We start from the raw sequence: 115,343 nt of genomic DNA on the forward strand, positions 1-115,343 counted from the left end.
GAAGCGTTAACGCCGGTGCTGGCAGCCAGCCTGCGCGCCAACCGTGCCACCTCCGATCGCGACGTCACGCAACTGACCCCGCGTGAGCGCGATATTCTGAAGCTTATCGCCCAGGGCCTGCCGAACAAAATGATTGCCCGCCGTCTGGATATCACCGAGAGCACGGTGAAAGTCCACGTGAAGCATATGCTGAAGAAAATGAAGCTCAAATCACGCGTCGAAGCGGCAGTGTGGGTGCATCAGGAACGCATCTTCTGATTACTCCTCCGGGAGCAACCTCCAGCGCGGATCGTCCTCTGGCATTGCCATAAACGGTTCAGTCAGCGAGAGCGTGATCTCATTGGAAGAGACACGCTGCCCCTTCTCATCTTCCACCACCACCGACAGTCGCCAGCGGTTACTCGCCCCTTCACTGCTGTCCCAGGCCGGCATAATGACCGTCCAGCCCTCAGCACTTTCCGCATTTGCGCCCGCCGTCAGACTCAGCGCCTGCATGTCACCCAACCAGGTGATATGGCGAATGCCATGCAGACTGCGTACCTGTAATTTTAACGGTACCGTTTCGCCTGAATGCAGATCCCACGGTGGGGTCGCCAGAAATACGCTCAGGGTTTTACGCTGGCGATATTCCATCGTCGGCAGGTTGTTACGCTGCGGGTTATCATAGCGGCTTCCGCGCAGCGACTGACTCTCCGCCACTTCGCTTGCCGCCAACTGCTTTTTCAGCGGCACGCCGAAGCGGTAATTCAGGTTCAGTCCGAGGTTGTTCTGGCTGAGGCCGCTCTCCCCCTGTTTGTGTTGGGCTGTTACGGTCACCAGCGGAACCGGGGTGTAGTTCAGCCCCAGTTTCACCGCTACCGGATTGTGATAGCCCGTCCCGGAATCAAACAGATCAACGCTGTCGCCAAAATATTGCTCCACGCTGACGCGGGTGTTGAGAAATTCGTAAAACGGCATGCGCATTTCAGCCGTGACGTCGTAACCGCGCGCCATTCGTTGTTCCAGCGTCGGCGTATGGGCGCGCCATGAGGCAAACGGCTGGTAATAATTGGCCGACAGTCGCAGGTATTCCCCCCACGCTTCAGCGCCCAGTCCGCCGCGCTGGAGGTTTTCATCCAGCAGATTATCGTAGAAGGTGTTATAGCCGAGCAGCCAGCCGTCGCGCGCCCAGCGCTGGCCGATACCCACATTACTCACCAGTCCATCATCCTGCTGGGTAAGCCCCAGTTGACTCCAGGTGAGGTAGCGCGAGTTATCCTGCCAGGGAACGAACCAGCTTCCGCGACTGCCGTTAAAATGGCCTTCGCTATCGACCTGTACGTTGACGCTGGCCCTGCCCCACGGCGACAGCCAGGATTCCAGGTGTTGATTCACCTGCTCACTCACCGCGTCACGCACCTGACCAAAAGCAAATTGTTTTGCCTGCTCGCCGGTATCAAGACCGTTATCGGTCATGCTCGCCTCGCCAAAGGCTTTTGCCATTTCTGCGAAGTGTTTTTCGCCTTCATGCGAGTCGGGCGCCATCCCCAGATCGGGCAACCCGTCCTGATTATTATCAAAGGGATTTTCTGCCTGTTGCATAAAGGAGGATTGTGCACTGGCTGTACCGCCTGCCAGCAGCAAGAGTAACCAGAGAGGGGCGGGATGTAATACAAAACGGCTCAAATCGGCGATGGCTTCTTACACAGTTCAGTTAACTTAACACCCTAAAAGCTTACCTGACTCAGGGTTGTTTTGCAGGATTTCTCACACTTTCAGGAATATCCTTACGCTTGTCCGGCACTTCTTGTCGTCAGACTTTCATTGGTAACACTCCGCTTGCGCGGTAACATAACTGACTGACACATCAAACCTCCCCGCTTACAGGAGTCAACATGCAAAAGATAGTGATCATTGCCAACGGTGCGGCATACGGTAGCGAATCGTTATTCAATAGCCTGCGACTGGCGATCGCCTTACGTGAACAGGCGAGCGATCTCGACCTGCGACTGTTTCTGATGTCGGATGCCGTCACGGCGGGTTTACGCGGTCAGAAGCCCGCAGAAGGTTATAACATTCAGCAGATGCTGGAGATTCTCACCGCCCAGAATGTCCCGGTCAAACTGTGCAAGACCTGCACAGACGGGCGCGGGATCACGACTCTGCCGCTGATTGACGGCGTGGAAGTTGGCACGCTGGTAGAACTGGCGCAGTGGACGCTGGCTGCCGACAAAGTGCTGACGTTCTAATCCCCTTTTCAGGCAAGCTTGCTGAAACAGCCGGTTATTTCCGAATTTAATCTTATTGGGGCGTATCTTTACCAAAAGTAAGTGCGCCCGATCACGCTTTTCTCCGGCATTTTGTCACTATTGTTTAATCGTTATGCCATTTTTTGATCAAAATCAGCATCCGAAGCCTAACTCTTTGGTGTTATGCCTCATGGGTAAAATGTGAACAACATCACGCAGCACTTCCTGAGAGGAAGTACGTTGTTTTCAATACGGGGTGAGAAATGGCATTAGTAAAGGCAAGTTTGAAGTTATTTGGTGGGGATACTGTGGTAGTACGCTGTTCTGAGTGTTGCCACATTCATCTGATGAGCGAGAAGAATCACGTTAAAGACGCGCAGACCGACATATTAAGCGTGCAAAATCGTGATAACGCGTGGTTGACCGTACCGTATACCGGCGTCTGGAATGTCCTGATCGACAGCCATAGCCAGTCACTGGAACATTCCATCAGTTATATCGCCGCCTGATACGCAAATCGCCCGGTAGCGCTTACGCCTACCGGGCTGATATAAACCTTACGCGAAACCCGGTCGCAAAACGCCTTCCGGAAGAGATTCACCTAACAAACCGCGCACGTTCGTCACCAGGTCGTTAAGACATTCATCCTGCATCCCCAGTTTCTGCAATTCCTGTTCGAGCGAAAACAGATACTGCGCGTTGGTGCCAAGCGGCCCACTGGCGGCAGCAATCAGCGGGGCAATAATTTGCGCACGCGTGTCCGACTCATACAGCGGATGGCGCGGATCCATAATAAACACCAGCGCATTCACCGTTTGCCCGTCGTCCAGCGCCAGTTGACACCAGGTGGGCAAATAGCAGCCGGTGATCATTTCTCGCTTCCACAGCAGAGTTAACTCCTGCTCAAGCGAAGCATCCGGGAGACGATAGGCCACGCCGGTGGTGCGCCCGCCCTCTTTTAGTGCGAGCATTCGTCCCGGCTGGCACGCGGTTCCGCGCCCTGCCGTGAGACGCAGGCAAAATGCCCGATGCCATCCCACCAGCGTACCGGTACATGACTCCTCAAACTCTAACGCCGGGTTCCACATCAACGATCCATAACCGAAGATCCACACCGGTCCATCATCTGGTCGGCAAGCCAGCGTCGCCGCAAGGGACGCCGCACGTTGCTCTGCTGACCATAAGAGTGATTCTTCAATAGCACCAAATGCCGTTTTACAATCGGCATTCATCAAGAAATCACGCGTTAACACCTTACACCTCCGCCACTGCATACTTCCCTGCGACAACTTTTGACGCCTTCCGGGCATTTTAACTGCTCATTTTGAAACCAATATCACGACAATATGCAATTCGCGGGCCGCTTGCAAGGCGGCAACGGGTGCAGGTAGCACGATTCGCTTACGCATTCACGGGGGTGATCACGTTAGACCTTATAATTTAAATGGTTAGGTTTTCTTATGCCACTTCTCGTCTTCGCCTTTGGCATACTCTTTTTTCACTGCCGCCCACGCGACTTTGTGCGCGGTCTCTTCTCGACTGGCATCATCGCGGCGGTCGGCTTTGTCCTTGTACTGCTCCCAGGCGCTATTGAACGCCTCCTTGTAGATCTCCTGGGCATGGGCGGGTAAGACGTGTTGTACACTGTCTGGCAGATCTTTTTTCGCATGATAAGGCATCATTGACTCCGCTTTTTGGCTAAACCTTAAGTGTGGTCATCCCAGGCTTTCTCTGCCACTGCGAAGAGGTTTATTCATCCTGCATCAATCATAAGGTGCTGTTATTTAACTACTCTACAGACAAGAGTTTCTCTTTCTGTCGTTTTAAAGGTGAAAGGCCGGAATGCCGTAAAATTTCGTAAAATATCACCAGAAAGCCTACGTTTTCTGTTATTTTTTACCCGCTTTATTACATTTATAACTAAAATCGACCTGCAGAGATGGAGAGCATTCATGACACATGCACAAGAGGCGGTGAAAACCCGCCATAAGGAGACGTCGCTTATTTTCCCGGTTGTGGCGCTGGTAGTGCTGTTCCTTTGGGGAGGCAGCCATTCACTACCAGCGGTAATCGGCATTAACCTTCTGGCCCTGATTGGTATTTTAAGCAGCGCCTTTAGCGTTGTTCGTCACGCCGACGTACTGGCCCACCGCCTCGGCGAACCCTACGGCTCACTCATTCTGAGTCTGTCAGTGGTCATTCTCGAAGTTAGCCTGATCTCAGCTCTGATGGCGACCGGCGATGCGGCGCCGACGCTGATGCGCGACACGCTCTATTCCATCATCATGATTGTGACCGGTGGTCTGGTGGGCTTTTCACTGTTACTGGGCGGGCGTAAATTCGCCACTCAGTATATGAACCTGTTCGGGATTAAACAGTATCTGATTGCCCTGTTTCCGCTGGCGATTATCGTGCTGGTGTTTCCAATGGCGCTGCCCGGCGCGAATTTCACCACCGGCCAGGCACTGTTGGTGGCCTTAATTTCTGCCGCGATGTACGGCGTGTTTCTGCTCATTCAAACCAAAACTCACCAGAGCCTGTTTGTCTATGAGCATGAAGATGACAGCGACGACGATGACCCGCATCACGGTAAACCCTCTGCGCACAGCAATGTGTGGCATGCCATCTGGCTGGTGATTCATCTGATTGCGGTGATTGCCGTCACCAAAATGAACGCGAACCCGCTGGAGACACTGCTGACTGAACTGAACGCCCCGGTCGCCTTTACCGGCTTCCTGGTCGCACTGCTGATCCTCTCCCCGGAAGGACTTGGGGCGCTGAAAGCGGTGTTGAATAATCAGGTACAGAGAGCGATGAACCTGTTCTTTGGGTCGGTGCTGGCCACCATCTCCCTGACGGTACCGGTGGTGACGCTGATTGCATGGGCAACGGGGAATGACCTGGTGTTCGGCTTAGGCGCACCGGAAATGGTGGTGATGGTGGCGTCACTGGTGCTGTGCCATATCTCGTTCTCGACGGGGCGCACCAACGTGCTGAACGGCGCGGCGCATCTGGCACTGTTTATCGCCTATCTGATGACGATATTCGCCTGACCTTTCAGGCAAACAAAACCCCGCCGCGGCGGGGTTTTTTGTTTCTGCGAGACTTAGTTCTCGGTATCCAGCTCGTCGAAGCTTTTCACCAGGTCGTCAACCGCTTTCATCTGCACAAGGAACTGTTCCAGCTTCGCCAGAGGCAGCGCGGACGGGCCGTCACACTTCGCGTTGGCCGGATCCGGGTGCGCTTCGATGAACAGACCGGCCAGGCCGACCGCCATACCGGCACGCGCCAGCTCAGTCACCTGACCGCGACGACCGCCAGAGGCCGCGCCGAACGGGTCGCGGCACTGCAGCGCATGGGTCACGTCGAAAATAACCGGGCTGTTACCGGAGACTTTCTTCATCACGCTGAAGCCCAGCATATCGACAACCAGGTTGTCATAACCGAAGTTTGCCCCACGGTCACACAGGATCACCTTGTCGTTACCGCCCTCATGGAATTTATCCACGATGTTGCCCATCTGACCCGGGCTCACGAATTGCGGTTTCTTGACGTTGATGACTGCGCCGGTTTTCGCCATCGCTTCCACCAGATCGGTCTGACGCGCGAGGAACGCCGGTAACTGAATCACATCCACAACGTCAGCAACCGGCTGCGCCTGGCTGGCTTCATGAACGTCGGTGATCACTTTCACGCCAAAGGTCTGTTTCAGTTCCTGGAAGATTTTCATCCCTTCTTCCAGGCCCGGTCCACGGTAGGAGTGGATAGAGGAACGGTTGGCTTTATCAAAAGAGGCCTTGAACACGTAAGGGATACCCAGTTTCTGGGTAACGGTCACGTAGTGCTCACAAATGCGCATCGCCAGATCGCGCGATTCCAGCACGTTCATCCCGCCAAACAGCACGAACGGCAGATCGTTTGCTACCTTGATGTCGCCAATGCTAACCACTTTTTGTTTCATAGGATCGCCTTAATGATGAGTAAGAATGTCGATAAATTAATGCAGGACAATTTGCTTGTGCGAGATGTTATTAATCTGCGCACGAATCATTTCGCTGATCGGGTCTTCCGGACACTGCTCAACGAAATAGCTTAAATCGGTCAGCGCGACATGTTCACATTCCAGTTGCGCATAAATTAAGCCCCGGTCACGTATTTCGTACGGATCTTCCGGGTTAAATTGCAGTAACGCTTCACTCGCCCGCAGCGCCAGCTCCATCTGTTGTTCTTCCATTAAGGAAGATTTCAGGGTGTCCAGCAGCTTGCGAATCACTTCTGCGTTATCCGCTTCGTCCAGGTCTTCGTTAAATAACTCTGCGACCGGACTGATATTCCCCTTCAGCCACACTTCCAGCGTATGCTCATTCAACGTTTCACCATTGAACGGATTGATGAGCCACATTTCGCCTTCCAGCGACTCAATACGCAAAATAAGCTGCGTCGGGAAAATCACCGGTACCAGCGGCAATGACAACCGGTTGGCGATCCACAATAGGATCGCCCCCAGCGATACCGCGCTGCCCTGGCGGTTCTTCAGTACCTGGTCAAGCCATAATGCGTCGGACAAACGGTAAACGCCGCGGGTGTCAGTAAAACCCCACTCGCCGTAGAAAAGTGCCAGCAATTTTTCCAGTTGCTCATCCTGAGACAAAAGCTGGCTAATTTCTTCTTGCGCCTGGCTGACCAGACGTTCCAGCTCGTCATAGACAGTTTGCGAAGGAAAATCCAGGCGGATCGATTCCGATGCCAGGATCATCCCGTCGCACAATGGCGCTTTATTAAATTCGAAATCAGCTAACGACCTCATGACCTACCCCAGTAACGGTATTTTTGTGGTGGCGAGTTTAATGATGATGTACAGCACCACCAGCGCCAGCAGAAACGCGAATAACCGCGCCTGCCGACTGCGCGCCCGACGGTAATCGAGCGCAATAAAACCCAAAACGATGTAAATGATAACCCCAAACAGCTTCTCAGTCAGCCATGTCCCCTGCTCCGTGAATGGCAGGATGTGCGTTTTAGCGATCAAACCCACGCCACTGAGCAGCAAAAGCGTGTCAACAACCGGCGGGACGACGCGCGTCCAGCGCGCGTGAGCCCGCGCAGAGTGACATTCATGCCACCCATAGCGCAACACAAACAGACTAATGGAAAGCGCAATACTGATGAGGTGAACGCTGAGCAAAAGCGTGACGCTGTTCATGCAGGTTTACGTCCGAGCGTAATGCGCTCGTTATCGCCATAATCACGACAGGTTTCTACCGCCTGGTAGCCCGCGCGAATGAAGGCGTCACGTACGGCAGCGCCCTGCTGCCAGCCATGCTCGAGTAGCAGAAAACCGCCCGCTTCCAGCCGCGTACGAGATTGTTCGATAATGTGCACAATGTCGGCCATTCCGCCATCGCGGGCGACCAGGGCGGTCAGCGGCTCAAAGCGGACATCGCCCTGCACCAGATGCGGATCCTGTTCGTCAATGTACGGCGGATTGCTGACAATCATCGTAAACTGCTGTCCCGGCAAGGCGCTAAACCAGTCGCTTTGCTGGATGCGAACATTGTGAATGGCCAACTGTGTGGCATTACGCTGCGCCAGTTCAACCGCATCCGGCATTCTGTCAACCGCCGTGACCTCACAGTCAGGGCGTTCAGACGCCAGCGCCAGCGCAATCGCGCCGGTGCCGGTACCGAGATCGAGAATACGGCACGGGTCCGATGGCAGTCGCGCCAGCGCCTGTTCCACCAGACATTCGGTATCCGGACGCGGGATAAGCGTGGCGGGCGAGACAAACAACGGCAATGACCAGAACTCGCGTACGCCGGTTAAGTGCGCGATGGGTTCCCCTTGTTTACGACGTGCCAGTAACCCGTCCAGTTGTTCACGCTGGGCGTCGGTTATTGCCGTTTCACCAAATGCCAGGATGAACGTGCGCCCTTTACCGGTCACAAATTCGAGTAAGATCTCGGCATCGCGGCGCGGGCTTTCACTCTCCTGTAGCTGGCTTATCGCCTCACGTAACCAGTGCTGAAAATCCATTATTCCTGCTCGGACAGCGCCGCCAGTTGATCGGCCTGGTATTCCTGCACAATAGGCTCAATCAGCATATCCAGTTTACCTTCCATCGCTTCATCCAGACGGTAGAGCGTCAGGTTGATGCGGTGATCGGTCACACGCCCCTGCGGGAAGTTGTAGGTCCGGTTACGGTCGCTGCGATCGCCGCTGCCCAGCAGGTTGCGACGCGTTGATGCTTCCGCCTGCTGACGTCGTGCCACTTCGGCTGCGCGAATACGCGCACCCAGTACCGACATCGCTTTGGCTTTGTTTTTGTGCTGCGAACGTTCGTCCTGACACTCCACCACAATGCCGGTCGGCAGGTGGGTAATACGGATGGCGGAGTCGGTGGTGTTAACGTGCTGGCCACCCGCCCCGGAGGAACGGAAGGTATCAATACGCAGATCGGCCGGATTAATATCCGGCAGCTCGGCTTCCGGCAACTCCGGCATCACCGCCACGGTACAGGCGGAAGTGTGGATACGTCCCTGCGATTCTGTAGCCGGTACGCGCTGCACGCGATGTCCACCGGATTCAAATTTCAGGCGGCCATAGACGCCGTCGCCGCTGATCTTGGCGATAATCTCTTTATAACCACCGTGCTCGCCTTCGCTGGCGCTCATGATCTCCACCCGCCAGCGGCGTGTTTCCGCATAGCGGCTGTACATGCGGAAAAGATCGCCGGCAAACAAAGCCGCTTCATCGCCGCCGGTCCCGGCACGAACTTCCAGAAACGCATTGCGCTCATCGTCCGGATCTTTCGGCAGCAGTAGTACCTGTAACTGCTGTTCCAGTTGTTCACTCTTGTCTTTCGCTTCGCGCAGTTCTTCCTGCGCCATCTCACGCATTTCAGGATCGTCGAGCATCATTTGTGCCGTTTCGATATCGTCCTGAATCTGTTGCCAGTCCGTAAAACAGCGAGAAACATCGCTAAGTTGTGCATACTCGCGCGACAGTGCGCGAAAACGTTCCTGGTCTGCGATGGTTCCCGCATCACCCAGCAGCGCCTGAACTTCTTCATGGCGTTCATGCAGGGCTTCCAGTTTGGCAACGATAGAAGGCTTCATAGGCGTAAATGCACCTTGTAAAAAGAAGGGTGTGTTGCTACTCCAGCCCGAGGCTGTCGCGCAAAATATTCAGGCGTTCGTCATCCCCGTCACGGGCGGCCTGCTGAAGAGATTTGGTTGGCGCATGGATCAGGCGATTGGTCAGTTTCCATGCCAGATCCTGCATAATGGTCTGCGCGTCGCCACCCTGTTCCAGAGCGGCAAGCGCTTTCGCGGTCAATTCATCACGTACCTGCTCAGACTGACTACGGTATTCACGAATGGTTTCACTGGCACCCTGAGCGCGCAGCCAGGCCATAAACTCGCTGGTTTCCTGCGCGACAATCGTTTCGGCTTCCACTGCCGCGGCTTTGCGCTGCGCCAGGTTGTGCGAAATGATGCTTTGCAGATCGTCAACGCTATAGAGATAAGCGTTCGCCAGATTGCCAACTTCCGGTTCGACATCGCGCGGAACGGCGATATCCACCAGCAGCATCGGCTGATTGCGACGGCTTTTCAGCGCGCGCTCCACCATCCCTTTGCCGATAATGGGCAACGGGCTGGCGGTTGAACTGATGATAATGTCGGCTTCACGCAGACGTTCGTCGATGTCGCTGAGCGCAATGACTTCAGCCCCCACTTCATCGGCCAGAACCTGCGCCCGCTCGCGGGTGCGGTTGGCGATGATCATCTTCTGCACGTTGTGTTCACGCAGATGACGCGCCACCAGTTCGATGGTTTCTCCCGCGCCGACCAGCAGCACGGTAACCGTGGAGAGTGATTCAAAGATCTGGCGCGCCAGCGTACAGGCGGCAAACGCAACGGACACGGCGCTGGCACCGATATCGGTTTCCGTACGGACTCGTTTGGCGACAGAGAAAGATTTCTGGAACATGCGTTCCAGCGCGCTGGCGTTCAGGTGGCCTTTTTGCGAATCCGCAAAGGCTTTTTTCACCTGGCCGAGAATTTGCGGCTCGCCCAGCACCAGCGAATCCAGACCGCTGGCGACACGCATCAGATGACTGACCGCGTCGTTATCCTGGTGCCAGTAGAGGCTGCTGCGCAGTTCCTCTTCGTTGAGATTATGGTAATCGCATAACCAACGAATCAGCGCCTCTTGCAGATTGTCCTGCTCTTCCACACTGAGATACAGCTCCGTGCGGTTACACGTCGACAACACCACGCCGCCCTGCACCATTGGCTGCGCAAGCAGGCTTTCCAGCGCCTGATCGAGCGTATCCGGCGAAAACGTTACGCGTTCTCGCAGCGATACAGGTGCCGTCTTATGGTTAATGCCGAGCGCTAAAAGGGTCATGTCTGCGGGAGTAGTACCAGCGTTGATATGGTTAGTCTGCTCGCATCATACAGGATGCGCGGAATCAATAAAAGAGAGCGCCCCCTTTTGGAGTAATAGCTTATCGCTCAAATTAAGATAACGTGAACGTAGACGATATACCCGCACAGCGCTAGCATTAAGGGTTATTATTGCAACATATCACAAGGATTCGTCATCATTATGACCCTGCCTGACTTTCGCCTGATCCGCCTGCTTCCGCTGGCAAGCCTGGTCCTGACCGCCTGTACGCTCAACGCGCCGAAAGGCCCGGGGAAGAGCCCGGACTCTCCTCAATGGCGGCAGCATCAGCAGGATGTCCGCCAATTAAATCAGTATCAGACGCGCGGCGCGTTTGCCTATATTTCCGACGAACAGAAGGTCTATGCGCGCTTCTTCTGGCAGCAGACCGGCCAGGATCGCTATCGCCTGCTGCTGACCAACCCGCTTGGCAGCACCGAGCTTGAACTGAATGCGCAGCCGGGTAACGTGCAGTTAATGGATAACAAAGGCCAGCGCTATACCGCTGACGATGCCGAAGAGATGATCGGCAAGCTGACCGGTATGCCGATCCCGCTGAACAGCCTGCGCCAGTGGATCCTCGGCCTTCCAGGCGACGCCACTGACTACAAGCTTGACGACCAGTATCGCCTGAGCGAAGTGAATTACCGCCAGGACGGAAAAAACTGGAAGGTGGTCTACAGCGCGTACGACAGCAAAACGACTCCGGCGATGCCCGCCAATATGGAACTCTCTGACGGCGCTCAGCGTATCAAGCTGAAAATGGATAACTGGATCGTGAAATGATGACCCACTGGCCCTCTCCGGCAAAACTGAATCTGTTTTTATACATCACCGGACGACGTGCGGACGGTTATCACACGCTGCAAACCTTGTTTCAGTTCCTCGATTATGGCGACACCATCAGTCTGGAACCGCGCAGCGACGGCGAAATTCATCTCCTGACGCCGGTTGACGGCGTCGCGCATGAAGACAACCTGATCGTCCGCGCCGCACGACTGCTGATGAAAACAGCCGCAGAGAGCGGTCGTCTGCCGGCCGGCAGCGGCGCGGATATCCGTATCGAAAAGCGTCTGCCGATGGGCGGAGGGCTTGGCGGAGGGTCGTCGAACGCAGCAACCGTGCTAGTCGCGCTGAATAACATCTGGCAGTGCGGCCTGTCGCTGGACGAACTGGCCGTGCTCGGATTAACGCTCGGGGCTGACGTCCCGGTGTTTGTCCGCGGACACGCCGCCTTCGCCGAAGGTATCGGGGAGTGCCTGACGCCAGTGGAACCGGCCGAAAAATGGTATCTGGTGGTGCACCCGGGCGTCAGTATTTCTACACCGATGATTTTTAACGATCCTGACCTCCCCCGCAATACGCCAAAAAGGTCAATAGAAACGTTATTAAAATGTGAATTCAGCAATGATTGCGAGGTTATCGCAAGAAAACGTTTTCGCGAGGTTGATGCGGCGCTTTCCTGGCTGTTAGAATACGCGCCGTCGCGCCTGACTGGTACAGGGGCCTGTGTCTTTGCTGAATTCGATACAGAGTCTCGTGCCCGGCAGGTGCTTGAGCAAGCCCCGGAATGGTTTAATGGCTTTGTGGCTAAGGGTGTCAACCTTTCTCCACTTCATCAATCCATGCTTTAGCCGGGCAAGCTGAGTTTCGGTGACAACGTCACCCTGTTCCAGACGTTGCATCGCGCTCTTTAATACACCGCATGGTGAGAGTCCTGCCTGGCCCGCACAGTTTTCGGCAAACTCTTTCCACCAATGGACGCATGCCTGAGGTTCTTCTCGTGCCTGATATGAAGCTTTTTGCTGGTAACGCCACCCCGGAACTAGCACAACGTATTGCCAACCGCCTGTACACTTCTCTCGGCGACGCCGCTGTAGGTCGCTTTAGCGATGGCGAAGTCAGCGTACAAATTAACGAAAATGTACGCGGTGGTGATATTTTCATCATCCAGTCCACTTGTGCTCCAACGAACGACAACCTGATGGAATTGGTCGTTATGGTTGATGCCCTGCGCCGTGCTTCCGCAGGCCGTATCACCGCCGTTATCCCTTACTTTGGCTATGCGCGTCAGGATCGTCGTGTACGTTCCGCCCGTGTACCGATTACGGCAAAAGTTGTCGCTGACTTCCTGTCCAGCGTCGGCGTTGACCGCGTTCTGACCGTTGACCTGCATGCTGAACAGATCCAGGGCTTCTTCGACGTTCCGGTTGATAACGTATTTGGTAGCCCAATTCTGTTAGAAGATATGCTGCAGCTGAATCTGGATAACCCGATTGTGGTTTCTCCGGACATCGGTGGCGTCGTGCGTGCCCGTGCTATCGCTAAGCTGCTCAATGACACCGATATGGCGATCATCGACAAGCGCCGTCCGCGTGCGAACGTCTCTCAGGTGATGCACATCATCGGTGACGTAGCAGGCCGTGACTGTGTACTGGTTGACGATATGATCGACACCGGTGGTACGCTGTGTAAAGCAGCTGAAGCGCTGAAAGAACGTGGTGCAAAACGCGTATTTGCTTACGCCACTCACCCGATCTTCTCAGGCAATGCCGCAAACAACCTGCGTAACTCTGTTATTGATGAAGTCGTTGTCTGCGATACCATTCCGCTGACCGACGAAATCAAGGCACTGCCGAACGTGCGTACATTGACCCTGTCGGGTATGCTGGCCGAAGCGATTCGTCGTATCAGCAACGAAGAATCTATTTCTGCTATGTTCGAGCATTAATCGAACCTGGTTCAAAAACCCGCTGCGGCGGGTTTTTTCGTCTGTAACCCTTATTTCTCCACAAAATCATTCAGGATGCATCGAGGCGGCAAGTGAATGAGTTCCCGGAAGCGTACCGGTAGTACGCGACGGGGGCGAATGAAAGCAGCCAACAACGAGGCAATCGGAAGGATGAAGTGGAATGACTTATGCCTCCTTCACCTGCCATTTAGTTGACAGATGATGCGCTCATGGATGAAACATTATTGTGAACAGAATTTTTTCCTCACATGTGATGCCTTTCCGCGCCCTCATCGACGCTTGTTGGAAAGAAAAATATACCGCCTCACGGTTTACCCGTGACGTGATTGCCGGGATCACCGTCGGGATTATTGCCATCCCGCTGGCGATGGCACTGGCTATCGGGAGTGGTGTTGCGCCGCAGTACGGACTCTATACTTCCGCTGTGGCCGGGATAGTCATTGCCTTAACCGGAGGGTCGCGTTTTAGCGTTTCTGGCCCGACCGCCGCGTTTGTGGTGATCCTCTACCCCGTTTCGCAACAGTTTGGACTTGCTGGCCTGCTGGTGGCGACGCTGATGTCCGGGGTCTTCCTGATCTTCTTTGGCCTGGCCCGCTTTGGTCGCCTGATTGAGTACATCCCGGTTTCAGTGACCTTAGGTTTTACCTCAGGGATTGGTATCACCATTGGTACCATGCAAATCAAAGATTTCCTCGGTCTGCAGATGGCTCACGTACCGGAGCACTATCTGCAGAAAGTCGGCGCGCTGTTTATGGCCCTGCCGACCGTCAACCTGGGTGATGCTGCCATCGGCGTGGTCACGCTGGGTACGCTGATCATGTGGCCGCGTCTGGGTATTCGCCTGCCGGGCCACCTGCCCGCCCTGCTTGCCGGCTGCGTCGTCATGGGGATCGTCAACCTGCTGGGCGGCCACGTTGCCACCATTGGTTCTCAGTTCCACTATATTCTGGCCGATGGCTCACAGGGCAACGGGATCCCGCAACTGCTGCCGCAGCTGGTGCTGCCGTGGAACCTGCCGGATTCTGATTTCACGCTAAGTTGGGATTCCCTGCGCGCTCTGCTTCCGGCGGCGTTCTCGATGGCGATGCTGGGGGCGATTGAGTCCCTGCTCTGCGCCGTGGTGCTCGACGGGATGACCGGCACCAAACACAAGGCCAACAGTGAACTGATCGGTCAGGGGCTGGGTAACATCGTCGCCCCCTTCTTTGGCGGGATTACCGCAACGGCGGCGATTGCCCGCTCCGCGGCGAACGTCCGCGCTGGCGCAACCTCTCCTGTTTCCGCCGTGATCCACGCGCTTCTGGTGATCATGGCGCTGCTGGCGCTGGCACCGCTGCTCTCCTGGCTGCCGCTGTCGGCGATGGCGGCCCTGCTGCTGATGGTGGCATGGAACATGAGCGAAGCCCACAAGGTGGTGGATTTGCTGCGTCATGCGCCCAAAGACGACATCATTGTGATGATGATGTGTATGTCGCTGACGGTGCTGTTTGACATGGTCATTGCCATCAGCGTCGGAATTGTGCTGGCCTCGTTACTGTTTATGCGCCGTATCGCACGCATGACGCGACTGGCTGCGGTGAACGTCGAAGTGCCAGAGGATGTGCTGGTACTGCGCGTGATTGGCCCTCTGTTCTTTGCCGCGGCCGAAGGGTTGTTTACCGACCTGGAGTCGCGCATTGAGGGCAAACGCATTGTCGTGCTGAAGTGGGATGCGGTACCCGTACTGGATGCCGGGGGCCTGGACGCCTTCCAGCGCTTTGTGAAAAGATTGCCGGAAGGGTGCGAGCTGCGTGTGACCAACGTGGAATTCCAGCCGCTGCGCACAATGGCGCGCGCCGGTATTAAGCCGATTCCGGGACGTCTGACCTTCTTCCCGAACCGCGACGCGGCGTTGGCTGATTTATAATCTCTCGTGGTTACCGGTCTGTTCCTGTACGGGCCGGTAACATTTTCCGCTCTGCACGCTGGTTTTCCCCTCCTGAGTTGTTATTATCCGTTTTCTGTTCCTGTGAATAAGAGTGACAGCTCGTGATTTCATTTACCTTACGTGAAATGACCGGAGAGGATATTCCGGCGGTTCAGTTATTTCTGATTCAGCATCTGAACGAATTCTTTGCGGCTGGAAGACCAGTTCCTGCTGCCGAACAGGATGTTTTTGACCTGCAACAGCAGTATATTCAACAAGAGCGGAATTTATTGCTTTGCGCCTGGAGCGAAAAAAATGAACTCATTGCTACCCTGGCCGTCTGCCAATATGACGACCGAATAGCTGAACTTCGCGGACGTTATATTTTGAGTGAAACGGCTGAGATTTGTCGCTGTTATGTGGACAAACGCTATCGCAGAAAAGGGATTGGCCGCCAGTTATTCGCTTTTGCTGAAACATTTTGCGAGCAACAGCAGTACACCTTATTATACTTACATACTCACCATTTTTTACCGGGCGGTTACTCGTTCTGGCAACGTAATCATTTTCAGGTGGTGATGGATATGCATGATGACTGGCAATTAGTGCATATGGAGAGATCACACAAATTGGCATGACTAAGAATATTAATTGATCAATGTCAATCAATTCTCATTTAGCTTTTTGTTATTCCGTTTCACTATCCCGAATTTTATTATTCATAGAATAGTAACCTGTTGATATTTATGGATTAAAAACCAGAACATTCAATTACCTCCTCTTTTCGCTCTGCGATTGATCTTGTTAACAAATGCCGATAAAGTCCTTTCCGACAGCATTTCATTACACCAACATTGTAGTGAATAGGAATATGGTGCGGATTATTTTAATCCTATGCCATAACTGCCCCCGCAACTGTAGGCGGATGCAGAATATCCTCGTGCAGCATATTTTGTTGCAGGTCACTGTAAAGCGAATCTTTATGGGAAGGCCGATATTCTGATTACCGTGAGTCAGGAGACCTGCTGTCAAATTTATGCTCCATTGAGTGGACGGGATGGTCCATGGGATGATTTATTTGACATAAGCCACCGTGAAAGGGTTAATCGGCTTTCTGACTGAACCGCATACTTTCTTTATTTGCATAACGTCATGCGTAAATTTCACGATGTCATGTCATCTATCGTCATGAACTCTCCCGATATATGGAACGACATAATCCATGACCAGACCTTCAGATTCTGGCATGAACGGGATGATAATAATGCACGCAAATTTTACCTCTTTACCTTATAAAAAAACGCTTCTGGTTGTTGCTGGTGCTGCGATGTTTCTCACCTCAGGTCTTTCTCATGCAGCAAAAACGGAATATCCATTAACGATAAAAAACTGTGGTCGGGATATCACGTTTAACGCAGCACCAAAACGTGTTGCTACCGTGGGACAAAACAGTACAGAGATCCTGTATGCGCTGGGTCTGGCTGACCGCGTAGTGGGCACGTCGCTGTGGTTTGGACCGGTTCCTGATGCCTGGAAAGCGGCAAACGACAAGATTGCCGTTATTGCGCAGAACATCCCCAGTTTTGAAGGCATCATTGCCAAAAAACCGGATCTGGTCGCCAGCCAGTTCGAATGGCAAATCGGTCCCGCCGGAACCGTGGCGTCTTATGAACAGTTTAGCGAATTGAAGGTACCGGTCTATACCGCACCGGCAGACTGCGCGAAAGACAACGAAGATGGCGGTGATGGCGTTCGCAAAGGGATGTTTGATATCGCGATGGTCTATCAGGAAGTCGCCGACTTAGCGACGATTTTCGACGTTCAGGATAAGGGCGACGAACTGATTGCCAGTCTTAAAGCGCGCGAAGCCGCAGCGAAAAACAAAATCGCCGGGATGGACAACAGCGTCTCCGCCGTCTTCTGGTTCTCCAGCGCCGACCTGCAGCTTGATCCTTACGTCGCCGGGAAACTGGGGCCTGCGGCCTGGATTGCGCAAACGCTGGGCGTCAAAAACGTCATTGATTCCGCCGAAGAGTGGCCGACGGTCGGTTGGGAAACCATCGCCAAAGCCCAGCCGTCGGTGATTGTGCTGGGGGAAATGGGGCGTCGTCGTTTCCCGGCCGATGACTGGCAGGTGAAAATGGATTACCTGAAATCCGATCCGGTCACCCAACTGATCCCTGCCGTAAAAGCCAATCATTTACCCGTGATTGACGTGCAGACCATGAATGCCGGTATCAGGACCATTGATGGTGTTGAAAAGCTGGCGGATGCCCTGGTTGAGTACGGCTTAGCGCATCCGCAGGCCGCGCATTAATCCTCGTTTCGCGCCAGACTCCGACAGGTCCGGCGCGTTTTATGCACTCCGAAACGCAGGTCACTATGAGCGATTTACGCAGGACGCGTCGCGCCGTCAGTCGGTTAGCGGTCCATGTTTGCGGTCACACCCTCTGGGTTAGCGTGCTGATGTGCGGTGTCCTGCTGGCAGGGATCGCCATTGGCGAGACCTTTATTCCCTGGCAGCACGTACTCAACACGCTGGCGAACCGTCTGTTTGATACTCACTATCCGGTTGATGCGCTGGACGCGGGGATCGTCTGGAACTATCGCCTGACCCGCGCGCTGGTCTCTGCCAGCTGTGGCGCTTGCCTTGCCGTGTCAGGCGTGGTTTTACAGTCACTGTTGCGTAATGCGCTTGCCGAGCCCTATCTGCTGGGCATTTCAGCCGGAGCGTCTACCGGGGCCGTGCTGGTTGCGCTGACCGGACTGGGCGCGGGCATGATCAGCATGTCATTCGGCGCATTTATTGGCGCCCTCACCGCCTTTCTGTTTGTGGCCCTGCTGGCGGTCGCCGCGGGCGGCAGGCAAGGTGGCGGCATTACCACGCAAATCATTCTCGCCGGTATCGCCAGTTCGCAACTGTTCAATGCGCTGACCTCACTGATCATCACCCGCTCCGCCAACGCGGAACAGGCGCGCGGCATTATGTTCTGGTTACTCGGGAACCTGAGCGGTGTCCGCTGGCCGGACGTGATACTGGCTGTCCCCACCGCGCTGGTTGGCGTCGCGATATGCTTCTGTTATGCCCGCCATCTGGATGCCTTCTCTTTTGGCGCGGAGTCCGCAGCATCGCTGGGCATTCCGGTGAAACGCACCCGTGGCGTGCTGATTGCTGCCGTAACCGGTATGACGGCCATTATGGTCTCCATCGTCGGCGCCATTGGCTTTGTGGGACTGGTGATCCCTCACGCCGCCCGCCTGCTGGTGGGCAATCAACATCACAGACTGCTGCCCGTTAGCGCGCTGACGGGCGCGATTTTCCTGATCATCGCCGATGTCATCTCCCGCACGCTGCTCCCAGGACAAGTTCTGCCCATCGGCGTTATCACGGCGCTGGTCGGTGCGCCCGCGTTTTCAATTATCCTGATCAGAGGAAACCAGGCTAAATGACCGTCAATCCTGTACCGACTCCCGTTGCGGCCGGGAACGCCATCATTCAGGCGCAGCGTCTGCACTGGCAGGTGAAAGGCAAAGCGATTGTCAATGATGTCTCGCTCAGCGTGGCACCGGGTGAGTTTGTCGGCATTATCGGCCCCAATGGATCCGGTAAAACCTCGCTGATTTCTCTGCTCGCCGGTCTGCTGAAGCCCACCGCCGGTCACATTCTGTTGCAGCAAAAAGCGCTGCATCGCTATTCACGTCGGCAACTGGCGCAGCAGGTCGCACTGGTTGAGCAGCAGGCAGAAACCAGTGAACGCCTGACCGCGTTGCAGGCTGTCTCACTGGGGCGAACCCCGTGGCTGAGCCTGCTCAATCCGTGGTCGGGCAACGATGACGACATCGTTCAGACCATGCTGGAGAAAGTCGATCTGCAGCATCTTCGCCACCGCTGCTGGCACACCTTTTCCGGCGGCGAGAAGCAACGCCTGCACATTGCCCGCGCCCTCGCGCAGCAGCCACAACTGTTACTGATGGATGAACCCACAAACCATCTCGACATTCAGCATCAGATTGGTCTTCTCAGTCTGGTGAAACGCGAAAAGCTGACCGTTGTCGCCGCCCTCCACGATCTCAATCATGCCGCCATGTTCTGCGATCGCATCATCGTGATGAACGCCGGGCGTCTGGAAATGCAGGGCCGTCCCTGCGCCGTTTTCACCCGCGAGAATCTCCGCACCTGGTTTGGGATTGACGCCATCGTCGAACGCGACACCCACGGTGCGACCTGTTTTATTCGTTATCAAAGGCCTGAAGGAGCCTAAGGAACATCCCTATGAAATATGTCAAACAGAGCCTGAACGCGTTGTGTCTGCTGGCCCTCACTGCCTCTGCCTTCGCACAAACCCACGACGTGCTGATGAAAAATCGCGGCTCAGCGGGTCCCATGGTCTATGAGCCAGACTATCTGGAGATTCAACCCGGTGACACGGTGAAGTTTATCCGCAAGCATAAAAGCCACAATGCCGCCTCAATTGCTGAGCTGTCTCCTGCCGGGTATCCGGGATTTATCGGCAAAATCGATGAGGAGATCGCGGTGAAATATGATGACGCGGGATTCTACGGCATTAAATGCACCCCGCACTATGCACAAGGGATGGTGATGCTGATCAAAGTCGGTGACGCCACCCTGCCGGACAGCTACCGCGCATTTAAAGCCCCCGGGATCGCCGATACGCGCTTCCAGGAGATTTATTCACGCATTGATAAACAGTAAGGGAGAGCGCTGTGGTGGTGGAGAAAAAACTGTCAGATGATGATATTCAGGAACAACGACGCAACTGCCTGTGTAAATTGACAAAATTGGCTGCTGCGGCAGGGGTAACCGCCGCCGTCTGGCCGTTGATTTCTGCATTAGGCCCTGATGAAACGGCTCGCGGGGAAAATGAGCCACTAGACGTCTCACTGGCGGGTGTCGCCGCCGGGCAAACCGTCAGACGCATCTGGCAAGGGAAGTTAATTCTCATCCATCACCGCACGCCGCAAGAGATTGCCGCGGCCCGTACTGGCGACCACAGCGCGCTTATCGATCCGCAGTCGGACAGCGAACGGGTCACGCCAGACCATCCGCAGTGGCTGGTCGTTCAGGGGTATTGTCCACACGCCGGTTGCGTACCCAATGCCAGGCCCGGCGGACAGGGTTGGGTTTGTCCGTGCCACGGTTCGGAGTTTGATACTTCCGGACGGGTCACGCGCGGGCCCGCAACCGCCAACCTGGCGGTTCCCGACTACGTTTTTCACCCTGATGGCCTGACCGTGCGTATTGGCACTAAGGACGCGTGAGATGATCCGTTGGCGCATTCCTTTCCCACGATCCATCGCCGGTGTATGGCTATTCGCCATCGGCGCGATCCTGCTGGTGATGCTCGGGATACAGATACTGACCGGCATCGTGCTGGCGATGTTTTACGTCCCGACGGCAGACCAGGCGTTTGATTCCATCATTCACTTCATGCGCGCAGTGAGCCACGGAGAACTGCTGCGCAATATGCACGCCATCGGGGCATCGCTGTTTTTCTTCGCCTGCTATCTGCATATTTTCCGGGGCATGTATTACAACGTCTACCGCAGACCGTATGTGACGATGTGGATGATTAGCGTCACGCTGTACGTACTGCTGATGATCACCGCGTTTCTCGGCTACAGCCTGATTTGGGGGCAAAAAAGTTACTGGGCGGCGACGGTCATCACCAGTTTCGCCCGCGCTCTCCCGGTGGTGGGCGACGGATTGTATACCTTCCTGGTGGGCGGTTATGCGCCTGGCACCCCCACGCTGGGGCGCTTTTACGTTCTGCACTTTATCCTTCCCTTTGCCGTCGTGGTGATGACGATTTTCCACGTCCGTACGGTACAGTCGGCATTCGCCCACGCCATGAAACGGACCTTCAGCGAAAAGGCGTCCCGCAGTCTGCTCTTTGATTATCGAATCACGGATTCTGATGCCATCAAAATCACGCTGTTTCTGATGTTGTTTAGCTGGTTTTTGTTCTTCGCGCCGCATTATCTGAGTAGTGCGGATAACTTCATCCCGGCGGATCCGACGGTCACTCCGGCGATTGTCGCCCCGGAGTGGTACTTTCTCCCCTTCTTTTCCATTCTGCGCTGCTTTCCAGATGAACTCGTCGGGCTGGCGGCCATGTGCGGCGCGGTGCTGATCTTCTACTTTCTCCCCTGGCTGGATACCTCCCGCGCGCGTTTTCGCCACTACAGCAAATGGGTAAAAGGCGGTTTCTGGCTGTGGGTGCTGAACCTCTGTTTTCTGGGATGGCTGGGATCGAAAGCGTTGGTTGGCCCCGATTTGACAGAAGGCATTCGTAATGAAGAGGGCTGGATCCGCGCGGCATCACAACTGTCGACGCTCGGCTATTTCGCCTGGTTTTTACTGGTGCTGCCCTGTCGGCGCTTTCTGGAAAAACAGGACTGAAGATGATGAGACAATTACTCAGATACAGCATGCTGTGGATGGCATTCTGCGTGATGGGGCCAGTACTTGCGCAAGATACGGTTCCGACGCGCCAGGACTGGAGCTTCAGCGGCCTTACCGGAGAATATGATAAAGCACAGCTGCGGCGTGGTTTGCAGGTCTATGAAGAGAAGTGCAGAGCCTGTCATAGCATGAAATACCTGACGTTTCGCACCCTGACCAAACCCGGCGGCCCGGAATTGACGACAGAAGAGGCAAAAAGCCTCGCCAGCGGTTATGTCTTCCCGATTATCCAGGATGACGGTCAGCCCGGCGAACGAGACGGCACCCTGAATGACCACTTTATTTCGCCTTACCTGAATGAACAGGAAGCGAGATACCTGAATAACGGCGCCCTGCCCGTGGATTTGAGTTATATCGTCCGCGCCCGTGCGTACGATCGCGGCTTTCCGCAATTTCTGCTGGACGCCTTTATTCCCTACTCTGAGCAAGGGGCGGATTACCTCTTCGCACTCTTAACCGGCTACCTGCCCGACGATCCTGAAATGAAAGCCAATCGCTACTATCCGGGTGGCGTGATTAACATGCCAAAGCCGCTGGCGGATGGCGAAATCGAATGGCAGGCCCAAGCGCATGCCGCGCAAACGGAAGAACAGTACGCACGGGATGTGACGGCCTTCCTGGTCTGGGCAGCCGATCCTGAACGACAGACGAGAGAACATCTGGGAATTTACGTGATGGGTTATCTCACCGTGATACTGGCGCTGTTGTGGATGTTACGACGAATGAAAAGACGCCCACAAAACTAAGCGCGAAAAAAAGAAGTCGCACTGTGACCAGTCAGCCTCATGCTGGCTGGTCATTATCTTGCGGCTAAGCGTTAGCTGTGACGGCGATTATCGTTACGACGGCAACGTTTGTCGTAGTGGCGCACCCACCAGTAACGGTCGCTGACCTGCTCATGTCCTCCAACACGGGCACCCGCTAACCACAGAATGGCACCGACGAAAATACTGAGTACCGCACCATGAGCGAAAAATTGTGGCAGGTTAAATTGCGGTAACTGGTTTAAAATGGAATAACCCACGCCACCCACCATGACCACTAACCCCAAACCCATGAGAACATTACCGAGTAACGAAGCGTTTTTGCGTTTCATATGTCACCTCCGGAACTTTTGGGTTGCTTCAGGGAATACCCCTAATCCTTATGTGTAAAGTATAGACAACACACCGCTTTGGTAGTGCGCCTGCGATCACAATTACAACCCATTATTCAACAAAACTTTACAAATAAGCCCCTGAACACCTTGACTTTCCAATAATCAATACAGGCAATTATTCAGTTTCTGTGTGAAGTGACACGGTTCTTTGTCAAGCGGGACGACAGACAGTAAACTACGCGCCAGTTATTGAAACACTCAGGACAGAAAACGTGACGATTAAACTGATTGTCGGCCTGGCGAACCCCGGCGCTGAATATGCAGCCACCCGACATAATGCGGGCGCATGGTACGTCGATTTACTGGCGGAGCGGTTGCGCGCTCCCCTGCACGAAGAGCCGAAATTCTTTGGCTATACCTCCAGAGTCAGTCTGGAAGGTGAAGATGTCCGTTTGTTAGTTCCCACCACGTTTATGAATCTGAGCGGCAAAGCGGTCGGCGCGATGGCGAGTTTTTATCGCATCAATCCTGATGAAATTTTAGTGGCCCACGATGAACTGGATCTTCCGCCTGGCGTGGCGAAATTTAAACTCGGTGGAGGTCATGGCGGGCACAACGGGCTGAAAGACATTATCAGCAAGCTCGGCAATAACCCTAACTTTCATCGCTTACGTGTCGGAATCGGCCATCCGGGCGACAAAAATAAAGTTGTCGGCTTTGTGTTAGGTAAACCCCCTGTTTCTGAACAGAAGTTAATTGACGATGCAATTGACGAAGCGGCGCGTTGTACTGAGTTGTGGTTCAAAGAAGGTTTGACCAAAGCAACGAACCGATTGCACGCCTTTAAAGCGCAATAAGCAGTGATGTGCGGCATTTTTGCCATACGCCGTGTATAATAGGCAGAGTTATTTCCATTTCTACAATCTGTTCTCTGCAACAGGTTGATTATCAAGATATTAAGGTGATTTAAATCATGGGATTCAAATGCGGTATCGTCGGTTTGCCCAACGTCGGGAAATCCACCCTGTTCAACGCGCTGACCAAAGCCGGTATTGAAGCGGCAAACTTCCCATTCTGTACGATTGAGCCGAATACCGGCGTCGTGCCAATGCCCGATCCGCGTCTGGACCAGTTGGCTGAGATCGTCAAACCGCAGCGTATCCTGCCGACCACAATGGAATTTGTTGATATCGCGGGTCTGGTGAAAGGCGCGTCCAAAGGTGAAGGTCTGGGTAACCAGTTCCTGACCAACATTCGTGAAACCGAAGCAATCGGACACGTGGTGCGCTGCTTCGAAAACGACAACATCATTCACGTTTCGGGCAAAGTGAACCCGGCGGAAGATATTGACGTTATCAACACCGAACTGGCGCTTGCGGATCTCGATACCTGCGAACGCGCTATTCATCGCGTACAGAAGAAAGCCAAAGGCGGCGATAAAGACGCCAAAGCCGAACTGGCAGCACTGGAAAAATGCCTGCCGCAGCTCTCTGAAGCCGGCATGCTGCGTTCTCTGGATCTGACGGAAGAAGACAAAGCAGCGATCCGCTACCTGAGCTTCCTGACCCTGAAGCCAACCATGTATATCGCCAACGTCAACGAAGATGGCTTTGAAAACAATCCGTATCTCGATCAGGTGCGTGAAATTGCCGCAAAAGAAGGTTCCGTCGTGGTTCCGGTGTGTGCAGCCGTTGAGGCGGACATCGCTGAACTCGACGATGACGAGCGCGACGAATTCATGCAGGAACTGGGGCTGGAAGAACCGGGCCTTAACCGCGTGATCCGTGCTGGCTATAAACTGCTGAACCTGCAGACCTACTTCACCGCAGGCGTGAAAGAAGTCCGTGCGTGGACCATCCCAGTCGGCGCGACGGCGCCACAGGCGGCGGGTAAAATCCATACTGACTTTGAGAAAGGCTTTATCCGCGCACAAACCATCGCTTTCGACGATTTCATTACCTACAAAGGTGAGCAGGGCGCGAAAGAAGCCGGCAAGATGCGTGCTGAAGGGAAAGATTACATTGTGAAAGATGGCGATGTGATGAACTTCCTGTTCAACGTCTAAATAGCTTTTGTTGTCTCATGAGGTTTCGCTGAATCTCATGACAACGCTAAAACCCTATAAAATCCACGCAATGGCGTGGATTTTTTCATCTCACAATGTCTCAACTCATCTCGTAACAACGCTGTCAAAAATGAGGTCATGGATGGGAAGCCAAAACCGAGATCCTGAAACTACCGGCGCAGCTAAAACGTACTGAAGAAGAACGGGATATCCTGAAAAAGGCCGCGAGTTTTTTTGCAAGAGAGCCCGACTGAAGTACCGCTTTATCAATGAGCACAGCACTATATGGGGTGTGATAACAATGTGTCGGGTACTCAAGTCGCCCGGGCCGGGTTCTGTGCGTGGCTGCACAACCCGGCCCGGGCGGATATCGTCGATTACATTGAAATGTTCTATAACCGGGCCTGGCGCCACAGCCATCTCGGTGGCGCCGGTCCGGAGGCCTTTGAACAGGCCTCGTCATGAGGGCAGGATTGACTACTCGCAAATACACCTTGTCTTAAAACTGGTATTTGATGCCCACGTTTACTGAGGTGTCCGTATAATGTTCCGTTCCCACCCGTTGAGCGAGGTTTGTCCAGAGGGTGAGCGCCTCGGTCGGTTGCCCCTCAAAGCCTAACTTCACTTCACCCAGATTACGACTACCCGCCTGTTCAACCCTGACATTGTCCATCGTAACATTGGCATTGTTGGTGCTATGCAGCCAGTTAACCTCGCCATAAACCGTGTACAGTTTACCGCTTTCCTGTTCATCCAGGGCATCGTATGACAAGTTCAGTCCCAGGCGCGTTTGTGCGTTGCCGCTACCTTCAACCCGTGTACCGTTCACTTCCTGGTGGCGGTCAGCCTTCATACCGCTCCAGATGACCTGTGCCTGTGGGGTGATGAAAAACGCACCACTGGTACTTTGATGCAACGGCTGACGATATCCGCCTTCCAGAGAAGCGCTCAGGCCTTTGATGCCATAGTTTTCTCCCACTTGCCCTTCTCCATTCACTGATGCACGCATCCAGCTGTATTGCAGCCAGCTGTCGGCATATCCCCCATTTAGCGACTCCGCATTCTGGTACCAGGTCGCATAGGCGCCTGCACTGTAACCCTGAACACTGTTCTTCGCGTCGTAATGCGATTTTGAGGAGTGCGTATTCCCGTTGCTATAGCCATAACCTGCCATAACGCCTACGCCCAGCCGATCCTGTTCACCTGGTTGCCCGTTCCACAGTTCACCGCCGCCCTGAACCACATAATTGTTGCTACCCATTTGTAACTGACCACTGCCATCGCGTGAATTATTGCGAAACGCTGACTGTCGCAACCACATACTGGAGTTTTCCGCCCGTCCTTCGCGATCCTTCAGACTGTGACTGAACAGGCGATTTGCTGCCGCCATGTTGGCAAGATAAGCGCCAGCTTCCGGACGGTAAATTTGCGCGTCCTGCACTGGTGTTGGTTCTGGCGTTGGTTGCGCCGGACTGACCGGCGTGGAAGGTTGTTCACCGGTATGCTCTGGTTCTTGTGGCTGATCCGGCTCTTGGGGTTGCGGTGGTTCTGGCGCCAGCGCCGAACGCAGATACCAGTCGCCGTTATCCTGGTGCAGGAAGTATTCATACGCTCCGGCCAGCGCGCGATTCTCCAGGGTAAACAGACCATCTGACTGTCCACCTACGCTAATGACTTCAATTCCGTTCACCGTCGTGGTACCACTGCCGTTGACGTTATTCACATACAATTTTGTCGTCCCGGCGGTATTACCGGAGACAATCAGCCTGTCCGTTGCTGAACTGTCATCCCCCAGCGCGGTATTCATGATTAATGTCCCCCCACCAAGATAGTCGCCGACGGTGACAGTCTTGAATGCTCCATCGTCCCCAGGTGCGGTAAACGCGACGGTACCCAAATTGCTGAGGGTAGTGACATCGGAATCCCCGGTAACATTCCAGCGGCTGGTGTCATCCAGCGCCATACTGTTTCCGCGAACCATACGGCCGGTCATCGTTGATGCCGTATTTAATGTGAGATTAAGCGCTGCCGCATTGATGGATTGCGAGACAGTATCACCGAAAATATGTGAGTTGTCGCTCGCGGTCACATCCACCACACCAGACTGATACGCGCCGTTGTCTTCAACGTTCACCGCAATTCCGGCCTCCCCGCCAGTACGTCCTGCTAACGTCGAGCGAGTTAAATCGAGATCGAGGTCTGCATTAATGCTTCTCAACGCGTAGCCATCCTGGGTCTCAATGTGGCTATCGACCATCGGTAACGCGCTATGGGTAATCATCGACAAATATCCCACCGCGATTCCATTGCTGTTGTTACCTGCCATGCTAATGCTGCTGTTATTGAAGCGAATATCAGGGCTGCCACCAATAAACATCCCCGTCGAGTTATTACCGGTTACGCGCGCGGTCAGATTCTCTATTTGTGCAGTCGATGCAACATTGGTGGTGCCTACACTGAGAGCCGTCGAATTATCACCACTGAGCATGAGACGAATATCGTTCAGATAGGTATTAGCACGATCATTCATCACACCAACGCTGTCCTTCCCGCTCATCGTAATATCAATGTCAGAAGCCGTAAGCGTTGGCTGAGTTGAATTGTTCCCCGCAGAAGCTTTCAGACCGTTGGTCCTGTCTCCGTGGACAGTAATATCGACATCATCCATCGTCAGCGCGAATTTACTTGAGACATACACACCCTGACCGGAGTACCCAAATGTCTCAATGGATGAATTCGATAATGAAGCAGCGGAAAGTAAACTGGTCGTAGCGTAGTTGTTACCTATCTCAATGGCTGTCGCCCCTAACCCACGAGTAATAATGGCAAGGTTATTCATGGTCATCGCAATATTTCCGCTGGCCAGTAAAATGGCATACGACTGATAACCTTTAGTTTCAATCATGAGGTTATTCAGTAACGCCGTGGTGACCGGGGTCGATTGTAATGAACCGCCTCTTACCGAAACAGCATACGGATTGGGTGGTAATGATGAGGATGAATCATCACCATTATTCAGAACGGTAATCCGACTATCCTCAATATTGAGTGTGCTCCCTGCTGATGCAGCAATTCCTGTTTCTGATAAACCATAGCTATCTCCCCGAAGGGTTATATCTGAGTTGTTAAGAATATCCAGGCGAGAGCCTGTGCCACTGAGCAGGACACCTCGCCCCACTGAGAAGGTGCTGTTGCTGAAAACAGCAGATGCGCCATTGCTGACTTCACCAAGGTTGGCATAACTATATACATTCGAATTGGTAACACTCACTGCTGAACCAGCATCTTTGGCTGTAAAAACAAGATCATTATCTTCGCGGTATGGCGATGTTGTCATCAAATTAATATCGGAATTCGTCAGCCCGATTTGTCCACCACCATAGGCTTTCATCATGGTGTATATGCTATTATAAGAATTACGATTGATATTGACATTAACATTATCACCCGTAATTTTCCCACCGGCTCGATAGGCTTCAAGAACAACGTAATCGATTGTGTTGGTATATTGTTCTTCTGGTGTTAAAGTTATTAACTGGTTTGTTCCAGCCATAATTTTTCCGTTGCTGACAGCCGCTGCTTGCCATGACGTGAATACCAGCACAATCGCCATCGTAAGAAGCGTTTTTTTAAAGCAAGTATTTATAGTAGGTTTATACATCAGCAATACCTCTCTACTTTCAGAAGTAATATCTGAAGGCGTTTTTTAAATACGAGTCACAGCCAAATCAAGCGTCTTATTTAGCTTCAGCATATAGCCAATAATATTCATGCAATATTACGAGTTTGATCGACAAGCCCACGTTAATTCTGTGGTAATTGATTGGTGGCCTTAAACTGTATCGTGAGTGCATTTTTACATTGCACTAAAAATGAGTCAATACAGGGGGAAGTGAGGGGGGAAGGCATTAATGATGCTTCTTAATTACTTACCTGGGTGATCTTGTAATTGCACCTTTTATTTATGCTTTTTTTCAGTCGGTTACGCTGTTCTCCTGTTATCGATTTAAGAAATTACTCCCCATATTTAAGAATATTATTAATTATTAAAACGTCTTATCATTTGATTACCCACGCACGACTTACCGTACAGAGCGTGACAGGAACAGGGGCCGGTTTCCCGGCCCTTGAGTTATATAGCTGTCAGTTACCAGCTGTATTTTATTCCCAGCATCCCCTGAGTATCACTGTAACCTTTATTACCCAGTTGTACACCCACACCACCCCAGACGCTCAGACGGTCATTCAGCTTACCTTCCACCCCGGTGCGGATTTCACCCAGGTTACGGGCGCCATCACGACTGACGGGTGTACCATCCATCTTCACGCCGAAGCTTTCGGTGTTGTGGATCCAGTTCACTTCCACGAACGGCTGGAACTCACGCTGTTTGCCGTCATCCATTTTGTGGTGACTGTTCAGGTAAGTCTTCACGCCCAGACGGGTCTGGATATTGCCGTCGCCCTGCGCTTCGATGCGGGTGCCGTCTTTCCGGGTGTGCACATTATCTTTCACGCCCATCCAGGTGACCTGCGCCTGTGGCTGCACATACCAGGTGTTCCGCGTGCCCTGGCTGCCGGCAAACTCCCCGGCTTTCAGGGTGTAACCCGCTTCCAGCGAGGCGGTCAGCCCTTTCGAGTTGTAACTGTCGCTCTCACGGTTATCCGCTTCCACCCTGTTGTCAAACCAGTTGTACAGCATCCAACTGTCAACATACGCCCCGGTTTTGTCCGCCTCGTTCTGGTACCAGGTGCCGTACAGACCGGCGCTGTAACCGCTGATGCGCCCGTCTGAGCCGTAACCGGCACGGTCGCTGCGGGTATTGCTGTGCGCATTCGCATAGCCGCCCATCACGCCCAGATGCCAGCGGTCGTTGCCGTCGGTGCTCCACTGTGCGATGTCACCGCCCAGTTGCAGCACGTAGCGGTTGCTCTGGGTTTTCAACTGACCGTCACCGGCAGAGGAACGTTCGTGTCCGCCAACGTGACGCATCCACATGCTGGAGGCCAGTCCCTCATCTTCCAGCGCATCGGTATACTGCGGCTCACCAAGACGGTCGTGCAGGCGGTGGTTAAACAGCGTGTTGGCGGTCGCGAGGTTGCTGATATAGCTGCCGGCTTCCGGGCGCAGCGCATCCGGTGCTGTCGGGTCAACCACCGGGGTTTTCGGCTCCTGCGGCGTTACGGATCCGGTCCATTTACTGGTCAGATACCAGTTTTTCTCCGCGTTACCAGTACCTTTTGCCAGGGTATAGACATACGCTCCGGCTTCCACGGTGCCGGTGGTCAGGGCGAAGTTTCCGGCAGAGTTACCGCCCACCTGTACCAGTTCAATACCGTTGACGGTTTGTGCGCCTGTGCCCCCGACGTTGTTCACCGCAACCCGTGTGTTACCGGCCGTATCTCCGTGAACGGTGAGTTTGTCGGTCAGGGAGTCGTCACCGCCGAGAGCCGTGTTGAACGCCATCAGACCATCATTGCCGCTGTAGTTGCCGTTAACCGTCAGCGCGTTACCCGGCTGCATCCCCGGACGGTTCAGCAGTACCCGACCGCTGTTGTTCAGGTCGCCGCCGACAGTGAAGTCCACCTGCAGTGTCCCCCCCTGCATGACGTTGATATCACCGGCGGTGCTGCCGTACCCTGACAGGGTTGCGCCGTCGTGAACATTCACAAGCTGGCTTGCCATATCCACTGGAGAGGTGGTTTTATCACCCAGCGCAATTTCCCCGCCAAGAATTTCAGTGGTACCGGTCCAGGCTGCTGAGCCTTGTGTCAGTGTCAGGACACCACTGCCGGTTTTGGTGAGGTCGCCGCTGCCGCTGACGGCATTGCTGAGCGTCCAGTCGCTGGCGGTGTTCACGGTCAGCAGACCGTTATCGTTGACGGATGCGGTGCCGAGGTTGTTCTGTTCGCTGACGGTCAGGCTGCTGCCGCTGTCGATGTTAAACAGGCCGCTGAAGCCGCGGTTGTCGCCAGTCAGCATAACATCTGTGGTGTTTGTGGCATCGACATCCCCGGTGCCGCTGAGGTTATTAACCTGCGCCCCGGTGACACCGTCCAGCGTCAGGGTACCGTCATCAGTGATATCCCCTGTCCCGGCACCCAGTACGTCACTGATAACCACTTCCGCACCGTTGCTGATGTTGGTGGTGGCACTCAGACCGCTGTTGGCTCCGCTGATGGTCAGCACGCCGCCGTCAATGTTCAGCTTCCCGGTTCCGGTCAGAACACCGTCACTGTTGCCGCCGTTCGTCAGCGTCAGCGCGCCGCCGCTCAGTGAGCCGTCACCCAGGTCAAGCACTGACCCCGCCTGGCCGGTCAGCACCCCGGCAGTCTGTACCGTGTTGTTTAGGTCTGCCGTGGCATTGCTGCTGATGTTCAGCCCGCTGGTATTGCCCAGCGCGCCGTCCGCATCGGTCCGCAGGGTACCTGCCTGCACCAGGGTGGCGCCGCTGTAGTCGTTGAGGCCATTCGAAAGTGAGACCGTATCGCCCGTGCTCACGGCCAGATTCCCCGTACCGGAGACTTTCGCTGACATGTCCGCATCCGCTCCGGTGTCAGCCGCAAACGCGGCCAGCGTCAGCGTCTGCTCGTTACGGATATCCACTTCCTTCAGACCGTAGTTAATGTACAGGCCATCACCGGGAGCTGTGGTCATACGAAAACCATACTGTCCGTCAGCAACCACCGTGCCGTTCTGGGCAATCTCGATGTTCTCATCCGTGCCGATGGCATTCCCGTTCTGGTCGGTCAGCGTCAGCGAACCACCGGAACCGGTGACGGTATCCGCCTGTACCAGTCGGATATCTGCGTGTGTGTCATCCTGCTGTAGCAGGTTCAGGTCGGTGTCCGGATCTGCCGTCAGCCCCGGGTCATTCCACGGGTCAGTCAGCCTCACCTGCACGTTACCGATGCCGCTTGCCTGAAAATCCCGACCATCCCGGTTGAAGGTACCGGCACCAGCAACCAGTGTTCCGGTCTGCAGAACGCCGTCAGACTGTGCGGCACCAGGCAGGGAGATATCGAACGCGAGGGTACCGCCGTTAAAGGCCAGTCCATCGGTATTCTGCACTTCGCCACTTACGGTAGTGGTGTTGCCAGTACTGGTCATCAGCATGGCGTGCGTCAGTGCCGCTGCGTTGTCCCCGGACAGGGCAAAAGTACTGTTTTTCAGGTCAGTGACCCCGGCGAAGTCCTCGCCGGTAGAAGAGGTGAAGGTAAATGTGTCTGCGGCTGACGCCAGATCCACATTCAGCAGGCCGTTCCCCGTCAGAATGTTGCTGAAAGTGAAATTCCCGCTGCCGTCTGTTGTCGCGCCTGCAACGTCCAGCGTTCCCGGTGTGGCAATGTTAACAGCGCTGGTACCAAGACCGGTATTGCCGGTGGTTGATTGTACGGTGGTAGTAAGAGTACCGCCGTTAACCTGTGTGGTACCGCTGTAAGTATTCTCTGTGTTCAGAACGGTATGCCCTGCATCCTGCATGACGGTACCGTTGCCAGTAATCAGCGAGGTGAACTGGTAGCCGCCAGTGGTGGTCGGGTCATTTACAGTATGGTTGAAGACGATAAAGCCTGTCCCTGCGCCCATGTTAACGCTGTCAGCGCCGGTGATGAACCCCGCGCCGGTTGCCGAATCACCGTGTGCGGCACCGATGTTGAGAGTACCCGTACTGCCGGCCTGCATCGCCAGCTCCACGGGGTTCGCTGTATCCAGCGTACCACCGTTACTCAGGGTGAGGGTGCCGGAGCCCATCTTGCCCAGATACACAAGTGGGGAGCGCAGCAGGGAATCTGTACCCGCTACGATGACGGTTCCTGTGCTGCCCGCTCCGGCACCCACCACACCAGAGCTACTGTTTGCCAGACCACCATCAGTTACAGTCAGTGTACCTGTACCGGACTGGCCTACGGTCAGAGCCCCAACATGGAACCCGGACCCCGTCCCCTCCACATTCACTGAGCCATCCCCGGCCGACTGACTGCCAATTTGGGTGGCACCAGCATTCACCGTCCCACCGTCAAAAATAGTAAGGGTACCTGTCGCACCATTGCCCACAGTGAAGGAACCGATGCCGTTGTCCCAGATTGCCCCGGAACTGACATCCACCGTACCGTTCCCGGCAGCAGCGTTACCAAGAGTGCCTCCATTGCTGGTCACTCTGGCATTATCCGTCAACGTCATCGAACCCGTGCCCTGACCGCCGATGGTCAGCGAACCCGTCAGATCCCACAAGGAATCCGACCCCTCCACCGTAACAATACCGGTGCCGCCAGCTGCACTCCCTACCGTACCGCTGCCAGTGCTGTTCACCACAGCTCCATCCGCAATGGCCAGCGTACCCTGACCGTAATTGGCCACGGTCAGGGTGGTGGTGTTCAGTACGGCATCGGTGCCGTTGACATTTATCTGCCCCGTCCCCCCTGCTCCGCCCCCCAGAGTGGTCGCACCGCCAGTGACCGTCCCGGTGGTGTTGATATTGAGGGTACCGGTGCCGTTGTTACCGACAGACAGGATTTGCGCGACGCCGCTGGCGTTGACAAGATTCCACACGCCGCCGTTACTGACATCCACGTCACCTGTGCTGTCTGCCCTGTCGCCGACAATCCCCATGCCGGTACTGTTCACCACGCCACTATCGGCGATGGCGAGTATGCCCCGGCCATAGCTGCCTACAATCAGTGAGCTGGTGTTCAGAGCTGCATCGGTTCCATTAACGTTTACGTTCCCTGTCCCGCCCACGGCGCCACCCAGAGTGGTCGCACCGCCAGTGACTGTCCCGGTGGTGTTGATATTGAGGGTGCCGGTGCCGTAATTGCCGACAGACAGCATTTGCGCAATGCCACTGGCATTAATCAGGCTCCACAGCCCACCGTTGCTGACATCCACTACCCCCGAGCTACCCGCGTTGCTACCTATCGTGCCGGTACCTGAACTGTTCACGACACCGTTGTCAGTGATGGTGAGCGTACCGGTACCCGACTGCCCCACGATCAGGATAGCGGTGTTCAGCACAGCATCGGCGCCATTCACTTCCACGGTACCGTCACCTGTATTCGCGTTACCAAGAGTTGTGTTTCCTGCCGTCACCGAACCGATCGTGTCGATATTAAGGGTACCGGTGCCGTTGTTACCCACGCTTAGACTCTGGAGCACGCCACTGCCATTAACCATGTTCACACTGGAACCACCGCTAATGTCAAAGGAGCCTGTACTGCCTTCTTGCAATCCCACCAAAATGCTGCCTGCGGATGTCATCGCCGCACCATTGGTCAACGTCGCGGAACCCGCCCCCTGAAGTCCGATGTTCGTTGCAGCAGTCGTGGTCCAGGTAGAGTTATCACCATCAACCGTAACCCTGGCGATATCACCAGCAAGTCTGCCGATATTGATTGCATTCGATTTCAATGCCCCGCCATTTGTGACCTGTAAAGTGGTAGGCGTTGTCGTGTTGACGCCCTGCATTGAAAGGGTTGCGCCCGTGCTGAGCAGGGAGCCAATACCATCAACGGTAATGAGTGCGCTGGACGTGGCGTTGTTAGCCATCATCTGACCACCACGGGTAAGGTTTACAGCACCTCCATTGGTAATGGTTATTGTGGGGGTGGTGCCCGTCGTATTCCCCATAAAAAAGTTGCCGTTGTTCGTCCATACAGAACCGGTGCCGTCCACCTTCACTGCGCCATTGATAGCATCACCGGAAGCACCGCTCGTGACGAGATTGCCACCGTTGGTGACGGTCAGTACGCCACCCGTATTCACACTGAAATTGCCGGAGGTCAGTCTGGAGTCAGTGCCATCAATCGTGAGCGTGGAACCGTTAAATACATTGGCCCCCCCACGATTATTGGGGCTGGTTACCTGCCCCCCGTCCGTAATAGAGAGGTCGCCGCTTATCTGCAGGCCACCGTAACCATATGTCAGGCTGGAACCTGTACCATCCACAGTGGCTGAACTGCCAACACCTATTGACGTGCCACCACCAGCATCGCTACCGGTAATCACTGAACTCCCTCCTGAGATGTTCAGTGTTCCCGTACCTTTACCGCCCACTATCAGGGGTTGTCCGGACAAATTCCACAAACTGCCACTGCTGACATTCACCACGCCCGTGCTGCCTGCGTTTTGTCCAATCGTCGCGCTACCACTATTGCTGACGACACCACCGTTAGTAATGGTTAACGTACCTTCACCAGCACTACCCACTCTGATATCCGCTATATTCAGTATCGCGCCCGTACCATCGACCGTGACGAGTCCCGTACTTCCGGCAGCTGACCCAATTGTAGTGACCGTACCGCTGACCGAACCGCCATTATTGATTCTGAGCTCACCCGTTTCACCACTGGTGGTGCCCACCGTGATGACGCCTGCATCGGAAAGCGAGTTGTCCTGAGTGATGACCAAAGGACTGTTGCCTTGACTGTTGTCGACATCCAAAGCAGCAAAGGCTGTTACGGGCAGCACCATCATCAGGAGTAAAGAAAGCAAGCGGATCCGGGAAGGAATACGGTATGACACGAAGATATTCTGTTGCGAGGTTATCGCCGGTACCGTCCGACTTCTCGATGAGTTCTGCTGTTTTCCACTCACCAGTTCAGAGCAGACCTGGAATACTCGTAAGGTGTTGTTCCAGATAACACGATAGATTTTATTCATGTTGTGCACTCGTAAATATTCAAATCTGCCTGCCTGTTCAATTGTTCTTATAGAAAGACAAGCCAGGCAAATAGATTATTTTTCACAGAAATAAAAAGCTTTCATCATTTCGGCGAAGCTTTCTGAAATAGTGTTATTAGATGAGAATAACTATTAAATAAGTAGCTTTCCCCCCATGTCTTGCTTCATGGGTAAATTAACAAATGGTATACAGATGTTATTCTTGGGAGGCGGCGATCAGAGAGTGTCGCTCAGAAGCATAACTATCCACATGAAATAATTACAATTTAATACAAACCTCTCTTCTTTATGAAAGACTTCATTGTCTGCTGATTCCTCTTAAGAGACCGATACCAGGGCGAAAGAAAGCCAGCGATGAGAATAATTCTGCATGCTTTTGAGGATTATCCGCAGACTTTGTCAATGTTATAATATTTAATTAACGACCTTTAATGTATCCTGGATGCAGTTTTGCATTACGTTGAAAACAAGTCAATAGAGGGCAATGAAGCGGAGAGAATATAAACGAAAATTCTTAATTAATTATATATACAAATCCTTAGGTTCACTTATCTCATAAGCCTGTTTTAGAAGGAGTTACACTATTCATTGATTCTTTGATTTAAGATTTATTTACCGGTATTTAAGAATATTATTTAATATTAAACCATCTTATGATTTATTGGTGAATAGCACAATTTGCTACATGCATAACAACGCAGATGTGCTACGCGACATATCTTTTTGTATGTATTGATAATTTTTCCTTATCTTTCATAGGAATAAATTTTGCCTGACGATTGCAGCAAGAACAGGGGCGAGGTATGTCCGACATTTGTTGCGATTCAGGTGTGCTGGTTCAACACCCACGCTAATAAAGGAGACTTCACGTCGGTTACACCTTCACGCAGGACAATCGGGGAATCATTGGTTAAGTCAACCACCATTGTCGGTTGTTGGCCAAGGTATCCCCCATGAATGATCAGGCCTACCTGTTTTTCCAGACGATCTTTTATCTCTTCTGGATTGACACCCTCGGACAGCTTTTTCTTGGCCTCATCACGTCGTGCCCTCGCTTGTGCAAGGGCACTGACGGATAGACGTCCCTGACCTCCTGACCTCTGATTTGCCTGGAAAGCAGGAAGCATCAACGTCAACATCACTTGATGGCCTGTTTTCTCCTGGAAACTCAGATCGCTTGTCAGTTACACATAAATCTGAGTTTCCGGGAATAAATTGTATGGAATGTAGGTAAAGTCGGGAGTGTTTTCAGGTAAGCTTTAAAAAATGCTTCACAGAAAATGTTCTTTGGCTGTTGATCTGGAGTGATGGCTATGGCGGATAAAAACTTCCCTCGGTTACCGTATGATCCACATATGTGCCGTAGTTATGACAAGCAAACCAAAAGTCCTCTGGCCTTGTATTCCGAGTCGCAGAAGATGGATATCGAACTTCGTGCTCCGCTGGCAATGTCATACAGTCACTGGCATGGACAGATTGAAATCAATATCCCATTCGATGGTGATGTGGAGTATTTGATCAATGATGAAGTGATCAAGATTCATCAAGGACATGTGACGTTGTTCTGGGCCTGTACACCGCACCAGTTAACCGATCCGGGTCACTGTCAGAAAATGGCGATTTTTAATCTGCCTATGCATTTATTTTTATCGTGGCCGCTGGATCGCGAGTTGGTTAATCATGTTACGCATGGTCGGGTAATACAATCCCAGGCTGTACAGCAACTCAGCGTCATTGAGGTCCAGCGCTGGCAACATGAACTGAACAGCAAAAGTACCCACATCCGTCAACTGGCCATTGATGAGATTGCGCTGATGCTTAAGCGTTTTAGTTTATCCGGTTGGGCCCCGGTATCAGTCAGTAAAGCGTCTTATACGCTTCTGAACGGTACCTCGCGACATGCGCAGTTTTATGTCAGCCAGATGCTCGAATTTATTGCTGCAAACTGTGATAAACAACTCACGGTGAACGATATCGCAGACCACGTGAAATTAAATGCTAACTACGCCATGGGAATATTTAAAGGCGCAATGCAATTGTCTATCAAGCAATACATTATGGCCTTACGTATTAACCATGTACGTGCATTATTAAGTGATACCGATAAAACAATTCTGGATATTGCAATGCTGGCAGGTTTTACATCCAGTAGTCGATTCTACAGCATTTTTAAAAATCATGTCGGTATGGCACCCAAAGAGTATCGCAAGCTTAGTCAGGAGCGAAGATATCAGTCGATATAATCACCAGGTTCTCACCAGGAACATCTATGATTGTTTAAAAAACATTAGCGAACACACATCTATTTCTGAACCTCTACCCGTATAAAATAGCATCAGGAATGCAAAAAAAATGATATATAATAAGCTAAAAGATAAGCGACAGCCTTCTTTTTTCTGGTCGCTGTTCCCTATGATCGTCATGTTAACTGCAATAAGCATTGGATATTTTGTGTTTAATATTCGTGCGGAACCCATGATTCTTTTAGGTACAGCCGCTGCCTCATTTGTCGCTATTGCTCACGGTTATACGTGGGACGACATACTGGATTCGATTTGTGCGAAAATTTCTGAAGCCTTACCTGTTATTTTAATTGTGGCAAGTATCGGTTTTTTAATCGGAGCATGGATGGTATCTGGGACGATACCGATGATGATATATTACGGACTTAAAATCATTAATCCGCAGTACTTTTACATCTCTGCATTCCTTTTAGGCGCACTCATTTCTGTATGCACTGGCACCTCGTGGGGATCAATGGGTACAATCGGTATTGCTATGATTGGTGTGGCAATTGGCCTGAATATACCGTTAGCCATTGCCGCAGGTGCGATTGTTTCAGGATGCTGGTTTGGGGATAAATTATCACCTGTTTCAGATTCCACAAACATGGCTGCATTAGCGGCAGGTGTCAATTTATATTCTCATATTGGGCATCTGCTCTGGACAACTGGACCCGGTTTTATTTTGTGCTGCATCGTTTATGCATATATGGGACTCAATATCGACACAACCGCAACAACGCCAGACACCATTATTGTTTTGATGACGTCAATCGCAAAAGTCTATCATTTCAATATTCTGCTTCTGTTGCCGCCGGTTATTGTGCTTTACGGCTCCCTGACAAAGAAACCCCCTATCCCTATGCTCTTTCTTTCCACGCTGGTATCAGTAATCCTGGCTCTTGTATTTCAGTCGTTTGCTCCGTCGTCGGTTGGCGAATCTGTGGTGAGTGGATTCCGATTAAGCATGGCTGAGGGCGCGAATATTGCCTCTTTGTCTTCAGATCTTCCACGTCTGCTGGAACGAGGTGGCGCAATCTCGATGTTCAGCAGCTTCGTTACGGTTTTTAGTGCATTCAGTTTTGCAGGCGCCATGAGTGCGACAGGCTCACTTCACACCGTCATCCGGGCACTGACAAAAGGCGTAAAATCAACGTTCAGATTGGTATTAACAACGATTGTGTGCGCCTTTACTATTTGTGCCTGCACGGCAAATGGAACATTACCTCTGCTGCTGTGTGGTGATGCCTTCAAAGAGGAATATAAAAGACGAGGACTGGCAACAAAGAACCTTTCACGAACAACGGAAGATGCTGGAACAGTGGTTGAACCGATTATTCCATGGTCAGCTTCCGGGGTGTATTGTGCCACCATGCTGGGCGTGGCCACACTCGATTATCTTCCATGGGCTATTTTATGTTATAGCGGTGTGTTCTTTGCTTTACTGTGGGCGGCCACGGGTATTGGTATTGCACGCTATGAGCCGAATGATGATCCTGAATATACAACGGCGTCCTGATTTACAAAGAGTAGTACCGAAATTAACCTATAAGATATCGGTGTAATAAATATGTCTTTATTTGATTGTGTCATCGACAGAGATCCTGTTAGCCGCAAAATCGGACAAATGAAAAAAATGTTCGGTACGGAAGATATCATCCCGTTATGGATTGCAGATATGGATTTCAAAACCCCACAGGCTATTCAAACAGAATTGGCTACGGTTTTATCTCAGCCCGTGCAGGGTTACAATATGGATTATCCGGGCTGGAAGGAGTCTGTCATTCACTGGTATCAAAAACGGTATGACTGCCTGCTTAATGAGGAATGGTTACATTTTATTCCCGGTGTGATAAAAACGGTGGTTTTAACTCTACTCGCGCTGACGAAGCCTGGTGATAACCTACTGACGCTCACTCCGGTATATGATCCATATAGAAATTTTGTACCTGGTAGTGATCGTCGTTTACTCCAGTCTCCGCTCATTGAGAATAATGGAACCTATGATATTAACTGGGATGATTTCAGAGAAAAATTGAAAAAATCCAAACTCTTTTTGTTCGTTTCCCCACACAATCCCGGCGGAGTTGTGTGGGGCAGAGAGATACTTTTAAAGATAAAACGTTTTTGTCACGAAGAAGGTGTAATTGTCATCTCGGATGAAGTGCATTGCGACCTAACGTTGACAGATAAAAAGCATATCCCCTTTTTTAATATCGATGACGATATGGATAACCAATCTGTCGTCCTCCACTCCACGGGCAAAACATTTAATACGCCGGGGATTCAGGGCGGGTTTATGATTATAAAGAACCGGCAATTACGAGATAAACTCTATCGTTTTCTTGATCGCTGTCACCTCGCGGAAACCAATTATCTTCAGCAGTCAGCTATCTTTTCAGCGTACACCTATTGTGATGACTGGTATCAGGAGTTACGAGTCTACCTGGCTGAAAATGTTAATTTTGTGAAACAGTCAATTGAACGCAACTGCCCTAAAATCTCAGTGATCTATGGTGGGGCATCTTATTTATTATTTTTGAATGCTGAAAAAATGGGGTTGGATGACGAAGAGCTGGCCTCATTTTTCATTAAAGATGCCCAACTGGGCCTTTCTCCTGGAATTCAGTACGGTCCTGGCGGGGAGAAACATATGAGGATCAATGTGGGATGTTCCCGTTCAGTCCTGGTTCAGGCAATGGAAAATCTTAAGTCAGCATATAGCACACTATCTGGCTAACAGCGTAAAGTCAGACCCTGCTTTGAGTGTGAGAACCGGTTTGAGAACGCCGGCACAACATCAGGCTGTAGTGGCACAGTAAATTTGTGCCACCTGTTAAAAAGATAAAATCCACGCCATTGCGTGGATTTTATCTTTTTTATGGAGCTCAGAACGTTTCCCAGTTGTCTGTTTCTGAAGCTATTTTCTTGGGCATGACGTATTTTTCGCCATTATTCCTCTCCCTCACATGACTGGCACGTTTTTCTGAAACCCTGTTTACGGCTTGTTTTCCTTCCTCATTCAGACTGAACACGCTGACCATATCCTGGAGTACACGGGACTGCTCCTGCATTGAAGAAGCAGCAGCCGCTGACTCTTCAACGAGCGCGGCATTTTGCTGGGTAGTGGTATCAATTTGCCCCATCGCACTGTTAATTTGCGCAATCCCATCACTCTGCTCTCGGCTAGCTTGCGCGATTTCCTCAATCAGTTGAGTCATGTTCTTGACGTTGGTAACAATTCCCGTCATGCCGCCATCGGCTTTTTCCACCAGGCTACGGCCAGAAGCAATACGGGAGACTGAGTCATCAATCAATTCCTTAATTTCACGAGCCGCTGACGCACTGCGTTGTGCCAGTGTACGGACTTCCCCAGCCACCACCGCAAAACCACGTCCGGACTCGCCCGCTCGCGCCGCTTCCACTGCGGCATTCAGCGCCAGAATGTTGGTCTGGAAGGCAATACCATCAATAACCTGGATAATGTCAGCCATTTTGGATGAGGAATCGTAGATTTCCTGCATTCGAGAAGACACTTCACTCATCACGGCGCCATTCTGTTTCACGACAGATGCTGTCTCATTCACGTAACGGTGCGCCTGCGCCGTGTTTGCTGCAGTATTGTTAATTGTTGCCGTCAGTTCTTCCAGCGTCGAGGCGGTCTCCTCCACCCCTGCGGCTTGCTCTTCCGTGCGAGATGCCAGATCGGTGTTACCACTACTGATTTCAGACGCGGCTGATGCAATGCTGTCAGCCCCTTCTCGGACCTTACGTACCGTATTACGCAGACTCTCCGTCATTTCCCGCAGGGAAAGCATCAGTTGTCCGAGCTGGTCCCGGGATTCCACTTTCACGTCTATACCCAGATTACCGGACGCCACTTCCCGGGCCACATGAACCGCTGACAGCAACGGACGAGTGATGCCGCGAGTGATGAACCATGCCAACAGGCTGCCGACGAGAATAGCGATGACACCAAGAACCATCAGAGCTTTAATGGCTGCCGAGCCATTCCCCTGAATGGAATCACCGGCTTCATCAATTTGTGCTTTATCGTAATCTTCCAGTGCTTTTACGCTGCTGGAATAGACCTCCATGGCGGGAATGAGTTTCTGGCGAATAAATGCATTGGTGGCCTCACCCTCCCCTTGTTCGCTAATGCGAATCGCCTCATTGCGAATATCGATGTACTGTTTTCTTTTCTCAGCCACGGTCACCAGGAGTGACTTACCCGTATCAGAGACAATTAATTCTGTCAGTTCCTTCTGAATGGCACTCACGCGCTCTGTCACCACTTTCATTTTTGACTGGGCAAACTTTTTAATTCCCTCATCAGAGGAAGTCAGTACAGACAACCCCATCGCGCCGTTATAGTCAATTGCCGCCCCCCACGCCCCCGTGAGACGCTCCAGAACCAGCAACCTGTCAGTAATAGCATGGGTCTCTTTCAATATGCCGTTTAATTTAACGATACCCGTTACAGCCATAATAACGACAAGGGTGAGAACAATACTGAAGCCAGCTCCCATTCGGGTACCAACACCAAAATTATTTATTTTCATCTGCTGTCTCATACAAAAAAAGTCACCTTTCCCCTGCCCCCCGTTGAAAAAATCAGAACAATACCGGGAACGTTCTACTTAAGGACAGAATTAAGCTAACATATTGAAATTGATCATGTTTTAAACATGTGCCAGCGTATCTATCGGCAGAAAGGGGAAGGACTTTAACGTGTTAATTCTCTTAAAAAGCATTGACATTTTAAAACAAGACAGAAAGTCGCTTACAAAACAAACAGTATCGCGTTGTTTTTCAATTAGAAAAGACCACTTTATGTTTATCTCATAATGTTGTACAAACCGAAAGCAAAAGAATAAAGAAACAGCAACTGATTCCATATTAATCTAAAGGTAACGACTTAATCGATATTGATTAACCACGCAAAAATAATTAGCATCAATATTAATGCAATCCGATGAAAATTAAACGCCTCCATTATTAAATGATAGAATTTAATCAATTGAAAGTTTCAGAAAAGACAGGTTTATATTTCCACCTGTCTGAATGATGATAATCAAGTCATCATTAAATCCCCCGAAATTAAGCGCACATCATATTTAACTCACTGAATAAGGGCGTAGACCCGGTGTTTATCCGCACCCTTGTGGAAATCCAGGAACAGGTAACGCTGTTACCGACCTTATCTGGTGCGAAGTTTAAAATGGACATTCCTGCGGCAGAGAATCCCGGAACGGAACAATCGCATCTCTTCGCGGGTAATCATAAAGCTTGAGCCGACTTTCGCCTGTGTCGCGTGGAAAGACAGATAGCAGGTTCGTCACCCCATAACAAATCCTGAACGTCATTACGCACCATGATGCACGACAGCCATGGCTGGCTATTTAATGGTATGATACTTTTGAGTGACACAACAGGTCAGTAGAGAATGCAATGGACACAGGACTCTTTATCAAAGATAACTTCCGATTCACCGAAGGCACTCGTTCTTCTCTGTATTCACAACTGGCTGCATTTATTCGCCATCAAATCAAGCTCGGCGTATTCAAGCCTCATGATAGAATCGTCACCGAAAATGAGTTGTGTGACATTCTGAATATCAGTCGGACCACCGTTCGACTGGCGTTCAATGAACTTCTTGAGGAAGGTCTTATTGTCCGTCAGCGCCGTAAAGGCACTTTTATTGCCGATAAGAAAATTAATCGCCGACTCAATTCACTCTATAACTTCACCGAAAGTATGCGGGAACAGGGAATAAAGCCCCATTCACTGGTGCTGCAATCGGAAGTGACAGATGCCGATGAGATCGTGGCTGACAAACTGAACCTGACGCAAACCCAGCGTAAGGTTTTCATCCTCAAACGGGTCCGACTGGGGGATGATACTCCCCTGCTTCTGGAAACGACCTGTATTCCCTGGAATCTGTGCCCAGGCATTGAGCTTTACGACTTTGCAACCCTCTCCCTTTATGATGTTCTCAAAAATGAGTTTGGGCTGAATATCGCGCATGCCACCGAACATATTGAAGCGGTGATCATCAACAAGTCGGCCGCACATTATCTGCAGTGCACGGAAAAAGTCATGGCCGGTTACCATATTGAACGTGTTTCATTCCTTGAGAACGGCTTTGTCTTTGAATATACGACGTCGGTGACCCGAGCTGATAAGTGCAATTTTAAAATTGACCTGTTTAATGCAGGGCAGAATTCAGCTAAAGCCAGGATCGATTTTTCCCGCCAGTTAACATGCTGATTGTCCCTGCTCTTATAGATATTGACAACGTGCTTTCACCCTCTAATATGTATCATACAAATGAAACAATGAATGGAGGCAGTCTATGAAGCCGCAAAAGAAAGCCGCAGAGATGTCACCTCAGGATCTGGGTCGGTACATCGATCAGTCAGTCCTTAAACCAGAATTCACCCTGGCGGAAGTTCAGAAATACATTCAGGAAGGCATTGATTTTAATTGCAAAACCGTGTGCATCAACCCGGCATATCTCGACGGTGCCAGGAAGATGTGCAAGGGGACAAATACCGGCATTTGCGTGGTGTGTGATTTCCCTTTTGGCGCGTCGTCGACGGCATCCAAAGTTAAGCAGGCCGAGATTATCTGTCAAAACGGTGACGTTGAAGATCTCGATATCGTCGCCAACTATGGTTTTATCCGCAGTGGGCAATGGCAGGAGTTTGAAGAGGACATCCGGGCTGTGGCGGCCGTTGCTCATCGTTACGACACGCTATTGAAGGTGATTTTTGAAACCGATGCGTTAACGCTGGAACAGGTTGCAACCGCCACGGAATACGCATGCCGCGCCGGAGCGGATTTCGTCAAAACATCCACCGGGTTCTATACCGGCGGCGAAAGTAAAGGTGCAACGCCAGAGGTGATTCAGGTGATGCTTGATGCGGCAAAGGGACGTTGCAAAGTAAAAGGTTCCGGATGCATTCGTACGCGTGAACACTTCCTGCAATTGATTGATATGGGAATTGATCGTATGGGAATTGGCTATCGCTCCACCCCCGTGGTTCTGGGCCTGGATGCATAAAATAAAACCGGATGCCAGAAGCACCTGTTCATAATAACAGGCAGGCAACTGCCCGTTATTATGAAACCACCGGATGCTGTCCGGGTTTACATTGAAATAGCATTGGGAAGCACATCACAAGAAGGGCCTCGTCCTTGACACCCTTCGCAGTGGCTCTCAGAGTCAGCCTCACCGACATGACCCACACAGGATGGCATATCCATCGCGAACCGAACGTTTGGCCGCTCAGCGGGGAATATGCGCCAGAATCGCGTCCAGCGTGTGCTCATCAAACATCAACTCCTCGATGCCCCGGCGTGACTGGGCCCGCACCTGCTGCGGCGCGGTCATCCGCACCATTTGTCTCGCAACATGCTTTGTGGTTGCCTGATTCACTTTTACCGCAATTTCAAAGTCATGTTCGGCCAGTGTCTCATCGGTGAAGACATGGATATTGGTATTGTTACTCATTGATTATTACCTCTTTTTAATGGTTGCCATTTCAAGCGCGGCAAGTCTGTCAGACCGTAGTCCAGGATGTTCCGCGCTTTTCGCAGGCAAATATAGCAACCCGCATCTTGCAATAAATCCTCATTTTGTCGGCAGAACAGTACCTGTTATTGCATAATGGCCTGCGTTATATTTTGCCGTTTCAGGCCGCGCGAGCAGGGTAAAGATCGAATGACAAAAATACTGGAAAATAATAGAAAAAATGCGCTCATCGCCATCCGGGATCTTCTGGCAAAAGAGGTCTACAAGCTTGCGGTGATCAAACAATACCCGCAGGAATTCGCCTGCATTATCGAGATTTACACGGACATCTCGCGGACATTCCAGTTCCTCGAAAAATATACGGATAGCGAGACCATCAGCCGATTCAAAGAGGAATTACTTAACTGTGTCATCATCCGTCCACCGATGGCTGAACTCAAAACCCGGCTGCAAAACTGCGTAGATGACCTTAAGCGTTCAACAGAAGAGCCTGACGATGAATTGAGTTCTCAGCTAAAAAAAGGCGTTAACGGCATCTTTACTCGCAGGAGAACCTTTCAGTCCAGAATCCCCCATCGCTATCCCCCTGCGTTGCTGATCCACTGGTATGACTTTATTTCCGTCTATCGTGAGCTACTAAAATGGGAGAACAAAAATGGCATTCGCAGAGTGTGGGACGATACTTTTGACATAGGGCATGTCACCCAGATTACGGCCCCTGTTTCCGTTACCGATCATATCCGCGCTTATGACAGCTATTTGCCCATGTCCTTTCATTACGCGACTGAGCACGTTGCAATACCTGAAAACGCCTGGTACCGCAACGTTGCCCCCTTTTCTCCTGAGATACCCGAAGAGATAACGGATGAACTCATCATGCTGCAAATCCAGAACAATTATTCGACAGAACGCCATGTTGAAATAAAAACCGAGCTCAATTTTTCCGTACGTCTTTATCCGGAAATGACACAAGCGCACGTTGATGAGATCGTGGAACAGTACCGTTATCAGTTAACCCGAGGGCTTAACGCCAATCTCGACGCTGAAAAGCAGTTAGCCTGTGACCAGAGCGCATTTATGCAGTCCTCATCGACAGCAAAACTCAAAGAACCCGATTTTACGGATCTCCGACTGCTCCAGAGTGCGCGCCTGATAAAAATTGATAACCTGGCCCAGGGCATTAAATATGTTTACGGGCTGGCCCTTCTGCAAGAAGCCTATCTTGAATGGCACCAGGATAAATCGAGCGCATTCTCCTGGTGCACCTGGAAAAAGCGGACGGGCCAGAGACTGGATATGCTGGCGGAGAAAGTCGCCGAGGAAATAGAAACCGATGTTTTGCACAAGGTCCGTGAAAATGAAGACCTGCATAACATCAGGCTGCCGACCGCCGCCATGATTAAAAACAGCTACGATGACGTCAGTCTGGAAATACAAAAGCACATCGATCAATTTCAGCGCGGACGTCTTCAGATGCAGAAACGACTGAATCCCACGCAAATGCGAAAACTCATGGGCACACCTGAAATTCAGCTCAGCCAACTCCATGAAGAGGATATTGACGTCGCCAGACAGCGTATCGCTGAACTGGCTCATAAAGGTAAAACGGCGTCGGTTCGTCGTCGGGAAAATGGCAGCTTTGTCATTGTCTGGTTTTAACCCACAACGGGCATAATCGCTTTAAATTTTATGCAACAACGCCCGTTTATCAGGAGCCCAACTTAAAATGTGCCGCGTTAATATTATATTGCTTCATTTTTCGCCATAACGTGGTACGGCCAATTTTCAGCAGGCTGACCATCTCCTGAATACGTCCCCCGGTCACCCTTGCCGCGTGAATAATGGCATCTTTCTCAATGTCGCTAAAAGCGACACTGGCAGAGAGGCTACCGGTCATAGATTCCGGGATCCGGTGTTCATTGAAAAGATATTCCGGCAGATGATTCAGGTGAATACGGCCATTTTCACTTCTCAGCGCCGTATTTTCGATGACACTGTTGAGCTCGAAGTCATTACCGGGCCAGTCGCAGGCAATCAGCGGGGCCAGGACATCATCATCCATAGACAGACGAGTCGAAAAGCGTTTTTCCAGGCGACGTAAGCGGTGATTCACCAGCGAAGGGATGCTGTTACGTCGCTGTCGCAGCGGGGGGATCACTATTTCAAAGGCGTGTAAGGCGTAATAGAGCTGGCGGCTAAAGCGGTTTTGTTCCACCAGCCGCGCCAAATCCACCGTTGTGGCGGCAATCACTTTCACGTCCACTGGCACCACACGGCGTGCGTCAAGACGGGTGATGACCCCCTGTTTGATTACCTGTAATAACGCCGACTGCAGTTCGGGGGCCAGATACTCAATTTTTTCCAGATACAGCGTGCCGCCGTGCGCCAGTTCCAGGCGGCTTAACCGCCCTTCTCTGTCGTCATCCGCCGTACTGGCGATAAAATCCCGAACCTGATCGGCATACAACTGGCAGTTCACCGCAATATACGGGCCTTCCGCCCGTTCGCTGGCATTATGGATCGCCTGACTGAGCAACTCCTTGCCGACCCCCTCTTCACCGCATAACAACACCGGGAAGCTGCTCCGCGCCGCCTGACGGCCAAAATGGACGATACGCTGTGTTTGTGGATCGTCCTGCGCCATCTGCGCGAAGGTATGGCTCACTTTACCCAACTGGCTGGTCATCAACTGGCGCATCTTTTCCACCGGATGCAGCAGCAAAATAAAACTGGTGCCCTGCGTTTCGACAATCGGTTTGAGGGTTATCACCGTATCGACGAACTGGTGCTGGCTTTCAAACGTCGTCTCAACATGATGAAGTGGGCGCTGATGGCGGATCGCACGTAGCAGAACGCTGGGCAGCGTCAGGAGTTCACTGAGGTTTTTGCCGTGGGCCGCCGTCACGTCCAGATGCAGCAGTCGTGCTGCCTGAGCGTTGATAAATTGCAGACATCCCTGCGCGTTCCAGGTCATCACGCCGTCATCCATGCTCTCCAGTAAACCGTACAACTGATTAAGATGGCGGTTTGATTCGGCAAGCAGGCTGTCGGTGAGCAGAGAGTTCCCCACCTCACGCGCGATCGCCAGCGTTAATGACAGATCGGCAGGCGAGACGTCGTCTGCCGGACAGCCCAGCGCAATCGATCCAGAGAGGCGTCCGTGGTTGTCGAAAATGGGTGTCGAACAAAAACTCCACGCGCCGAGTGCCTGTTTAAAATGGTGATCGGGTAGCGTTTTTACCGGCTGCCCCAGCATGGAGGCCAGCGACAGCGCACAGCTGCCAATGATGCTTTCCGCGCAATAGGTGCCGTCGATAAAGCCGAGAACCGCCAGCTGCTGGAGCGTATTGGCATCGCCGCAGCGGCTGAGCACACAGGCACTTTCATCAAGAATAAACAGCGCGCATTTTCGCGGCGACATATATTCCCACGCGTCCTCCAGTGCCGCCTGTCCGAGCGTGAGCATCGCCGTCTTGCGCCGACAGATAGAGTCAAACGTCAGCCCCTGTGCCCGGTGCGGCAGCGCCCAGAACTCGCGCTGCATCATTTTGCCGCAGCGCAGCCATGAGGCGCGAATATATTCCGGGACGTCCGCTGCTGGTGTTGTCATCACGCTGCTCTTCACTGTTGGTTTCTCCACGATTCCGGGTGCGGTCGCTCGCAATTTTGCCGTATCTCGCGCTTTAGCGTTCCGTTATGGAACATCTCTCAGAATTAACGTTCCTTTATGAAACATAACATTGATGAATTTCCTTTTTCACGCGCTGGGGCACAATTCCGTTATCGGCAGCGAGCGGTCGCCGTGGCGTTGAACACAACCGATCCCCTGGAGCCTAAGACCCGGAGCAAGAGAATGAAAAAGCTGATTAACCGTGTGGAAGACGTACTGAGTGAACAACTGGCTGGCCTCGCAAAAGCGCATCCGTCACTGACCCTGCATCAGGATCCGGTGTATGTGACCCGTTCAGATGCCCCTGTACAGGGCAAAGTCGCGCTGCTTTCCGGCGGCGGCAGCGGTCATGAGCCGATGCACTGCGGCTACATCGGCCAGGGCATGCTGTCCGGTGCCTGCCCCGGGGAAATTTTTACTTCCCCGACCCCCGATAAAATGTTCGAATGCGCCATGCAGATTGACGGCGGCGAAGGCGTGCTGCTGATCGTGAAAAACTACACTGGCGATATTCTCAACTTCGAAACCGCCACCGAACTGCTGCACGAAAGCGGCGTGAAAGTCACCACCGTGGTCGTAGATGACGACGTGGCGGTCAAAGACAGCCTCTATACCGCCGGACGACGTGGCGTTGCGAATACCGTTCTGATTGAAAAGCTGGTTGGGGCGGCGGCTGAACGCGGCGATTCCCTGGAAGCCTGCGCCGAGCTCGGGCGTAAACTTAATAATCACGGACATTCGATCGGTATCTCCCTCGCGGCGTGTACGGTTCCGGCAGCCGGTCAACCCTCTTTCACCCTTGCCGACAATGAAATGGAGTTCGGTGTGGGGATCCACGGCGAGCCCGGCATCGACCGTCGCGCCTTTGTCTCACTCGACAGGACCGTTGACGAGATGTTCGATACTCTGCTGGAAAACGGAACCTATAGCCGCACGCTGCGCCACTGGGATCCCGCGCAGGGGGTCTGGCAGGAAGATAAGCAAGGCAAACAACCGTTGCAACGAGGCGATCGCGTCATCGCGCTGGTCAATAACCTCGGCGCCACGCCGCTTTCAGAACTGTATGGCGTCTATAACCGTCTCGACGCACGCTGCCAGCAGGCGGGTATCGTCATCGAACGCAATCTGATTGGTTCATATTGTACGTCACTGGATATGACCGGCTTTTCCATCACGCTGTTAAAAGTGGATGACGAGACGCTGGCACTCTGGGACGCGCCGGTTCACACCCCGGGCCTGAACTGGGGCAACTAAGGAGAGAGTCATGTCACTTACCAGAGCGCAGATTGTGAGTTGGCTTTATCGCTGCGGGGAGATTTTCAGCAAAGAGAGTGATTATCTCACCGGGCTGGATCGCGAGATTGGCGATGCTGACCACGGTTTGAATATGCATCGCGGCTTTAGCAAAGTGGTCGAAAAATTACCGGCCATTGCGGATAAAGATATCGGCTTTATTTTAAAAAACACCGGGATGACGCTGCTGTCAAACGTTGGAGGGGCCAGTGGCCCGCTGTTCGGCACCTTTTTTATCCGTGCCGCACAGGCCACGCAGGCGCATCAGAGTTTGTCGCTCAATGAGCTCTATCAAATGATGCGCGAAGGTGCTGATGGCGTGATAAGCCGGGGTAAAGCCGAACCGGGTGATAAAACAATGTGCGATGTCTGGGTGCCGGTGGCAGAGTCATTGCGCCAGTCCAGTGAGCAGAACCTCTCCGTCATCGCCGCGCTGGACGCTGCCGCCGCGCAGGCGGAAGCCGCCGCCCAAAGCACGATTACGATGCAGGCCCGCAAAGGTCGCGCCAGCTATCTGGGCGAGCGCAGTATCGGGCATCAGGATCCGGGCGCGACCTCGGTGATGTTTATGATCCAGATGCTGGCAGCCGCGGCAAAAGAGTAAGGACAGTAAGATGGTAAACCTGGTCATAGTCTCTCACAGCGCCCGCCTCGGTGAAGGGGTGGGCGAGCTGGCGCAGCAGATGTTAATGGGTGGCGACTGTAAGATAGCCATTGCCGCCGGTATCGACGATCCGCAAAATCCCATCGGCACCGACCCCATCAAGGTGATGGAGGCGATCGAGTCTGTTGCCGATACCGACCACGTGCTGGTAATGATGGACATCGGCAGCGCCCTGCTCAGTGCAGAAACGGCGCTGGACCTCCTCGATCCGACGATCGCGGCGAAAGTACGGCTGTGCGCCGCACCGCTGGTGGAAGGGACGCTGGCGGCTACGGTGAGCGCTGCCGCGGGCGCGGATATCGAAAAGGTCATCGCCGACGCGACGAACGCCCTCGAGGCCAAGCGTGAGCAACTGGGTTTACCCTCTTCTGTTTCTGAGACCCGCATTACCCCTGCCTTTATCGCACAGGATGCGGCGGCAAAATCGGTGTCCGTGGTGATCAAAAATCCTAACGGTCTGCACATCCGTCCGGCCTCCCGGCTAGTGGCAACACTGTCGGGCTTTAACGCCGATCTGCTGCTGGAAAAAAACGGCAAGTGCGTCACGCCGGACAGCCTGAATCAGATTTCGCTGTTGCAGGTTCGCTGTCATGACACGATACGTCTGCTGGCAAGTGGAGAGCAGGCGGATGACGCGCTGGCCGCGTTTAGTCGCCTGGCTGCGGAGGATTTCGGCGAGTCGCTGGAGGACGCGGCGGTTGCCGCATCGCCGACGGCGGACATCACGGGAAACGCCTTCTGTTACACACCCACGCTGCCGCCGATTCAACAAACGTCCGATCGCAGTCCGGGCACAGAGCAGGCGCGATTGCGTAACGCGCTGGATCTCACGCTGCTCGACCTGATGACGCTGATTACCCGCGTGGAAGAAAACTGGCCGGGCGACCTGGCGGCCATTTTCTCTGGCCACCATATGTTGCTGGATGACCCAGAACTGTTTGATACCGCCTGCGGGCTGCTGCGTAGCGAGCACTGTACGGCGGAATATGCCTGGCAGCAGGTGTTAAGCAGTCTGAGCACGCAGTATCGTCAACTGGATGACGCCTATCTGCAGGCGCGCTACATCGATATCGACGATCTCCTGCACCGCACGCTGCGTCATTTGCTGCAAAGCCCGCTGGGTCTGCCTGACGTTAGCGCGCCAGCCATACTGGTTGCCGACAACCTGTTTCCGTCCACGGTGTTGGAACTCGACCCGAACGTGGTGAAAGGCATCTGCCTGCGGGAAGGCAGTGCGCTCGCGCATGGCGCCTTGATCGCCCGGGAGATGGACATCGCCTGGATATGCCAGCAGGGCGACGCGCTTAACGATGTACAAACGGGTGAGCGACTCACCCTTGATGTGGCGCAAAATCGCGTCGTCAGGGAAAGGAAACCGCTGTAACGTCGCAAAAAAAGGGGGGTAACCACGCGCCGGGAGCGATCCTGGACTACGATTTTCTCATGGTAGATACCGTTATTCGGTACGCACTAAGGAGATGAATCAATGCATACCCCTGCTTTTCGCACGTCTGCTTCGCTGTCGTTGGTCATAAGATTAGCGGTTTCCGGCACGCTTCTTACCTTCTCTTCGCTGTCGGTTAACGCCGAAGAGATGCCGGTCTCCCCGCCGCAACCGCCAGATGTTCTGCTCGGTCCTCTGTTTAACGATGTGCAGAATGCCAGGCTGTTTCCCGATCAGAAAACCTTTGCCGATGCCGTGCCTAACAGCGATCCGCTGATGATCCTCGCGGATTACCGGATGCAAAAGAATCAGTCCAGTTTCGATTTGCGCCACTTCGTGAGCGTCAACTTTACGCTGCCGAAAGAGGGGGAAAAATATGTTCCGCCGAAAGGGCAGTCACTGCGAGAACATATCAACGGGCTGTGGCCGGTGTTAACCCGCTCCACCGAAAACGTGGAAAAATGGGATTCACTGCTGCCGCTGCCTGAGCCTTACGTGGTGCCCGGCGGACGCTTCCGGGAAGTTTATTACTGGGACAGTTACTTCACCATGCTGGGACTTGCCGAAAGCGAACACTGGGACAAGATTGCCGACATGGTGGCAAACTTCGCCTGGGAAATTGATACCTTCGGCCATATTCCCAATGGCAACCGCACCTACTACCTGAGCCGCTCCCAGCCGCCCTTCTTTTCGCTGATGGTCGAACTGCTGGCACAGCATGACGGCGACGATGCGCTGAAAAAATACCTGCCGCAGATGCAAAAAGAGTACACCTACTGGATGGAAGGCGTCGAAACACTGCAGGCAGGTCAACAGAACAAGCGGGTCGTAAAGCTGGATGATGGCACCCTTCTCAACCGTTACTGGGATGAGCGGGATACACCGCGACCGGAATCCTGGGTCGAAGATATTGCCACGGCGAAAAGCAATCCAAACCGCCCGGCGACCGACATTTATCGCGATTTGCGCGCAGCGGCAGCGTCCGGCTGGGATTTCAGTTCACGCTGGATGGATAATCCGCAGCAGCTTGGCTCGCTGCGAACCACCAGCATCGTTCCGGTCGATCTCAACGCCCTGCTGTTCAAAATGGAAAAAATTCTCGCGCGCGCCAGCAAAGCCGCGGGCGATGAGGCCAAAGCCAGTCAGTACGAAACGCTGGCGAATGCCCGACAGAAAGCCATTGAACATTACCTGTGGAATGATAAAGAGGGCTGGTACGCGGATTACGATCTGAAGAGCAAGCGGGTGCGTAATCAGTTGACCGCCGCCGCCCTGTTCCCGCTGTATGTCAATGCCGCCTCGAAAGACCGCGCCAGCAAAATGGCGACGGCCACCCGCGCGCATCTGCTGCAACCGGGCGGACTTGCCACCACCTCGGTGAAAAGCGGACAGCAGTGGGATGCGCCAAACGGCTGGGCCCCGCTTCAGTGGGTCGCCACCGAAGGCTTACAGAACTACGGGCAGAATGACGTGGCGATGGAGGTGAGCTGGCGTTTTCTGACCAACGTGCAGCACACGTACGATCGCGAGCAAAAGCTGGTGGAAAAATATGACGTCAGCAGCACCGGAACCGGCGGTGGCGGCGGAGAATATCCGTTGCAGGATGGTTTTGGCTGGAGCAACGGCGTCACGCTGAAGATGCTCGACCTGATCTGTCCGAAGGAAAAACCGTGCGATAGCGTGCCGGAAAAACGCCCGGTCGCCAGCCCGGCATCCGCTGAGCAACCACAAAAACAGGCAACGCCATAATACGCAATGCCTGACCGGCCTGGGGATGCCAGGCCGGTTTTCGCTTCACACAATCAGAAACGGTAGCTTGCCCCGACCTGAACCGTGCGATCACGGCCAATCCAGCAGTTGGTGCTGTCGTAGCAACTGAACGTTTCTTTGTTGGTGATGTTCTGCGCGCTGGCTTTTAACGTCACCCCGCTCAACGAAGGCAGCGCCTCGCCTAAACGATACGACACGGCGAGATCGTACTGTGTCGTGCCCCCCAGTTTACCGCCCTTGTTATCCGGCGAAATCTCCATCGGCCCGGAATAGCGCTCCCCTGCGCCCATTGTTAGCCCGCGCAGAGCGGTCGCATCAAAGGTGTAATCGCCCCACAGATTAAACGCATTCTCCGGCACCTGCGTCGGACGCTTGCCTTCGTAGGTTTCATCTTCGGTATTGATCGCATGGGTGTAAGCGTAATTGGCGATTAACGTGACGTTGTCACCTGGCCGACTGATCACCGAAAGTTCAGCCCCTTTCGATTCGATCTCCCCGGTCTGTCGATAATCCCAGGTCGGCGTGGCGGAAAGGACATTCTTCTGGCGAATGTTAAACACCGACGCGGTCAGCGTTGTCGCGTAATCGGCCAGCAGGTATTTCACCCCGCCTTCCAGCTGTTTGCTGGTCGTCGGCTTCACGTCTTTCGCCGTCAGCGTGCCCTGCGGTGAAATCGGTTTGAAGCCTTCGGAATAGCTGATAAACGGTGAAATACCGTTTTCAAAGGCATAGAGCGCGCCAAACCGTTTGGTCACCCGGTCCTGTGCGATCCAGGTTTTCTCGTCGTTTTGCATCGCATCAGTAGTCGTAGAACGGTAATCGTCATAGCGAAGACTGGCCAGCAGATTTAAGCCACCAAACTCGACCTGATCCTGCAGATAGTAGCCATTTTGCTGATAAGAAAGGCGGTTTTTCTGCGCAGTGTACAGCCCCAGATCGGCGGTATGCACCTGATGGAAATCCGGGTCGCGCATGTCAATTCCCGGCGTGGTACTGGCGTAGCGGTAGAAGTAATGGCTGTCGAGTTTCTGATAGTCAAAACCGGCCAGCAAATGGTGCTGCCAGTCACCCAGCGCGAGCGTTTTTGTCACCTGGTTGTCGATGTTGAAACTCTTCAGATCTTCATCAGTGGTATAGGCAAAGCGGTCAAGCATCCATACCGGGTTCGTACCATTACCGGTTGAATAGACGCTGCGCTGGTGTGTATCGACATCAAAATAGCGCGCCTGCTGACTGAATCCCCAACCAGTGTCAAATTCATGCTCGAAATGATAACCCACCATCCACTGACGCTGTTTAAAGCCACTCCACTCATCTCCGGCATAATCACGACTGTCGGCGTACCCCGAGCGCAAGTAAGCAATCGGTAGCGGGTTCGATGGTGACAACGACGGTGTATTTTGTACCAGTGCATCCAGCGTCAGGCGCGTTTTGTTGTCCGGTTGCCAGGTGACGGAAGGTGCCAGCAGATAGTCTTCATAACGCGTGGTGTGCGGTTGGTCATCCCCCTCCGTCGCCTTACCCAGCAGACGGTAATTCCAGTCGCTGTCGCTGATTTTACCGGTGGAGTCCAGATAGCCCTCTTTCAGATTACGCGTACCGGTATTAAAGCCGATCTCCGTTTTTTGCTCAGCCTGCGGTTTTTTGCCCTGAATATTCACCAGCCCTCCCGGCGAACCGTTGCCATACAGCACGGATGCGGGCCCTTTCAGGATATCCACGCTCTCCACCAGCAGTGGGTCGATACGCGCTTTGGTATTACCGGTGACGTTGTACGGCAACTGCAAGCCGTTGTAGTACTCCTGATCGACGGAGAAACCGCGAATCTTGTACTCGCTCATATAGGACGTATTGCCGCGCACTTCCGTCGACACCCCCGGCGCATAGCGAAGGATCTCGTTGACAGAATTTGCATGACGTAAGGCTATCTCGTGATTATCAATGGTATTAATCACCTGCGGCGTTTTACTTTCCGGGACGGCAGATTTGGTGGCGCTGTTGGTCCAGGCAGGCAGCAGGCTCTCCTGTCCCGTTGCTGATACCACGATGGTGGATTCGTTGGAATCTGCCGCATAAGAGGGCGAGGCCAGAGCCAGTGAGATACAGCCAGAAAGCGCGCAACGTCGGAAGGAAGAAATTGTCATAGTGAGAATAATTATCAGTTTGAATTGGAATGCTAATTATTCTCATTTCAATGGGTAAATCAAGAGAGGAATTGAAGGGGAATACAGATGAAAACACGGCTCCCGCAGGAGCCGTGTTATTAATCGCGGCGCAGGAGTCGAAATACCCCCAGCACCACAATGGCGCCGACCACGGCGACCAGGAAGCTGTGAAGGTTAAAGCCACTGATGGTGCCGCCAATACCAAACATGGTCGCCAGCCATCCGCCCACGACGGCACCCACTATGCCGAGAATACAGGTCAGGATGAATCCGCCGCCGTCACGTCCCGGCATTAGCAATTTGGCGATAACACCGGCAATCAAACCAAATACAATCCAGGCAATAATTCCCATGTTCAGACCCTCTTTTCAGGGAAACCACACGCAACAGATTCTTGCGCTTGTCCGTTAAGTATAGGCAACCCCTTGATCCTCGCTGTTTCCGAAGGACTGAATTATTTGTCTTTGGTAAAAAAAATCACGCGTTTGTATTAAGTTCTCCTGCGCCTTGCCGATAACCGTTCGATAGACTGTCAGGCATTCAGGGGTCATTCCGCGTGAGTCATTATAATGAGCAGTTTCTGAAGCAAAATCCGTTGGCGGTATTGGGCGTTCTTCGCGACTTAAACAGCAATCAGGTGCCTTTGCGCGTCTCCTGGCGCGGCGGGCAATTCATCAGCAAGATCCTTGACGTCTCGGCCGAAAGACTGGTGATGGACTTTGGCAGTCAGCAAAACGAAAACCTCGCCGTACAGAAGGCGCGCAATATTACCTTCATCGCTGAAACCCAGGGCGCGAAGGTTGAGTTTACCCTTGAGCAGTTGCACAGTGGTGAGTATCAGCAACTTCCGGCCTTTATCACCCCGCTTCCTCCGGCGCTGTGGTTTGTCCAACGACGGGAATACTTTCGCATCTGCGCGCCGCTCCATCCCCCCTATGACTGTACCGCGCAGATGCCAGATAACAGCACCCTACGTTTTCGTCTGTACGATCTTTCCCTCGGCGGAATGGGCGCGCTGCTGGAAGGCCCGAAGCCGTCAGGACTCACGGAAGGAATGCGTTTTTCGCAGATTGCGTTAGATATGGGGGAATGGGGCATGTTTCACTTTGATGCACAACTGATCTCCGTAACCGAGCGCAAAGTGATTGACGGGAAAAATGAGACGATTTCCACTCCCCGCCTGAGCTTTCGTTTTCTTAACGTCGGCCCGGCGGTGGAGCGGGAACTTCAGCGGATTATCTTTTCCCTTGAGCGCGAGGCACGGGAGAAATCGAATAAAGTGCGCGACTGATTACATCGCATCCAGCGCGCGCTGCAATTTATAGATGTAGCGCGGGGCCTGGGGCGCAGGATGGTTATCCGCGACGTGCTCAACGAACTCATCGGCACTGAGATCGTTGATTTTGCTAATCGCTTTTTTCCGGTCAGAGGAGAACGTACGCAGTAGCGCGCCTGCGCCGTTGGCATAGGAGACCACCAGCGCATACTGCATCACCTGCGGATCTTCAATGCCGGCAAGTGGGCCCGTCTCCAGAATACTCAGGTAGGCGGCGCCCATTGAGATATTGCGCTCCGGATTTTTCAGTTCACTGGTCGAAGGCTCGCCGCTCCAGCCCATCCGACGATAGACATCGCGCCCGGAGGTTGACGCTTTCAGTTGCATCAGCCCTATCGCATTCGATTTGCTGACCGCATTGGGATTCCCGCCTGACTCAATCGCAATGATCGCCGTAATCAATTGTGGGCTAACGCCCCACGCCGCCCCGGCTTTTTCGCTGATTGGCATCCATTGCATGGCGCGTTTCACCGGCACTTCCGCATTCCACGGGGGATTTTTGTAATCCTGTTTTGAACTACAACCCGCAAGCAACACAATCAAAAAAGCAAACCATCTCAATTTCACGTCTTCTGTCCTTATCGCCGGAACGCTTCGTTACTAAAACCACCGTTATAAACCGGATTAGCAAGGCAGCCTCCGGCAAAACGTTCTACTATAGGCGGCATGATATACATTTGGTTTCTGTTGTAGCAAGGAATTGCCATGTCCCGGTTTCACTTAATTGCCCCCTCGGGCTACTGCATTAATCAACACGCGGCTTTGCTTGGTATCCAGCGCCTTAAGGAGGCCGGGCATCAGGTCGACAATACGGCGGTGGTCAGTCGTCGCCATCAACGCTTTGCGGGTACGGAATCGGAGCGTCTGGCGGACGTGAATGGTCTTGTGCATCTCACCGCGCCGGATACCATCGTTATGCCGGTGCGCGGCGGCTATGGCGCGAGTCGACTGCTGGCGCACATCGACTGGCAGGCCCTTGCCGCCCGGCAACAGCACGATCCGTTGCTCATTTGCGGTCACAGTGACTTTACGGCGATCCAGTGTGGTTTGCTGGCGCTGGGCAATGTCATTACCTTCAGCGGTCCGATGCTGGCGGCGAACGTTGGCGCGCCGGAGCTGAATACCTTTACGCAAACCCATTTCTGGCGAGCATTGCGTCACGCGCAGTACACGGTGGAATGGCAAGGCGACGGTCCGGACTGTCACACGGAAGGAACGCTGTGGGGCGGCAATCTGGCGATGCTGATTTCGCTTATCGGCACCCCGTGGATGCCAAAAATTGAAAACGGTATTCTGGTACTGGAAGACATTAATGAGCACCCTTTTCGCGTCGAGCGCATGCTGCTGCAACTGTTTGACGCGGGTATTTTAAACCGCCAGAGCGCCATTGTGCTGGGCAGTTTTAGCGGCAGCGCCCCGAATGAGTATGATACCGGTTACGATCTCAACACGGTGTATGCGTTTTTACGTGAACGCCTCTCTGTTCCGCTGATTACCGGGCTCGATTTTGGTCATGAGCCGCGCACCGTGACGCTGGCGATAGGCGCACATGCCGTATTGCAAAACAGTCAAAGTGGCACGCAACTTACGATCTCGGGTCATCCCTTTCTGAAATCATAAAAAAAACGGCTGTCGGGGCTAAGTAACGCCCGGTTGCAGCCGTTAATATGATAATGTCAATGCAGAAAAAAATGGCTAATTGAGGAGTAACCGAACGTTGGACGCCGCGGCAATAATCAGTCTTTTCATTTTGGGGTCTGTCCTCGTTACCAGTAGTATCTTACTCAGTTCATTTTCATCACGCCTTGGCATTCCGATTCTGGTTATCTTTCTGGCGATTGGCATGCTGGCCGGTGTTGATGGCGTCGGCGGTATCCCGTTCGATAACTATCCCTTTGCCTATATGGTCAGTAACCTGGCGTTGGCGATTATTCTGCTTGATGGTGGGATGCGCACGCAGGCCAGCTCGTTTCGCGTTGCGCTCGGTCCGGCGCTCTCTCTGGCGACCGTTGGCGTGCTGATCACCTCCGGTTTAACCGGTATGATCGCCGCCTGGCTGTTTAATCTCGACCTGATCCAGGGGTTGCTGATTGGCGCCATTGTCGGCTCAACGGATGCGGCGGCGGTCTTTTCCCTGCTTGGCGGTAAAGGGCTGAACGAACGTGTCGGCGCGACGCTGGAAATTGAATCCGGCAGTAATGACCCGATGGCGGTGTTCCTGACCATTACGCTTATCGAGATGATTCAGCAGCACGAAACCGGCTTAAGCTGGATGTTCGCCGTCCACATTATTCAGCAGTTTGGTCTGGGCATCCTGCTTGGACTGGGCGGCGGCTATCTGCTACAGCAGATGATTAATCGTATCTCCCTGCCCGCCGGACTCTACCCACTGTTAGCCCTGAGCGGCGGGATTCTGGTGTTTGCGCTGACCACGGCGCTGGAAGGCAGCGGGATTCTGGCGGTCTATCTGTGCGGCTTTTTGCTGGGCAATCGCCCGATTCGCAACCGTTTTGGCATTCTGCAAAACTTCGACGGGCTGGCCTGGCTGGCGCAGATCGGCATGTTCCTGGTGCTCGGACTGCTGGTGAATCCTTCCGACCTGCTGCCGATTGCCATTCCGGCGCTAATCCTGTCCGCCGGGATGATTTTCGTCGCCCGTCCGCTTTCCGTCTTTGTCGGACTGCTGCCGTTTCGCGGCTTTAATCTGCGTGAACGCGTGTTTATTAGCTGGGTGGGTCTGCGCGGTGCGGTGCCCATCATCCTCGCTGTCTTTCCGATGATGGCGGGTCTGGAAAATGCCCGTCTGTTCTTCAATGTCGCCTTCTTCGTGGTGCTGGTGTCACTGGTTTTTCAGGGCACCTCCCTCTCTTGGGCGGCGAAAAAGGCGAAAGTAGTGGTGCCACCGGTCGGCTGGCCGGTCTCACGCGTAGGGCTGGATATTCACCCGGACAATCCGTGGGAGCAGTTTGTCTATCAACTCAGCGCCGATAAATGGTGTGTTGGCGCGGCGCTGCGCGATCTGCATATGCCCCAGGAAACACGCATTGCGGCGCTGTTTCGCGACAATGTGCTGTTTCATCCCACTGGCAGCACCCGTCTGCGTGAAGGCGACGTGCTGTGCGTCATTGGCCGTGAACGCGATCTCCCGGCGCTGGGCAAACTGTTCAGTCAGTCACCGCCGGTGGCGCTGGATCAGCGCTTCTTCGGCGACTTTATTCTGGAAGCCAGCGCCAAGTATGCCGATGTGGCGCTGATTTATGGTCTGGATGACGGAACGGAGTACCGCGATAAGCAGCAAACGCTGGGCGAAATTGTTCAGCAACTGCTGGGAGCCGCCCCGGTTGTCGGGGACCAGGTCATCTTCGCCGGGATGGTCTGGACGGTCGCAGAAAAAGAGGACAATCAGGTTCGTAAAGTCGGGGTTCGCGTTGCCGGGGATGAAGACGAAGAGTAGTGATCATGCCGGATGGCGCTGCGCTTATCCGGCCTACTGATGACTCCGCTGTAAGCCGGATAAGCCGCATCGCGCCGCCATCCGGCAACATAAAAGAAAGTTACACCGTCACAACCGGAACACGCAACGCCAGCGAACACATCAACTCATAGCCCACGGTTCCTGCTGATTTCGCCACGTCGTCAATTTTGATCTCCTTGCCCCACAGTTCCACCGGCGTCCCGATGCCTGCCTGCGGGCATGGCGTCAAATCCACCGCCAGCATATCCATCGACACCGTTCCCACGGTAGTGGTCCGCACGCCGTCCACCAGCACCGGCGTGCCGCCTGGCGCATGACGGGGATAACCGTCCGCGTAGCCTGCCGCCACGATGCCGATACGCTGTTCGCCTCTGGCGGTATAGCGCCCGCCATAACCGACGCGATCCCCCGCTTTCAGCGTTTGCACGCCGATGATTTCGCTGCTGAGCGTCATCACTGGCTTCAGCCCGGTATTGGCGATATCGCGCCACTGGCCTGACGGCGAAGCGCCATAAAGAATAATGCCCGGTCGCACCCAGTCAAAATGCGCATCAGGATGCCACAGCGTGGCGGCTGAATTTGACAGTGACCGGCGGCATTCCAACCCTTCTGTGGCCAGCGCGATGCGTTCCATCGCATTGCGGATCCCGTCAGGGTGTTCAGCGTCGGCGAAGTGCGACATCAGCGTCATTTCGCCGACGTTCGACATGGCACGCAGCTGCTGCCACACCGTTTGCAGCCGTTCCGGCAGGAAGCCCAGACGGTTCATGCCGCTGTTAACCTTCACGTAGACATCCAGCGGCGCCTTCAGCTTCGCATTCTGAATCGCTTTAAGCTGCCAGTTGCTGTGAACGCAGGTGGTCAAACGCCAGGTGTCGTACAGCGCCAAATCGTCCGCATGGAAAAACCCTTCCAGCATGAGAATTGGCCCTTTCCAGCCGCGTTCACGCAGGGTTACCGCCTCCTCCAGATTAAGGAGGGCAAAACCGTCGGTGTTGCCCAGCGCATTCCAGATCCGTTCAATGCCGTGACCATACGCATTCGCTTTCACCACCGACCAGACGCGGGCGTCCGGTGCAGCCTGACGCACAATGCTCAGGTTTTGTTTCATTGCCTGCAAGTCAAGACTGGCCAGTATAGGGCGGGTCATCTCGCGTCCTTCTTAGTTGTGTGCGCCGTGCAGATGTTGGGGACGTGAAGGCGTAAAGCCCGCGTGGTAGCGCGCCACGCTCAGATCGTCATACGGAATGGCAGGCGTGCGACCCGACAGGATGTCGCTCAGCAACTGCCCTGAACCACAGGCCATCGTCCATCCCAGCGTACCGTGTCCGGTATTCAGCAACAGATTTTTGAAGCGGGTACGCCCCACGACCGGCGTACCGTCTGGCGTCATCGGACGCAGTCCGGTCCAGAATGTCGCCTGTTCAATATGTCCCCCGCGCGGGTAGAGATCGCGAACCACCATCTCAAGCGTTTCCCGACGCGGCTGGAGTAATTCGGTATTGAAGCCGACAATTTCTGCCATACCGCCCACGCGGATACGCTGGTCAAAACGGGTAATGGCGATTTTGTAGGTTTCATCAAGAATAGTCGAAACCGGCGCGCCATCCTCTTCCGCCACCGGAATCGTCAGCGAATAGCCTTTCAGCGGATAGACCGGAATATCGACAATCCCTTTCAGCATCGCCGTGGAGTAAGAGCCCATCGCCATGACGTACGCATCGGCTTTAACGATCTCATCACCACATTTCACGCCGTAAATCTGCTCGCCTTCGCAAAGCAGTTTATCCACTGGCGTATTGAAGCGGAATTTAACCCCCGCCTGTTCGGCCATCTGCGCCAGACGCTGGGTAAAGAGCTGGCAGTCGCCGGTTTCGTCATTCGGCAAACGTAAGCCGCCGGTCAGTTTGTGCGCCACTTCAGCCAGCGCCGGTTCGACTTCCGCCAGTCGACTGGCTTCCAGCAACTGATACGGCACGCCAGCGTCTTCCAGCACGGCGATGTCGCGCGTGGCGTTCTCATACTGCTGTGCGGTGCGGAACAGTTGCAGCGTGCCGCCCTGCCGTCCTTCATACTGGATACCGGTCGATTCACGCAGCGCTTTCAGGCAGTCACGGCTGTATTCCGCCAGACGCACCATCCGTCCTTTGTTTTCCATGTAGTGGCTGGTATCGCAATTACGCAGCATCTGCCACATCCATTTCAACTGGAACGGTGTGCCGTCCAGACGCACCGCCAGCGGCGCATGACGCTGGAACATCCATTTGATCGCCTTTAGCGGTACACCCGGCGCAGCCCAGGGCGCAGCATAGCCCGGAGAGATCTGCCCCGCATTCGCCGCGCTGGTTTCCAGCGCCGGGCCGGGTTCGCGATCGATGACGGTGACATCATGTCCAGCCTGACTCAGATACCAGGCGCTGGTCACGCCAACGACGCCACTTCCCAGTATGACAACTCGCATAGCCACTCCGTTAACAGTAACAGTAAAAGAACAATCATCTAATTACATCTTGATAACCCAGATGAAAATATTATTCAACATATGGCTTTTTTATGGTGACATATCTCACATATAGCAGGAGGAACAGTGAACTCATTGCTTTGGGATCTCCTGCTGTGGGTTATTTTTATCCAGCATAAAATGTTGTCATGGCCGCAAAATCCGGCGGGTAGACCAGCGGAAATCGCAAAGAAAATATTTCTCCACTGACACGGTTTTTAACAGGGTGTTCTATGCTTGAAATGAGGTGCTCCACACAGAGAGTGCCGCCAACAATGAGGGTGCGCGAATGGCTACGATTGATTCCATGAACAAGGACACCACACGGTTGAGCGATGGACCCGACTGGACGTTTGATCTGCTGGATGTTTATCTGGCAGAGATAGACCGGGTGGCGAAACTCTACAGACTGGATACCTACCCGCACCAGATTGAGGTCATCACCTCCGAGCAGATGATGGATGCATACTCCAGCGTCGGGATGCCCATTAACTATCCTCACTGGTCGTTTGGCAAAAAATTCATCGAGACTGAACGGCTGTATAAACACGGTCAGCAGGGGCTGGCCTATGAGATTGTGATTAACTCCAACCCGTGTATTGCCTATCTGATGGAGGAAAACACCATCACCATGCAGGCGCTGGTGATGGCGCACGCCTGCTATGGACATAACTCCTTCTTCAAAAATAATTATCTGTTTCGCAGCTGGACCGACGCCAGTTCCATTGTTGATTACCTGATCTTCGCGCGTAATTACATTACCCAGTGCGAAGAGCGGTACGGCGTAGACGAGGTTGAGCGATTGCTCGACTCCTGCCACGCGCTGATGAATTACGGCGTTGACCGCTATAAACGCCCGCAGAAAATCTCCCTTCAGGAGGAGAAGGCCCGCCAGCAGAGTCGCGAAGAGTATCTGCAAAGCCAGGTGAATATGCTGTGGCGTACCCTGCCGAAGAAAGAGGAAGAGAAGACGGTCGCCGAAGCGCGGCGCTATCCTTCCGAGCCGCAAGAGAACCTGCTCTATTTTATGGAAAAAAATGCCCCGCTGCTGGAGTCATGGCAGCGTGAGATCCTGCGCATTGTACGCAAAGTCAGCCAGTATTTTTATCCGCAGAAACAGACCCAGGTGATGAACGAAGGCTGGGCCACTTTCTGGCATTACACCATTCTGAACCACCTGTATGACGAGGGGAAAGTCACCGAACGTTTTATGCTGGAGTTTTTACACAGCCACACCAACGTGGTATTCCAGCCGCCTTATAACAGCCCGTGGTACAGCGGCATAAACCCTTACGCGCTGGGGTTCGCCATGTTCCAGGACATCAAGCGTATCTGTCAGTCGCCGACGGAAGAAGATAAGTACTGGTTCCCTGATATCGCGGGCTCCGACTGGCTGGACACGCTGCATTTTGCCATGCGGGACTTCAAAGATGAGAGTTTCATCAGCCAGTTCCTGTCACCGAAGGTGATGCGCGATTTCCGCCTCTTTACGGTGCTGGATGACGACCGGCATAACTACCTGGAGATCTCTGCCATTCATAACGAAGAAGGCTACCGCGAAATTCGTAACCGCCTCTCGTCGCAATATAATCTGAGCAACGTGGAGCCGAATATTCAGGTCTGGAACGTGGATCTGCGGGGCGATCGCTCCCTTACACTGCGCTATATCCCGCATAATCGTGCGCCGCTGGATAAAGGACGCAAAGAGGTGCTCAAGCATGTGCATCGGCTGTGGGGATTTGATGTGATGCTGGAGCAGCAAAACGAGGACGGAAGCGTGGAACTGCTGGAGCGTTGTCCGCCCAGAATGAACAGCCTGTAAAACAAAAACCCCCTCATCATGAGGGGGTTCGTTTTTAGCGGCCCTGAATGGCTAAATCGCCTGGCAGGTTTTTCTGCATCCGGTGCCAGATCTCGCCGCTGTCATGACCGTAACGACGCACCGTTTCGTACACCTGATCGTGCGCGCCCTGTAAGCACAGTTGCGACAACCTATGATAGAAACCGAGCGCCAGGCTGCGGGCTTCCGGATTGGAGAAGTAGTGACGGCCAATGCGAGTATACAGCCCTTTCATTCCGTTCAGGATCAGGCCATAAATCGGGTTGCCGGAGGCAAACGCCAGACCGCGGAAAATGTTGTAATCGAGATCGGCAAACGCATCGGCGTGATCGGCCACTTCCTTCGCCGTCGCCAGCACTTCCTGCGCTTTGTCAGGATGCTGACGAAACGCAGTACGAATGAAGATGGTGGAGATGTTGGTCCGCACCGACAGCAGATTATCGATCAACTGCGGAACGCTTTCGTGATCGAGACGCGCCAGCGTTTCAAGAATATTCAGTCCGGAGGTTTCCCAGAAATTATTCACCTTCGTCGGTTTGCCATGCTGAATGGTCAACCAACCGTCTCGCGCCAGACGCTGCAGCACTTCACGTAAAGTGGTACGAGTCACCCCGATGAGTTCGGAGAGTTCTCGTTCTGCAGGCAAGATAGTGCCAGGGGGGAAGCGGTTGTTCCAGATACTTTCAATGATGTACTCTTCCGCGAAACCCGCCGGGCTCTGCGCCTTAATGACCATAGTGAGATTTCCATTACACAGCAAAACATAGTTACACTCATCATACCAGACGGGGTACACGCCCGATAGCAGACTCAATGAAGAAAAAGTGGATCAAGGCTTCATTTTCTTGATAACACGGGCTGTTGGGGGTTAAAGGCTTGCCTGCATTCAGGCTGACCGTTACTCTTTGTGGCTAACCATAAAAACATCATTTCAATAAATAAGGTAAGGGAAACCACAATGGAACTCTCATGGGGCCGCGCGTTCTGGCGCAACTTCTTAGGCCAGTCACCAGACTGGTACAAGCTCGCACTACTGACCTTCCTGATAGTTAATCCACTGATTTTCATCATCAATCCCTTTGTTGCGGGCTGGTTGCTGGTGGCGGAATTTATCTTCACGCTGGCGATGGCCCTGAAGTGTTACCCGCTGCTGCCGGGCGGTTTGCTGGCAATTGAAGCGGTTATGATAGGGATGACCAGCGCCGCGCATGTTCGTGAAGAGGTGGCAAACAATCTGGAAGTCTTGCTGCTGCTGATGTTCATGGTCGCAGGCATCTATTTTATGAAGCAGCTACTGCTGTTTATTTTTACCCGTCTGCTGCTGAGCATTCGCTCCAAAACGCTACTGTCACTGGCGTTTTGTGTGGCGGCGGCTTTCCTTTCCGCCTTCCTTGATGCGCTGACCGTGGTGGCCGTGGTGATAAGCGTCGCTGTCGGATTCTATGGGATCTATCACCGCGTGGCCTCTTCCCGTGCTGACGATCATGACATTCTTGATGACAGCCATATCGATCAACACTACAAAACGGTACTCGAACAGTTTCGGGGTTTCCTTCGTAGCCTGATGATGCATGCCGGAGTGGGCACCGCGCTGGGCGGCGTGATGACGATGGTGGGAGAACCACAGAACCTGATCATCGCCAAAGCCGCTGGCTGGCATTTTGGCGACTTCTTCCTGCGGATGTCGCCGGTCACCGTTCCGGTACTGATTTGCGGCCTGCTCACCTGCGTACTGGTTGAGAAGTTGCGCTGGTTTGGCTATGGCGAAACGCTGCCGGAAAAAGTGCGTGACGTATTGCAACAGTTTGACGATCAAAGCCATCAGCAGCGCAACCGTCAGGACAGATTAAAGCTGATCGTTCAGGCCATTATCGGCGTCTGGCTGGTTATTGCCCTGGCGCTGCATCTGGCGGAAGTGGGACTGATTGGTCTGTCCGTCATTATCTTTGCCACCTCGCTGACCGGCGTGACCGATGAGCATGCGATTGGTAAGGCGTTCACCGAATCCCTGCCGTTCACCGCGCTGCTGACGGTCTTTTTCTCTATTGTGGCGGTGATCATCGACCAGCAACTCTTCTCACCGATTATCCAGTTTGTGTTGCAGGCCTCGGAGCACGCGCAGTTGACGCTGTTCTATCTCTTCAACGGCTTACTCTCGTCGATCTCGGATAATGTCTTCGTTGGTACGATTTACATTAACGAAGCCAAAGCGGCCATGGAAAGCGGCGCTATCTCTCTGTCACAGTACGAACTGTTGGCCGTAGCGATCAACACCGGGACTAACCTGCCTTCCGTAGCGACGCCAAACGGTCAGGCAGCGTTTCTGTTCCTGCTCACTTCCGCGCTGGCACCGCTGATTCGCCTCTCCTATGGCCGGATGGTCTGGATGGCGTTGCCGTATACCATCGTACTGACGCTGGTCGGTCTGCTGTGCGTTGAGTTTACCCTGACGCCGCTCACCGAGTGGATGACGCAAACCGGCTGGTTAGCTACACTTTAATAACAACTTACCGGGCATTTCACTGCCCGGTTTGCCTTTTTGCATGATATTTATCCGATTACACAATATTTAAGTTTCTCCTGGTGGCGCTGTGATCGAATTGGTTTACACTGCCGTGTCTACGCATGTTGCAGGGAAATTATTATGTTGCGATATTTAAACCAGTGCTCACGGGGTCGGGGCGCTTGGTTATTAATGGCTTTTACTGCCCTGGCGCTTGAACTGGTCGCGCTGTGGTTCCAGCATGTTATGCTGCTTAAGCCGTGTGTGCTGTGCATCTATGAGCGCTGTGCGCTGTTTGGCATCATGGGGGCCGGACTGGTCGGTGCGATTGCACCTAAAACACCGCTGCGTTACGTGGCGTTGATTATCTGGATCTACAGTGCCTGGCGCGGTGTGCAACTGACCTGGGAACACACCATGATCCAGTTGCACCCTTCTCCGTTCATGACCTGTGATTTCATGGCTCGCTTCCCCAGCTGGTTGCCGCTGGATAAATGGGTGCCGCAGGTGTTTGTTGCCTCGGGGGATTGCGCTGAGCGCCAGTGGGAATTTTTATCGTTGGAAATGCCGCAATGGTTACTGGGCATTTTTGCGGCCTATCTGCTCGTCGCGGTTCTGGTCCTGCTTGTCCAGCCGCTTAAACCGAAAAGACGCGATCTGTTCGGTCGCTAATCTCAGACGCTCCCAGCCGGGAGCGTTTTTTTTGCCTTAAACACATTACCGAAACCCTGAAATCAGAGCGGGCGAGTCAATCCGCCCATGACGGTTTGTTCAGGATATGGTCCTGCCAGTCATGTACTTCTGACTCTCTTACCGCAATGTGGCGTACCGAAATTCGCTCGCCGTGCATTGCCGCTTTCGACCCCGTCAGCAGCGGATGCCACGCCGGCAGCCCTTTTCCTTCCGCCAGCAGACGATAGGCACACGTCATCGGCAACCATTCAAAGGTCGGCAGGTTATCACGGGTTAACTTGATGCAGTCAGGCTCGTACTCGAACCGGCGTTCATAGTTGCGACACTGGCAGGTTTTAATATTGAGCTGGCGACAGGCGACGTTGGTGAAATAAATCTCGTCGGTATCCTCGTCCATCAGCTTATGCAGGCAGCACTGACCGCAGCCATCGCATAACGACTCCCATTCGGCATCGGTCATTTCATCCAGGGTTTTACGTTGCCAGAAAGGTAAATCGCTCATCAGGGTATCCGCCATTGCTATAAAGCTGCACCTTATAACCAGTCTGGCACGCTGATGCAAGTTTTGCCGCCCAAAAAGGCGGCAAACAGGTGTTACAGGACGCGGGTCGTCAGGGAATGGCCGTTAAAATTGACCACCAGCTCATCGCCACTGGCGAGCGGTCCGACGCCTTCCGGGGTGCCAGTCAGCACGACGTCGCCGGCTTTGAGGGTAAAGAATTTGCTCATATAGGCGATTAAGGGGACGATTTTGTGGATCATATCCGCCGTCGAGCCCTGCTGGCGAACCTCGCCATTGACGGTCAGGCCCAGCGGCGTCGCCTGCGGATCGCCGTTAAATTCCGCGGCCGGAATAAACCCGGACAGCGGGCACGAGTTATCGAATCCTTTTGCCTTCTCCCAAGGCTGTCCGGCCTTCTTCATCTTGCCCTGAATGTCACGTAACGTCAGGTCGAGCGCCACGCCATATCCGGCGATCGCCTTACGGACATGCTCTTCAGTCGCCTGACGCAGCGTCGCGCCGATTAATACCGCCAGCTCGACCTCATGGTGCACCGAGCCCATATCTGTCGGAATGACCAGCGGCTGGCGCAAATCGCACAGGGCGGTTTCCGGCTTGATAAACAGCACCGGCTCATCCGGCATGACGCTACCCATTTCTTTGATGTGATTGGCGTAGTTGCTGCCCACGCACACTACTTTACTTACCGGGTAGTCAAGCAGCGCACCCTGCCAGTTATGATGTTGATACATTCATTTTCCCCTAATTTGTCATCGTTGACTTCAGGAATGGTACCGACAGGCATGACGCCGGGTACCGTTTATTTATCGGTTTCTGGATTGTTTTGTGTGGCGTTGAAACGATGTTGCTTCAATAAATCTTCAGGCGGCGGAGGCAGTTGTAAATAATATCCCTGCTCCATTAAGGCTTGTTTTACTTTATCCAGCGAGGCGTTGACTAACTTTTTACTCCCGTCCAGCGGCAATATCATTGCCAGCTGCGGCTGACCAAATCCTTTCATCAGTTCTTCAGGCACGCGTGAAAAATCGTCTTTTTTTTCGACATACAAATAGGTCTGGTCACGCTTAGCACTTCTGTAGATCACACAAAACATACATTTTACTCTGAATTAAACGGATGGCGACTTGCCTCAATATAATAGTGACTATAACATGCCTTCTGGACTTCGGAATATCACTCCACATCGGGGATGATAAATAGCAAATTGAGTAAGGCCAGGATGTCAAACACGCCCATCGAACTTAAAGGCAGTAGCTTCACCTTATCAGTGGTTCATTTACATGAAGCAGAACCCGAGGTTATTCGTCAGGCGTTAGAAGACAAAATCGCGCAGGCTCCTGCTTTTTTAAAACACGCGCCTGTAGTGGTGAATGTCAGTAATCTTGACACGCCGGTGAACTGGCCGCAGTTGCAGAAGGTCGTGGCGTCGACGGGGTTGCGTATTGTTGGCGTCAGCGGTTGCAAAGATGCCCGGTTGAAAGCCGAAATCGACCAAATGGGCCTTCCTTTACTCACTGAAGGTAAAGAGAAAGTGGCGCGTTCCGCGCCGGCAGAACCCGTTGCTCCCGCCGCTGTAGTGCAAAACGTTACTCCCGTCACAAAAACGCGATTTATTGATATACCGGTTCGTTCCGGTCAACGCATTTATGCACCACAATGTGATCTGATTGTTACAAGCCACGTCAGTGCTGGCGCAGAGCTGATCGCCGATGGCAATATCCATGTCTATGGCATGATGAGAGGCCGCGCGTTGGCAGGAGCAAGTGGCGACCGGGAAGCGCAAATTTTCTGTACCCATCTGACGGCAGAACTGGTGTCTATCGCAGGTGTTTACTGGCTGAGTGATAAAATCCCAGCAGAATTTTATGGCAAAGCGGCACGTCTGCAGTTGGCAGATAACGCTTTGACAGTTCAACCGTTGAATTGATCCCTTTTTAACAAGGAATTTCTATGGCACGCATTATTGTAGTTACTTCGGGTAAAGGGGGCGTTGGCAAAACCACCTCCAGCGCGGCCATCGCTACTGGTTTGGCCCAGAAGGGAAAGAAAACTGTCGTTATTGATTTTGATATCGGCCTGCGTAACCTCGATTTAATCATGGGGTGTGAGCGTCGGGTTGTTTATGATTTCGTCAACGTCATTCAGGGCGATGCGTCGCTCAATCAGGCGCTCATCAAGGACAAGCGTACTGAAAATCTCTTCATTCTTCCGGCCTCTCAGACTCGCGATAAAGACGCGCTAACGCGTGAAGGCGTAGCAAAAGTCCTCGACGATCTGAAAGCGATGGATTTCGATTTTATCGTCTGCGACTCCCCTGCGGGGATCGAAACCGGTGCGCTGATGGCGCTCTATTTCGCCGACGAAGCGATCATCACCACGAACCCGGAAGTCTCCTCGGTGCGCGACTCCGATCGCATTCTGGGTATTCTGGCGTCTAAATCTCGCCGCGCCGAGAACGGTGAAGATCCGATTAAAGAACATCTGCTGTTGACGCGCTACAACCCGGGCCGTGTCAACCGGGGCGACATGCTCAGTATGGAAGATGTGCTGGAGATCCTGCGCATCAAACTCGTCGGCGTTATCCCGGAAGATCAGTCTGTTCTGCGCGCCTCTAACCAGGGCGAGCCGGTTATTCTGGACATCAATGCAGACGCAGGTAAAGCGTATGCCGATACGGTAGACCGCCTGTTGGGAGAAGAACGTCCTTTCCGCTTCATTGACGAAGAGAAGAAAGGTTTCCTCAAACGCCTGTTCGGAGGATAAGTTATGGCATTACTGGATTTTTTTCTCTCGCGGAAAAAGAGTACAGCGAACATCGCGAAAGAGCGATTGCAGATTATTGTCGCCGAGCGTCGTCGTAGTGACGCCGAGCCGCATTATTTACCGCAGTTACGTAAAGATATTCTTGAGGTCATTTGTAAGTATGTACAAATTGATCCGGAAATGGTCACCGTTCAGCTTGAACAGAAAGACGGCGATATTTCCATTCTCGAACTTAACGTCACTCTGCCGGAAACTGAAGAGTCGAAATAAGAGCTTTATTGAGATAATTCCTGAAAAAAAAGGCAGAGCAATCTGCCTTTTTTATTATTAGTGATTCCTCTGTCGCGGCAGTGATGATGCGTGAAATACGAAATTCACTTCTCCGCGAGCGATACCGGTTCGGCTATTTTCGCTATTGCATAGCAGACAAACAGCGGCTGAACCGGAACTTAGTGGTGCAGCATTTCATCCACCACGGCCTGCGCCTTGAGTTGATAAGGGTAATAGGTTGGCCAGTTGTCCATCTCTTCCAGTAGCGCCTGCTGTGAGGTATTGCCCATAAAAAGGTGGAAATGGTTCGACGTGCGCGGCGCAATAATATGATCGCTGAACTGCACAAACTTTGGTGCTTTGCTGTTTGCCTCTTTGCATTCAAACAGATAGCGCACCCCTTTTTTACCTGATGTATAGGTCAGGATCTTGTATCCGGCATAATCATACTGACAGGAGGCAACCTGCTTGCCGGTATGAAACTCCATCACGCCATTTTCGATACCAATGGTATCGACTTCCGTCGCATACCCTTTACGGTAATAGGCTTTCACCTCTTCCGCCGTTTTGCCCTTATCCTTTTCCGCCTTCTGCTTAAAAACCGGATCCAGTTCGCCACTGACCAGATAAGGATAAACGGATTGCCACATGCCCTCCCAGTCGGTAAGCGCCCTGTCCCTGACATTGCTATCCACAAATTCGCCTTGCGCCGCCTTCTGTTCCATTTCTGTCAACGGCACGCCATGCGCGTGATCGCCGTGGGCAAAGGCATAACTGCTAAACCACAGCATTCCCAGAGAAACGGATAATTTTTTCCAATGAATCACCAACGTCGTACCCTCAATCAAGTGAACAAGATGAAATGTTATATTATAACAATACAATTTATTCAACACTGCGGAGCGTAAATGATGGAAACTTGATCTGGTCACTTTTTATGCAAAAAGCAGATTCGATATACTAAAACCGGAGACAAAAAACAGGAGGTAATGACTATGTATCGTTCTGTTCTGGTGCCCATTGATATCTCAGAAGCCGATCTCACCCGGCAACTTATCCCTCAGGTCAAAATTCACGCCAAAACGGCGAAAGTCCATTTTCTGGCAGTCATTCCCTCAGTCCCCTTTTATGCTTCCCTGGGGCTCGCTTACTCTGGCGAACTCCCGGATAAAAATGGACTGCAGACGAAGGCATCACAGAAACTCGACGAGATTGTGAAACAATTCGATATCCCTGAAGGCCGTGTTCAAAAGCATGTGGTATACGGTCCCCCGAAGGATCAGATTCTGAAACTGGCGGATGCCGTCAGTGCTGACCTGGTGATCATCGCCTCACACCAGCCCGGTATCTCAACGTACCTGCTGGGTTCTACCGCTGCCGCCGTGGTACGCCACGCACACTGTCCTGTGCTGGTGGTACGCTGAGTCGTAAACGGGAGTCTGCTGGCTCCCGTTTATGTCATTTTCACGATCCAGTCGCGGAAGATTTCCATCGCGGGCGTCATCGGTTTCGACTTCAGATGGGTAAGCCAGTAACCGCCCATGCTGATCTCAATTTCAAAGGGACGAACGAGTTGTCCGGCTGCCAGTTCTCTGGCGAACATCATTGCCGGAACCAGTGCCGCACCGCCGGTATGGATGACCGTTTCAATCATCAGGCGTGAGGAGTCAAAAACAGCGCCATTGATCCGTTCAGCCGTCACACCTGCCGCCGCAAACCAGTTATCCCACTCATCTGCCCGGTATGAACGCAGAAGATCCTCTTGCAGAAGATCGGCGGGCTGGCTAAGCCGTTGCGCGGTTTCTGGCGTGCACAGGACGGTCAGCGGCGCCTCGCACAGCATTTCGTTATGGGTAGCGGGCCACTGACCGCTACCAAAGCGGATGGCAAAATCCAGCCCTTCCGCCGCCAGATTCACGACGTTGTTATTTGTGCGCAGGCGTAACTCAACGAAGGGATGCGCCTGCCGGAATTGTTCAATGCGCGGCAGTAACCAGCCAACGGCAAAAGTACCAACCGCGGCGACCGTGAGCACCTCACGATACTCCCCGCCCTCAAACTTACGGAAAATGGTGTCAATTTGGCCAAAGGCGTCGGTCAGGACGGCAAACAGCGCCTGCGCCTCATCCGTCATTTCCAGCCCTCTGGGCAGGCGTTTAAAAAGCACTCTGTTCAGGCGATCTTCCAGAATACGCACCTGCTGGCTGACGGCGGCCTGCGTGACGCAGAGTTCCAGTGCCGCTCGTGTAAAACTCAAATGGCGAGCCGACGCCTCAAAGGCGCGTAGCGCATTGAGGGGAAGATGAGAACGCATAATAAAAACTCATAAGATTTTCTTTATCCCAGGGTAAATTCTTCTCGCTTGTTAAGCAAGCACTGATAGCGGATAGTCCTGGCACCGCAGAGATATCTTGCGCCTTTAATTCTCTTTCTTCTTTTGTCTGTTTGAGTGGAAAAAATGAAAGCGCTTATTGATCCATTCACTGATTATCAAGGACGTTATGTATGTTAAAAATACGATTCCATCAGACGCTACTTATCGCTGGCCTGCTCGCTTTCTTTGTCGGCAGCTCGCCGCTTTCAGCCCGTGAGCAAGCGACAACCACGCAGATCCAACAGAAACTTGCAGCATTAGAAAAACAATCGGGTGGTCGACTGGGCGTTGCGCTGATTAATACCGCCGATCGGTCGCAAATCCTATATCGCGGCGACGAGCGCTTTGCCATGTGCAGCACCAGTAAGGCGATGGTCGCTGCCGCGGTATTAAAACAAAGCGAAACTCAACATGATATTTTGCAGCAGAAAATGGCCATCAAAAAAGCCGATCTGACGAACTGGAATCCGGTGACGGAAAAATATGTCGATAAAGAGATGACATTAGCGGAGCTAAGTGCTGCCGCTCTGCAATACAGCGATAACACGGCGATGAATAAACTGCTTGAGCATCTGGGTGGCACCGGCAACGTCACGGCTTTTGCCCGTTCGATTGGCGACACCACGTTTCGCCTGGACCGGACAGAACCCGAACTGAACACCGCCATTCCGGGTGATGAACGCGATACCACAACGCCACTGGCGATGGCGAAAAGCCTGCACAAGCTGACGCTGGGCGATGCGCTGGCAGATACACAACGTGCACAACTGGTTGCATGGTTGAAAGGCAATACAACCGGCGGCCAGAGCATTCGTGCCGGACTGCCTGAAAACTGGGTGGTTGGCGATAAAACCGGAGGCGGTGATTATGGCACGACCAATGATATCGCGGTTATCTGGCCCGAAGGTCGTGCGCCGCTGATCCTCGTCACCTACTTTACACAGCCACAACAGGATGCCAAAGGACGTAAAGATGTTCTGGCCGCCGCCGCAAAGATTGTGACGCAAGGGCTTTGAGCCAGGCCAGTAAGCGAAGAAAGCAAAAAGGCCCAGACAAATGTCTGGGCCTTCAAATTTGGGCCGCCATCGAGGCCTCGAACCCCGTTCCCTACAACAAAAGTCGTTCGCTCTTCCAGATGAGCTAATGGCGGTCTGCCGGTCTTTATTTCTGATTGAGAATCTACTCATTATCAGAACCGGGCGGGATAATACATAACTCAAATTACCCCTGCAATAGCTATGGACGATTTTCTATTATTATTCCCGTCCGTTTGCTCGTTATTCAGACAAAGCAATGTGTCAACGATGATATATTGCGCAATAACGTGACTTCTTTTTCCAGCGGACTGAGACAACCCAAATCTGTAGAGAGCTCAGCTATTCAGGGACATGGGCTTATTACCCCCCGGCGTATAGCACACCGGCCCGGATTCACCCGGGCTGGCGCGCATAGAGGTAGGCCGTCGCCCGTGATACCCCTAAATGCTGCGCCACCGTGTCCATGGATTTACGTACATTCAACAATCCTTCTTTTCGTAACTGTTGAATCAGAATCTTTCTGTCTTCGGTTTTAAGCGCGCGCGCCGTGGTGGCGCGTTTCGCGGCAAAATCATCGATTCGCTGGCGAATCACTTCAGTACTTCCGGGGTCAAGATGTTCACGCACCGGAGAACACTCTGTTTCAGTAAAACGCGCCAGCGCGCTCTGCATCCCCCGGAAAAGCGTCATATCGACATTAAGGCATAGTGCGGCGACGTATTTGCCCTCTTCATCCTTAATGCCAATAGACGTACTTTTTACCGGACGGCCATCGGCAAACTGATTACCGTAGTTGGCAATAATTTCAGGAAAATCCGCAGACGCAATCCTTGCCAGCCCGAGTTCCGTGGCCGGTTGCCCAGCCTCACGTCCGGATAAATTATTATGTATCGACATAATCGCATGCTCAGGATCCTTGAGATCATGAACAACCACTTCGCAAAAGGGAGCAAACGTTTCGCTTAATCCCTTCGCGATAGTGTCAAGCTGGCTGAGAAGTGAATTCTCGTCGTTTTTTGGCATGCCGTTCTCCTGCAGTGATGCCCGTTGTTATTATTGCTATCCGTTTATTTCCCGGCCAGAAACTCACCGTAGCGCGCGATATCCACGTTGCCGCCGCTAATAATAATGCCGACTTTTTTCCCGCTGAGTTCCGCTTTTCTCGCCCTTGCAGCGGCAAAGCCAAGACAGCCGGTGGGTTCAGCAACAATTTTCATGCGTTCCGCCATAAACTTCATCGCGGCAATAAGTTCATTATCTGAAACGGTCAGAATATCATTAACGTATTTTTGAATCAGCGGAAACGTATAGTGCCCGAGATGTTGTGTCTGTGCGCCATCAGCGATCGTTTTTGGCGTATCGATGTGAACGATTTTTCCGCTTCGAAACGACTGCTGTCCGTCGTTACCGGCTTCAGGCTCCACGCCATAAATAATGCAATCTGGAGAGAGTTGCCGGGCTGCCAGTGCTGAACCAGAAAGCAACCCCCCGCCCCCCAGACAGACAAATAGAACATCCAGTGGGCCGACCTCCTCAATCAACTCTTTGGTTGCCGTGCCCTGGCCGGCGATAACATGGGGATGATCGTAGGGAGGGATGAGCGTCAGTCCTTGTTTTTCAGCCAGTTCACGACCAATCTGTTCACGATCTTCCGTATAGCGATCGTACATAACAACATTGCCGCCATACCCCTTGGTCGCCGCCACTTTCGCGGCTGGCGCATCATGCGGCATGATGATTGTCGCCGGAATACCCAGCAATTTGGCTGACAGCGCTATCGCCTGGGCATGATTTCCGGAAGAAAATGTCACCACGCCAGCAGCACGCTGTTGCGGCGTAAACTGGCGTAATGCATTCATCGCCCCACGAAACTTAAAGGCTCCCATACGCTGGAGGTTTTCACATTTAAAGAAAACATCAGCGCCAAATTCCTCATTGACGGTCCGGGACGTCATCACGGGCGTCTTGTTTGCATATCCTTTAATGCGCTCGGCGGCGGCGGCAACATCAGCATATTCAGGACGTGTAGTCTCACTCATTTTTTCACCTTTATACTGTTAAGCGTTGGGCTTATTGCGCCAGCGCGATCGCTTCCACTTCTAAGGCTGAGCCATAATGCAGCTCTGCAACCCCTGCAACGACACGAGATGGACGGAAATCACCAATCCATTCGGCGTAGATTTCGTTAAACGTCGGCCAGAGATTGATATCTGTCACATAGACACGGACAGAAACCAGATGCTGGCGGGATACACCGGCCCCCTTCAGGCAGGCATCGACATTTTCCAGAACTTGTCGGGTCTGTTCCGCAAAAGACGCCCCCGCCATTTTCTCACCGCGTTGGGTGACTGGCAGTTGTCCTGAGATAAAAACAAATCCCCCGGCGGTCACGCTTGCCGAGTAGTGGCCTGCGGGGGGAAGCCCATGAGATGCTGAGTTCAGTGTGATATCCGGGTGCATGTGTAGCTCTCCTGCGTTTCAGATTTAATACATTATGTATTAAATCATACTTTTTGTATTATTGATTTATACACCACATTGCGCTGTGCGACTACCCCTTGTTTTGGCGTCCGCCGTTTCTGCCCCTCGCTTATGTGACAGAGATCGCGGTTATGATTTGCTTCAGGAAATTAAAAGGTTCGATAATGGAGGCAATCGACATATTGAATCCGAATGGGATGCGGAGTGATGAAATTAACCATACTGGTAGATAACAATACTTACATTGACAGGTATTTGACTGGAGAACCTGGCGTTTGCTATTTCATCGAATGCTCAGGGTTAAACATTCTTTTTGATGTTGGTTACTCTGATGTTTTTTTAAAAAATGCACAGCTTCTGGGGATCGACCTTACGCGCATTGATAAAATTGTATTATCACATGGGCATAACGATCACACCTGGGGGTTAAACCATTTGTTCCAGCATTACGACCGAATGCCGTCACCTCCCGCAAAGAAAGTTGATATCATCGCCCACCCCGCCGCATTTATGCCTAAATTTTATGAATCAAAACCCATTGGGATGAACCATAATGCATTTTGCGTCGATTACTTCTTTAATGTTGTCAGTTCCACGCACCCTCTGAAATTATCCGAAGACATCACGTTTTTAGGGCAAATTCCTCGTCTTAATCATTATGAAGCGCAGCATCCGGTAGGCCACACGCATAATCATGATGGTGAGTTAACGGCCGATTACGTGATTGACGATAGCGCAATGGCAATTAAAACAAAGGATGGACTGGTGATTGTCACCGGATGCTCACATGCCGGGATTTGTAATATTATCGAGTACGCAAAATCCGTCACTGGAGAATCAAGAGTCGCCTCCGTTATAGGCGGTTTTCATCTGCTTAATGCCGATGAAACGTTACTCTCAGAAACCGGGAAATATCTCAGCGCATTGTCTGCTGATTCGCTTTATCCCAGCCATTGCACCGATCTTGCCGCAAAAATCCATCTCTCCCGTTATGTGGATCTCAACGAAGCGGGCGTAGGACTCACGCTGAACTTCCCCCTGTAGCTTCGGGCTGCTGGTGACGGTCACCTGACCACCAGCAGATCGGAAAAACGCGTCGTGTAGCGCGGAGAAAGCATCTGTCGTTTCAGTTGCCAGGGTTGCTGAATACCCTGCCCGACAAAGTACAGCGTTCCTCTCCCCTTTTTGGCGTTGAGCGAATCAAGGACGTCCATCAACTTCTCGCTGCCGGGACGCGGTGCGTTATCATCGAACAGATTGAGTTGCGCCACGCCCTGGCTGAAAAAATCGCCGAGCATGACCCCGGCCTTCTGATAACGATGCCCCTCTTTCCAGATAGCATCGAGGCATCGCGTGGCCGCGCTGATGATGTCCCGACTGTCCTGCGTCGGTGTCAGTAGTTTCACGGACGCGCTATTGCTGTAACAGGGCTCATTCGGCACAAACGGCGACGTCTTCACGAATGTCGAGACAAACCGGCAATACTGATGTTCACTCCGGAGTCTCTCTGCCGCCTGGCTCGCGTAAGCGCAAATCGCCTGGCGCATCGGTTCGTATTCCGTAATGCGCTCACCGAATGACCGACTGAAAATGATCTCCTGCTTCACGGGCGCAAATTCCTCAAGCGCCAGACAGGGCTCGCCGCGTAACTCCCGCACGGTTCTTTCCAGCACCACATTGAAATGCTTGCGTATCACCGCGATGTGCGTATCTGCCAGATCGAGTACCGTGTTTATGCCCATCGCAGTCAGCTTTTTGCTGATACGACGGCCAACGCCCCATACCTCATCAACCGGCAGAGCCGCCATCAATTTTCGCTGCCGTTCGAGATTCGACAGATCCACAACCCCGCCCGTCTGCTGCGGCCACTTTTTCGCCGCGTGGTTAGCCAACTTGGCCAGCGTTTTTGTCTGCGCAATCCCCACGCCGAGCGTCAGATGTGTCTGCTGTAAGACCGTGTTGCGGATCTCTTTGCCAAAATCCGTGAGATCCCGACAGTTTCGAACCCCTGTCAGATCGCAAAACGCCTCGTCGATACTGTAAATTTCAACGCGGGGTGCCAGCGCGTCGAGCGTCGTCATAACCCGATTGCTCATGTCGCCGTAGAGTTCGTAATTCGAACTGAAACATACCACCCCATGACGCCGGAACGCCTCTTTTTGCCTGAAGTAAGGTGCTCCCATGATCGCCCACGGTTTCGCTTCGGGGCTGCGGGAAATCACACAGCCATCGTTATTCGACAGCACAACAACGGGTCTCCCGCGCAGATCGGGCCTGAACACCGTCTCACAGGAGGCATAAAACGAATTCACATCGCATAGTGCAAACATGGCGCACCCCAAAAATACTGTATTTATAACCAGTATTATTTAAGATATTTTCTGACTTGCAAGCAAAATCCTGGCGATTTTCCTTAGTGGATTGTTCTGCCTGAAAAAATCATCGGTTATCCACAGAAACGGTGCATAACCCTGTGGGTGAGTGACATGACGTTGTTAATCCGATTTGTTCACATGCCGTGTCCACACGTCAGTCGGACATCTCCGTTCTTCTCCCCAACCGCGTAAATCGAAATTTGCATGTCTGCTCACAAAACAGGCAGGTCAATTATCGATCAACATCACATTAATATTTTATTAACATATCTACCATTGGTATTACCACTCAAGACCACTGGTGAATCGCATGGAAATCAAGCGTGAAGTAACGGAAAACTGCAGCGGGCATGACCGCGTTGTTAAATTTTTACGCGAACAACTGTTAGGCGGGGCATTAAAAGCAGGCGATAGCCTGCTACCCGAGCGCGAGCTGTCTGCAAAATTAGGGGTCAGCCGTCCGGTATTGCGGGAAGCGCTGAGAGCGCTTGCCATGATAGGCGCTGTAGAGATCCGTCACGGGATCGGCACCGTTGTCACAAAACCGGATGTTTCGCTTTTCGGCGAATTTTTCACCTTCGTACTGGCTCATCAGCCGAACGTGGTTGATGACGTTATGCAAGCCCGAATCGCCATTGAACGTCAGGCGATCCGCCTGGCCTGCCGCCGGGGAACACAGAGTGATTACGACAGGTTAGCGGACTGTCTGCGTGAAATCAGCGAAACGATCCATGTGCCGGAATCAGGTGGACGAGCAGACTTTCGCTTCCATGAAACCATGGTTAACGCATCAGGTTCGCCAACGCTTATCAGTATTTATCAGTCCATTGGCGTACTGATGCAGCGCTCTCACCTCGACAGACGTGAACAAATTATTCAGGTGGAAGGCATTGAAGCATTTCTCATTGACCATCACCGCGCCATTTTTGCCGCCATCGTCGAACGTGACGAAGACAAAGCCGATGAATTATTAAGTCGCCATTTTGAAATTGGGGCGGATTTTCGTCGCCGCGCCACCATTCGCATGGTTGGTTCCCCGTCCATTACTCCTACACCGTAAAAAGGATAAACAGATGCAGATCGTCATTGGCAGTGACCACGCCGGATTCCAGCTCAAACAAGAACTCATTCAGTGGCTGCAACAGGCAGGCCACCAGATTAACGATATCGGGAGTTACAACCCCGATCCGGTGGATTTTCCTGACATTGCGTATGCCGTATGCAGCAAAGTGCGCGAGGAGAATGGTCTGCGCGGGATCCTGGTTTGCGGTACTGGCGTGGGCGCGGTGATTGCCGCGAATAAAGTAAAAGGCATCCGCGCTGCCGTTTGTCATGACGTGCATTCCGCACACCAGGCGGTTGAGCACGATGACGTGAATGTGATGTGCATCGGCGCACAGATCGTTGGCCCCTGGCTGGCGCGCGATCTCATTGACGCATTTTTGCAGGCGACCTTTGTTCAGGATGCAGACTTCGTCCGTCGCGTCGAGAAATTGGCCTTACTCGAGCAGAATAACTGATCAATCTGAAGGAAATCATAATGAAAACGACTCATTCCGGTGTTGTTGGCTTTCTTGGCTTAGGCGTGATGGGGCGCGAGATGGCACGCAATCTTGCGCAGGCGGGCTATACCGTACGCGCGTTTGATATCGTCAGTAGCGCAGGCGATACGTTGCGTCCGTTCGGTATTGAAATTGTCAGCGATATCCCCTCCGCCGTCCGCGATGCCGATATCGTTATCTCAATGCTGCCGGACACGCCCCAGGTAGAAGAGATCGTGCGTGGCCCGCAGGGACTGCTGTCTGTGCCGCCACGCGGAAAACTGTATGTGGACATGAGCACCATTGCCCCTGAAGCCACCCGCAAGCTGAGCCAGGCGCTCCAGGCCGTCGGCGTCACCATGCTTGATGCGCCCGTCTCCGGCGGACCGATTGGTGCTAAAAATGGCACGCTGACCATCATGGTCGGCGGCGACGCGAAGGGTTTTGAGCAAGCCACACCTTATCTGCGCGCCATGGGGACGACGTTAAATCATGTTGGCGCATCCGGTGCCGGACAGACCGTGAAGCTGTGTAACCAGCTGATTTGCGGGATCAATATTCAGGCGATTTGCGAAGCACTGGCACTGGCGCGCGCCTGGGATATCAATTTGCCACAAATGCGGGAAGTGCTGCTGGGTGGTTCTGCGGCCTCATGGATGCTCGACAAACTGGCTCCGGCCATGATCGAAGGTGATACCTCCGCCGGTTTTCGCATCGATCTGATGATGAAAGATCTCCGTCTGGTTTTAGAAGCCGCGCAAAAGCATCCCGTTCCCCTTCCGGCGACCGCCCTTGTGGCGAGCCAGTATCAGAATGCGCAGGCCTATGGTGAAGGTGCAAATGGTAACCAGGCGCTGTTCAAAGTCTATGACCGGTTGACCGGTCAACGGACCGCAAACACAAATTAACCGGGGCGAAAGTCATGATGCTCGATTTCACAGCAATACTTTCACAATGGCAGCTCTTGTTGGACGGTGCGACATTGACCGCCAGACTGGCCTTAGTGACGACAGTGACGGGTTTTCTGATAGGCACACTCTGTGCCATTGCCCGACGCTCTCAATCCAGAGTGTTTGCGAGAGTCGCGGCAATCTATGTTGAATCCATTCGCAATACGCCATTTCTGGTACAAATTTTTCTGGTTTATTTCGGTCTGTCGAGCATGGGGTTTTCGTTTACCGCCTTCACCGTCTCTGTAATTGCGTTGACGATTAATGTGGGCGCCTATACCGCAGAAATTATGCGTGCAGGGTTTGAATCCGTGCATAAAGGACAATGGGAGGCCGCTGAAACCCTGGGATTAACCAAATGGCAGCAATACTGGCATGTTGCATTACGACCCGCGATCGAGCGCGTTTATCCTTCGCTGACCAGTCAGTTTATTTTATTAATGCTGGCCTCATCGGTGACCTCGCAAATATCCACTGAAGAACTCACCGCGACTGCGAATTTTATTCAATCAGAAACCTACCGCCCCTTTGAAACTTTCGTGATTGTGGCGGGGATTTATATCGCCCTCTCGCTGTTAATGCGGCTGATATTCTGGCTGTTTGGACAGGCTATTTTTCCTCGCCGTCGCCGGCTTGGCACCATGATTTAGGGAGTCATGACGATGAATATTCCCCTCAATTTCGCCCATATTCAATTTCTGCTGGAAGGCACACTGTGGACAATCGTCCTGTCACTTATGGCGTTCGGCGGCGGTGGCATAATGGGTTTTCTGATAGCTCTGGGCCGCATCGCACCGGTTCGTGCAATACGTCTGGTCATTTCAACCTGGGTGCAGTTAATTCAGGGGACGCCTCTGCTGATTATCATGTTCATGGTCTATTTCGGATTGCCGCAACTGGGCATGACGATTTCGCCCTTACTGGCCGCCGGACTGTCTCTCACCATTTATGCCAGCGCCTATCTGGGCGAAATCTGGCGAGGGTGTATTCAGGCCGTTCCCCGCGCGCAATGGGAGGCGGCGGAATGTCTGGCGCTTTCCCGCACGCAGCGCATGTTTAAAGTCGTTCTGCCGCAAGCCATCAAGCTTGCCACACCGCCAACCGTGGGATTTTCGGTTCAAATCATCAAAAACACGTCACTGGCTTCTGTCGTGGGGTTTGTCGAACTGGCTCGAGCCGGACAACTGATTAATAACTCGATTTTTGAGCCATTTATTATCTATCTCATTGTTGCTGCATTGTATTTTTGTCTGTGCTTTCCCGTATCGGTATTAAGCCGTCGGCTTGAACAGGGTGCGCCAGAGAAAAAAGGGAAGCCTGTACAAACCGTGAGTCCACGAATCAATTAAGTGCTGAAGGTTAATACTATGCCCATTATTACTCTCAGAAACGTACAAAAAAGCTTTGGCGACAATCCGGTGCTGAAAAACGTCTCTTTTTCCGTGAATCAGGGGCAGGTTGTGGCACTGATTGGCGCCAGCGGTTCAGGTAAAAGTACGGCACTGCGCTGTATTGATCGACTGGAAACCATCAATGGCGGCAGCATTGAAGTCTGTGGGCACAACGTTGACGATCCACACCTCAACCTGCGCAAGTTGCGACAGGACGTCGGGATTGTGTTCCAGAGTTACAACCTGTTTCCCCATTTGACGATAGAGCAAAACATTACGTTAGGCCCGGTCTCCGTCCAAAAAATGGCGAAAGCGGAAGCCAAAAGGCTGGCATTGTCCGTACTCGACCAGGTGGGCCTGGCCGATAAGGCAGACAGCTATCCCGAGCAACTCTCGGGCGGGCAGCAACAGCGCGCCGCCATCGCCCGTTCCCTGGCGATGAAACCCAAAGTGATGTTGTTTGATGAAGTCACATCGGCATTAGACCCAAAACTCACCGGAGAAGTCCTGCGCGTTATTGAGCGCCTGGCGGGAAGTGGCATGACCATGATTATGGTCACTCACGAAATGAATTTCGCCCGTCGGGTCGCCGATAAAATTATCTTTATGCATCAGGGAACCGTCCATGAAAGCGGCACGGTAGAGATCCTGAAAACGCCGGGCACGGCGGCATTACAGGAATTTATTTCTAACGATTTGTGAACCACTCACCCAGCGAAATATCCTACGAAGGAAAATAATATGAGCCCTGCTAAAAAAATCTTACTGCTCGTGTCGTTACTGTCCACCGTCATTACCCTTCCTGCTTCGGCAAATGTCCTGGAAGAAATTCAAAAACGCGGTGAAATACGCGTTGCCACCGATTTATCCATTCCACCTTCAGGCATGTTGGATGCCGCAATGAAACCAGTGGGATCCGATGTTGAAACCGCGGAGTTGTTGGCTAAAGACTGGGGCGTGAAACTGAAATTCATTGAAACAACCGGTCCGACGCGGATACCTAATTTACAGACCGGGAAGGCTGATATCATCATATCCACCCTTTCCGTCACGCCACAACGTGCGCAGGTTATTGATTTTAGCCGAGCCTATGCCGGGTTACGATCGGTCATTGGCGCGCCGGCGGCCACGAAAATCAGCGACTGGAACGATTTAAAAGGACATGCGATTACCGTCACCCGTGGCACGACGCAGGATTCAATGCTGACCAAAGAGGCGATGAAAAATGGTGTCACCATTCAACGCTACGATGACGATGCCACGCTGGTTACGGCGGCGGTGAGCGGTCAGGCTTACGCGGTCGCCACCTCTGCCACACTGGTGAATCAGATTAAGAAGCAAAACCCTGATTTGGCATTTGAACCTAAAATGACCCTTACCGTATTTGATTTAGCCATTGGCCTGAAAAAGAATGAGCCAGAGCTAAAAGAAAAACTCGATCAGTGGATTGTCACGAATCTCAAAAACGGGAAGCTGAATGCCATTTATGAAAAATATCATGGCGAACCTATTCCGGCAGAGATTATTAACCGACCATAATTACCCTGACGCTACCGTGTTTACATAAAATCTTACCGTGCATCCCGATATTATACCCAGATATCAGAGGCGCTATCTGGATGCACGCCACCCGGTTCAGTTCACCGCTTTCACAATAAATGTCACAACACCAAAAATATCCAGTCCACCCTCACTGCCGATGATGATGGGTGAATACGCGCGATTCATCGGATTAAGCTGAACGGTAGGCCGCAACTGCAATCGCTTAACCGTAAACTCTCCCTCCACCGCCGCAATCACGATATCTCCGTGACGGGCAGTGAGTGAACTGTCCACCACCAGCAGATCGCCATCGCCGATCCCCGCGTCGATCATCGAGTCGCCAGCCGCTTTCACAAAATAGGTCGAACTGGGATGCTGAACCAGTAACGCGTTGAGATCGATACGTTGCTCAACATAATCGGTCGCCGGGCTGGGAAACCCGCACGAAACCCGCTCGCTGAAAAGGGGGACGGCGATAACTTCACGCCGTTGCGCAGGTCTGTACAACGTCATAATGCACACCTTGAATACTGTTTTTATATACAGTAATTTGAACTCAGGCAGGGATCAAGTCATTGGCAAAACGTCGCGGCGCAAAGTTTCGCCGTATTGCGCGTAAGCATTTATTGATCCTACAAATATGCGATTTGTAAATTCTTGCGCAGGATGACGAGGTCCGTCCGTTTTAGGGCAGGCATTGTGCGGGGAGTGTTTTCGGGAAGCATAAAAAACCGGCTAATGGCAGCCGGTTCCCGCGTTGCGTGGTGTCACTTACCAACCGCAGACGTCGTGCTCATTTTCCGTATCGTAGGAACGTACGGTATTGACGAGATCTTTCACCACTTCGGCGGCGACGTCAGGTACCAGTAAGGTCATTGGCGCTTCAGTTTCGTAATCAACAGAAACGCCATTGCTGTTATTCGTCACGGTGACGGTATAGGTTGCTTTGCCCATGATTATTTCTTCCCGGTATGAATGACTTTTCGTTGATTCGCGCTTTCCATCAGGACCTCTGGCGCGACGAAAAAGTCGATATTGAAATAGGTGTCATCGGTCATCACTTCGATGTTATGCCACTTTTCCGGTGGAAACACACCAAACTGACCCGCTTCGATGATCATCACTGTTTCCGCTTCTGGACTGTGTTCATCCGCATATCCGAGATATTTGACCGCCCCCTGCATCACCGACAGACGGGGATACACTCCCGGTCGGGTTCCTTTATCAAGATGGCGTTCGAAAATTCCGGCAGGTGCTGTTTCTTTGTTCCAGAACGGTGTGGCGCGTGTGTGGATATGATTTTGTGGAATCTGAAGCATGTCCTTCCCTCTTCCAGTCGGTAGGATGCGATTATAAGTAAACCGCTGTTCCAGAAAGGTTACGCTTCATAACTGGCATTTTAAATACCATTTATTGGTTATTCTTTACCGAACGGCAAAATGGGTTATTCATGGGGTAACGGAACAAAAAGCCCGCCTGAGTGGCGGGCCTCCTGGCTTACGACTGCAGTGTCGCCAGTCGCGCGGCGAAACCGACAAAAATCAGGCCGATCAGCGAATTTCCGACCTTCGCCAGTTTCTTTTTGGTACGAATGTATTGTGTGACAAAGGCCCCCGAGACGATAAGGAAACTCAGGTAGCAGAAGCTCACCACTTCAAGCGTGATTGCTAAGATGAAGAATGACAGTCCCGCATGCGGCGCATTCACATCAATAAACTGCACAAAGAAGGAGACGTAGAACAGAATCGCTTTCGGGTTCGTCAGGCTCAGCACTAACGCACGTTTAAAAATGGCACCAAAGGGAACCGCTTCTTCATCAGCGTCGCCGCCTTTTGCTTTAAGCGTGGCATAGAGGATTTTTGCCCCCAGATAAAGCAGGTAAAAGGCACCGAGATAGCGGACGATATTAAACAATACTGGCGTTGTTTTAATCAGCGTTGCCACCCCGGCATACGCCAGAAACATAAGTACCGCATCGCCAATAAATACGCCGCTTGCCGCAAGGTAACCGCCCTTCATTCCACGTCCGATGCTGTTTTTCAGCACAAATATCGTGTTCGGTCCCGGGACGAGGACAATAAAAATAGCCCCGACCAGATAAGTCCAGTAATTCAGTACACCATACTCTGCAAACACCTTAACCTCTTCTTCCTGAAACCACTTTTTCGCTTAATGGCGAAACAATATGCTAACGGATGCACCTGCTCAAGGGAAGCGCTTTACCCACGCCTTTATTTCAGTGAAAAGGTTGGATAGCGCTCGGCAAAATAGTGGCGTAAGAATTCCACCGTAATACGGACTTTGGCCGATGTGGCCAGTCGTGAAACATACACCGCCCAGATATTGGCCGGTTGGTAATACTCCGGCAGGACATGCACCAGATGACCACTGGCGATGTTATCGCAGACATCCCACCAGGAACGCAGCGCAATCCCCTGCCCGTCAAGGCACCACTGATGCACAATCTCACCATGATTCGATGACAGTGGTCCGTTCACCTTAATAACGTGCTCCCCCTCTTTATTTTGCAATTGCCAGATCCCAAAAGGATGGTCGCGCTCTTTGATCACTAAGCAGGAACAGGTGGCGAGATCGGCAAGTTGTTTGGGCGTACCGTGCTGCGCCAGGAACGAGGGAGAAGCGCAAAGGATTCGGTAGTTCGTCCCCAGCTTGCGGGCAATCAAATTCGGCGCAATGTCATCGCCAATGCGGATATCGAGATCGACACCTTCATTAGCCAAATCCACCAAGCGGTCTTCCACATCAAAGCGCAACTCCAGTTGCGGATACTGTCTTGCGAGGGCGGACAGTGCAGGTGCCACAACCTGCCGACCGAAACCAAAACTACTGATAATTCGCAACATTCCTTGCGGAACCTGACGAACATCAGAGAGTTCATCCATCATCTGATCGACATCGTGCAGAATACGCTGCGCCCATTCATAGATGCGCTCGCCCTCTTCAGTAATGGTGACGCGACGCGTGGTACGGTGCAGTAAAACCACATTCAGGTTCTGTTCAAGCAGCGCAATACGTTTACTGACATAAGCCGGTGAAACCCCCAGTTCCTGGGCAACGGCGGCGAATCCCGCCCGTCGGGCGACCAGAATAAAGACACGCAAATCAGTCAGCAGAGGAGGATTATTCATGATCTGTGTTTTATGTTTCACCAGTTGGAGAGATTAACTGTCGATCAGTCAATTATAGGATAAGGAGAAAGTCAATTTCGCTCCCCTACAAGTGAGAACTGGTATGAAGAAAACCTGTCGTATTGCCGCCATTCCCGGAGATGGTATCGGTAAGGAAGTGCTGCCCGAAGGCATTCGCGTTTTGCAGACAGCCGCCAGGCGTTGGGACCTGTCGCTCAGCGTGGAAACGTTCGAATGGGCCAGCTGTGATTATTACCTTGAGCACGGGAAAATGATGCCGGATGACTGGCGTGAGCAGTTATCCTCCTTTGACGCCATTTACTTTGGTGCCGTCGGCTGGCCGGAGACGGTTCCGGACCATATTTCCCTGTGGGGTTCGCTGCTGAAATTCCGTCGGGAATTTGATCAGTATGTGAATCTGCGCCCGGTTCGCCTCTTTCCCGGTGTGCCCTGCCCGCTGGCTGGCAAGAAGCCGGGCGACATTGATTTCTACGTTGTGCGTGAAAACACCGAAGGGGAATATTCTTCGCTGGGCGGACATATTAATCCGGGTACCGAGCATGAGGTGGTCATTCAGGAATCCGTTTTCACCCGTCGGGGCGTGGATCGAATTTTGCGCTATGCGTTTGAATTAGCCCAAAGCCGCCCGCGAAAAACGCTGACGTCGGCGACCAAATCCAACGGTCTGGCGATCAGTATGCCGTTCTGGGATGCACGCGTGGAGCTTATGGCGCAGCACTATCCCGATATCCGCTGGGACAAGCAGCACATTGATATTCTTTGCGCCCGCTTTGTGATGCAACCGGAGCGCTTCGATGTGGTGGTCGCCTCGAATCTGTTTGGCGACATTCTTTCCGATCTCGGCCCGGCGTGTACCGGCACCATCGGCATTGCCCCCTCGGCTAACCTGAACCCTGAGCGCACCTTCCCGTCGTTGTTTGAACCGGTACATGGTTCCGCCCCGGATATTTATGGCAAAAACCTCGCCAATCCGATTGCGACCATCTGGGCCGGGGCGATGATGCTCGATTTCCTCGGCGCAGGAGATGCGAAATACACCGCCGCGCACGACGGGATTCTGGCGGCGATTGAACAGGTGATTGCGACGGGCCCCAAAACACCGGATCTGAAAGGCAGTGCGTCGACCCAGCAGGTCGGTGAGGCGATTTGCGCGAGTATATAAGGGTTCAATGCCTGATGGCGCTGCGCTTATCAGGCCTATGGTTGAGAGTCTCCAGGCCGGATCAGGCGTAGCCGCCATCCGGCAAAAACATTAAAGCGGATACTCTGCCAGCAACGCGTTGAGCGCCGTCGCCATCAACGCCGCCCGCCAGCCCCTGATGGCGCTGCGCTTATCAGGTCTACGGTTGAGAGTCTGTAGGCCGGATCAGGCGTAGCCGTCATCCGGCAAAGACATTAAAGCGGATACTCTGCCAGCAACACGTTGAGCGCCGTCGCCATCAACGCCGCCCGCCAGCCAGAAATCAATTCGGGCTCCGTACTCTGCGGTTTTAATTTCCAGTGCCAGTTGAGCAACTGGTTGATCTGACGGCGCGACGCCAGCAGTTCTGCGCTGACGTTATGTTCCGCACTCACTTCCGCTACCAGCGCTTTAATCGCCTTAAACGCTTTGCGATAACCCGGCATGTCCATCAGATTCAGCAACGGTTCCGGCAGTGCCTCTTCCGGCAGCGCCTGCGCTTTGGCCACCAGCGAGAGCAGCGTCTTACCGTGGAAGCGAATTTCACTGCCGGAAAGCCCCAGGCTGTCGAGTTCGCCCATGCTGCCAGGCATATAGCGCGCCACAGACCACAGGTGCTCTTCGCGAACCACGAAGTTAACGGCCAGATCGCGTTCACGCGCTTTACGCAGACGCCAGTCGGCAAGCAGTTGCAGGCAGGCCAGTTGGCGCGTGCGTAGCTGCCAGGCGTTGGTGATGTCGCGCCAGGCGTCCTCGGGTGCCAGTATCTCCTGACGACGAGCTTGCATCAGGCGGCACTCATCCAGCGCCGCAGACAGCCAGCCCGCGGCTTCGGTTTCCGCCATCAATTTTCCGGCAATCGGCAACAGATACCAGACATCCGCTGCGGCGTATTCGCACTGACGCTCAGTCAGTGGTCGCGCCAGCCAGTCGGTACGCGATTCGCTCTTATCCAGCGCCACGCCAGTGTACTCTTCCACCATCGATGCAAAGCCCCACGACAGCGGACGGCCACAAAATGCCGCCAGGATTTGCGTGTCAATCAGCGGTTGCGGCAGTTCGCCGAACGCATTGAGAAAGACTTCCAGATCTTCACTGCCCGCGTGCAGAAACTTGGTGATGGCGGTATCGCGCAGAATCGCTTTCAGCGGCGACCAGTCGCTAATGCCGTGCGGGTCGATCAGCGCGACATGTTCGCCGTCAAACAGTTGGATGAGACCTAACTGCGGATAATAGGTACGGGTACGAACAAACTCAGTGTCCAGGGCAATCGCAGGAAACGCACGGACCGCTTCGCACAGAGTCGCCAGCGCGTCGTCAGTGGTGATCATTTGGTAATTCAAATTGCATTCTCTTCGGTTTACGCCAAAAAAAACGCCGGATTCACCCGGCGTCAGATTGCTGACAAAGAAGGAAAAAACGGGGTTTTTCCTTCTTTGTGGTTATCAGCCGAAAATCAATAAATTGATTTTCCTGGTTTTTAATAAAGTGATCTCTGCTTGTCCGGTATCGGAAAAAGGTTTGTGACCACTTTCACGCCGGATTCACCCGGCGTTTGACGTGTTGCTTAACGCTCAGCCCTTATTGTCCACTTTGCCACGGGCTTCGTCACGCAATTCTCGACGTAAAATTTTACCGACGTTTGATTTCGGCAGTTCATCGCGGAATTCAACCAGTTTCGGGACTTTATAGCCCGTGAGCTGACGGCGGCAGAAGGTGACCAGCGCCTCCTCGGTGAGCGAAGCCTCTTTTTTCACCACAAAAATCTTCACCGCTTCGCCGCTGCTGCCGGAAGGAACGCCGACGGCAGCCACTTCCAGCACCCCCGGATGCTGCATCACCACATCTTCAATCTCATTGGGGTAAACGTTAAAGCCGGAGACCAGAATCATATCTTTCTTACGGTCGACAATGCGCAGGAATCCTTCATCATCCATGACCGCAATGTCACCCGTGTGCAGCCAGCCGTCTTTGATGATCTCATCCGTCGCGTCAGGACGCTGCCAGTAGCCCAGCATCACCTGCGGTCCTTTTACGCAAAGTTCACCCGGCTGATCGGGCGACACTTCGTTGTCGTCATCATCCACCAGTTTGGCTTCGGTCGACGGCACCGGCAAGCCGATGCTGCCGCTGTGATAATCAATATCGTGCGGGTTAACGCTGACCAGCGGCGCACATTCGGTCAAACCGTACCCTTCAAGCAGATACTGCCCGGTCAGCTTAACCCACCGTTCAGCCACCGCCTGCTGTACCGGCATGCCGCCGCCCGCAGAAAGATGCAAAGAGGAGAAATCCAGCTGCTGGAACTCTTTATTGTTCAACAGGGCATTAAACAAGGTATTCACGCCGGTCATAGCGGTAAACGGGTACTTCGCCAGCTCTTTTACCAGACCCGGAATATCGCGCGGGTTGGTGATCAGCAGGTTCTGCCCGCCCAGCTCAATAAACAGCAGGCAGTTCATGGTCAGGGCAAAAATGTGGTACAGCGGCAGCGCGGTCACCACCAGTTCTTTACCCGGGTGCAAAAGCGGCCCGTAAGTGGCTTTCACCTGCTCCAGGTTGGCCAGCATGTTGCGGTGCGTCAGCATCGCCCCTTTCGCCACTCCGGTCGTCCCGCCGCTGTACTGTAAAAACGCCAGATCCGCAGAAACCACTTCCGGTTTCACATACTGCATACGGTAACCGGCATGCAGCGCACTGCGAAAAGAGATCGCATCCGGCAGATGATATTTCGGCACCAGTCGTTTGATGTACTTCACCACGAAGTTCACCAGCGTGCCTTTGGCCGTGGAGAGCTGGTCGCCCATACGGGTCAGAATGACGTGCTTAACGCTGGTTTTATCAACTACTTTTTCCAGGGTATGGGCGAAGTTGGAGACAATCACAATCGCCGCCGCGCCGCTGTCGTTTAGCTGATGCTCCAGTTCGCGCGGGGTGTAAAGCGGGTTGACGTTCACCACGATCATCCCGGCACGCAGAATGCCAAACAGCGCCACCGGATATTGCAGCAGGTTTGGCATCATCAGCGCGACGCGGTCGCCTTTTTTCAGCCCCAGTCCCTGTTGCAGGTAAGCAGAGAAGGCGCGGCTGCGCTCCTCCAGCTTGCGGAAGGTCATCACCTCCCCCATGTTCATAAACGCGGGCTGATCGGCATAGCGCGAGACAGCATGTTCAAACAGTTCCACCAGGGATTGATAACGGTCAGGATTGATCTCCGCAGGTACATCCGCGGGATAACGGTTTAACCAAACCTTCTTCACTGCATCACCTCTAAAATGAGTGTTCGTCGTCATCTCAACCTCAGATAATAAACAAGCTGTTAACATAATATTAACTCAGCGTACCAGTTTATTAATCACTCAACTGAAAGGTTGCGAAGCGCGTCACTATTTATTTTTGTTATGACGTTAATAAAACAGAAACAGCGGACCAGCCGCTGTTTCTTTTACTGATAATACAACGTGTTACTCTGTGACTATCGTCTGAACCTGTGCGGGACCCGGGTTATACCATCCCCAACCGCCATAGCCATATGGCCAGCCTCTTCTCCCGCCATAGAACCACGGGTCGATCGGTTGCGGTGGCATCACCACCTGCTGGGCAAGTCGCCAGCGTTTGTAGCCCGTCACGTCCATGGTCATGAATTTGTACGGCGTGTTGCCCACTTTGCCTTCGACGGTGCCGGTAATCGGCCCCACGACGGTCACCAGTTGCCCCCGGAAATCGACGGGATCAAGGAACCCATTCACACTGGCGTAAATACGCCCGCGCGAAGGTTCGCCCAAGATGGGACGCGCGCCGCTATCGAGCGAAACGGTCGCAATTTCCAGACGGGTTTTCCCCTGCTGGTTTTGAATGTCCACCACTTTGCCGCCAAAGCGCGCTTCCTGCCCCACGTACAGTTGCGGGGCATTCATCACCCGCACCAGATCGTCTTGTGGCGTGGGGCTGGAGCCCTTAATCGCATCCGGAACCGTAACGCACCCACTCAGCATGAGCGCAATACTCCCCGCGAGCAGGCCTTTAACAACTTGTTTTTGAACCGCCATATTGCGACTCCTTTTCTCAGCGCACTGACCCGGCGTTTTACGGGTCATACTACTGAGATTCATTCTTTTCCGGGAAGTTTCTTCCAGGCCACGTTGTTACGTAAATAAACCGGTTCAGCGTGTTCGACCGCCACGGTTTTACCATCGGCGAACATCTGACAGGCGATCGGCAGCATATCTTCCGCCGCTGGCAGCAGGACGTCACCGTCGCGCAGCGTCGGTTTGCTCGCTTTACCGAGTTCAGGCCAGGCAGGCCAGCCCGTCCCGACGGTCACCCAGTCACCGGAAAGCTGTTGTAAACGCTCGGTCACCTGCTCAGGTTTCAATACTGCTTCCGTCTCTTCACCGCGCCAGACGCCATTTTCATCGCGCTGATACTCAGCCCAGTAGACCTCACCCATTCGCGCGTCAATAGCCGCCAGGACGCGGGTCGCGCCAGTTTTACGCCATGCGCCCTGCGCCATCGTCATCAGCGTGGAGACGCCAATCATCGGCAGGTCTGCGCCTAGCGCCAGCCCCTGGGCAATGCCAATCCCGATACGCACACCGGTGAAACTGCCCGGCCCACGCCCGTAGGCCAGCGCATTAAGTTCCGTCAGAGAGGTGTCGTTAGCGGCAAGAATATCCTGCACCATCGGCAGGATGCGTTGAGTATGTTCTCGTGGGCAAAGCTCAAAATGAGCTGAGTGAGTACCGTCATTCCACAGCGCCACAGAGCAGGCTTCTGTGGCGGTATCGATAGCCAAAATTCGCATGAGTCTTCGTGCTTAGATCAACAAAATGGCCCGCATCTTACCATACTCCGTAACAGATTACTCGGAGGATGGTATCGCGAGGAATCGCACGGCACGGGCGATATCCCGGGTGCGCGGCGCCGGTGGCAGACTGGCCAGAAACGTGGCGCCGTAAGGTCGCATTACCAGTCGGTTATCACAAATCACCAACACGCCGCGATCGTCCGCATCACGGATCAAACGCCCAACCCCCTGCTTCAGCGTAATCACCGCATCGGGCAGTTGCACCTCATCAAACGGGTCGCCACCGCGTAAGCGACAATCTTCCATCCGCGCCTTCAGCAGCGGATCGTCCGGCGACGTAAACGGCAGTTTGTCGATGATCACCAGCGACAGCGTATCGCCGCGCACGTCCACCCCTTCCCAGAAGCTGCTGGTCGCCACCAGCAAGGCGTTGCCCGCGCTGACGAATTGTTGCAGCAGTTGGCCTTTGCTGGTTTCCCCCTGCAACAGTACCGGAAGCGTCATGGTGGCGCGGAACTGCTCCGCCAGATCGCGCATCATCGCGTGCGAGGTACAGAGCATAAAACAGCGCCCGTTGTTCGCTTCGATGATCGGTCTTAACATTGCCGCCAGTTGTCGCGCCGCGCCCGGCTGATTGGTTTGCGGCAGATAGCGCGGCACGCAGAGCAGCGCCTGGCGGGTGTAATCAAACGGGCTCGGCAGCAGCATCGATTCCGCCTCTTCAATCCCCAGACGCGCCGTAAAGTGATGCAGGTCGTCATTCACCGACAGCGTTGCGGAGGTGAAAATCCAGCTCCCCGGCTTCTGTGCCATCACCTCTTTGAACTTATCCGCCACCGTCAGCGGGGTCAGCGCGAGGGTGAAATTGCGCGAGGTACATTCGTACCAGTAGCTGTAGCCGGGTTGGTTGATCTCTTTTAGCCGCTTGAGACGGGCGCGATACAGCGTGGCGCGCTCAAACGCGGCATCAAGCAGCGCCGAACGTCCGAGGGACAATTTCGTCACGTCGTAGCACAGCTCCAGCGTGTCATCGAGCAGTAAAAACGCGCGCTGCACTCGCGGGTCGGCCAGCAGTTCACGCAGATTACCGCGATATCCCGGTTCGCCCAGTTGCAGACGGAAGTCCTGCGCGCTCTGCGCCAGACGGTCGGCGCATTTCTGTAACTGTTGGGTATCTTTCAGCTCGGTACGATAGGCAATGGTGATGTCCTTCGCCAGATCCATAAGCTGACGACTGGAGAGCGACTGACCAAAATACTGGCTGGCGATGTCCGGTAGCTGATGGGCTTCATCGAAAATCATCACCTCCGCTTCCGGGATCAATTCACCGAAACCGCTCTCTTTGACCACCATGTCGGCCAGAAACAGATGGTGGTTCACCACCACCACGTCCGCGTCCATCGCCTTTTTACGCGCTTTCACCACAAAGCAATCTTTATACAGTGGGCAGTCGCTGCCGAGGCAGTTGTCGTTGGTGCTGGTGACCAACGGCCAGGCCTGAGAATCTTCAGCCACGCTGACGCAGGTGCTAATGTCGCCATCTTCGGTCTGATTCGACCACGACCGCAGCAGGATCACATCGCTTAAGGTCTGAACGGGCAGATCGCCGCCCGCCAGCGCCTGTTGTTCGAGGCGCTCCAGGCATAAATAGTTTGAACGTCCTTTCAACAGGGCCAGCCTTCCGGTGTACTTCAGCGCGTTAGCCACCGTCGGCAGATCGCGGCTGTAAAGTTGATCCTGCAAGGCCTTCGAACCGGTCGAGATAATCACTTTCTTTTTTGCGCGCAGCGCCGGTGCCAGATAGGCGTAAGTTTTCCCCGTCCCCGTTCCGGCTTCCACTACCAGAGGCTGTGATTTTTGAATAGCCTGAGCGACGGCCACCGCCATCTGCCGCTGCGGTTCGCGCGGTTTAAATCCCGGTATCGCGTTAGCCAGTTGACCGTCTGGTGCAAAATCGTCCGTCACACTACCCCCTGTTGATTTGAACAGGGATTATGTCAGGCCGCAGCGGCTTACGCCAGTTGAAGAGATGACGGCGCCCTGACAATATGGCAGTCTTGCCATTTTATGCAGAACGTTAAAGAGGAAGGTTTTATGACTATCATCCGTATCGATGCCGAAGATCGTTGGTCTGACGTGGTGATCCACAACAATACGCTCTACTACACTGGCGTACCGGCAAACCTCGATGCCGACGCCTTTGAGCAGACCGCTAACACGCTGGCGCAGATTGACGCCGCGCTGGAACAGCAAGGCAGCAGCAAGTCACGCATTCTTGATGCTACTATTTTCCTCGCCGATAAGAATGACTTCGCGGCGATGAACAAGGCCTGGGATGCCTGGGTTGTGGCCGGTCATGCGCCAGTACGCTGCACGGTTCAGGCGGGGTTAATGAACCCGAAATACAAAGTTGAGATTAAGATTATCGCCGCGGTGTAAGCCGGGACTACTCATCGTCATCTTCGTCTTCAAAACGCGCCACAATCCGCTCGCCGGTATGAGTGGCGCGCAACTCTCCTGCCACCAACACAATCGCTTCGCCGCTGCTCATTCCCTGTGACATGAGTTCCTGAATACGCTCGACCGCTTTCTGTTGCTGCTCATGACTGAGTGAAGGTAAACCTGCAAACATCGTTAACTCCTGCTAAATTGTGTGCGCTAATTATTTCATGCAACCCGGAACATAGCCAGTACAGTCAGGATTAATGAAGACGTTATCTCCCGCTATTATCACGCTCCCCTGGCATCAGGACGCTGCCGAACAGTATTTCGCGCCAATAAGCCATCTGCCGTGGGCGATGCTGCTGCATTCCGGTCATGCGGATCACCCGCATAGCCGCTTTGATATCGTGGTGGCCGATCCGCTTTGTACGGTGAAAACGCACGGCGAGACCACACAGATTTGCGATGCCCAGGGCTGTCGTCTTACTCATGACGATCCGCTGGCGGTCTTGCAAAATGCGCTGACTGCGCTGAACCTCCAGCCGCCAGTGAACGCCGATTTACCGTTCCAGGGCGGCGCGCTGGGGTTATTCGGCTACGATTTGGGACGCCGCTTCGAAAGCTTGCCCAGTCATGCCCGACAGGATATCGCACTGGCAGACATGGCGATCGGCCTCTACGACTGGGCGCTCATTGTCGACCACCTGCGCCAGACCGTGACCCTGCTCAGTCATTCGAACGTCCAGGACAGGCTCGCCTGGCTGGAAAGCCAGCAACCCTCTGCGCGTGAGCCGTTCAGGTTAACCACAGGCTGGCGCTCGAATATGACGCGTGAGCAGTATGGCGAGAAATTCCGCCAGGTGCAGGCGTATCTGCACAGCGGCGACTGCTATCAGGTCAATCTGGCCCAGCGTTTTCAGGCGTCTTATCACGGCGATGAGTGGTTGGCCTTCGAGCGGCTGAATCGGGCGAACCGTGCCCCGTTCAGCGCCTTTTTACGCCTGGATGAGGGCGCTATTCTGAGCCTGTCGCCAGAACGGTTTATTCTTCTGGCCGATGGCGACATTCAGACCCGCCCGATTAAAGGCACTCTGCCGCGACTCCCACAGGAGGAGGCAGACCGGGAACAGGCGCAGAAACTGGCGAACTCACCGAAGGATCGGGCAGAAAATTTGATGATTGTCGATCTGATGCGTAACGACATTGGTCGCGTGGCCGTCCCCGGTTCAGTGAAAGTACCGGAGTTGTTTGTGGTCGAACCCTTCCCGGCGGTGCATCATCTGGTCAGCACCGTGACCGCGCGGTTACCGCCCACACGACATGCCAGCGACCTGCTTCGCGCCGCGTTTCCGGGCGGTTCGATTACCGGCGCGCCAAAGGTGCGCGCGATGGAAATTATTGATGAACTGGAACCCCATCGGCGTAATGCCTGGTGCGGCAGCATTGGTTATCTGAGCGTCTGCGGCAATATGGATACCAGCATTACCATCCGCACGCTGACCGCCGTGGACGGTCAACTGTACTGTTCCGCCGGGGGCGGCATCGTGGCTGATAGCGAGGAACAGGCGGAATATCAGGAAACCTTTGATAAAGTTAATCGTATCCTGCAACAACTGGAGAACTAAAACGTGGATAACAAGAGCCTGACGCTGGATTATTTTTTATCGCGCTTCCAACTTTTGCGCCCGCAGATTAATCGCGAGTCGCTGAACCTGCGCCAGGCCGCCGTGCTCATTCCCGTGGTTCGCCGACCACAACCGGGACTGCTGTTAACCCAGCGTTCAGTGCATTTACGCAAACATGCCGGGCAGGTGGCCTTCCCTGGCGGCGCGGTTGACAGTACCGACGCCTCGCTCATCGCCGCCGCGCTGCGTGAAGCAGAAGAAGAAGTGGCCATCCCGCCAGAAGCCGTTGAGGTGATCGGCGTTCTGCCGCCGGTTGACAGCGTGACCGGATTCCAGGTCACGCCAGTGGTGGGCATTATCCCGCCCAATCTGCCCTGGCGTGCCAGCGAAGACGAAGTTTCTGCGGTCTTTGAAATGCCGCTGGCGCAGGCGCTGCATTTAGGCCGCTATCACCCGCTGGATGTCTGGCGTCGCGGTGATTCACATCGCGTGTGGCTTTCGTGGTATGAGCATTATTTCGTCTGGGGCATGACCGCCGGAATTATTCGTGAACTGGCGCTACAAATAGGTGTGAAGCCCTGACTATACTTATCTTTACGCGCAGAAGACACAACCTGAAACTCCCGTCACAACATTAGTAAAAACACGGTTATCCATTAGTTTAATTCATGTGAATAGTTAAGCCGATCCCCGTGTTCCCTCTTACACTATGCGCAGTTATTACATCGTTTCTGGAAGTTTCCAGTCACCCTGTCAGGAGTATTATCGTGATTAGTCTATTCGACATGTTTAAGGTGGGGATTGGCCCCTCATCTTCCCATACTGTAGGGCCTATGAAGGCGGGTAAACAGTTCGTCGATGACCTGGTCGAAAAAGGATTACTGGATAGCGTTACTCGTGTTGCTGTCGACGTGTATGGTTCACTGTCGCTCACGGGTAAAGGTCACCACACCGATATCGCCATTATTATGGGTCTGGCAGGTAATGAACCTGCCACCGTGGATATTGATAGTATCCCTGGCTTCATCCGTGACGTAGAGACGCGCGGTCGCCTGCTGCTGGCGCACGGTCAGCACGAAGTGGATTTCCCACAGAACGACGGCATGCGTTTTCATAACGGCAACCTGCCGCTGCACGAAAACGGCATGCAGATCCATGCTTATAACGGCGATGCCGTCGTTTACAGCAAAACCTACTACTCCATTGGCGGCGGTTTTATCGTCGATGAAGAGCACTTCGGTCAGGATGCGGCGAATGAGGTGAAGGTCCCTTATCCGTTCAAATCCGCAACCGAGTTGCTGGAATACTGCAACAGCACCGGTCTGTCCCTTTCCGGCCTGGCGATGCAGAACGAACTGGCATTGCACGACAAAAAAGAGATCGAAGAGTACTTCGGTCACGTCTGGCAGACCATGCAGGCCTGTATCGATCGCGGCATGAATACCGAAGGCGTGTTGCCAGGCCCGCTGCGCGTTCCGCGTCGCGCCTCTGCGCTGCGCCGGATGCTGGTTTCCAGCGATAAGCTTTCTAACGACCCGATGAACGTGATCGACTGGGTGAACATGTTCGCCCTCGCCGTCAACGAAGAGAACGCGGCGGGCGGTCGTGTGGTCACCGCGCCAACCAACGGTGCCTGCGGTATCGTGCCAGCCGTGCTGGCCTACTACGATCACTTTATTGAATCCGTCAGCCCGGATATCTATACCCGCTACTTCCTGGCGGCAGGCGCTATCGGTGCGCTGTATAAGATGAATGCCTCGATTTCGGGAGCAGAAGTCGGTTGTCAGGGCGAAGTCGGTGTGGCCTGTTCAATGGCAGCGGCCGGTCTGGCAGAACTGCTGGGCGCGAGCCCGGAGCAGGTGTGCATCGCCGCTGAAATTGGCATGGAACATAACCTCGGACTGACCTGCGACCCGGTTGCCGGTCAGGTACAGGTGCCGTGTATTGAGCGTAATGCGATTGCCTCGGTGAAAGCGATCAACGCCGCACGGATGGCGATGCGCCGTACCAGCGCGCCGCGCGTCTCACTGGATAAAGTCATCGAAACGATGTACGAAACCGGTAAGGACATGAACGCCAAATACCGCGAAACCTCGCGCGGTGGTCTGGCGATCAAAGTTCAGTGTGACTAAACCAGTCACTCTGCACCACTAATACCTCACACTCGCCCATCTGCAACGGATGGGCGAAATTTTCCCCCTTTTTCGTCGGTTCGCCATTTCCCCACTACACTTGCTCTGTTACGGTTGGCTTTTGTGGCCGACGGTTATCAGGTGGCCCGCATGCAGACAGCACAACGGATCATAAAAAAATATCGTCGCAAACGTTTTATCCTCTGCGTACTTTGTGCGCTCGTTACGCTCATCCTGACCCTGAGCGTCCGATTTATTTCACAGCGGAATTTAAATCACCACCACACCGTTACCTTTGCCTCCCGGGCGGTCGCCACGCTCGATGAGGTGCTGCGTCCGTTGCAAAATGGCCGTGATATTCTGTTACCGCTGATTGGCCTTCCCTGTTCCGTTACGCATCTCCCGCTGCGCAAACAGGCCGCCAGACTGCAAACGGTACGCGCAATCGCCCTGGTCCAGCGTGGCATACTTTACTGCTCCAGCGTCTTTGGCTATCGCAATGTCCCGGTTCACCAACTTCAACCCGATCTCCCCACCGCAAATGCGCAACTGCTGTTGTCCACCGACCCGTTGCTCATTAAAGGCAGCCCGATTCTCATCCAGTGGTACCCGGCCTCTCCCGACGGTAAGGACGGTGTACTGGAAATTGTCAATATCGACCTGCTTACCACGTTGCTACTGGAGCCGCGTAAGCCGATGATTACCGGAGGCAGCCTGACGGTTGGCAACCGGCATTTGATTTACGGGAGCGGCGTGGTGGAAACGCTGCCCACGCTTAAAGATGAACAGCGTTATCAACTCGCCTCGCAGCACTATCCTTTTACCATTAGCGTGACCGGGCCTGCCGCAGAAGCTCTGGCGCTCAAAGCCCTGCCCGCGCAACTGCCGCTGGCATTGATGCTCAGTCTGCTGGTGGGGTATCTGGCGTGGCTGGCCACTGCCAACCGGATGAGCTTTTCCTGGGAGATTAATCTCGCGCTGGCACAACGCGAATTTGAGCTTTTTTGCCAGCCGCTGCTGAACGCGCGGACTAAACAGTGCATGGGGGTGGAAATCCTGCTGCGCTGGAATAATCCTCGTCAGGGGTGGATTTCGCCGGACGTGTTTATCCCGATTGCCGAAGAACATCACCAGATAGCACCGCTCACGCGCTATGTGATAGCAGAAACCATTCGGCAACGTCATTTTTTTCCCATGAGCAGTCAGTTTCATATTGGCATTAATGTCGCCGCCAGCCATTTTCAACAGGGTGAATTACTGAGAGATCTCGAACAGTACTGGTTCAGTCAGCAGCCCATTCAGCCACTGGTGATTGAACTTACCGAGCGGGATGCGCTGCAGGATGTCGATTATCGGATCGTTCGCGAGCTGCAACAGCGAAATATCAAGCTGGCAATCGATGATTTTGGTACCGGCAACAGTTCGCTGTCATGGCTGGAAAAGTTGCGTCCTGACATTCTGAAAATTGATAAGTCCTTTACCAACGCGATTGGCACGGATGCGGTCAACTCGACGGTAACCGACATCATTATCGCCCTCGGACAGCGTCTGCATATCGAACTGGTCGCGGAAGGGGTTGAAACACAGGAGCAGGCGCAGTATCTGCGCCGCCACGGTGTGGATTTACTGCAGGGGTTTTTATTTGCAAAGCCAATGCCGCTACGCGACTTTCCGCAGTGGCTGGCGGGCAGTCGCCCGCCGCCTGCCAGGCATAACGGACGCATGACGCCTGTTATACCGCTGCGTTAGAGAAGATTACTCCTCTTCTTCTTGCGCAGGTTGCTCTTTAACAATTCGCACCAAATCCACGCGGTAATCATTGGCGTCAATAATGGTAATGCTCAGCGGAGGAACCTCAATCACATCACCCGTACGGGGAATGTGACCATTGACGGCAATCACCAGTCCCGCGACCGTCGCGATGTCTTCGTCTTCATCGACCAGATTATCCACTGCCAGCGCCTGTTGCAGGGCATGCAGATCGGTACCGCCTTTGACTAACCAGCCGTCGCCGTCGACGGTAATTTCTGGCGTTTCATCGGCATCCGGGAACTCACCGGCAATCGCTTCGAGGACATCCAGCGGCGTAACCAACCCCTGCACCACGCCAAACTCGTTGGTGACGATAACAAAGCTACCGCGTGCACGACGCAGAACGCCCAGCAGGTTGATAGGATCCAGCGTTTCCGGCACGACAATGGCCGGTGAAGCAGACGCGATAGCCGCCACATCGACGCCCTCTTCCAGCGCCACCAGCAGCTCTTTCGCCCGTACGATACCGATGATCTCATCCAGTTCACCACGGCACACCGGGAACAGGCTGTGCGGGGAGGAGAGCAACTGTTCGCGGATCTCATCGACGCTCAGACTGGCATCCACCCAGCTAATTTCACCGCGCGGGGTCATGATGCCGCGCAGCGAACGCTGTGCCAGCGTCAGAACGCCGTTAATCATATAACGCTCTTCTTCCGCAAATGCCCCTTCCGGGATCGGAACGGCGGCCTGGCTTTCGGATTCATTCGATACCACGGCCTGACGTTTTCCGCCCATCAGACGCAGGATCGCGTCCGCCGTACGCGCACGCAGCGGCAACGTTGACTGATGACGAATAAAGTTGCGACGCGCAATCTGGTTAAACACTTCGATAATGATCGAGAAGCCAATCGCGGCGTACAGATAGCCCTTAGGAATATGGAAGCCAAAACCTTCGGCAACCAGGCTCAGACCAATCATCAGCAGGAAGCTCAGGCAGAGCACCACCACCGTCGGATGCTGGTTGACGAAACGCGTCAGCGGTTTGGATGCCAATAGCATCACTGCCATCGCAATCACCACCGCCGCCATCATCACCGGCAGATGGTTCACCATACCGACGGCGGTAATAACCGCATCCAGCGAGAACACGGCATCCAGGATAACGATCTGCGTCACAACCACCCAGAAGCTGGCATACCCTTTGCCATGCCCGGAATCATGTTCACGGTTTTCCAGCCGTTCATGAAGTTCCGTTGTGGCTTTGAACAACAGGAAGATACCCCCCAGCAACATGATCAGATCGCGGCCAGAGAAGGTGAAATCCATGACGGAGAACAGCGGTTGGGTCAGGGTGACCATCCACGAAATAATGGACAGCAAGGCCAGACGCATCACGAGCGCCAGGGATAAACCAATCAGGCGCGCTTTATCACGCTGCTTTGGTGGCAGCTTATCCGCAAGAATCGCAATGAAGACCAGGTTATCGATACCCAGGACAATTTCCAGGACGACAAGCGTGAGCAACCCCGCCCAAATCGAGGGGTCCATTAAGAATTCCATGACAAGCTCCTGCTTAAGGAATGGTTAACAGGCGATAAAACTCGGTGCAGACAAAACGTGTGGCAAGACATGCCAGACTGGCAGGCGCGATGCGGCCTGAAGGTGAAATGACGTCGGTGACGATCCATACAGCGGGCTAGTGCCCTATACTCCTGGTAAGTTAAACAGAACGTAAACATAACAGAGGCAATGTGTTTTTGGCAAAGATTTACCTTCCTTTGCAAAGAGTTGTAACAGAGATATTTTACTCTACGAAATTTCTCATTGGCGAAAGCTAAATTACGGATCTTCATCACATAAAATATTTTTTTCGATATCTAAAATAATTCGCGAACATCATATGTTTTTCATTGTAACCCTTATCTGAATCGATTCTGTTGCGGACGGCGATTCAAATACATCTCTCACGTTGATGTGTTAACGATAATAAAGGAGGTAGCAAGTGACCATTGCTATTGTTATAGGCACACATGGTTGGGCTGCAGAGCAGTTACTCAAGACAGCAGAAATGCTGTTAGGCGAGCAGGAAAACGTCGGCTGGATCGATTTCGTGCCCGGCGAGAATGCTGAAACGCTGATTGAAAAGTACAACGCTCAGTTGGCAAAACTCGATACCAGTAACGGCGTGCTGTTTCTCGTCGATACATGGGGAGGCAGTCCGTTCAACGCTGCCAGCCGCATTGTCGTCGACAAAGAACAGTATGAAGTCATTGCCGGGGTAAACATTCCCATGCTGGTCGAAACGCTGATGGCGCGTGACGACAACCCGAGCTTCGACGAGTTAGTGGCGTTGGCTGTTGAAACCGGTCGCGAAGGCGTGAAAGCGCTGAAAGCAAAACCGGTGGAAAAAGCCGCCCCTGCCCCCGTCGCAGCAGCCCCCAAAGCCGCGGCCCCGGCAAAACCAATGGGACCGAACGATTATATGCAAATCGGTCTTGCCCGTATTGATGACCGTTTAATCCACGGTCAGGTGGCTACCCGCTGGACCAAAGAGACCAACGTTACCCGTATTATCGTTGTCAGCGATGAAGTGGCTGCAGACACCGTGCGTAAAACGCTGTTGACGCAGGTCGCGCCTCCTGGCGTAACCGCTCACGTGGTGGATGTTGCCAAGATGATTCGTGTTTACAACAACCCGAAATACGCTGGCGAACGTGTGATGCTGCTGTTCACCAACCCGACCGATGTTGAGCGCATTGTCGAAGGCGGCGTGAAAATCACCTCCGTTAACATTGGCGGTATGGCTTTCCGTCAGGGTAAAACGCAGGTCAACAACGCCATCTCTGTCGATGAGAAAGACATCGAGGCCTTTAACAAACTCAATGCCCGCGGTATTGAGCTTGAGGCGCGTAAAGTGTCGACCGATCAGAAACTGAAAATGATGGATTTGATTGCCAAAGTGGGCAAGTAACCCCTGGCATTGAATGAGCTTTCACACTTAAGGCTGTTATAGCAATAGGAGAAGTACAATGGAGATTACCACTCTTCAGATTGTGCTGGTGTTCATCGTCGCATGTATCGCGGGTATGGAGTCGGTACTCGATGAATTTCAGTTCCACCGCCCACTGGTGGCCTGTACGCTGATTGGCGCCGTTCTCGGGGATATGAAAACCGGTATTATCATCGGTGGTACCCTGGAAATGATCGCCCTGGGCTGGATGAACATCGGTGCTGCCGTTGCACCTGATGCCGCACTGGCGTCCATCATCTCTACCGTTCTGGTTATCGCGGGTCACCAAAGCATTGGTGCCGGTATCGCGCTGGCTATTCCGCTGGCCGCAGCAGGCCAGGTTCTGACCATTATCGTTCGTACTATCACCGTGGCATTCCAGCACGCAGCGGATAAGGCGGCCGAAAACGGCAACCTCACGGCGCTGTCCTGGATCCATGTTTCTTCCCTGTTCCTGCAGGCAATGCGTATTGCCATTCCGGCTGTTATCGTGGCTATCTCTGTCGGTACCAGCGAAGTGCAGAGCATGCTGAATGCGATTCCGGAAGTGGTGACAGGCGGTCTGAACATCGCCGGTGGCATGATCGTTGTGGTCGGTTACGCGATGGTTATCAACATGATGCGTGCGGGCTATCTGATGCCGTTCTTCTACCTCGGCTTCGTGACTGCGGCATTTACTAACTTCAACCTGGTCGCTCTGGGTGTGATTGGTGCGGTAATGGCCATCCTCTACATCCAACTGAGCCCGAAATATAACCGCGTGGCGGGTGCGCCAGCTCAGGCGGCTGGTGATAACTCTCTCGATAATGAACTGGACTAACAGGTGAGCGAAATGGTTGATGTGACTAAAACTACCACTGAGAAAAAACTCACACAGAGTGACATTCGTGGCGTGTTCATTCGTTCTAACCTGTTTCAGGGTTCATGGAACTTCGAACGCATGCAGGCGCTGGGTTTCTGCTTCTCCATGATACCGGCTATTCGTCGCCTGTATCCAGAGAACAACGATGCGCGTAAGCAAGCTATCAAGCGTCACCTGGAATTCTTTAACACCCATCCGTACGTAGCGGCACCGGTTCTCGGCGTTACGTTGGCAATGGAAGAACAGCGTGCTAACGGCGCAGAGATTGACGATGGTGCCATCAACGGTATCAAAGTCGGTCTGATGGGGCCGCTGGCAGGCGTGGGCGACCCGATTTTCTGGGGGACTGTGCGTCCGGTATTCGCCGCGTTAGGTGCGGGTATCGCGATGAGCGGCAGCCTGCTCGGTCCGCTGCTGTTCTTCATTCTGTTCAACGCAGTCCGTCTGGCAACCCGTTACTACGGCGTCGCCTACGGTTACCGCAAAGGTGTCGATATCGTTAAGGATATGGGCGGCGGCTTCCTGCAAAAACTGACTGAGGGGGCGTCAATCCTCGGCCTGTTTGTCATGGGGGCGTTGGTGAACAAATGGACGCACGTGAACATCCCGCTGGTGGTCTCAACCATCACTGGTCAGGATGGTCAGACGCGCGTTACCACCGTACAGACCATTCTCGACCAGTTGATGCCGGGTCTGGTTCCGTTACTGCTTACCTTCGCCTGTATGTGGCTGCTGCGTAAGAAAGTGAACCCGTTGTGGATTATCGTTGGCTTCTTCGTCATCGGTATCGCGGGTTACGCGGTGGGTCTGTTGGGTCTGTAAGACTGTAGTACACTACTGGGGCCTGTTAGGCCCCATCAGACCGCTGACAAAGAAGGAAAAAACGTGGTTTTTCCTTCTCTGTGGTTATCAGCCGAAAATCAATAAATTGATTTTCCTGGTTTTTAATAAAGTGATCTCTGCTTGTCCGGTATCTGGATGAAGTTTGTCATCACTCTCCCGGGGCCTGTAAGGCCCCGTTTTTTATCTGGAGGATCAAGGATTAATGACTATTACGGACCTGGTGCTGGTTTTCTTTATTGCCGCGTTGCTGGCTTACGCCATTTACGATCAGTTCATCATGCCACGCCGCAATGGCCCGACTCTGCTTGCCATCCCCCTGCTGCGCCGAAGCCGTGTGGACAGCGTCATCTTCATCGGACTCATCGCGATTCTTATCTACAACAATGTCACCAGCCATGGGGCTGTCATCACTACCTGGTTATTATGTGCGCTGGCGTTGATGGGGTTTTATATTTTCTGGATCCGGATACCGAAGATCCTCTTTAAACAGGGCGGATTTTTCTTCGCCAACGTCTGGATAGAATATAACCGCATTAAAGAGATGAATTTATCGGAAGATGGTGTTCTGGTGATGCAATTAGAACAACGGCGTCTGCTTATTCGTGTACGAAATATCGACGACCTGGAAAAGATATATAAACTTCTCGTTTCCTCTCAGTAAGTTAGAAACATAGCCTGTGCTTTGTTTTTTGCTATTTAATTGCAGTTAAAAACATAGCTAAGGCTATAACCTGAGCGTAGAAATGTTATTTATTTTAACGTTCCATCTACCAATAAATCTAAATGAAAATCGTTTTCAATTGGAAGTCAAATAATATTTCTTCGTTGTTGTTTTATATTCTCAAAATATGTTAAGGTTGCGCCGTCATTTGGGGAGTAGCCGATTTCCAGACTCCGGAAATGTACGTGTCAACATACTCGTTGCAAAACGTGGCACGTACGGACTGAAATCTCTTTCAGTCAGGCGAGACCATAGGCACATCAACTGCTATGCATACTGTATGAACGTCTGTGTTCTGGTGTGCATGTTTACTGGGGGCAGTGGTGTGTTTTATGGAAACCCCGGTCAGGACGCTGTCATGAATATCACTGCCACTATTATTCTTGCTTTCGGCATGTCAATGGACGCTTTCGCGGCATCAATTGGCAAAGGTGCCACCCTGCATAAACCCAAATTCTCTGAAGCGTTGCGCACCGGTTTGATTTTCGGCGCAGTCGAAACATTGACGCCACTGATCGGCTGGGCGCTGGGCATGTTAGCCAGCAAATTTGTACTGGAATGGAATCACTGGATTGCCTTCATTCTGCTGGTCTTCCTGGGTGGGCGAATGATTATAGAAGGATTTCGCGGCGCGGATGATGAAGACGATGAACCGCTGCGCCGTCACGGTTTCTGGTTACTGGTCACTACCGCCATCGCCACCAGCCTCGACGCCATGGCGGTCGGTGTGGGACTGGCGTTCCTGCAGGTCAACATTATCGCGACCGCACTGGCTATCGGTTGCGCCACGCTGATTATGTCCACGCTAGGGATGATGGTCGGTCGCTTTATTGGCCCGCTGCTTGGCAAACGGGCTGAAATTCTGGGTGGCGTGGTGCTGATCGGTATCGGCGCCCAGATCCTCTGGACGCATTACCACGGTTAATCTGCACGCTGCCAGAGGTGAAGACGAAAATCCGTCTGGCAGTCAAACGTATCTCTGCTCGCCAGGTGTTCCCGAACCTCCGGCTTCGCCCGCCAGGCAAAAGGCGTCATCTGCAATAGCGCCATCGCTTCCTTCCCACTAAGGCTCATCGGGTACCCCAGCGCGATTTCTTTCACCAAGGTGAACCCTTCCAGTTGCTCAGTATGTGGCGCATGGAGTCGGACCTCATCGTAAATCAGCTCTTTCAACTCCATTAAATGACGCGGTCCCGGCGTTGCCGTGATAACCCATCCGCGCGGCTTGACCACGCGCGCCAGTTCTTCTGCTTTACACGGCGCATAAATCCGCACAATTGCATCCTGGCTTGCATCAGCAAACGGCAGACGATGGCTCGAGGCAACGCAGAAGGTCACCTGCGGATAGCGCCTGGCCGCCGCTTTGATGGCGACCTTCGCCACATCCAGTCCATAAGTGGTGGCCGCAGGCAGCGCATCCGCAAAGGCGTGAGTGTAATACCCTTCCCCACAACCGATATCAAGAATTGAGGTCGCTGACGCGTCAAGGCGCGTGGAAAGTTGTTCAACGATGGCGTCACGCAGCGGCTGATAGTGTCCGGCATCGAGAAACGCACGCCGCGCCTGCATCATCTCCGCGCTGTCACCTGGATCGCGCGAACGCTTATGCTGCACCGGCAACAGATTGACGTATCCCTCTTTTGCCACATCAAACTGATGCCGCTGCGGACAGATAAAACTGTTATTGACGTGCGCAAGAGGCTGGTGACAAAGTGGGCAGGAAAACGACATAACAACTCCGGCAGGTGAATTCAGGGCGCAAGTGTAACGCGATTTTCGCCCTGGGAGAATCACTTAGCGCGAAGGGAAGACCTGCGGATTGCTCTGCATCACCAACAGGTGACGGGAGTCGGCAGGCATCCCATCCGGTTTAACGTTTTCCAGTCGCAACACATCGCCCATAATCTGGCTGAACACCGGTGCCGACACCGCGCCGCCGTAATAGGCCCCGTTCTGCGGATCGTTAATCACCACCGCCAGCGCAAACTTAGGGTTGCTTGCCGGCGCCACGCCGGCGGTGTAGGCCACATATTTATCCACGTATTTACCGTCATCACCGATTTTCTTCGCCGTCCCGGTTTTAACCGCCACGCGATAATCCCGGACCGCTGCCTTCGTCCCGCCGCCCCCCGGCAGAGCAACGCTTTCCATCATATGCTCCACCTGTCTGACCCACGCTTGCGACAAGACGCGTTTGCCGATGACGGGCGGATCGATACGCGTGATAGAGAGCGGTCGGTACAGGCCAAAACTACCAATCGTGGCATAGGCGTGCGCCAGTTGAAGCGGCGTCACCATCAGGCCGTAGCCAAAGGCAAAGGTTGCACGATCCAGATCGCTCCAGTAGCGACGCTGTGGCATCAGCCCCTGACTCTCGCCGGTGAGCCCCAGTCCTGTGGGCTGACCGAAGCCAACGCGTTGATAAGTATCCACTAATCGCTGGATGGGCATCGCTAGCGAGAGATGCGATACACCAGTATCACTCGATTTCTGCAAAATGCCAGTCAACGTCAGCTCCGGATAAAAGCCCACGTCACGAATACGATGCCCGTCGAGGAAAAACGGATGGGTGTCTATCACACTGTCAGGCTGCACAATCCCCTGCTCAAGCGCCGTTATGATAACCAGCGGTTTCACCGTCGATCCTGGCTCGAAGGTGTCGCTAATCGCACGATTGCGAAAATCGTCAAGCACCGCACCGTCACGGTTGTTGGGGTTAAAATCGGGAAAACTGGCCATCGCCAGAATCTCACCGGTGGCAATGCTCACCAGCACGGCGGCTCCGGATTCCGCTTTGTTCCAGCGAACCGCATTGTCCAGCGCATCCTCGGTAACCGTCTGCAGTCGCTCATCGATACTGAGTTGAAGTTCATGCGCCGGTACAGGATTAACTTCCGTGATGTTTTCAATTACATGCCCGAATTTATCCTTGCGGACCAGACGAGAGCCCGGCTTACCCATTAACTGGGCGTTAAAGCTTTTCTCAACCCCTTCAATGCCCTGCCCGTCAATGTTGGTAAAGCCAATCAGATTCGCCGCAACGTGTCCTGCCGGATAAAACCGCCTGGACTCTTCACGCAGGTTGATCCCGGGCAGATTCAGTTTATCGATCCACTTCGCCTGTTGAGGAGAGACCTGACGCGCAAGATAGATAAACCGTGCCGATGGATCGTGGCTAACGCGTGCCGCCAGCGTAGTGAGTGAGAGATGCAACGTATTTGCCAACGCCTGCCAGCGTTCGTTTACGCCGACGCCTCCTTTGCTCAACAAGGTTTTGGGGTCAGCCCAGACCGCATTTACCGGTACGCTCACCGCCAGTGGCCGTCCCTCTCGGTCAGTGATCATTCCGCGCGGCGATGCCGTGGTGACTTCGCGCAACGAGCGCATATCTTCTTGCCTGACCAGGGGATCGGGTTCGACAATCTGTAACCATGCGACGCGCCCCAGCAGCAGGCCCAGACTCAGCAATATGGCGATACAAAGTAGTGCAAAGCGTAGCGGTGTGAAACTTCGCGCCGTACCATCACGTTTCGTTTTCACCTGTTCTCCGGCAAACATGATATTCAGGTGACTGATTTAACGGGAATAACGGCGGGAAAGCGGTGAAAACTATGCTAATAACATCACGGCTTTGCAACAAAGCGCTAACGAAGGAGGTATTCAGACATACTTTGAAGGAAGATGCATGAAAAAGCCCCGCATCAGCGAGGCTTTAAATCTGAGGTTGATGCGCAGACGCGCTTCAAATCAGTGGTGTCGATCAGATAGCTGTTACGTTAACAGCAGCCGGACCTTTCTGGCCGTCCTGAATTTCGAACTCAACGTTCTGGCCTTCAGCCAGAGTTTTGAAGCCATTACCCTGGATAGCAGAGAAGTGTACGAACACGTCTTTGCTGCCATCAGCCGGAGTAATAAAGCCAAAACCTTTAGACTCGTTGAACCACTTAACTTGACCTTTAATCTTTGCCATTTGCAAAATTCCTTAGAGTGTTTTCTTAGCCCGCAGGCCTAACATAGATAAAACTGAGACATGACTGCTTGAGGCACTAATATAAGGTTCGGCAGAGAAGCGGTATTCAACGACAACGTGTTTACTCAGGACTTCTTTACTGAAAATGCCACACATAAACAGAACTGTACCTCGTTTAACCCAAAACGTGTTATCACATACAACGTTAATTATGGCAAGCCATTTTTAAACGTGTCTCGATCGGTCGCACAAATCTCACCAGTCAACACAGAGTATCTGCACAGTTATGCGTCAATTCTCAAGCCGAGATATTCCCGCTTTCTTGCTGAGCCCTTGTCAGACCAGCATCGCAACGGGGACTTTTCAACCATAGCTCAATAAATTCATGACTTCCAGATCATCGCAATGATGAAACGCGGAGTCAGGCCGTTATCACAAATTCTGCTTTGTTATGCATAATTTGTCTCAACACAAAATGGCCCGTTATCATAATAACAAGACATTTCGCCCCATCTTGATATCCATTGTTCTTATGCACTCATTTAATGAAAGTATGATGACAATGCACAAAAATAGGGAAAGAAACGTTTCGCTTTTTATAAAGCCGATCATTCTCACAAAACGGGGAAGATCACATTATTAACGTATGGAAAAATATAATTAAGTGAGAGCAGACAATAACCGACGGAATGACTCAGGAAGGAACGGATATAGCGAAGGACTGTGTAACTGCACTAATAGCGTGCAGGATAATGGTCCTGCAAGGAAAGACCGGCGGAACGCCGGCCCATTCGTTTACACAGGGATTAACGCTCTGCGACCAGACGGATGATGTCATCATCCTCTTGCGAGTCATCGACCTTCGATGACGCCTCAGCCACTTTTTCCGGCTCGTTCGCTTCACAGAGACGACGCAGCAAGGCATTTTGTCGTTTCTGCTGATCTAACAACGCTTCAAGCAGCTCAATCTGCTCATTGGTCCGCGAGCTTGCACGGTTGATAAAGAACCACAGCACCAGCCCAACAACCAGAACCCCCACCGATACAATCAACGACGCAAAATTAAGCACGCCGGAATTCACTACTTCGTTCATTTCACCACCTCAATGTAGACGTGCCATTTTACCACCACGCCACAGGAAGGAAATCAACAGATGAAAAAATGATCTCACCAGGGGATAAATTTATTGATGGCGCAAATTCCGCTGAAAAATTGTACATCCTGGTCACACATGATGTTGAACACCTGAGCCCACAACAACAGGCACACAAGCACCACCATCACCAGAATTATCCATCGAAACTTTTTCACTCCACTCTCCGCATCAACATCTTATGCCACCAAAATATCATGTGTATCTTAAACCAGGACTAACTACAGAGAACATTAGCGATTTTTAAGAATCATTTACTTGTATCAATGAGTGTAAACGCTAAGCTCAGTCTAACGTATAGAAGAAAAGAGGTCATAATGCGTTTGATTATTCGCGCTATCGTGTTGTTTGCGCTTGTCTGGATTGGATTATTACTCAGTGGGTATGGTGTTCTGATAGGTAGTCAGGAGAATGCGGCCGGACTGGGGCTGCAGTGTAAGTATCTCACCGCGCGAGGAACCGCCACCGCGCAATATGTTCATACCGATAGCGGTATCATTGGGTTAACGGATTGCCCGCTGTTGCGTAAAAGTACCGTGGTCGTCGACAACGGTTAATATTCCGCCGCCGTGATGACCCTAATGCATATTTCCTGAGCAGGATGTTGTCAGGATAAAAACTGCCGACGCGAAAGTCGGCAGTGTCTTAATATCGACATCATGACATCATCAGAACGGATAATGGTTGTAGCCCATCTGCTCAGAGATTTTACGTGCCGCAGTATGCAGCATCGAAACGTAGTCATGCAGGTTTTCTTCAGAAAAACGCAGCGTCGGGAAGGAGATGCTCAGGCCAGCAATCACGACACCGAAACGATCGAATACCGGTACGCCAATGCAGCGCAAACCTTCTTCTTGTTCTTCGTTATCTTCGCCATAACCCTGCTCACGGACTTTATCCAGCACGGGCAGCAATGCTTCCGTCGTGGTGATGGTGCGCCCGGTACTGCGTTTGTACTCAACGCCGTCCAGAATCTGCTTCACCTCGTCACGATCGCGCCAGGCCAGCAGCACTTTACCAATCGCGGTGCTGTAAAGCGGGTTACGACGACCGACACGCGAATACATGCGCAGGTTATACATCGAATCAATTTTATGGATGTATACGATGCTATCTTCATCCAGCGCACCGAGGTGCACGGTCTCTTTAGTCAGACGAGAGAGTTCGCGCATCTGGATGTCCGCACTGCGGATAAGGTCAACGTTCTGAAGCGCACGCGCGCCCAGTTCAAACAGTTTCAGCGTCAGGGAATACTTCTCTGACTCACCTTCCTGTGACACATAACCCAGTGTTTTCATAGTCTGTAAAAAGCGATAAACGGTGCTTTTTGACATCATGACGCGTTGTGATAACTCAGTAATCCCTATTTCGCGCTCTTCACCCAGCGCCTGCAGAATGCCAAAAACTTTCAGCACGGAAGATACAGAATCAGGCTGTTTATCCAGATCTGCGTTAGCCATCTATCACCTCATTACGAGTGTTTTATAAAAATCAGAACAATTTTTTATTATAATTTCATGGCCTGGCGCCCGCAATCCATCTTTGCTAACTTCGTTACAAATCTGCGACATAAAGCCTGAATATCAGTGCTAGAAT

The 115,343-nt window shown here is 53.1% G+C and carries 109 protein-coding genes, 1 tRNA gene, 2 pseudogenes and 1 riboswitch (1 of these 113 cut by a window edge); of the genes and pseudogenes, 60 read left to right on the forward strand and 52 right to left on the reverse strand.

Features of this window, described 5'->3' with window-relative positions; translation table 11 throughout:
- Positions 1-258, forward strand: the 3' end of a protein-coding gene (narL, locus tag F384_RS08260) for a two-component system response regulator NarL (protein ID WP_042318615.1). 393 nt of this gene lie to the left of the window's left edge; only the last 258 of its 651 coding nucleotides appear in the window; its start codon lies beyond the left edge, outside the window; it ends in the stop codon at positions 256-258.
- Here the strand turns inward: narL and F384_RS08265 are convergent, their stop codons facing one another.
- On the reverse strand, positions 259-1,665 hold the full coding sequence (locus tag F384_RS08265) for a YchO/YchP family invasin (protein WP_046481058.1): 1,407 nt from the start codon (positions 1,663-1,665) through the stop codon (positions 259-261).
- Positions 1,666-1,874: 209 nt separating this feature from the next.
- On the opposite strand from F384_RS08265, the gene F384_RS08270 reads away from it, so the two are divergent.
- Both F384_RS08270 and F384_RS08275 read left to right on the forward strand, forming a co-directional pair.
- The gene (locus tag F384_RS08270; protein ID WP_046481059.1) at positions 1,875-2,228 is read left to right on the forward strand and encodes a DsrE/DsrF/TusD sulfur relay family protein; all 354 of its coding nucleotides are present in this window, start codon (positions 1,875-1,877) and stop codon (positions 2,226-2,228) included.
- 263 nt (positions 2,229-2,491) lie between these two features.
- Complete coding sequence (locus F384_RS08275) at positions 2,492-2,737, forward strand: DUF1883 domain-containing protein (RefSeq protein WP_046481060.1); 246 nt, start codon at positions 2,492-2,494, stop codon at positions 2,735-2,737.
- Positions 2,738-2,785: 48 nt separating this feature from the next.
- Here F384_RS08275 and F384_RS08280 read toward each other — a convergent pair whose 3' ends face one another.
- Together F384_RS08280 and chaB are read right to left on the reverse strand one after the other, a co-directional pair.
- Positions 2,786-3,481 (reverse strand): gamma-glutamylcyclotransferase, encoded by a 696-nt coding sequence (locus F384_RS08280; RefSeq protein ID WP_046481061.1) that lies wholly within the window; start codon positions 3,479-3,481, stop codon positions 2,786-2,788.
- Positions 3,482-3,676: 195 nt separating this feature from the next.
- Positions 3,677-3,907 (reverse strand): putative cation transport regulator ChaB, encoded by a 231-nt coding sequence (chaB, locus tag F384_RS08285; RefSeq protein ID WP_046481062.1) that lies wholly within the window; start codon positions 3,905-3,907, stop codon positions 3,677-3,679.
- A 273-nt stretch (positions 3,908-4,180) separates the two neighbouring features.
- On the opposite strand from chaB, the gene chaA reads away from it, so the two are divergent.
- Positions 4,181-5,281, forward strand: coding sequence for a sodium-potassium/proton antiporter ChaA (gene chaA / locus F384_RS08290; RefSeq protein ID WP_046481063.1), 1,101 nt, complete (start codon positions 4,181-4,183; stop codon positions 5,279-5,281).
- A 53-nt stretch (positions 5,282-5,334) separates the two neighbouring features.
- Here the strand turns inward: chaA and kdsA are convergent, their stop codons facing one another.
- From kdsA to hemA, 6 genes are read right to left on the reverse strand one after another with little or no spacing between them, the layout of a single operon-like run.
- The gene (gene kdsA, locus F384_RS08295) at positions 5,335-6,189 is read right to left on the reverse strand and encodes a 3-deoxy-8-phosphooctulonate synthase (RefSeq protein ID WP_046481064.1); all 855 of its coding nucleotides are present in this window, start codon (positions 6,187-6,189) and stop codon (positions 5,335-5,337) included.
- A 36-nt stretch (positions 6,190-6,225) separates the two neighbouring features.
- Positions 6,226-7,035 (reverse strand): invasion regulator SirB1, encoded by an 810-nt coding sequence (gene sirB1 / locus F384_RS08300; RefSeq protein WP_046481065.1) that lies wholly within the window; start codon positions 7,033-7,035, stop codon positions 6,226-6,228.
- Between the two features lie 3 nt (positions 7,036-7,038).
- The gene (gene sirB2 / locus F384_RS08305) at positions 7,039-7,431 is read right to left on the reverse strand and encodes an invasion regulator SirB2 (RefSeq protein ID WP_046481066.1); all 393 of its coding nucleotides are present in this window, start codon (positions 7,429-7,431) and stop codon (positions 7,039-7,041) included.
- Positions 7,428-8,261, reverse strand: a complete 834-nt coding sequence (gene prmC, locus F384_RS08310; protein WP_046481067.1) for a peptide chain release factor N(5)-glutamine methyltransferase — start codon at positions 8,259-8,261, stop codon at positions 7,428-7,430. The genes sirB2 and prmC overlap by 4 nt, the downstream gene beginning before the upstream one ends.
- Positions 8,261-9,343, reverse strand: a complete 1,083-nt coding sequence (gene prfA, locus F384_RS08315) for a peptide chain release factor 1 (protein WP_046481068.1) — start codon at positions 9,341-9,343, stop codon at positions 8,261-8,263. Before prfA ends, prmC begins: the two co-directional genes overlap by 1 nt.
- A 37-nt stretch (positions 9,344-9,380) precedes the next feature.
- Positions 9,381-10,637, reverse strand: coding sequence for a glutamyl-tRNA reductase (gene hemA / locus F384_RS08320; RefSeq protein ID WP_046481069.1), 1,257 nt, complete (start codon positions 10,635-10,637; stop codon positions 9,381-9,383).
- Positions 10,638-10,838: 201 nt separating this feature from the next.
- Between hemA and lolB the strand changes: the two genes are divergently transcribed.
- From lolB to F384_RS08380, 12 genes are all read left to right on the forward strand, one after another.
- Positions 10,839-11,462, forward strand: coding sequence for a lipoprotein insertase outer membrane protein LolB (lolB, locus tag F384_RS08325; RefSeq protein WP_046481070.1), 624 nt, complete (start codon positions 10,839-10,841; stop codon positions 11,460-11,462).
- On the forward strand, positions 11,459-12,310 hold the full coding sequence (gene ispE / locus F384_RS08330) for a 4-(cytidine 5'-diphospho)-2-C-methyl-D-erythritol kinase (protein WP_046481071.1): 852 nt from the start codon (positions 11,459-11,461) through the stop codon (positions 12,308-12,310). The genes lolB and ispE overlap by 4 nt, the downstream gene beginning before the upstream one ends.
- A gap of 149 nt (positions 12,311-12,459) precedes the next feature.
- Positions 12,460-13,407, forward strand: coding sequence for a ribose-phosphate diphosphokinase (prs, locus tag F384_RS08335; RefSeq protein ID WP_001518537.1), 948 nt, complete (start codon positions 12,460-12,462; stop codon positions 13,405-13,407).
- A 247-nt stretch (positions 13,408-13,654) separates the two neighbouring features.
- Entirely contained in the window at positions 13,655-15,334 is a 1,680-nt protein-coding gene (dauA, locus tag F384_RS08340; RefSeq protein ID WP_080949904.1) for a C4-dicarboxylic acid transporter DauA, read from the forward strand.
- Between the two features lie 146 nt (positions 15,335-15,480).
- Positions 15,481-15,972, forward strand: a complete 492-nt coding sequence (locus F384_RS08345) for a GNAT family N-acetyltransferase (RefSeq protein ID WP_046497928.1) — start codon at positions 15,481-15,483, stop codon at positions 15,970-15,972.
- Between the two features lie 178 nt (positions 15,973-16,150).
- A riboswitch (cobalamin riboswitch) is annotated at positions 16,151-16,379 on the forward strand.
- Between the two features lie 219 nt (positions 16,380-16,598).
- Complete coding sequence (locus F384_RS08350; RefSeq protein ID WP_046481073.1) at positions 16,599-17,651, forward strand: ABC transporter substrate-binding protein; 1,053 nt, start codon at positions 16,599-16,601, stop codon at positions 17,649-17,651.
- Positions 17,652-17,716: 65 nt separating this feature from the next.
- Entirely contained in the window at positions 17,717-18,784 is a 1,068-nt protein-coding gene (locus tag F384_RS08355; protein WP_046497932.1) for a FecCD family ABC transporter permease, read from the forward strand.
- Positions 18,781-19,596: an ABC transporter ATP-binding protein gene (locus F384_RS08360; protein ID WP_046481074.1), complete on the forward strand. Its 816-nt coding sequence runs from the start codon at positions 18,781-18,783 to the stop codon at positions 19,594-19,596. The genes F384_RS08355 and F384_RS08360 overlap by 4 nt, the downstream gene beginning before the upstream one ends.
- Positions 19,597-19,607: 11 nt before the next feature.
- Entirely contained in the window at positions 19,608-20,048 is a 441-nt protein-coding gene (locus F384_RS08365; protein ID WP_046481075.1) for a pseudoazurin, read from the forward strand.
- Between the two features lie 14 nt (positions 20,049-20,062).
- Positions 20,063-20,614 (forward strand): ubiquinol-cytochrome c reductase iron-sulfur subunit, encoded by a 552-nt coding sequence (gene petA, locus F384_RS08370; protein WP_046497936.1) that lies wholly within the window; start codon positions 20,063-20,065, stop codon positions 20,612-20,614.
- A gap of 1 nt (position 20,615) precedes the next feature.
- Positions 20,616-21,755: a cytochrome b gene (locus tag F384_RS08375; protein WP_046481076.1), complete on the forward strand. Its 1,140-nt coding sequence runs from the start codon at positions 20,616-20,618 to the stop codon at positions 21,753-21,755.
- A 5-nt stretch (positions 21,756-21,760) separates the two neighbouring features.
- Positions 21,761-22,564 (forward strand): cytochrome c1, encoded by an 804-nt coding sequence (locus tag F384_RS08380; protein WP_046497939.1) that lies wholly within the window; start codon positions 21,761-21,763, stop codon positions 22,562-22,564.
- A 71-nt stretch (positions 22,565-22,635) separates the two neighbouring features.
- On the opposite strand, the gene ychH is transcribed toward F384_RS08380, so the two are convergent.
- Positions 22,636-22,914 carry a stress-induced protein YchH gene (gene ychH / locus F384_RS08385; RefSeq protein ID WP_042318582.1) on the reverse strand — a complete coding sequence of 93 codons (279 nt, stop codon included), beginning with the start codon at positions 22,912-22,914 and terminating at the stop codon, positions 22,636-22,638.
- Between the two features lie 275 nt (positions 22,915-23,189).
- Here ychH and pth point away from each other — a divergent pair, with 275 nt between their 5' ends.
- The 3 genes and pseudogenes from pth to F384_RS28640 form a co-directional block, all read left to right on the forward strand.
- Positions 23,190-23,774, forward strand: a complete 585-nt coding sequence (gene pth, locus F384_RS08390; RefSeq protein ID WP_046481077.1) for an aminoacyl-tRNA hydrolase — start codon at positions 23,190-23,192, stop codon at positions 23,772-23,774.
- A 116-nt stretch (positions 23,775-23,890) separates the two neighbouring features.
- Positions 23,891-24,982: a redox-regulated ATPase YchF gene (gene ychF, locus F384_RS08395; RefSeq protein ID WP_046481078.1), complete on the forward strand. Its 1,092-nt coding sequence runs from the start codon at positions 23,891-23,893 to the stop codon at positions 24,980-24,982.
- A 146-nt stretch (positions 24,983-25,128) separates the two neighbouring features.
- Positions 25,129-25,348: pseudogene (locus tag F384_RS28640) on the forward strand (IS3 family transposase); the annotation flags it as partial.
- 133 nt (positions 25,349-25,481) lie between these two features.
- Here F384_RS28640 and F384_RS27880 read toward each other — a convergent pair.
- From F384_RS27880 to F384_RS28645, 3 genes and pseudogenes are all read right to left on the reverse strand, one after another.
- A complete protein-coding gene (locus tag F384_RS27880) occupies positions 25,482-27,887 on the reverse strand; it encodes an autotransporter outer membrane beta-barrel domain-containing protein (protein WP_162200235.1) in 2,406 nt (801 codons plus the stop codon).
- A gap of 1,242 nt (positions 27,888-29,129) precedes the next feature.
- Positions 29,130-35,636 carry an autotransporter outer membrane beta-barrel domain-containing protein gene (locus F384_RS08410; RefSeq protein WP_080949905.1) on the reverse strand — a complete coding sequence of 2,169 codons (6,507 nt, stop codon included), beginning with the start codon at positions 35,634-35,636 and terminating at the stop codon, positions 29,130-29,132.
- 845 nt (positions 35,637-36,481) lie between these two features.
- A pseudogene (locus tag F384_RS28645) lies at positions 36,482-36,664 on the reverse strand (Sua5/YciO/YrdC/YwlC family protein); the annotation flags it as partial.
- A gap of 306 nt (positions 36,665-36,970) precedes the next feature.
- Between F384_RS28645 and melR the strand changes: the two are divergent.
- The 3 genes from melR (at position 36,971) to F384_RS08430 (ending at position 40,679) form a co-directional block, all read left to right on the forward strand.
- A complete protein-coding gene (gene melR, locus F384_RS08420) occupies positions 36,971-37,900 on the forward strand; it encodes a transcriptional regulator MelR (RefSeq protein WP_046481081.1) in 930 nt (309 codons plus the stop codon).
- Between the two features lie 109 nt (positions 37,901-38,009).
- Complete coding sequence (gene nhaC / locus F384_RS08425) at positions 38,010-39,458, forward strand: Na+/H+ antiporter NhaC (RefSeq protein WP_046481082.1); 1,449 nt, start codon at positions 38,010-38,012, stop codon at positions 39,456-39,458.
- A 51-nt stretch (positions 39,459-39,509) separates the two neighbouring features.
- Positions 39,510-40,679 carry a MalY/PatB family protein gene (locus F384_RS08430; protein WP_046481083.1) on the forward strand — a complete coding sequence of 390 codons (1,170 nt, stop codon included), beginning with the start codon at positions 39,510-39,512 and terminating at the stop codon, positions 40,677-40,679.
- Between the two features lie 148 nt (positions 40,680-40,827).
- On the opposite strand, the gene F384_RS08435 is transcribed toward F384_RS08430, so the two are convergent.
- A complete protein-coding gene (locus F384_RS08435; protein WP_046497949.1) occupies positions 40,828-42,501 on the reverse strand; it encodes a methyl-accepting chemotaxis protein in 1,674 nt (557 codons plus the stop codon).
- Between the two features lie 889 nt (positions 42,502-43,390).
- Between F384_RS08435 and F384_RS08440 the strand changes: the two genes are divergently transcribed.
- Together F384_RS08440 and deoC are read left to right on the forward strand one after the other, a co-directional pair.
- Positions 43,391-44,209 (forward strand): GntR family transcriptional regulator, encoded by an 819-nt coding sequence (locus F384_RS08440; RefSeq protein ID WP_046481084.1) that lies wholly within the window; start codon positions 43,391-43,393, stop codon positions 44,207-44,209.
- A gap of 85 nt (positions 44,210-44,294) precedes the next feature.
- A complete protein-coding gene (gene deoC, locus F384_RS08445) occupies positions 44,295-45,005 on the forward strand; it encodes a deoxyribose-phosphate aldolase (protein WP_046481085.1) in 711 nt (236 codons plus the stop codon).
- 225 nt (positions 45,006-45,230) lie between these two features.
- On the opposite strand, the gene F384_RS08450 is transcribed toward deoC, so the two are convergent.
- On the reverse strand, positions 45,231-45,455 hold the full coding sequence (locus F384_RS08450; protein WP_046481086.1) for a hypothetical protein: 225 nt from the start codon (positions 45,453-45,455) through the stop codon (positions 45,231-45,233).
- Positions 45,456-45,665: 210 nt separating this feature from the next.
- Here F384_RS08450 and F384_RS08455 point away from each other — a divergent pair, with 210 nt between their 5' ends.
- Positions 45,666-47,135 carry a hypothetical protein gene (locus F384_RS08455; protein WP_046481087.1) on the forward strand — a complete coding sequence of 490 codons (1,470 nt, stop codon included), beginning with the start codon at positions 45,666-45,668 and terminating at the stop codon, positions 47,133-47,135.
- 49 nt (positions 47,136-47,184) lie between these two features.
- Here F384_RS08455 and dhaR read toward each other — a convergent pair whose 3' ends face one another.
- Positions 47,185-49,086, reverse strand: coding sequence for a dihydroxyacetone kinase operon transcriptional regulator DhaR (dhaR, locus tag F384_RS08460; RefSeq protein ID WP_046497952.1), 1,902 nt, complete (start codon positions 49,084-49,086; stop codon positions 47,185-47,187).
- 243 nt (positions 49,087-49,329) lie between these two features.
- Here dhaR and dhaK point away from each other — a divergent pair, with 243 nt between their 5' ends.
- The 4 genes from dhaK (at position 49,330) to F384_RS08480 (ending at position 54,296) form a co-directional block, all read left to right on the forward strand.
- On the forward strand, positions 49,330-50,400 hold the full coding sequence (dhaK, locus tag F384_RS08465) for a dihydroxyacetone kinase subunit DhaK (RefSeq protein ID WP_046481088.1): 1,071 nt from the start codon (positions 49,330-49,332) through the stop codon (positions 50,398-50,400).
- Between the two features lie 10 nt (positions 50,401-50,410).
- On the forward strand, positions 50,411-51,043 hold the full coding sequence (dhaL, locus tag F384_RS08470; protein WP_046481089.1) for a dihydroxyacetone kinase subunit DhaL: 633 nt from the start codon (positions 50,411-50,413) through the stop codon (positions 51,041-51,043).
- Between the two features lie 10 nt (positions 51,044-51,053).
- Positions 51,054-52,487, forward strand: coding sequence for a dihydroxyacetone kinase phosphoryl donor subunit DhaM (dhaM, locus tag F384_RS08475; protein WP_046481090.1), 1,434 nt, complete (start codon positions 51,054-51,056; stop codon positions 52,485-52,487).
- A gap of 102 nt (positions 52,488-52,589) precedes the next feature.
- Positions 52,590-54,296 carry an alpha,alpha-trehalase gene (locus F384_RS08480; RefSeq protein ID WP_046481091.1) on the forward strand — a complete coding sequence of 569 codons (1,707 nt, stop codon included), beginning with the start codon at positions 52,590-52,592 and terminating at the stop codon, positions 54,294-54,296.
- Positions 54,297-54,349: 53 nt separating this feature from the next.
- Here F384_RS08480 and F384_RS08485 read toward each other — a convergent pair whose 3' ends face one another.
- Complete coding sequence (locus F384_RS08485) at positions 54,350-56,461, reverse strand: TonB-dependent siderophore receptor (protein ID WP_046481092.1); 2,112 nt, start codon at positions 56,459-56,461, stop codon at positions 54,350-54,352.
- A 119-nt stretch (positions 56,462-56,580) separates the two neighbouring features.
- Complete coding sequence (locus F384_RS08490) at positions 56,581-56,835, reverse strand: GlsB/YeaQ/YmgE family stress response membrane protein (protein WP_046481093.1); 255 nt, start codon at positions 56,833-56,835, stop codon at positions 56,581-56,583.
- 203 nt (positions 56,836-57,038) lie between these two features.
- On the opposite strand from F384_RS08490, the gene ycgR reads away from it, so the two are divergent.
- Complete coding sequence (ycgR, locus tag F384_RS08495) at positions 57,039-57,773, forward strand: flagellar brake protein YcgR (RefSeq protein WP_046481094.1); 735 nt, start codon at positions 57,039-57,041, stop codon at positions 57,771-57,773.
- Here ycgR and emtA read toward each other — a convergent pair whose 3' ends face one another.
- Positions 57,774-58,385: a membrane-bound lytic murein transglycosylase EmtA gene (gene emtA / locus F384_RS08500; protein WP_046481095.1), complete on the reverse strand. Its 612-nt coding sequence runs from the start codon at positions 58,383-58,385 to the stop codon at positions 57,774-57,776.
- A gap of 138 nt (positions 58,386-58,523) precedes the next feature.
- On the opposite strand from emtA, the gene ldcA reads away from it, so the two are divergent.
- Both ldcA and F384_RS08510 read left to right on the forward strand, forming a co-directional pair.
- Positions 58,524-59,438: a muramoyltetrapeptide carboxypeptidase gene (ldcA, locus tag F384_RS08505; protein WP_046481096.1), complete on the forward strand. Its 915-nt coding sequence runs from the start codon at positions 58,524-58,526 to the stop codon at positions 59,436-59,438.
- A 97-nt stretch (positions 59,439-59,535) separates the two neighbouring features.
- Positions 59,536-61,272, forward strand: a complete 1,737-nt coding sequence (locus tag F384_RS08510) for a potassium/proton antiporter (RefSeq protein WP_046481097.1) — start codon at positions 59,536-59,538, stop codon at positions 61,270-61,272.
- 100 nt (positions 61,273-61,372) lie between these two features.
- On the opposite strand, the gene dadX is transcribed toward F384_RS08510, so the two are convergent.
- Both dadX and F384_RS08520 read right to left on the reverse strand, forming a co-directional pair.
- Entirely contained in the window at positions 61,373-62,443 is a 1,071-nt protein-coding gene (gene dadX / locus F384_RS08515) for a catabolic alanine racemase DadX (protein WP_046481098.1), read from the reverse strand.
- Positions 62,444-62,455: 12 nt separating this feature from the next.
- Positions 62,456-63,754, reverse strand: a complete 1,299-nt coding sequence (locus F384_RS08520) for a D-amino acid dehydrogenase (protein ID WP_046481099.1) — start codon at positions 63,752-63,754, stop codon at positions 62,456-62,458.
- A 328-nt stretch (positions 63,755-64,082) separates the two neighbouring features.
- Between F384_RS08520 and F384_RS08525 the strand changes: the two genes are divergently transcribed.
- Complete coding sequence (locus tag F384_RS08525) at positions 64,083-65,615, forward strand: SpoVR family protein (RefSeq protein ID WP_046481100.1); 1,533 nt, start codon at positions 64,083-64,085, stop codon at positions 65,613-65,615.
- A gap of 34 nt (positions 65,616-65,649) precedes the next feature.
- Here the strand turns inward: F384_RS08525 and fadR are convergent, their stop codons facing one another.
- Positions 65,650-66,369: a fatty acid metabolism transcriptional regulator FadR gene (fadR, locus tag F384_RS08530; protein WP_046481101.1), complete on the reverse strand. Its 720-nt coding sequence runs from the start codon at positions 66,367-66,369 to the stop codon at positions 65,650-65,652.
- A gap of 222 nt (positions 66,370-66,591) precedes the next feature.
- On the opposite strand from fadR, the gene nhaB reads away from it, so the two are divergent.
- Both nhaB and dsbB read left to right on the forward strand, forming a co-directional pair.
- Positions 66,592-68,133 carry a Na(+)/H(+) antiporter NhaB gene (gene nhaB / locus F384_RS08535; protein WP_046481102.1) on the forward strand — a complete coding sequence of 514 codons (1,542 nt, stop codon included), beginning with the start codon at positions 66,592-66,594 and terminating at the stop codon, positions 68,131-68,133.
- 144 nt (positions 68,134-68,277) lie between these two features.
- Positions 68,278-68,808 (forward strand): disulfide bond formation protein DsbB, encoded by a 531-nt coding sequence (dsbB, locus tag F384_RS08540; protein ID WP_046481103.1) that lies wholly within the window; start codon positions 68,278-68,280, stop codon positions 68,806-68,808.
- Positions 68,809-68,884: 76 nt separating this feature from the next.
- Here dsbB and F384_RS08545 read toward each other — a convergent pair whose 3' ends face one another.
- The 3 genes from F384_RS08545 to F384_RS08555 form a co-directional block, all read right to left on the reverse strand.
- Positions 68,885-69,331: a YcgN family cysteine cluster protein gene (locus F384_RS08545; RefSeq protein WP_046497955.1), complete on the reverse strand. Its 447-nt coding sequence runs from the start codon at positions 69,329-69,331 to the stop codon at positions 68,885-68,887.
- Positions 69,332-69,423: 92 nt separating this feature from the next.
- A complete protein-coding gene (locus tag F384_RS08550) occupies positions 69,424-70,083 on the reverse strand; it encodes a fumarylacetoacetate hydrolase family protein (protein WP_046481104.1) in 660 nt (219 codons plus the stop codon).
- A gap of 68 nt (positions 70,084-70,151) precedes the next feature.
- Positions 70,152-70,445, reverse strand: a complete 294-nt coding sequence (locus tag F384_RS08555; protein ID WP_046481105.1) for a YcgL domain-containing protein — start codon at positions 70,443-70,445, stop codon at positions 70,152-70,154.
- 126 nt (positions 70,446-70,571) lie between these two features.
- On the opposite strand from F384_RS08555, the gene minC reads away from it, so the two are divergent.
- The 3 genes from minC to minE are packed head-to-tail and all read left to right on the forward strand — an operon-like array spanning position 70,572 to position 72,385.
- Positions 70,572-71,279 (forward strand): septum site-determining protein MinC, encoded by a 708-nt coding sequence (gene minC / locus F384_RS08560; RefSeq protein WP_046481106.1) that lies wholly within the window; start codon positions 70,572-70,574, stop codon positions 71,277-71,279.
- A gap of 23 nt (positions 71,280-71,302) precedes the next feature.
- The gene (gene minD, locus F384_RS08565) at positions 71,303-72,115 is read left to right on the forward strand and encodes a septum site-determining protein MinD (protein WP_042318537.1); all 813 of its coding nucleotides are present in this window, start codon (positions 71,303-71,305) and stop codon (positions 72,113-72,115) included.
- Positions 72,116-72,118: 3 nt separating this feature from the next.
- Positions 72,119-72,385, forward strand: coding sequence for a cell division topological specificity factor MinE (gene minE / locus F384_RS08570; RefSeq protein WP_046481107.1), 267 nt, complete (start codon positions 72,119-72,121; stop codon positions 72,383-72,385).
- 179 nt (positions 72,386-72,564) lie between these two features.
- Here the strand turns inward: minE and zinT are convergent, their stop codons facing one another.
- Positions 72,565-73,212 (reverse strand): metal-binding protein ZinT, encoded by a 648-nt coding sequence (gene zinT, locus F384_RS08575; protein WP_162200236.1) that lies wholly within the window; start codon positions 73,210-73,212, stop codon positions 72,565-72,567.
- A gap of 168 nt (positions 73,213-73,380) precedes the next feature.
- Between zinT and uspF the strand changes: the two genes are divergently transcribed.
- Positions 73,381-73,809 (forward strand): universal stress protein UspF, encoded by a 429-nt coding sequence (uspF, locus tag F384_RS08580; RefSeq protein ID WP_046481109.1) that lies wholly within the window; start codon positions 73,381-73,383, stop codon positions 73,807-73,809.
- A 29-nt stretch (positions 73,810-73,838) separates the two neighbouring features.
- Here uspF and F384_RS08585 read toward each other — a convergent pair whose 3' ends face one another.
- Positions 73,839-74,699, reverse strand: coding sequence for a LysR family transcriptional regulator (locus F384_RS08585; protein WP_046481110.1), 861 nt, complete (start codon positions 74,697-74,699; stop codon positions 73,839-73,841).
- A 191-nt stretch (positions 74,700-74,890) separates the two neighbouring features.
- On the opposite strand from F384_RS08585, the gene blaSED reads away from it, so the two are divergent.
- The gene (gene blaSED, locus F384_RS08590; RefSeq protein WP_046481111.1) at positions 74,891-75,775 is read left to right on the forward strand and encodes an SED family class A beta-lactamase; all 885 of its coding nucleotides are present in this window, start codon (positions 74,891-74,893) and stop codon (positions 75,773-75,775) included.
- Positions 75,776-75,834: 59 nt separating this feature from the next.
- Here blaSED and F384_RS08595 read toward each other — a convergent pair.
- From F384_RS08595 to F384_RS08610, 4 genes are all read right to left on the reverse strand, one after another.
- Positions 75,835-75,909 (reverse strand) — tRNA-OTHER (locus F384_RS08595).
- A gap of 280 nt (positions 75,910-76,189) precedes the next feature.
- Positions 76,190-76,819 (reverse strand): transcriptional regulator, encoded by a 630-nt coding sequence (locus F384_RS08600; protein ID WP_046481112.1) that lies wholly within the window; start codon positions 76,817-76,819, stop codon positions 76,190-76,192.
- A gap of 44 nt (positions 76,820-76,863) precedes the next feature.
- Complete coding sequence (locus F384_RS08605) at positions 76,864-77,835, reverse strand: threo-3-hydroxy-L-aspartate ammonia-lyase (RefSeq protein WP_046481113.1); 972 nt, start codon at positions 77,833-77,835, stop codon at positions 76,864-76,866.
- Between the two features lie 31 nt (positions 77,836-77,866).
- On the reverse strand, positions 77,867-78,256 hold the full coding sequence (locus tag F384_RS08610; RefSeq protein WP_046481114.1) for a RidA family protein: 390 nt from the start codon (positions 78,254-78,256) through the stop codon (positions 77,867-77,869).
- A gap of 228 nt (positions 78,257-78,484) precedes the next feature.
- Here F384_RS08610 and F384_RS08615 point away from each other — a divergent pair, with 228 nt between their 5' ends.
- Positions 78,485-79,321, forward strand: a complete 837-nt coding sequence (locus tag F384_RS08615) for an MBL fold metallo-hydrolase (protein WP_046481115.1) — start codon at positions 78,485-78,487, stop codon at positions 79,319-79,321.
- A gap of 20 nt (positions 79,322-79,341) precedes the next feature.
- Here the strand turns inward: F384_RS08615 and F384_RS08620 are convergent, their stop codons facing one another.
- A complete protein-coding gene (locus F384_RS08620) occupies positions 79,342-80,607 on the reverse strand; it encodes a Y-family DNA polymerase (RefSeq protein WP_046481116.1) in 1,266 nt (421 codons plus the stop codon).
- A 355-nt stretch (positions 80,608-80,962) separates the two neighbouring features.
- On the opposite strand from F384_RS08620, the gene F384_RS08625 reads away from it, so the two are divergent.
- The 7 genes from F384_RS08625 to F384_RS08655 are packed head-to-tail and all read left to right on the forward strand — an operon-like array spanning position 80,963 to position 86,073.
- Positions 80,963-81,712, forward strand: a complete 750-nt coding sequence (locus tag F384_RS08625; RefSeq protein ID WP_046481117.1) for a FadR/GntR family transcriptional regulator — start codon at positions 80,963-80,965, stop codon at positions 81,710-81,712.
- 13 nt (positions 81,713-81,725) lie between these two features.
- Positions 81,726-82,172, forward strand: a complete 447-nt coding sequence (gene rpiB / locus F384_RS08630; RefSeq protein WP_046481118.1) for a ribose 5-phosphate isomerase B — start codon at positions 81,726-81,728, stop codon at positions 82,170-82,172.
- A gap of 20 nt (positions 82,173-82,192) precedes the next feature.
- On the forward strand, positions 82,193-83,101 hold the full coding sequence (locus tag F384_RS08635) for an NAD(P)-dependent oxidoreductase (RefSeq protein ID WP_046481119.1): 909 nt from the start codon (positions 82,193-82,195) through the stop codon (positions 83,099-83,101).
- A 14-nt stretch (positions 83,102-83,115) separates the two neighbouring features.
- On the forward strand, positions 83,116-83,793 hold the full coding sequence (locus tag F384_RS08640) for an amino acid ABC transporter permease (protein WP_046481120.1): 678 nt from the start codon (positions 83,116-83,118) through the stop codon (positions 83,791-83,793).
- 12 nt (positions 83,794-83,805) lie between these two features.
- Positions 83,806-84,492 (forward strand): amino acid ABC transporter permease, encoded by a 687-nt coding sequence (locus tag F384_RS08645; protein ID WP_046481121.1) that lies wholly within the window; start codon positions 83,806-83,808, stop codon positions 84,490-84,492.
- Between the two features lie 18 nt (positions 84,493-84,510).
- A complete protein-coding gene (locus tag F384_RS08650; RefSeq protein WP_046481122.1) occupies positions 84,511-85,236 on the forward strand; it encodes an amino acid ABC transporter ATP-binding protein in 726 nt (241 codons plus the stop codon).
- A gap of 39 nt (positions 85,237-85,275) precedes the next feature.
- Positions 85,276-86,073 (forward strand): transporter substrate-binding domain-containing protein, encoded by a 798-nt coding sequence (locus F384_RS08655; protein WP_052746902.1) that lies wholly within the window; start codon positions 85,276-85,278, stop codon positions 86,071-86,073.
- A gap of 96 nt (positions 86,074-86,169) precedes the next feature.
- Here F384_RS08655 and F384_RS08660 read toward each other — a convergent pair whose 3' ends face one another.
- From F384_RS08660 to F384_RS08680, 5 genes are all read right to left on the reverse strand, one after another.
- On the reverse strand, positions 86,170-86,589 hold the full coding sequence (locus tag F384_RS08660) for a translesion error-prone DNA polymerase V autoproteolytic subunit (protein ID WP_046481123.1): 420 nt from the start codon (positions 86,587-86,589) through the stop codon (positions 86,170-86,172).
- Positions 86,590-86,847: 258 nt separating this feature from the next.
- Positions 86,848-87,030, reverse strand: coding sequence for a DUF1869 domain-containing protein (locus F384_RS08665; RefSeq protein ID WP_012132688.1), 183 nt, complete (start codon positions 87,028-87,030; stop codon positions 86,848-86,850).
- Between the two features lie 2 nt (positions 87,031-87,032).
- Complete coding sequence (gene yeaR / locus F384_RS08670) at positions 87,033-87,395, reverse strand: DUF1971 domain-containing protein YeaR (protein ID WP_046481124.1); 363 nt, start codon at positions 87,393-87,395, stop codon at positions 87,033-87,035.
- Positions 87,396-87,573: 178 nt separating this feature from the next.
- Positions 87,574-88,212, reverse strand: a complete 639-nt coding sequence (leuE, locus tag F384_RS08675) for a leucine efflux protein LeuE (RefSeq protein ID WP_046481125.1) — start codon at positions 88,210-88,212, stop codon at positions 87,574-87,576.
- A gap of 95 nt (positions 88,213-88,307) precedes the next feature.
- Positions 88,308-89,225 carry a LysR family transcriptional regulator gene (locus F384_RS08680; protein WP_046481126.1) on the reverse strand — a complete coding sequence of 306 codons (918 nt, stop codon included), beginning with the start codon at positions 89,223-89,225 and terminating at the stop codon, positions 88,308-88,310.
- 103 nt (positions 89,226-89,328) lie between these two features.
- Here F384_RS08680 and F384_RS08685 point away from each other — a divergent pair, with 103 nt between their 5' ends.
- Positions 89,329-90,408: a tartrate dehydrogenase gene (locus F384_RS08685; protein ID WP_046481127.1), complete on the forward strand. Its 1,080-nt coding sequence runs from the start codon at positions 89,329-89,331 to the stop codon at positions 90,406-90,408.
- A 233-nt stretch (positions 90,409-90,641) separates the two neighbouring features.
- On the opposite strand, the gene rnd is transcribed toward F384_RS08685, so the two are convergent.
- From rnd to F384_RS08710, 5 genes are all read right to left on the reverse strand, one after another.
- Positions 90,642-91,769 carry a ribonuclease D gene (rnd, locus tag F384_RS08690; protein ID WP_080949907.1) on the reverse strand — a complete coding sequence of 376 codons (1,128 nt, stop codon included), beginning with the start codon at positions 91,767-91,769 and terminating at the stop codon, positions 90,642-90,644.
- Between the two features lie 231 nt (positions 91,770-92,000).
- Positions 92,001-93,686, reverse strand: coding sequence for a long-chain-fatty-acid--CoA ligase FadD (gene fadD, locus F384_RS08695; RefSeq protein ID WP_080949908.1), 1,686 nt, complete (start codon positions 93,684-93,686; stop codon positions 92,001-92,003).
- Positions 93,687-93,890: 204 nt separating this feature from the next.
- Entirely contained in the window at positions 93,891-94,475 is a 585-nt protein-coding gene (locus F384_RS08700; protein WP_046481130.1) for a Slp family lipoprotein, read from the reverse strand.
- Between the two features lie 59 nt (positions 94,476-94,534).
- On the reverse strand, positions 94,535-95,230 hold the full coding sequence (gene tsaB, locus F384_RS08705; protein WP_046481131.1) for a tRNA (adenosine(37)-N6)-threonylcarbamoyltransferase complex dimerization subunit type 1 TsaB: 696 nt from the start codon (positions 95,228-95,230) through the stop codon (positions 94,535-94,537).
- Positions 95,231-95,287: 57 nt separating this feature from the next.
- Positions 95,288-97,198 (reverse strand): ATP-dependent DNA helicase, encoded by a 1,911-nt coding sequence (locus F384_RS08710; protein WP_046481132.1) that lies wholly within the window; start codon positions 97,196-97,198, stop codon positions 95,288-95,290.
- A 129-nt stretch (positions 97,199-97,327) separates the two neighbouring features.
- Here F384_RS08710 and F384_RS08715 point away from each other — a divergent pair, with 129 nt between their 5' ends.
- Entirely contained in the window at positions 97,328-97,672 is a 345-nt protein-coding gene (locus F384_RS08715; RefSeq protein WP_042318496.1) for a RidA family protein, read from the forward strand.
- Between the two features lie 7 nt (positions 97,673-97,679).
- Here the strand turns inward: F384_RS08715 and F384_RS08720 are convergent, their stop codons facing one another.
- Complete coding sequence (locus tag F384_RS08720; RefSeq protein ID WP_046481133.1) at positions 97,680-97,865, reverse strand: YoaH family protein; 186 nt, start codon at positions 97,863-97,865, stop codon at positions 97,680-97,682.
- Between the two features lie 73 nt (positions 97,866-97,938).
- Here F384_RS08720 and pabB point away from each other — a divergent pair, with 73 nt between their 5' ends.
- The 4 genes from pabB to F384_RS08740 all read left to right on the forward strand — a co-directional run bounded on the left by pabB (position 97,939) and on the right by F384_RS08740 (position 103,181).
- Positions 97,939-99,300: an aminodeoxychorismate synthase component 1 gene (pabB, locus tag F384_RS08725; RefSeq protein ID WP_046481134.1), complete on the forward strand. Its 1,362-nt coding sequence runs from the start codon at positions 97,939-97,941 to the stop codon at positions 99,298-99,300.
- A 3-nt stretch (positions 99,301-99,303) separates the two neighbouring features.
- Positions 99,304-99,882 carry a CoA pyrophosphatase gene (locus F384_RS08730; RefSeq protein ID WP_046481135.1) on the forward strand — a complete coding sequence of 193 codons (579 nt, stop codon included), beginning with the start codon at positions 99,304-99,306 and terminating at the stop codon, positions 99,880-99,882.
- A 185-nt stretch (positions 99,883-100,067) separates the two neighbouring features.
- On the forward strand, positions 100,068-101,432 hold the full coding sequence (sdaA, locus tag F384_RS08735; protein ID WP_046481136.1) for an L-serine ammonia-lyase: 1,365 nt from the start codon (positions 100,068-100,070) through the stop codon (positions 101,430-101,432).
- A gap of 150 nt (positions 101,433-101,582) precedes the next feature.
- Positions 101,583-103,181 (forward strand): EAL domain-containing protein, encoded by a 1,599-nt coding sequence (locus tag F384_RS08740; RefSeq protein ID WP_046481137.1) that lies wholly within the window; start codon positions 101,583-101,585, stop codon positions 103,179-103,181.
- Positions 103,182-103,187: 6 nt separating this feature from the next.
- Here F384_RS08740 and yoaE read toward each other — a convergent pair whose 3' ends face one another.
- Together yoaE and F384_RS30740 are read right to left on the reverse strand one after the other, a co-directional pair.
- A complete protein-coding gene (gene yoaE / locus F384_RS08745; RefSeq protein WP_046481138.1) occupies positions 103,188-104,747 on the reverse strand; it encodes a CNNM family cation transport protein YoaE in 1,560 nt (519 codons plus the stop codon).
- Positions 104,735-105,040 (reverse strand): protein YoaL, encoded by a 306-nt coding sequence (locus F384_RS30740; protein ID WP_413541469.1) that lies wholly within the window; start codon positions 105,038-105,040, stop codon positions 104,735-104,737. Before F384_RS30740 ends, yoaE begins: the two co-directional genes overlap by 13 nt.
- A gap of 149 nt (positions 105,041-105,189) precedes the next feature.
- Between F384_RS30740 and manX the strand changes: the two genes are divergently transcribed.
- From manX to mntP, 5 genes are all read left to right on the forward strand, one after another.
- On the forward strand, positions 105,190-106,158 hold the full coding sequence (manX, locus tag F384_RS08750; protein WP_044264749.1) for a PTS mannose transporter subunit IIAB: 969 nt from the start codon (positions 105,190-105,192) through the stop codon (positions 106,156-106,158).
- Between the two features lie 58 nt (positions 106,159-106,216).
- Positions 106,217-107,017 carry a PTS mannose/fructose/sorbose transporter subunit IIC gene (locus tag F384_RS08755; RefSeq protein ID WP_046481139.1) on the forward strand — a complete coding sequence of 267 codons (801 nt, stop codon included), beginning with the start codon at positions 106,217-106,219 and terminating at the stop codon, positions 107,015-107,017.
- Between the two features lie 12 nt (positions 107,018-107,029).
- Complete coding sequence (locus tag F384_RS08760; RefSeq protein WP_046481140.1) at positions 107,030-107,881, forward strand: PTS mannose transporter subunit IID; 852 nt, start codon at positions 107,030-107,032, stop codon at positions 107,879-107,881.
- A 223-nt stretch (positions 107,882-108,104) separates the two neighbouring features.
- Positions 108,105-108,563 (forward strand): DUF986 family protein, encoded by a 459-nt coding sequence (locus F384_RS08765; RefSeq protein WP_046481141.1) that lies wholly within the window; start codon positions 108,105-108,107, stop codon positions 108,561-108,563.
- A 418-nt stretch (positions 108,564-108,981) separates the two neighbouring features.
- Positions 108,982-109,548: a manganese efflux pump MntP gene (mntP, locus tag F384_RS08770; RefSeq protein WP_046497960.1), complete on the forward strand. Its 567-nt coding sequence runs from the start codon at positions 108,982-108,984 to the stop codon at positions 109,546-109,548.
- Here mntP and rlmA read toward each other — a convergent pair.
- The 6 genes from rlmA to mgrB all read right to left on the reverse strand — a co-directional run bounded on the left by rlmA (position 109,545) and on the right by mgrB (position 113,905).
- Positions 109,545-110,354, reverse strand: coding sequence for a 23S rRNA (guanine(745)-N(1))-methyltransferase (gene rlmA / locus F384_RS08775; protein ID WP_046481142.1), 810 nt, complete (start codon positions 110,352-110,354; stop codon positions 109,545-109,547). The two genes, mntP and rlmA, sit on opposite strands and share 4 nt — an antisense overlap.
- Before the next feature lie 63 nt (positions 110,355-110,417).
- On the reverse strand, positions 110,418-112,163 hold the full coding sequence (gene ftsI / locus F384_RS08780) for a peptidoglycan glycosyltransferase FtsI (protein WP_046497964.1): 1,746 nt from the start codon (positions 112,161-112,163) through the stop codon (positions 110,418-110,420).
- A 220-nt stretch (positions 112,164-112,383) separates the two neighbouring features.
- Positions 112,384-112,593 (reverse strand): transcription antiterminator/RNA stability regulator CspE, encoded by a 210-nt coding sequence (gene cspE, locus F384_RS08785; RefSeq protein WP_001062678.1) that lies wholly within the window; start codon positions 112,591-112,593, stop codon positions 112,384-112,386.
- 12 nt (positions 112,594-112,605) lie between these two features.
- Entirely contained in the window at positions 112,606-112,749 is a 144-nt protein-coding gene (locus F384_RS28665) for a DUF2627 domain-containing protein (protein ID WP_052746904.1), read from the reverse strand.
- 650 nt (positions 112,750-113,399) lie between these two features.
- Complete coding sequence (locus F384_RS08790; RefSeq protein WP_046481143.1) at positions 113,400-113,687, reverse strand: YebO family protein; 288 nt, start codon at positions 113,685-113,687, stop codon at positions 113,400-113,402.
- Between the two features lie 74 nt (positions 113,688-113,761).
- Positions 113,762-113,905 (reverse strand): PhoP/PhoQ regulator MgrB, encoded by a 144-nt coding sequence (mgrB, locus tag F384_RS28675; RefSeq protein ID WP_052746905.1) that lies wholly within the window; start codon positions 113,903-113,905, stop codon positions 113,762-113,764.
- A 159-nt stretch (positions 113,906-114,064) separates the two neighbouring features.
- On the opposite strand from mgrB, the gene F384_RS08800 reads away from it, so the two are divergent.
- Positions 114,065-114,304: a YobH family protein gene (locus F384_RS08800; protein ID WP_042318478.1), complete on the forward strand. Its 240-nt coding sequence runs from the start codon at positions 114,065-114,067 to the stop codon at positions 114,302-114,304.
- A 111-nt stretch (positions 114,305-114,415) separates the two neighbouring features.
- Here F384_RS08800 and kdgR read toward each other — a convergent pair whose 3' ends face one another.
- Positions 114,416-115,207: a DNA-binding transcriptional regulator KdgR gene (gene kdgR / locus F384_RS08805; protein ID WP_046481145.1), complete on the reverse strand. Its 792-nt coding sequence runs from the start codon at positions 115,205-115,207 to the stop codon at positions 114,416-114,418.
- Positions 115,208-115,343 lie beyond the last annotated feature (136 nt).

The organism is Citrobacter amalonaticus Y19, from assembly GCF_000981805.1.
In the GTDB taxonomy this organism is placed as follows: domain Bacteria; phylum Pseudomonadota; class Gammaproteobacteria; order Enterobacterales; family Enterobacteriaceae; genus Citrobacter_A; species Citrobacter_A amalonaticus_C.

Coding starts and splice junctions, on each gene's coding strand:
- F384_RS08355 (WP_046497932.1), top strand. CDS start 17,717: ATGAGCGATTTACGCAGGACGCGTCGCGCCGTCAGTCGGTTAGCGGTC.
- F384_RS08760 (WP_046481140.1), top strand. CDS start 107,030: ATGGTTGATGTGACTAAAACTACCACTGAGAAAAAACTCACACAGAGT.
- dhaK (WP_046481088.1), top strand. CDS start 49,330: ATGAAAAAGCTGATTAACCGTGTGGAAGACGTACTGAGTGAACAACTG.
- F384_RS08645 (WP_046481121.1), top strand. CDS start 83,806: ATGAATATTCCCCTCAATTTCGCCCATATTCAATTTCTGCTGGAAGGC.
- F384_RS08410 (WP_080949905.1), bottom strand. CDS start 35,636: ATGAATAAAATCTATCGTGTTATCTGGAACAACACCTTACGAGTATTC.
- uspF (WP_046481109.1), top strand. CDS start 73,381: ATGTATCGTTCTGTTCTGGTGCCCATTGATATCTCAGAAGCCGATCTC.
- F384_RS08680 (WP_046481126.1), bottom strand. CDS start 89,225: ATGAATAATCCTCCTCTGCTGACTGATTTGCGTGTCTTTATTCTGGTC.
- F384_RS08800 (WP_042318478.1), top strand. CDS start 114,065: ATGCGTTTGATTATTCGCGCTATCGTGTTGTTTGCGCTTGTCTGGATT.
- minE (WP_046481107.1), top strand. CDS start 72,119: ATGGCATTACTGGATTTTTTTCTCTCGCGGAAAAAGAGTACAGCGAAC.
- F384_RS08485 (WP_046481092.1), bottom strand. CDS start 56,461: ATGACAATTTCTTCCTTCCGACGTTGCGCGCTTTCTGGCTGTATCTCA.
- chaA (WP_046481063.1), top strand. CDS start 4,181: ATGACACATGCACAAGAGGCGGTGAAAACCCGCCATAAGGAGACGTCG.
- dhaM (WP_046481090.1), top strand. CDS start 51,054: ATGGTAAACCTGGTCATAGTCTCTCACAGCGCCCGCCTCGGTGAAGGG.
- deoC (WP_046481085.1), top strand. CDS start 44,295: ATGAAGCCGCAAAAGAAAGCCGCAGAGATGTCACCTCAGGATCTGGGT.
- F384_RS08480 (WP_046481091.1), top strand. CDS start 52,590: ATGCATACCCCTGCTTTTCGCACGTCTGCTTCGCTGTCGTTGGTCATA.
- kdsA (WP_046481064.1), bottom strand. CDS start 6,189: ATGAAACAAAAAGTGGTTAGCATTGGCGACATCAAGGTAGCAAACGAT.
- dsbB (WP_046481103.1), top strand. CDS start 68,278: ATGTTGCGATATTTAAACCAGTGCTCACGGGGTCGGGGCGCTTGGTTA.
- F384_RS08375 (WP_046481076.1), top strand. CDS start 20,616: ATGATCCGTTGGCGCATTCCTTTCCCACGATCCATCGCCGGTGTATGG.
- F384_RS08440 (WP_046481084.1), top strand. CDS start 43,391: ATGGACACAGGACTCTTTATCAAAGATAACTTCCGATTCACCGAAGGC.
- ychF (WP_046481078.1), top strand. CDS start 23,891: ATGGGATTCAAATGCGGTATCGTCGGTTTGCCCAACGTCGGGAAATCC.
- F384_RS30740 (WP_413541469.1), bottom strand. CDS start 105,040: ATGAAGATCCGTAATTTAGCTTTCGCCAATGAGAAATTTCGTAGAGTA.
- F384_RS08585 (WP_046481110.1), bottom strand. CDS start 74,699: ATGCGTTCTCATCTTCCCCTCAATGCGCTACGCGCCTTTGAGGCGTCG.
- F384_RS28665 (WP_052746904.1), bottom strand. CDS start 112,749: ATGTGTGGCATTTTCAGTAAAGAAGTCCTGAGTAAACACGTTGTCGTT.
- pabB (WP_046481134.1), top strand. CDS start 97,939: ATGAAGACGTTATCTCCCGCTATTATCACGCTCCCCTGGCATCAGGAC.
- rpiB (WP_046481118.1), top strand. CDS start 81,726: ATGCAGATCGTCATTGGCAGTGACCACGCCGGATTCCAGCTCAAACAA.
- blaSED (WP_046481111.1), top strand. CDS start 74,891: ATGTTAAAAATACGATTCCATCAGACGCTACTTATCGCTGGCCTGCTC.
- F384_RS08620 (WP_046481116.1), bottom strand. CDS start 80,607: ATGTTTGCACTATGCGATGTGAATTCGTTTTATGCCTCCTGTGAGACG.
- lolB (WP_046481070.1), top strand. CDS start 10,839: ATGACCCTGCCTGACTTTCGCCTGATCCGCCTGCTTCCGCTGGCAAGC.
- dhaR (WP_046497952.1), bottom strand. CDS start 49,086: ATGACAACACCAGCAGCGGACGTCCCGGAATATATTCGCGCCTCATGG.
- F384_RS27880 (WP_162200235.1), bottom strand. CDS start 27,887: ATGATTGAAACTAAAGGTTATCAGTCGTATGCCATTTTACTGGCCAGC.
- sirB2 (WP_046481066.1), bottom strand. CDS start 7,431: ATGAACAGCGTCACGCTTTTGCTCAGCGTTCACCTCATCAGTATTGCG.
- F384_RS08685 (WP_046481127.1), top strand. CDS start 89,329: ATGAAGAAAACCTGTCGTATTGCCGCCATTCCCGGAGATGGTATCGGT.
- prmC (WP_046481067.1), bottom strand. CDS start 8,261: ATGGATTTTCAGCACTGGTTACGTGAGGCGATAAGCCAGCTACAGGAG.
- F384_RS08740 (WP_046481137.1), top strand. CDS start 101,583: ATGCAGACAGCACAACGGATCATAAAAAAATATCGTCGCAAACGTTTT.
- F384_RS08610 (WP_046481114.1), bottom strand. CDS start 78,256: ATGCACCCGGATATCACACTGAACTCAGCATCTCATGGGCTTCCCCCC.
- F384_RS08455 (WP_046481087.1), top strand. CDS start 45,666: ATGACAAAAATACTGGAAAATAATAGAAAAAATGCGCTCATCGCCATC.
- F384_RS08700 (WP_046481130.1), bottom strand. CDS start 94,475: ATGGCGGTTCAAAAACAAGTTGTTAAAGGCCTGCTCGCGGGGAGTATT.
- F384_RS08275 (WP_046481060.1), top strand. CDS start 2,492: ATGGCATTAGTAAAGGCAAGTTTGAAGTTATTTGGTGGGGATACTGTG.
- prfA (WP_046481068.1), bottom strand. CDS start 9,343: ATGAAGCCTTCTATCGTTGCCAAACTGGAAGCCCTGCATGAACGCCAT.
- cspE (WP_001062678.1), bottom strand. CDS start 112,593: ATGGCAAAGATTAAAGGTCAAGTTAAGTGGTTCAACGAGTCTAAAGGT.
- F384_RS08640 (WP_046481120.1), top strand. CDS start 83,116: ATGATGCTCGATTTCACAGCAATACTTTCACAATGGCAGCTCTTGTTG.
- nhaC (WP_046481082.1), top strand. CDS start 38,010: ATGATATATAATAAGCTAAAAGATAAGCGACAGCCTTCTTTTTTCTGG.
- F384_RS08525 (WP_046481100.1), top strand. CDS start 64,083: ATGGCTACGATTGATTCCATGAACAAGGACACCACACGGTTGAGCGAT.
- sirB1 (WP_046481065.1), bottom strand. CDS start 7,035: ATGAGGTCGTTAGCTGATTTCGAATTTAATAAAGCGCCATTGTGCGAC.
- ychH (WP_042318582.1), bottom strand. CDS start 22,914: ATGAAACGCAAAAACGCTTCGTTACTCGGTAATGTTCTCATGGGTTTG.
- ispE (WP_046481071.1), top strand. CDS start 11,459: ATGATGACCCACTGGCCCTCTCCGGCAAAACTGAATCTGTTTTTATAC.
- rlmA (WP_046481142.1), bottom strand. CDS start 110,354: ATGTCGTTTTCCTGCCCACTTTGTCACCAGCCTCTTGCGCACGTCAAT.
- F384_RS08605 (WP_046481113.1), bottom strand. CDS start 77,835: ATGAGTGAGACTACACGTCCTGAATATGCTGATGTTGCCGCCGCCGCC.
- F384_RS08490 (WP_046481093.1), bottom strand. CDS start 56,835: ATGGGAATTATTGCCTGGATTGTATTTGGTTTGATTGCCGGTGTTATC.
- F384_RS08660 (WP_046481123.1), bottom strand. CDS start 86,589: ATGACGTTGTACAGACCTGCGCAACGGCGTGAAGTTATCGCCGTCCCC.
- F384_RS08345 (WP_046497928.1), top strand. CDS start 15,481: ATGACCGGAGAGGATATTCCGGCGGTTCAGTTATTTCTGATTCAGCAT.
- F384_RS08365 (WP_046481075.1), top strand. CDS start 19,608: ATGAAATATGTCAAACAGAGCCTGAACGCGTTGTGTCTGCTGGCCCTC.
- yoaE (WP_046481138.1), bottom strand. CDS start 104,747: ATGGAATTCTTAATGGACCCCTCGATTTGGGCGGGGTTGCTCACGCTT.
- F384_RS08625 (WP_046481117.1), top strand. CDS start 80,963: ATGGAAATCAAGCGTGAAGTAACGGAAAACTGCAGCGGGCATGACCGC.
- F384_RS08755 (WP_046481139.1), top strand. CDS start 106,217: ATGGAGATTACCACTCTTCAGATTGTGCTGGTGTTCATCGTCGCATGT.
- nhaB (WP_046481102.1), top strand. CDS start 66,592: ATGGAACTCTCATGGGGCCGCGCGTTCTGGCGCAACTTCTTAGGCCAG.
- F384_RS08360 (WP_046481074.1), top strand. CDS start 18,781: ATGACCGTCAATCCTGTACCGACTCCCGTTGCGGCCGGGAACGCCATC.
- minD (WP_042318537.1), top strand. CDS start 71,303: ATGGCACGCATTATTGTAGTTACTTCGGGTAAAGGGGGCGTTGGCAAA.
- F384_RS08380 (WP_046497939.1), top strand. CDS start 21,761: ATGAGACAATTACTCAGATACAGCATGCTGTGGATGGCATTCTGCGTG.
- hemA (WP_046481069.1), bottom strand. CDS start 10,637: ATGACCCTTTTAGCGCTCGGCATTAACCATAAGACGGCACCTGTATCG.
- ldcA (WP_046481096.1), top strand. CDS start 58,524: ATGTCCCGGTTTCACTTAATTGCCCCCTCGGGCTACTGCATTAATCAA.
- F384_RS08555 (WP_046481105.1), bottom strand. CDS start 70,445: ATGTTTTGTGTGATCTACAGAAGTGCTAAGCGTGACCAGACCTATTTG.
- F384_RS08600 (WP_046481112.1), bottom strand. CDS start 76,819: ATGCCAAAAAACGACGAGAATTCACTTCTCAGCCAGCTTGACACTATC.
- F384_RS08765 (WP_046481141.1), top strand. CDS start 108,105: ATGACTATTACGGACCTGGTGCTGGTTTTCTTTATTGCCGCGTTGCTG.
- F384_RS08550 (WP_046481104.1), bottom strand. CDS start 70,083: ATGTATCAACATCATAACTGGCAGGGTGCGCTGCTTGACTACCCGGTA.
- F384_RS08665 (WP_012132688.1), bottom strand. CDS start 87,030: ATGGGCAAAGCAACCTATACCGTCACCGTGACGAATAACAGCAATGGC.
- F384_RS08435 (WP_046497949.1), bottom strand. CDS start 42,501: ATGAAAATAAATAATTTTGGTGTTGGTACCCGAATGGGAGCTGGCTTC.
- yeaR (WP_046481124.1), bottom strand. CDS start 87,395: ATGCTTCAGATTCCACAAAATCATATCCACACACGCGCCACACCGTTC.
- F384_RS08545 (WP_046497955.1), bottom strand. CDS start 69,331: ATGAGCGATTTACCTTTCTGGCAACGTAAAACCCTGGATGAAATGACC.
- F384_RS08635 (WP_046481119.1), top strand. CDS start 82,193: ATGAAAACGACTCATTCCGGTGTTGTTGGCTTTCTTGGCTTAGGCGTG.
- F384_RS08790 (WP_046481143.1), bottom strand. CDS start 113,687: ATGAACGAAGTAGTGAATTCCGGCGTGCTTAATTTTGCGTCGTTGATT.
- kdgR (WP_046481145.1), bottom strand. CDS start 115,207: ATGGCTAACGCAGATCTGGATAAACAGCCTGATTCTGTATCTTCCGTG.
- dadX (WP_046481098.1), bottom strand. CDS start 62,443: ATGACCCGCCCTATACTGGCCAGTCTTGACTTGCAGGCAATGAAACAA.
- minC (WP_046481106.1), top strand. CDS start 70,572: ATGTCAAACACGCCCATCGAACTTAAAGGCAGTAGCTTCACCTTATCA.
- fadR (WP_046481101.1), bottom strand. CDS start 66,369: ATGGTCATTAAGGCGCAGAGCCCGGCGGGTTTCGCGGAAGAGTACATC.
- F384_RS08720 (WP_046481133.1), bottom strand. CDS start 97,865: ATGTTTGCAGGTTTACCTTCACTCAGTCATGAGCAGCAACAGAAAGCG.
- tsaB (WP_046481131.1), bottom strand. CDS start 95,230: ATGCGAATTTTGGCTATCGATACCGCCACAGAAGCCTGCTCTGTGGCG.
- melR (WP_046481081.1), top strand. CDS start 36,971: ATGGCGGATAAAAACTTCCCTCGGTTACCGTATGATCCACATATGTGC.
- chaB (WP_046481062.1), bottom strand. CDS start 3,907: ATGCCTTATCATGCGAAAAAAGATCTGCCAGACAGTGTACAACACGTC.
- F384_RS08270 (WP_046481059.1), top strand. CDS start 1,875: ATGCAAAAGATAGTGATCATTGCCAACGGTGCGGCATACGGTAGCGAA.
- dhaL (WP_046481089.1), top strand. CDS start 50,411: ATGTCACTTACCAGAGCGCAGATTGTGAGTTGGCTTTATCGCTGCGGG.
- F384_RS08715 (WP_042318496.1), top strand. CDS start 97,328: ATGACTATCATCCGTATCGATGCCGAAGATCGTTGGTCTGACGTGGTG.
- mntP (WP_046497960.1), top strand. CDS start 108,982: ATGAATATCACTGCCACTATTATTCTTGCTTTCGGCATGTCAATGGAC.
- F384_RS08650 (WP_046481122.1), top strand. CDS start 84,511: ATGCCCATTATTACTCTCAGAAACGTACAAAAAAGCTTTGGCGACAAT.
- F384_RS08430 (WP_046481083.1), top strand. CDS start 39,510: ATGTCTTTATTTGATTGTGTCATCGACAGAGATCCTGTTAGCCGCAAA.
- F384_RS08350 (WP_046481073.1), top strand. CDS start 16,599: ATGCACGCAAATTTTACCTCTTTACCTTATAAAAAAACGCTTCTGGTT.
- F384_RS08450 (WP_046481086.1), bottom strand. CDS start 45,455: ATGAGTAACAATACCAATATCCATGTCTTCACCGATGAGACACTGGCC.
- F384_RS08655 (WP_052746902.1), top strand. CDS start 85,276: ATGAGCCCTGCTAAAAAAATCTTACTGCTCGTGTCGTTACTGTCCACC.
- F384_RS08520 (WP_046481099.1), bottom strand. CDS start 63,754: ATGCGAGTTGTCATACTGGGAAGTGGCGTCGTTGGCGTGACCAGCGCC.
- F384_RS08615 (WP_046481115.1), top strand. CDS start 78,485: ATGAAATTAACCATACTGGTAGATAACAATACTTACATTGACAGGTAT.